The following is a 107,616-nucleotide window of genomic DNA, read 5'->3' as shown; positions in this document are numbered from 1 at the left end:
TTAATTGCAAAATATCGTGCACCATGACTGAAGTCACGGGCTTATGGGAAGCTATCCTTTTTTACATCTTTTGATAAAAATATTTGAACTACTCGTATTTAGATGAATTTACGATCAGGTAAACCATTGAAATATCTTAAGTTTAAAATGAAAGACGAAAAGAGGAATATCTTCCCAAAAGCCCATAATTTTAATTATGGGTCTACAAACCACCCAACTCCTTGGAACCTTGAAATTATTTACAATACACCCCATTTCACCCATCTTTAAAACACTCTTCCTTTCTGCTAAAAACTAATAACATCACACAAAAACAGTCTTTAAAATTCAAAAAACAATCCATCATACCCTTATAGGTTGTTGTATACTTTAAAATAAAGGGGGAAGATCAAAAAAGTCTATTATCATTACGGTTGAACACCCTATACTTTCCATTTCATCGGTTATGTTGTATTATGTTCAGTGCATCTAAGCAGTTGAACAGTGAACTACTTATATCCATCATTTACTCCAAATTTCAACATTCGGAAAATGATATTAACGAATCAACAGAAATGAATAAAATTAGAATTACTCTTTTGGTCTTAGTGACCTTTTTTTCGACTTCCAAAACACTCTACGCACAAAAGCAACCTAACATCCTATGGATTGTAACAGATGATCAACGCTATGATGCAATCAGTGCATTTAATAAAATAATTCATGGACAGAAAAATAGTAAGTTAGGATATGTAGAAAGTCCTAATGTAGACAAACTGGCCAAAATGGGTGTTACTTATATCAACACTTACTGTCAAGCTCAAGGTTGTGCACCATCAAGAGCCTCTATGCATTTAGGACGTTACCCTTTCCGCTCGGGAATCTATCAATTTGAATATTTCAATAAGAATACTGACAACTCCTACCCTTTATTACCTGAAACAATGGAAAAGTTGGGCTATCAGACCATGCATACAGGAAAATTAGGAGTACGCGTTAGAAATCTCAAAAATGGGAAAGCTGTAAAAGAGAATATTTATAGCACAGATATTGATGCAAAATTATTCGAAAGTGAGAAGCTGGCAGAGTGGGGAAAAGTCTATAAACTGACGGCAATTGATGGTCAAAAACTAAAGAATCCTGTTAAGCAAGTTTCATTTTTAAGAGATGAGAATAATAAGATCTATTACATTTCTAAGCAACTGGAAGAAGAAAATCCACAGTTTGCAGGAATGGCCAAAAAAGCCTACGAGAAGTTTGATTTGATGTACAAACACAATAACAAGAAAGGGCAACCAGAGACGGTATTTAATCATGGCGTTTTGGCTGGAGTTAGTCCTCAACCCGCAGGCAAAACACGCGATGGTTTATATACCACGGCATTGATTGATTTTCTAAAAAATGAGGATCAAAAATTTTCAGTGGGCAGTAAAACTTTTGATGGAGCGGACACTTCAAAACCCCTTTTCTGTAATATTGGGTATGACTTCCCTCACACTCCTGTGCTCCCTCCAGCAGACTTCAGAGCTCGTTTTCAAAAGCACAATTATAAGGTACCTGAACTGACGGATGAGGAATACAATAAGCTGGCAAAAGCGTTTAAGAAAAGAGTGGATAATAGCTACTCTAATGATTTCACAGATGAGCAAAAACAAAAAATGATACAAGACTACTATGCTTTTTGTGCTTATGGTGATCAGCTGATCGGTAAAGCCACAAAAGCATTTATTGAATACAGTGAAAAGCATCAGCGTCCTTGGCTTATTTTATATGTATGCGGTGATCACGGCTGGAAGCTCAACGAACATGGCTCTATTGCAAAAAATACTCCTTGGGAAATGGATGCTCACAACCCTATCATTGTTGTTTCTTCTGACAAAAAGAAATTCCCTAAAGGAAAAGTAGTAAAGGATTTTACAGAATTTGTAGACATTGCCCCTACTTTAATCACTGCTGGCGGTGGCAATATAAAAGATAAAGAATTTGACTACCTCGATGGGTTAGACCTTCAAGAAGTAGCCTCAGGCTTAGCTCCTGTTCGTGATTATGTGATTGGTGAAAGTCATCATGCTATTGGTCCCAGAGCTTATATCCGCACAAAAGATTATATTTTCTCGATCAAAACAAGACCCCATTCAAAAAGAGGCGTTGATATGGAATGGGCAAGAAAAGCCACTTACAAACAACTTGACCCTGCCCTTTACCACACAAGCATTGATCCTGATGAAACCAACAATCTAGCATTTGACAAAAAATACCAAAACATTGCAAAGCAAATGCAAAAGAAACTCATAGATATTGTCATTGGTGATGGACGTGCTGAAATCAACTGGGGTGGTGATAATTTCGGTAAGAATCAGAAAGCTATTGGAACTGAAGTACACCGCAGTAATTATGCTCCAGGTGCTCATGATTATAAATTGGACGTGCAATAAGAGATTTTGTTTTGAATAGAAGGGTAACCTGCAGTTGATTGTGGGTTATCCTCATTTTTGCAGGCTGATTTTTTAAATTTTGAATTTATTTGTCTCTACATAAACAGAATTTGTATACTCTTTTTTGATCAAGCAGTCATCTTTGATTTCATATAAAACATGACTTAACTTATTGATTGAAGCAATCGTGCCGTCCCTATTATAAATTGTCCTAGTCATTTTACTTTTGGGTAAATCAAATTGATTGTACTTACCTACCTTAACTTCGCCTATGTTCATTTCAAGTAAGTAAGGTATCAAGACTTGTTTGACAACAATTATATGATTCCCTGGATAAGTAAAATTTGAGTTTTTACAATAATGTTCCAGTCTATGTTTTTTGAGCATTGTGGTACTTTTAGGGGTTAATCCTGATATATCAAATTTATAGGTATAGTACAATGGGTTTGTTATAAACAGAAGTAGTAATAGTGGGAATAAAATTAATGAAAGCATACCAAAGGAGTCTATCATTGACCCAATTCTTTGTTTATTCTTCTTAAGCCTTAACCCAAGAATAAATATAAAAAGACTCAAAGAAAGAATAATTATAAAGTCTAAAGTTTTCCCTACAAAACTAATGGGAGAAATTACAATAATTACAAAGACAACTAAGAGTATTATTACTATTTTAGTTATCAAAGAATTAGAAAACCCTTTGAGTATCTTTAATTTATCAATTCCCCATGCAATCGGGTAACTCAGTAAAATTAGGAGTTCTTCCATTTTGATAACTTACAATATTGAATATGAACAATAGTGATAACCTATTAATAAAAATGCCTCCCAAGTTACTTTCACATAATTAGATTTTGAAAAGCTTACTCAAAATATAAATTATTGTAATACAAAACAAGAGTACATTTTTAAAGAAAGGCTCAATAGGCCAAAAGCTCCTGATTCTTTTCGTGTGTAAATGAAAGGGGAATTTTTGAATGAAAGATAATAATTTGTTTTGTGGTCCGAATAGTGGTTTTTATGATGGTTTGTGAGCCACAAGACATTATAGCTATACAGAACGATATTATTTCAATTTAGGAATTTGGGTGTAACAGATTTCAGTAGAGACATAATGCTTTATACGATACATTTACCTATATCTTTAAGTGATATAATGATTCAGTGTTTTTTTACTTTCCATATGCTAACTTACCAAATTCAACTAGCCTACCAAGGAATAAAAAAACAGATTCATCCTTTTCTGACAAACCTGTTTCCAATCATACACTATTAGTACCTAGGTACAAAACGGTCTTTTCCTTCTGGACCTTGTAACCTGCCTTTCTCAGTTTTATACGCTCTGCCCTAATATAACCGAAAAATTCCCGCATCATCTCTAGGTTTTCTTCCTTGGTCTTTTCGAATGGGTTATCATAAATCTGATAGTCGAAAGTATGGTAAGGTTGCCCATCAATCCTTTTTTGGAGATGCCTTTTCTTGAAAGCAGGGGCATTCTCCAGTACCTCAACACTGTAATCGTCTTGAAACTCTAGTTGCCCTGTCAAATACTGCCAATAAACTGCTCCATAGGAAAGTCCTGTTTTAGGAATCTTATATTTTCTTTCAAAGCTATATATACTGCTACCATAGTTAGGATCGTCTTTTTCTTCATACATAACTGTTGCTGTAAAAGAAATAGGATAGATAAACGCTGACAATTTACCTTTGACCATATCAGCAAACTGATTAGCTTTTTTACCCATCAAATATTGTTCTTCTAACTCAAAACTTATCCCAAATTGAACATTTCTATTCCCTTGTTTGGGCTCAAGTATAGAAAAGTTAAACCTATTTTCACCTTCTCCAAATAAATCAATCCTTCTATATGATGTTAAATTGGAAAAAAAATGTTGATGTATTCGATTAAGGTCAAATTCAAGACCTTCTTCTGATAAGATCTCTTCATCTCCTTCTCTTTGGATACAAAGTTCCATTGTTTTCCAATCACTATAAAAAGAGTTATTGATCAAGGAGTCAATGATTTTTTTTAGATATGCTACATTTGTAGCTACTTTCATGATACCATCTAGCGTTGTTATTAATGTATTCATATTTTTTATAATGCTAATTCTATAATCTTACCCCCTTTGTCCATATATCAGACTCTAAACTCTCTTTTTTACAACACTTTATCAGCTCCTTTTCTCCCTAGCTCATTTCGTAAGACTCTTTTTATTTTATCCCCTGCCAAGGAATAAAAAACAGGTTCATCCCTTTCTGACAAACCTGTTCCCAATCATCCACTATTAGTACCTAGGTACAAAACGGTCTTTTCCTTCTGGTCCTTCGTAACCTGCCTTCCTCAGTTTTATACGCTCTGCCCTAATATAACCGAAAAATTCCCGCATCATCTCTAGATTTTCTTCCTTGGTCTTTTCGAAAGGATTGTCATAAATCTGATAGTCGAAAGTATGGTAAGGTTGCCCATCTATCCTTTTTTGGAGGTGCCTTTTCTTAAAAGCAGGGGCATTCTCCAAAACTTCAACACTGTAATCATCTTGAAACTCTAGTTGCCCTGTCAAATACTGCCAATAGACCGCACCATAAGAAAGTCCTGTTTGAGGAATATCATACTTTCCTTCGAAATCATACTGGTCTGTTCCATAGTCAGGGTCTTCTTTTTCTTCATACATAACTGTCGCTGTAAAAGAAATTGGATAGATAAACGCTGACAATTTACCTTTGACCATATCAGTAAACTGATTAGCTTTTTTACCTTTCAAATACTGTTCTTCTAACTCAAAACTTATCCCAAATTTATAATTTCTATTTCCTTGTTGTGGTTCAAGTATAGATACTTTAAGTCTATTTTCTCCTTCTCCATAAATTGTCATCCAACGGTATGCCATCAGATCTGTAAAAAAATGTTCATGTATCCGATGAAGGTCAAAGTCAAGCCCTTCTTCTGATAAGATATCTTCATCGTTTACTCTTTGAATACGAAGCTCCATTGTTTTCCAATCCGTATAAAAAGGATTGTCTATCAAGGTATCAATGATTTTTTTTATATGTGCCACATTACTACCTGTCTTCATGACACCATCTAGCGTTGTTAATAAGGTATGCATATTGATTTTTTATATTAATGTTAATTCTTCTATTTCTCCGACCTCATTCATATACCATACTCGAATATCTTTTCTCTTAAGAATTATTCCTATTTTTTTCTCACCTAATGGTTCTAAGGCTTTACTGATCTGTTTCTTGGCCAACTCTGCTGCTCCCAAAGCACTTTTACCACCTGCTTCAGGCAAAAAGAGATAATCCATTCCCTTGACTTTAAACTTTGAAGGATCAATCAAAGGGATATTCTGTTCTCTGATAAAGTGGATCAACTCGCCTGACTTAACTTCCCCCAATTCTTTCACAAAGTTATCAGTATCGCCTTTTTTGAGCAAGGAAAGTAATTCTCCACATTTCTGTTCTGCAAGGACTTTATCCATATTTTTACTTAATATTTCCACTACTCCAGCTTTGCTCCCATTGAAAACATCTAGCAATGCCCCATTATGTTTTTTAAGTGCCTGCACCGAAATCAACTCCAAAAGCTCATCGGAAAATATGCCTTCACGAAGTTCGTTCATCAAGGCCAGATAGTTTTTGATCTGTCCTTCTGAGATACTCACCTTAGCATACCCCACTTTTACATCAATGAACCGCCCCAAGTTGAAGTTGAACATGAATTCATCAGGGATCAACCTTTTACTATTCTTGGCGATCTTTTCAAAGATCTCTGCAAGTCCCTTGATCTTACTGAACTCAATGGTCATGTGCCCTATCAATGTCTTGTAAGCAGGATTGGCTTCGATCATGAGATTTTTAGACAAAGCAAAACTCTCGCCTACTGAGCCTTTTGTATAACGTAAATGTTCTACAAAAAGTCCGAAGTCCTCGTTTTCTTTGATCAGCTTGGCGTATTCTTCATTAAATTGCTTGATGAAGTTACCTCTTACTTCGGGAATACGTCTGCTGTTGTCTGCCAAGTATTTTGTCAATTTTTCATCCATCAACAACTCTTCTACGGCTTTGTAGATATTGGGATTGTCAAAAGGTGATAATTTACTACGGAAAGCCTTGACAAAACCTTCTTCGGTCATATTGAGCAGTTCCAAACCCTGCTCCAAGACTGTACCTGCTTTTTTAGCACGCATGAAGTCATTAAGGGTTCGATCTTCCCTGATCTTTTTGCGGATCACCGCCTCCAAGTCATCGCTATTATTGAGATTTTCGATAAAACGCTTTGCCTGTATGTGTTTGAGATCTCCCTCTTCTTTAAAAAAGGCTAGGAAAATATCTTGCAATTCATCATCACCTTTAGACAACAGTTTTTCACTTATCTTTTCGAGCTTCTGTAAATCTTCTAAGGACAACCCCATTCCTCCTTTAGTACTGAAGTTGAGCAAGAATTTTTCCAATACAACCGATAGTGCTTGGGGCCTAGAATTGATCAAATCATTTTTAAACAGAAGCTCTAGTCCCTTGCCAATGGTTTCTTTGATCTGAGGATCATTTTGTATTTTTGCTAGTATTTTGTAGACCCTTTCTTCATCCCTAAAACTTTTGAATATCCCTGTCAGCTTGTCTGCCCAAGGTGCAAAACTCTCTTCTTGGAACAGTTTCTTGACTTCAGAGATAAAGTCTTTATGGGACTGCCGAATGACTTCTGTATAAGCCTCTTCTCCTGCCTGCTGTATATACCGTAAACCAAGTTCCGGGTTGGGAATGTTTACCGTTGCATTTTGAACTCCTGAAGCACTAAGGGATAACTGTTCTGTAAAGAAGGGCTGAGGATCGTCGGCCATTTTTTGAAGCACACGGGCTTTGACGTCCTGCCCTAAGCGGAATTTGGTCAGGACCTCTTCAACAAAAAGATCCTTACTTTTGCCCAAAACTTTCGCTAAGTCACCTAATTCCTTGGCAAAGGTGGCTCTTGCACCCTTCAGTATACTTTTATTAAGTTTGGAGACAATCTTAACCGCATCGGCAACATCGAAGATGGCTCCTGCATAAGCCACCAACAACCAACCCACATTTGGGTACTCTGAATGCAGTCGCTGTTCTGGACTAAGAGAAGTGTTGGCTACAGCAGACTGCTCATTATATTCGGTTTGCTGGATGTAGATGTCTGTAGCACTGGCTCCCACACTCAAAGCACCCAAAGACGCCACTAAAAGACCTGATGCAGCCCCCGAGGTGAATACTGTTGCAATCCCTGCGCCTATCGAGACTACAGCCAAGCTGATGTCCCTTGCCATTTTCCAGTTGCTGATACTTTTGACTTTTCGATCTGCGGCTTCTCCTAAATGACCAAAGTCCCAACCCAAAAGACTCTTTTTGGTTTCTGCAACCACCAAGTCCATTTCGAACACAAATTCGGGGTCATCGTGTAACAGTTTGCGGACAGTTTCGATATTTTCAAGCTTTTCCTCCATATGTTCCTGCATATGGGTAATGAAGGCTTTGGAGTCTTGCCCCTCTTTTACATATTCTCTATATAGGGCAATCAGGTCAAGACTAGTATCCAGAAATACAGGATGCTGATTGCTCAAATTCGATCTAAGAGATTGGGAGAGGCTTTCAGTTTCCTCCTTGAGCATTGCATACTCTTCCTCCAGACGTGCTTCGCTTTCCTTAAAATTATTGTAAGACTTGTCATCTTCTGGAAGTTTTTCCAATATATGTTTTATCCCCTGTAATGAAAGTTTTGTCAATGTCTTTTGCATTGCCACTTTCTCGTATTTCTCAAATTCGGAACTGAAAGAGAGCAACAGGTCATAGAGTGTTTCACCATCCTCACTAAACAAGTTACGGTATTCATCCAACAGTGCCATTTCGCTGGCATCTAACCAATGCTGAGCAATCCGTAAGGCGTTGGGAATAAACTTATTTTCAAGATAGAGGTCTCCCTGTTCTTCCAAGTATTCTTCGTAGGCATCACGATCTTCAAATGTACCGTCCTCAGCAATAAGTTTGTCAAGCTTTTCCCAATTTGCTCGGGCTTCGTTCCACATTCCCAAGGACTTCATTTTCATAGCCAATGCCCTTGCTTTGTGGAGTTCAGTGTATTTGCCCATTTCTTTCAAGTCATCCTTTTCTGCCAGCTCGAGGTTCCCACTCTCTGCGTGATGAAGGTAGTAGCGTTTTTCTCCTTTCTTTTCTTCCCAATACTGTTTATATGAAGGATTGAGGCTTCTTTTCACCTCTTCTAGTGTAAGTTTGTCATCTGAATCGTAGTGCGGTGCTAAGTTTTTAAACATGTAATAGTAGTCGTAATCGTCCTTCTTGATTTTACAGAGGGCTGAGAACGAAATTTTCCCTTTATGCATCACAAAAGAAAGCTTTTCTTCGAAATTCCATGCACTCCATGACTGGATGCCTGTGGCTATTTCTTCTTGTGAAAGTTCTTTTTTCATGAGTTGACGCATTGCTGTACTTTCTTTGCAAGCTTCTTGTTCTTTCTTATTGAAGTAACGCAAGAGTTGGCTTATTTTCAGCTCATTTCCTCCTTCCCAAAACCACCATGCATCGGCTTCTTCCTTGAGTAATGTATATACCATGTAGAAATGCTTGAGCGAGTAAGCTTTTACGCTGATTTCCTCAAGTACAACGGTCTCTTCTGAAAATTGAGGCAACATCGGCAAGATGGATTCATGGCTGATCCCTATCCGTTTTTCAAATTCAAAATAACCTTCATAATCTTTGTTTTCTTTCAAGTTTCCCACTAGTTCTCCTACCAAGGGAGCCAATACACTGTGCCTTAACCCTGCTTCATCTTGATAGTTGAAAATATGAGTCGGGTCTTTTAGGTTTTCCAATGCCCATTGCGCCATTTCTTCCACCTGACGGCTACTGTTACTAGCGATTTCCCGAAGCTTGATCAGTTCCAGGCGGTTTTCATTTCCTTCGATGCTTTCACAGGCATCCACCCACATCTCATGTGCACCAATATACACTTTCAATAATAAGGCTTTGGGTTGGTATGGTATATAGTTTCTATAGCCTTCAAAAGATCCACCACGATAGTTGTGGCTCTCCTTTTCTTTTTCCTCGTATTCGTACATAAAAATCTTGTTTGCCTAGTTTGTTTCCTTTTGGGTTTGCATAAAAGTTGATTACGAAATTAAATCAATATTTTTTTAATGTGCTAATTTTTAATACACTATTTAGAGGAACTTCGAAGTCTAGGTAATACATCCCAGCTTCATGATCCATAATATTATCGGAATGGTCTTTTCATTATAATCACTGATAGAATTGACTCTATATACCTCTTTTAATTCTTCTGAGAAACCAAAATATGTATTACAATTACTTTTAAGTTGTGGGTATTACTTTTTGATAAATAAGCTTATTTATTTTACACTAAACATTATAGCTTGTTTTTTCTTTTTTATTCATTCCCCAAGCTATTACTTTCACTCCTTTTGAGTAATGAATTTTATTGGGTTTCTCGTTAATTATTTTTTTAAATCTTGGGTAGTTAACCTCTAGTTTTTTGAGGTCAATTTCATCAATAGGCCATTCCAAATGATGGATTTCAAATTCGTTAATTGAATCATTTGAATCTTGAAAAAGAGCATACCTTTCAGTTAACCATTTGTCTAATTCCGATTTCTCTTTCACGATATCTCCAACTGTGTATTCAATTTCAAGTTTGTCATTGAATTTTGAGTTCTTAGATTGATATTTTTTGTTCGTCCGTTTAATTTTTGAAAATCGATAAGGAAGTTCAGAAATTGCCTTTGCAATTTTACATGACAAACTTTTTCCACCTTCAATGCTTAAAAAGTAAACTCCTGTTTTATTATTTGATTTTACGTAAGTCCGAATATTTATCTCATCAAAATCTGAAATTGGTGAAAATGCAGGTAAATTTTTAGGCCGTATTTTCTCCATTGTAAAGGCTACAACTGAAACCCAAGGTTTACCCTCATAAAGGTCTATTTCTAATTCTTTAGGAATGATTTTTTTTAACTCCTTCAACTCAACTTGATAATGAAGAAATATTGCATTATTCCACTCCTGATAAAATTTCCACCCGCTAGTAGGTATTTTCCAAGATCTATGATTTGTAGTGTTTAATATTTCTTTAATTGTCATCTTTTATATTCTATGTATGGACAGTAGGGCAAATTCGAGGTACTTTACTTTCAATTAATTTCTAAATACCTTATTAGCTATTAACTCTATTTGTAACCTCTTTATTTCCAACATTTATAATTCAAATAAGTTCCATAATCACAACCTGATTCATAGTTCATTTCCTTATTCATAGGTTCTTGAGCGATATATAATAAAGGTTCAAAATCCATATACTTCGGCAGATTTATTGTTTTTTTTCAAAATATTCTTTGCCATTAGCAATTACACAAAACCTAACTTAAAGAAAGTAGTCCCAAAAGTCATTATCATCTAACATTCTTTTAGGGCTCATAAATTACTTTCTTAACTCTTTTCGAGCCTTACAAATTTTCATTTTCTATTTCACCTTCTTTTTAGAACTCTTCTTTATCTGTAAAAAGTAACTTTGCTCTAAAAAATAAAGGCAAATCATATCTAATATTTACGTTACACGGATGTATCTGCTTAGATTCTTTTTTTTCAGGCAAATAACCAACAACGACTTCGTTATTAGTATGTGAGAGTCAACAAAAGGGGAATCAACTATAACATGCAGAAATGCACATTTAGCGGATATTATATACACATCACTTTTACCTCAGATTATTTTTTTCTAGAATTTCTTCGATCTCCTTAATTTTTTTATTTTTCTCTTTAAGCTCTTCTATCTCTTTTTGTTGCTCTATAATATATAGAGTTAATTCCTCAATTTTTTGAAGAAGTTTAGCATCCATTTCAACTAAATTAATTCCATTTTTCTCTACATCATCTGCTTTTGGAATATCAGGTAAATGATTGTTAAGTTTAATGAATTCTTCTACTTCTTTCAATGATTTCAATTTATACCCATCATTAAAAACAAAATCACTCCATGTATTAGTTGTCACTTCTACTTTGATGGCTTTAGCTCCAATTGTTCCATTAACAGCTAATTTGTAATTATTTGGATTTGATGATAGATTAGTTCCAATACCAATATTGCCATTATGTTTAATAGTCATACTCTCTATTAAAGAGTTATCATTAGAAGTATAAAAACTTAACCCTGCATTATATCTTTCTGTAAAACCATACCAACCAGTGCCATATGGATTATAGTTCTTTAACGATATTTTAGCAATCTTTGACTCAGTGTAACGATTATCTCTATACGCAAAATCAATGCTATTAATTTCTTCACCACTAGTAAAAAAATATCCATTACTTATAGCAAGTTCAATATTCCCATTTTGTAGAGTCAATTTTTCATTTGGTGTATAAGTACCTATTCCAATTTTATTATTTTCATCTAAGGTAAATATATATTCATTATTTGAATTTCTAAAAGTAAAAGCATCTGTACCTCCAGTCCCCCAAGTAGATCTAAAATAAGCACCATCTTCATCAGCTGATAGAATGAGTCTATTATTACGAGTTGCGTTACTTTCAAATATTGTGTAACTCCCTCTAATACTGTCATTTTGTGCATACAAATTTGCTGTTATTATCGTAATTACCACAGATAAAAATATTTGTTTCATATCATTATTTATATCATTAAAAAAACACCATTGTCACATTATTCCAATAGTAAAAAACACTTTCAACTTCCATTAAAATTAAGTTTGCTAGTAGATTGTTGAAAGATGATTTAAATTTACATGTTTATGTATTACAAAACAAGAATGACTTTTTTTGACTCAATTCGTGCACAAATACAATTTGCTTTTTTGAATTTGGGTTTAACTTCTAAAAAGTTGGACATAAAAAAATTCTTGATAAGGAAGTCATAATAAAAAATATGAAGTGGAGTAAGAAGTCTTAAAACAAACTTCTTATACTGCTTTCAGGCACTATTTTATGTATCAAAACATATTTTTGAGAAGAAAGAAACATAAAGGTTCCTATAAAATAGTTCTCATCAAAAAAAGACTTTTCGAGTAACCGAAAAGTCTTTTCTAATATCCACATAACGGTATTTATATAACAACAAAACTAAGTCCTAATTATTGGGTCCTAGCTTTAGCCTATGACTTCACCACCATGTATAGCATCTTGAATAGGCCCTGAATGAAAACTGTAAGGATTAGATGGTGCTGGTTTTGAAACCTCGTTGAGTTGTTGTAATTGTGCTTCTGGTATTACAATGTCTAAAGCTTCAATACTTTGCTCTATTTGACTTACCTTGGACGCACCTGCAACTAGTCCTGAGATATAGGGCTGATGTAAAATCCATGCGGCTGCAACTTGTGCAGGGCTATGTCCCAATTCTTCGGCTACTATTTTCAAGGTTTTTATTATGGTTTGAGATTGTTCTGAAAAAGCATCAATAAATGGATCGGTGACAAAAGTTTTGGTAACACGTCCAGAACCAAGCACTTCTCTTTTTACAATATCAAAATCATAACGTCCTGTTAGCAAACCATTAGCAAGTGGACTCCAAGCAAATATTCCAATACCAGATTCTTTTGCAAAGGGTGTGAACTCCCTTTCAATAGTTCTTTCTAATAGGTTGTATTCCATTTGAATAGCCGAAACTGGTTCAAAACCATGCCATTTAGAAAGTACATCTGCTTTGCCTAAGTACCAACCAGGAAAATTACTAAAACCTATATAACGCACCTTACCTGATGCAACAATTTGATCTAAAGCTTTCATCGTTTCTTCTACTGGAGTACTGGCATCCCAATGGTGAAGGTATAACACATCAACATAATCGATTTGCATTCGTTTTAATGATGCTTCCACCTCACGAATCATTTGTAATCTTCCATTACCTCCACTTGTAGGGTTCGAAGCATCCATACTCATGGTATACTTTGTAGAAATAACTACTTTTTCTCTTCCACCACGTTCTTTTAACAAATCCCCTACCCATTTTTCACTTTCGCCTCCTTGATACACATTTGCAGTATCTATAAAGTTCATCCCCGAGTCTAAAAACGTGTTGAAAATTTTACTCGCTTCTTCCTTTGAGATACTCCAACCATCTCCCCATACATTTCCAAAAGTGCCCGCTCCAAATGCAATTTTAGATACTTTTAATCCTGTTTTTCCTAAATTTATATAATTGCTCATCTGTTTTTTTTGTTTGAAAATTATGATACAAAATTATAAACCTTGATGGGGAAGAAATAACCAAAATACAAGTATAAATGACCAAAATTACAGTCTGTTGCTGAAGGATATATCTGATTGAAGTTAAAAAGTGTTGGCAACCACTTTTGCTACCACATATTTTACTGCTCTACTTGTTTCTTTTTTAATGTGATTGAGAAAATGTGCAATGAAGTTTTAAGAATAGTCGAATTCTGAATAAATCCATTTAGTTTTGTAAATGCAACAAAGATTAGAAGCAATGTGCTCTTAAAATTTGTTTTAATTTTGTACAACGTATTATTTTAATGTATGTAATTTCCAAAGACAAAATATGCATTCAGATCGTTACTCTCTAAGAACAAATATTTCTCTAGACTTCCATCCTTGGTGTCAATAATATATACACTTAACTTCAATTGATCAGAATCGAAATAATTTAGAATGTCATTTTTGACCTTACCAATTAATTTATTCAAGTTTTCACAGTGATATTTGGAATTGAAGAGGTCTGCTGATTTGTTGAAAGTTCTTAAATGAACCAATGACCATTCAAAACAATCCGTTAATATTTCTTCTAAATCTTTATTCAACTCTTTTTTTGTTGATAATATTTGTTCCAATGAACCCTTCCCAAACCAGTGATCATTAAATATTTTTTCAGGTTTGATTCTTACTGTTCTATCAATCTTAAGCCAAATAACTGTAGGATTGTATCCATCTGAGAGAATACCTAAAAAATCACTGAGCAATTCAATAGTTTTTATTATATGTTTATCTGATTCGATCATTCAATTGAATACTACGAAAGTGCTAAACTACTTGCAAGGTCATTTAAACCCTGGATGCAGATCAGCGATTGTTTGACATCGTTTTTAATAATTTGTAGGAAGAGCCCTTTCAAAGGATAGTGGACTTAATAGTAAAATTGATATTATTGATAAGTTGAAACATAAAAGTGAAAATAATTTTAAATCTCTTAATTGATCTTCTTCACTTTGATGATTGTAATATATTTCACCACCCACTTTTAAAGTATTCACTTTTACTGAATAGAGATTAAAAGTTATATAATCAACCCATTTCTTTTCTTCTTCTTTTGTAATTTTTGATCGATAATCACTCTCAGATATATTCAGTTGAAAAAATGTATTCTTTACCCTCTCATCTAAAGGTAATTGATTATAAATCCTTTTAGATAAATCAAATTTAAGATTAGGATGCTCTTCTAAGTTGAAATAACAAGTATAACCTTTTGCCCCTTGTGAAAAATATATATCCTTTGCTAAATGTCCTTTTATCCAATATGGACTAGTAGTAACCTTGTTGGAATTAAAGTTCGAAATAATAAGAAATGTCAAAAAAATGAAAGAAAAAATTAAACATGTAAATCCAAAGAGAATAAAGCGTCTATTTGTCTTAATTGTAGAATTCCTAAAATGATTTTTTTTAGACTTCTTTTTATGCTTTGAATTCAAGACCGTTATAATCTTAGATATTATACTTGAACGAGCAAAAGAGTATTTATCAAAAAGTAAAACTGTTTCCTTAAAATATAAAATCAACGTTTGATCAAGATTATTCTCTGTTTTCACTCGTTGAAGTGAATAATAATCTAAACTTTTAAAAGGAAGCCGAATAACCTTATTTAGAAATTTCTTCTTAATGAGTATGGAATCATTATTAATTTCTAAAATCTTAATATTTAGCACCAAATAAATCAATAGTGAAAAATCTAAGATTATGCCTAATACGAGGAATGATTCAGAAAAAAGTCTTTCGCCTAAGAAAATATAAAATAAGTATTCTAGCACTAATAGTAAGAGAATTGCAATCAAGCAATTCTTGTAATTATAATGTTTATACACTGCTTTTTAAGTTAATTCAGTTTAATACCAATAATGCCTAACGAACCTACTTAACTACCACCTTCAGACTAATCAATCTGTGGATGGAGTTTAGTTGATGTTAGCAACTTATTACTAGTGATTTGTGATATTTCCCCTTACTAAATTTATGATAAAATTATTTTTGATTTAAAATATATTATTGAACCAAAAACTAAATATATTATTAAAAATGGTATTCCAAAAAATGTAAATATTAATGGAATAAATGTCCATACAATTCCAAAAATTAACAATAAACTAAATACCCAAATAGGTGACCTTAGAGACAAACTATAAATAAAAAGAGTTAAAACAGACATTATTCCTAAAAACCAAAGTATTTCAAATGAAGTTATACCTTGAACTTTTAAATCAATATTTGGATCAAAAAGGAATTGAAATGCTAAAAATAAATGGCTTGATACAAAGAAAAATAGTCCAAAATACCTTAGTAATAAATTCATTGTTATACCTTTTTTAATTAAGTTTTATTAAGTATGGTCACTAACATTTAATAAACATCATTGTCACATTATTGAATAATATGATAATGGCGTATATCCACTCGAATACGAAGCATTTGACATTTCAAATGCTTCAACCTGTCAAACCGCTATGTATTTTATTAATTGTACTCATTTCAAATTTAGCACTATCTGCCAAATGACCTATATTTATTATTAGCAAAAGTTTTTTATCATCTCAATTATCTTTGGAATAAAAATTAATCCACCGACAATCACCGAAATCACGGCAGAAATTAAAACTGCTCCCGCACAATAATCTTTAATCATTCCAATTGTTTCATCCCAGTCTGATTGAACAAAATCACCAAGTCTTTCAATGGCTGTGTTTAATAATTCCGTTAATATCACAAGTCCCGAAACAATAGTAATTGCAATCCATTCTATCAATCCAATTTTAAAAAATATTCCGAATCCAATTACACAAGTTAAGCCAACAATATGTACCCGTGCATTATGCTCATTTTTAATCAAGTTTTTTATTCCATTGAAAGCATATCGAAAGCTCACTAATCTTTTTCGAAGCGAGAAACTATTTGATTTTTCCATTTTTGTCATGGTAATAATGCGTTTGTTTTTCCATCAAACAAATCAATCCAACAGAGCATATTAAAAGAATAAATCAATACTATCATTAGTCCTAGAATGAAAATAGTTATTGTTTTTTGAACAGTTCTATTTTCGGAATTCTGTCGACCAAAATATTTTACATATGTAAGAATCAAAGTAATCAGAACTATTCCAATTATTGGTGAATTCACTACAAATCCAACTTTATAATCTAGAATCCCATCTGCTTGAATTAAAATCAGAAAGAATGCCAGCAATAAATTTACAACTAAATTTGTTGTCAAAGTCAAGATTGGATATTTGTAGAATGTTCTCATAAATTTTTGCTAACAAATATCAAAATACACTTTCAACTTCCATTAAAATTAAGTTTTCTATTAAGTTATTGAAAGATGATTTAAATTTACTTGTTTATGTATTACAAAACAAGAATTGATTTTTTCAAATCAATTCGTGAAGATAAACGAGTTGAAATGTTTTTTTTATACTCTCTTTTTTTTGATCAGTTCCCACTAATTAAGTCTTTGAAACTCCCAAAAAGCTGAATAAGTAATATAACCACCGCCAACTAATGTAGCAAAAGGTTTAGTTGACAATAATATCTAGTTGGAATATTCTGTGAAAAAACTTTTTTCGGATATCAAATTTAGTTTCAGTCATCTTTCTTTTTAAAGCCCTAGTTCATTCATTCGCTTCTTTTCATACCTACTGTCTTCTGCTGGATATCTCAGTAAACCTTCATATTTTCCAGAATCCTTGGCCAAAGCCCAAATAAGACTTTCACCTGCATGATGGGGAATTTGTTTGAAAATAGGATCTTTATATGCTTCATCTGCAGAGATAATATTCCAACCTTTGGACTTGAACATGGCAATCAAATCATCTAAAAATAAGGCTGCTGCTAAGTTATGATGCAACAATAATGTATGACTGATGTGTCTACCCGTAAGTTCAAAAGACAATTGTTCATAGTAATTTGCACGATCAAACAAATGTTCCAAATAAAAGGCCTTAAAATCATTAATATCTGCCTGTGCATTCTCTTTCAATCTTTTTCTTAGTCGACTATCTATATACCAATCCGATGCATCGATAGTTACATAACCATTTCGGTAACCATTGTCTTTAAGGATTTGTCTAATGCTATCAATTTCAGTTTGGCTATTTCCTTCTTTCAAGTAGGGAAACCTAAAGAGCTTGACATAATTTTTATAATTTTTGATTAAATCATCAGCTTTCAACAGTTCATTTGTGAAGTCTTCAGCATTAATATCATTACTATTAAAAAATGGATGTGAGTGGGTGTGATTCGCTATTTTATGCCCTCTCTTATCCCAAGATTCCAATAAGTATTTTCCTTTATCAGATGACATTCCGCGAGTTTTTACAAAAAATATAGCTTTGAGATTCGCACTATCCAAAGTACTCAAAATCATATCATTCCAGTCTTCGAACTTGAAGTTTCCTTGATTTGAAGTATTTCCATCATCAAATGTAAAACTAATAGTTGGCTGGCAAATAGAGGTTAAGGGTATTAAGAAAAAAAGAACTAAAATTATATGTTTCATGACATAGAATATGAAAATTAATGTATCGAAAAAAATGAATGCGCTTGAATAAGCCATGCCTAAGCTCACCGAATATTTAATGACCCTAGATGACTATATAGAAATAAGCGCATTCATTATTATCTCATGTTATGAATTTATTTTGTAAAATAAGTTTCAGGATCAACCTTTTTACCATTTTTTCTTACTTGGTAATTGAGGTGAGGTTTATTATTTGATTTTCCTGTACTACCAACATGCCCAATTACTTGACCTGATGAGACGGTTTGCCCCTTAAATACCATGATGTCATTCATATGAGCATACCGAGTTTGGTACCCATTGCCATGATCAATAACAACAACGTTACCCCAATTTTTATCGAAAGAAGATTTAAGCACTTCACCTGAGCCTGTAGCTAAAATATCTGTTCCAGAACTTGCTACCATATCTATACCGTGCTTATTCTTGGAGAAAGGCATTACGATTTTATCATATGATCCTTTTTTTATGGGAGATATTGATGGTGTGGATCCTTTGATCTCAGCAAAGGCGAATAAAACCATAAACATTACCGGTAAAAGGAAAAGGTACTTACCTACATTAAAAAACGAACTTTTATTTTTAGTGATCATTTCTATTCTGTTTTCAATTATTGAACTTTTAAAACTGCTTGTCAAACTGAATTGATGCTGTACCAATAGGTTGTTGAGCATGAGTTCGAGATAATCAGATTTCTTGATTGACTCGGACAAAACTTGTTCATCAGCCTGAAATTCATGTACAGAACGTAACAGCTTACGAAAGAGAAAAACAAAAGGGTTGAACCAGGTAAATACTATAAATAGCTCTGTAAACAATAGATCATATGAATGACCTGAACGTACATGTGCCAACTCATGCTTAATAATGGGATCATCAGTCTCATTATAAATGTGTTCTTGAGGAATCAAAATCCATTTAAAACATGAAAAGACAGCATTTACATCACCCCGATAAATTGAGTAGTCCGCTGAATAAACCTTGTGTGCCGAGCCTATTTTATGAAAGAGCTGAACAGTATTGGCAACAAGCAATACAAAGCTCACAACAAAGCCTATCCAGTAAACATAGTCAATAAATTCTGTGAATTCTAAGGTTGATTTATAGACTTTTGAACCAGAAGAAACTGGTTCAAAAGTATCTCCAAAACCTACCTTTTCCAAATCACTAATTAGGTATTTTACAGGTGACTGAATATCAAAATCCATCAACGGCAAAGCCAAAGAAATGGGCATAATCAAGAGTAAAATTCCTCGATTAAATGCATGAAATGTCAACTTTCGAAATAATAAATAATAGCAGACTATAAAGACACTACTCACAAAAGTTACTTTTAGCAAATAGATAGTTAAACTAGTCATTATTTTTCTTTAATTCGTTAATTTTTGTTTCAAGCAACTGCTTCATCTGTTCCAGCTCATTAATGCTGAGGTTTTGGTTTTCGGTAAAGAAAGAAGTAAACTTTTTAGTTGATCCATCGAAGAAGTTTTTAATTACTCCCCCTAAATGTTCACCAAAATATTTGTCTTTCGATACCAAAGGAAAATATTCATTCACTTTACCATAAGTCTTGTGACCAAGGAATTCTTTTTTTACCAACACCCTAACTACTGTTGACACCGTCGTGTATGCAGGCTTAGGTTCTGGAAATCCCTCTACAACATCCTTTAAGAAAGCTTTTTCAAGCTTCCAAATAATGCGCATTACTTGTTCTTCTGCCTTTGTTAACTCTTTCATACAATAAATGTATAACTATAAATATAATAATACAACTATTTTTATAGTTATAAAGAAATTTTGTCCATTTGAAGTGTTCAAGAAGCTGTTTTAGAAAACTTGAATCTAAACTGAGAAGAATACAAAAATTTTTCAGTGAATTTGAACTTGATGAAAATGCTTTTTTCCCTATTATTAAAAATAAATGTAACGGGTGATAGGGAATTTATTGGAGGAAAAGTTATAAAAGGGCATTTGATCTTAAGAACACAAAAGCTGAACACGCCTTATTTTCATCCATCTGTTGTGACGGTCAATAATGTTCATCGCTATTTTTCAGGGGTGATATATTATGAAATCAGCTTCCGCTAATTAAGTCTTTGAAACTCCCCAAAAGCTGAATAAGTAATATAACCACCGCCAACTAATGTAGTAAAGGGTTTAGTTGATTGTGAGATTGGGTAATCTTCCTGTATCCAGGACTTTCCTTCATTCTCCGTAAATATTAATTCATGCTTTACGCCTAGAATATTTTTATTTTCTTCTTCATGCACATCTAGATATATTCTTTTTGAGTTCCCACTAATTCGGTTTACTCGATATTCAGCAAAGTCTCCTAATTCAATTCTTTCGATTTTAGTATTTATTCTTAATATCACATTTCGATTTTTCTCTTCTTCCAAAACTAGTAAAAGGTTTCCTTCTGTATCTGTTCCTTTACAAACTACTCTGTGATTATTGTTTAAGGCAATTTGATTAACTTCCTTCGTTTCGTAATCAAAAATAATAATGACATTGGTATTCTCATTTTTAGCTATAAAGAAAGCCTTATTATCTAATAGTTCAAGGTTGTAATGTGATTTTGGGAAATTTATTAATGTGTCTACTACACCATTTTTAAGAGCCAGCAAGTTCAAATAAGTATTCCCTCTTACTGCTGTAACAACTCCTAAAGTATTATTATATGCAATGTCTTGAATATATTTTGAACTATCTAGACTTATAAGAGACTCCCAACTTTGTCCTAAATTTGTGGAATACAATATGTTTGATGGCATTTTAAGAAACTGGTTTGCGACAATTAAAGTATCTCCCTCAACATGTAAATGACTTACATTTCCTGTAAAATTAATATCAATTTTATTCCAATTTTTACAAATATCTAAAGAGTAGTATAAAATCGTTTTGTTAATTGAACTATCAACGGAGCTTTTATCTTCGCTTAAAAAGAGCTTTGAAGATCTCCCTCCAATGTAAAAAACACTATCGTTATCATTGAAAAGAACATTATAATCTTTAGAAGGCAATCCATTTGGTCTAAATCTATCCCATCTAAAATGAGTACAATTCTTTAGAAATAGAAGCGTCAAAGTACACAGAATTATTAAAGTAATTGTCTTTTTCATTTTGTTCCCCAATCTATAGTATGACAAATATCTAAAGGGATAATATAAAAGCCATTTTCCACTAGCTGTGGAATTTCTACACTTTGTATTTTAATCCTATTTGACTTTTCATAGGTAATTAAAGCTTCTATATGATGTCCCATATTCTTATTTTTTATCTAATCACTTAATATTTGGTTTTGAAACCCTAATTTTTACTTTAGTTCGTATAAGACATTATCAAAATCTTCAAGTAAGAAGATTTTATCAAATTTTGACTTGAAAACAACATTAAATGGATCAAACACTTCATATGAACTATGGCATGTATTTCCAATAATTAGTATTAACCACTGTTTAAGACCTGTATTTTCAATGTACTTATCAATTTTCTGTTCTTTCTTTGAAATGAATTCGCAAATTGTTGATTCTGATATTTCAGAAACCATATATGCCCCAAAATTTAATGAAATTGTTTTCTGAGAATGTTTTGTAAATGTTATTCGCTCAATGAGTTCGTTATCTAATAATTTACCTGTTAAATATTTATGCCTTATAACATTTATGAAAGTATCAATAATACTTTGTTTATCTCTTGTTCTAAATTTAAATGAGTCTGAAATTCTACAATCAGCATGAAATTTTGGAAAATCTTCATCTTCATACAGTTCACGTTCTGCCAATAATGCCGTATTTTCGAGAAAACCAATTCTCTTTTTTTTCTCTGGTTGTAATATCAATTCGTGTTCAATACAAATATCATTGATACCATCTGTAATTATAAAATCAGGTACTTCACGAATTTCTTTAAATGAATAGGCTGGGAAATATGTACATAATACTTTACCAACCTGACATAATTCTAGTATTTTTTGATTTTGATCTTTTTGATATTCATCAAGCTTATTGATGTGATGTCTAATTTTGCTTTCTAGGCATTCTCGACTACTAGTTTGATTTACTGGAGTTAACTTTACCATACCCTTTTTACGACTAAGATTAGATAAACAAAATCAATGTGTATACTTGAAACAATACCTCCCAACTCCCTCTCAAAAATTAGTTTGCTGTTAGACTGTTGAAAAGCTTCTACAACAAGGTATATCTTATTGTAATACAAAACAAGAATACAATTCCTAAAAAAAGTAGATCAACAAACCAAAAATATCTTATTCTATTCGAGTGTAAATAAAAATTGTTTTATACTCAAAAGTTTAAAACAAAGTCTGTTGCAAACAAAGGAGCCTATAATTTTATACAAAATTATATTGCTTCTTATTTTATCAACGATTTAAGTTGCCCTATCGCCCTGTGATAACCACCAATTTCAAAAAACACAGGTTGAATATTAATTGGTTCTTCATTAGTAGGGTAACCATTACTATATACAAAATTATTCCATTCAACATAAGCCCCATGATTGATTATATCAAACATAACCGCTCCACATCCTTCATCACCACAGCAACGACATACATATGCAGTTTGAAGCCCGTTGGCAAAATCAGATTTTTTAAAATTGATAAGCCTCTCAGCATAGGACAATTCAAACTTTTTATTGATTCCCCATCCATAAATTGTTAAGGGATCACTTGTATCACCAAGTAGTTCTGATAGTGATATTCCATCAATAATAAAATCAATAAATGGTTGGTCCTCATTGAAAACTTTGTCTTTTGATAAAACTGATCGTTTAAATTCTAATTGACTAAATTTCATTTTTTCTTCCCTGAATTATTATTTCTTATACAGTGCTTTAATTTTAGTTTATCATAACTTGGCATATCAAAAATTACCTCTTCAGGTTCATCTATTTTATTGTTAGAAGTTATTAAATTACATCTCTACATGAGTAGCATACTAAAGAATAACAGAGTCTATTTTACTTTAAATCAATTGACTGCAACATAATGACTAAGCCCTATATGAGGGTACGAGAACCAAACCTTTGAATTTTAGATGTTATTGTAGCTCCCTTTAATTTCAATCTCCCTTCTAATATTCTGTCCTGGTCCTAACCAAGTTCGATGATGAAAGACGGAAGTTTTGAATTCGTTTGTTATTAATTCACCTATTTTCTCAACCTCTTTTTGTTTGATATTTGGTTTTGTAATTATTATTCCAAAATTACATCCTTCAGGAACGGTATCATCCCACTCTTGAAGAGTTCCTATTTCAAAAGGTCTACTAACATTTATCTGTAAATCACCTTTTTTTGATTCTCCCCACTCAGTTTCATTTTCAGAATCAAGTACAAATTTTGGCAATACAAACAAATCAGAAATTTTATTACAAAAGTCACTCAGGTTTAATTCACTATATAATGCTAAATGTTCCATTTTATTTTACCAATTATACCCAACTCCTACATAATCAATCCCTTTCTTTAAAAAATAATCTTTATAGAAAAGAACTTCTTTCTTCAATTCTTTTATATCTAATTCTATTTTTGCTTTATCAAATGTCCATTTCCTTTCATTATCCATATCAGTCCATATTGTATTATCAGTTTGGTGCTTTACATTGATCCCTTTTATCCATCCTCCACATTCTGGAAAACCGCAATTACAAGAAAAAATAAAGAAATCACCTTCGTTTGTCAAACTCTTATAAAGAATTTCAAAGTCTACAATATCACCTTCATTATACGGTTTACTTCCATTAATTAGAATTTCAACATCACCTTGCATCCAAACTTCTTGTCCGTTTTGAACAGCGCTAACAACAAGTTCTATATAAATAGAGTCCATATTTTCTTTTTGTATACTGAGTTTTTTTTCAAATCGACTACAATTTGAATGCTAAACTACATATAAAGGGGTGTGAATGATAGATTGAGACTAGCGATTACCATGGTTTGTTTTTATTTGAATTTGTTTTTCAAGTTTAATAGAATCCTTAATCGCTTCACTTTTCATGGCTTCAATATCAGTTTCTGTTTTTTCAATAACAGCACCTAGTTTGTGTGTCATTTGTAATTTAAATACGTTATTTAATGTTTCTACAATTTCAATTTTCCAATTATTCTTTTCTATAATTGTTCTTAGACTTTACTTTAAGTTTATCTAACTTTTCCAAACTAAGAATGTCAAAGAACTCTCGCAATGATTCTATATTAGATAAAGTTATTATATAATTTATCAAATGATCTCCCCATTTGTTGCTGTAATTCTTATGTAGTTGATTTATAACACTAAACGTTGTATGTGGTTAGGTTTCTATACAATTCGTCAAAATATGTTTTAGTGTAAAAATTTCTTTATCTGAATCAACTATAATATTTCTTATACAATTTGATGAATTTACAGTATAATATATTCTGTATACACCTTTCTTAAGTTCAAAACTTATTTCTTCATTATCATAAAAGTCTCCACTAAAGACATTTTTTCCATTCAATTCATTTATACTGATACTAAATTTAGATTTATCAGAATTTCCGAGTCCATTCTCATACAAGCCTATTGCATCATCACTTTTTGTTCCAATTTCTAAAAAATCTATTGGAGTATTATTCTTAAACAGAATGTAGCATCCGTGTTCACAATCGTATTGAAAATCAAGTTCAATACGAAAATATGAACAGTTGTAATCATAAGTTGGTATCTCAATTTTTTTAATTCCGAATATTTTTGATATTTCCGAAATATCTTTGGCTATCCATTCATCTTCCAAACCAACGGCTTCATCATAAATTGGAATTATCAAGTCATTATAGTATTTCCATATACTGTTGATTATTGACTTTTGATTTTGATATATAAAATCCATGATTTCTATTTGTCTAGCACTTGGTTCCTTAGGGCAATCTTTTTCATTAATTTCCAAAACCACCTCTATATCATGCTTTTTGTTGTCACACCAGCACTGATAATCAAGTTTTTCAAACTCACTAAATGAAATTTTTTCAGCAGGGACAAAACACCAATAATCTTCCCGAATCTCAGTTTTATTAAATTCCATATTTTTAATTTTGAATTACACACAACACTGAATATAAACGATAACGTTTTTACTCTTAAAAATCTGAGACAAACACAATAACGCTCATCAAATAATAAAAACACCTCCCAACTCCCTATAAATTAAATAATTGAAAGCCCCCCACAAGTTATCTCTTATTGTAATACAAAACAAGAATCCAATTCCTGAATAAGAGGCTTAAAGTTTCAAAAAACACCTTATTCTATTCTTGAGTCAACACAAAGAATCACCTTCTTTTATTATTAGCAAAAATTCAATTATCTTCAATAGACATTGCTCAACCTAAACGCACTCTTATTCAAACAAAAACTATGTCTATTGAGAAATTAAAAGCAGTCCCAACTTTTGAAGGCGTTCCCGAAGATCAGTTACAGTGGTTGTTAAATCACGGAGAATTGAAGACGTTCAAAGATAAAGAACCTATGTTCCGGCCTGGAGATCCCGCCGAATATCTTTTTGTGGTGTTTGAGGGAGAATTCAGAACCTATATTTTTAATGATAAAGGGAAGAAATACATGGATTCTTTTGGTGTGAATACCGTTTCTGGTGTGCTTCCCTTTTCAAGAATAAAAGAATTTGGAATGCTTTGCCATTCTTGTGGTGAAAGTACCATTTTCCGACTTCATAGGGATTTGTTAGGTGATATGATCCGACACAATTACGAACTCACCGAATGCTTGGTACACACCATGACCACTAGGGTAAGGGAATTTGCTAAAGTGCAGACTCAAAATGAAAAGCTAATGGCTTTAGGGAAAATGAGTGCCGGTTTGGCTCATGAATTAAACAACCCTGCCAGTGCAATGGCCCGAAGTGGCAAAGAGCTCAAAAAGCACCTTTCTTCTGTACCTGAAAGGTTCAAAGCAGTGATGTCCATGAATGTCAATGAAGAGGAAATAGATCACGTCAATACCTTTATACATCAAAAACTTACAGCTCCCAAAACAGCCATGACATTGATAGAAAAGAGTAATCTAGAAGATGACTTAACTGATTTTTTGGAAGACAAAGGTATGGAAGATGTGGATGATATTGTTGGTGCACTTGTGGATTTTCAAATTCAAGAAGAGGATTTGGAAGAAATGTATGATGAACTAGGAGATCAAAACTTTGCCTCTACATTAGGATGGGTAGGCAGTCAGTTGATCACTGAAAAAATGGTGCAGGATATCAGCGAAGCATCCGAAAGAATTTCTTCATTGATTACTTCCATTAAATCCTTCTCCTATATGGACAGAAGTCAGGATATGCAAAAAATGAATGTCCATGAAGGGCTTCAATCTACTGTCAAACTCTTAGAGCATAAGATCCAAAAGCAAGGGCATCAGCTAGACATGAAATTAGCTCCTAATTTGCCTGAAATTGATGGGATGCCAGGCGAATTGAATCAGGTTTGGATGAATATTTTGGCGAACGGTATTGATGCACTGGAAGAAAAAGGAACAATTGGAGTTCGTACTGCTTTTGATGATGAGAATGTAAAAATCTATCTCACGGATACTGGAAAAGGTATTCCAGAAGAGATTAGAAGTAGAATTTTCGAACCCTTTTTTACCACAAAAGGCATTGGCAAAGGAACAGGTCTTGGGCTTGATATCACAAAAAAAATCATTGATAAACATGAAGGTACTATTAAGGTGACAAGTCAACCTGGTAATACAGAATTTAGAATTACACTTCCAATTAAAAGTAATATAGAATAATGGATAAAAAACCGATACTACTACTCGTAGATGATGACCCTCAGGTGCTCCAAGCAGTGAAGAGAGACATGAGAAATCAATACAAAAAAGAATATAAAATATTAGCCACAGACTCTGCCAATGAGGCATTGGACTTAGTCACAGAACTTCGCAACAAAGGAGACGAGATTGCACTGTTTTTAAGTGATCAAAGAATGCCGGAAATGCAAGGAGTAGATTTTCTAGAAAAAGTCAAAGCCGTCTACCCCAATGCTGGCAGGGTATTGCTCACCGCTTACAGTGATACAGATGCCGCTATAAAATCGATTAACGATGCTCAGATTGATTACTATTTATTGAAGCCTTGGGACCCACCGGAGGAGAAATTATATCCGGTGATTGATGATATACTTTCAGAATGGCACGCAAAATTCCAACCTACTTTCAAGGGTATTCGAGTAATGGGTTACCCTTTCTCAAAACTCTCTCATGACATCAAAGATTTCTTAGCCGCCAATCTTATTCCTTATCAATGGCTGGATGTAACCAAAGATGAGGAAGCTCAACAACTTGTGGCCAATAACAATTTAACTTCCGCAGATCTTCCCGTGGTAGTGATGGAAGACGGTAATATTATCCGTCAGCCAGCTCCTACTCAATTGGCGTCCAACCTTGGATTTCATGAGAAAGCCAAAGAAGAAGTGTACGATGTGGTGATTATTGGTGCAGGACCTGCAGGTTTGGCCGCTGCTGTGTATGGTGGTTCGGAAGGATTGAAGACTTTATTAATTGAGAAAAAAGCACCAGGTGGACAGGCAGGAACAAGTTCAAGAATAGAAAATTATCTGGGTTTTCCTAAAGGACTCAGTGGTCAAGATCTCGCTAGAAGAGCCATCACACAAGCTACTCGCTTTGGCATTGAATTCCTTAATCCTAAATCCGTGAATCACATTGACTTTGTAGATAAATACAAAGTTTTAACGCTGGATAGCGGAGAAACCGTGAAAACCAAAAGTGTGGTGTTGACAACTGGGGTGGATTATAGAAAATTGATGACAGAGGGTTTACCTGAGTTAACGGGTGCCGGTGTCTATTATGGAGCAGCAACTACGGAAGCCAATGCTTGTAAAGACAGTCATGTTTTTGTTGTAGGTGGTGGAAACTCCGCAGGACAAGGTGCTATGTACCTTTCTCAATTCTCCAAACAAGTCAGCATTTTGATCCGTCGAGAAGACCTTTCTTCTACCATGTCCCAGTATTTGATTGATCAAATTGATGCTACTCCCAACATCGACCTTAAACCTTTTACACAAATTGTAAAGGGAATTGGTGACGAAAAACTGGAGTCGCTTGTGATTGAAAATATGAAAACAAAAGAGCAAGAAACCTATGATGCTAGAGCCGTATTTATCTTTATTGGGGCCAAACCTTATACCGATTGGTTACCCGAAAATGTCAATAAAGACGAGAAAGGGTTTGTCATCACTGGAAGGGATTTGAATGGTTTAGATTTCAAAAAGTATTGGAAAGAAGACCGTGATCCATTCTTATTGGAAACTTCCGTACCTGGTATTTTTGCCGCTGGCGATGTCCGTTCTGGAGCAATGAACAGAGTGGCTTCAGCAGTAGGAGAAGGAGCCATGAGTATTTCTTTGGTGCATAAATATTTAAGTGAATATTAAACTATGATAATCTATAAGGCGAACGACAATTGGTTTGGGGACATCAAGCACCTTGCCACCAGTTGGACCATGGTGAGAGTGATGAGAGCCGTTTTATTTTTTGGCGTATATACTACCGCTATTTGGTTACTTCATTTTAAATTTTTCCCTGAGAAAGATCAAAGCGTGATTGGTTCAGCTTTCTCTTTATTGGGTATTGTACTGAGTATTTTATTGGTTTTCAGAACAAACAGTGCCTATGACCGTTGGTGGGAAGGAAGAAAACAATGGGGCGCTTTGATCAATAACACAAGAAATTTAGCTGTTTATGCTCATACCATTCTTCCTGCAGAAAATCATCAGTTGCGTTTTTACTTGGCTGTCCGAATCAGTAACTTTTGTCACGCCATGGTAGAGCATTTAAGAGAAGGAACAAACCTTGATATCTTAATTCATTTGACAGAGGAAGATAGAAAAAAATACAGTAAAAGAGGACACGTTCCTAATGCAATTACTCAGGAGATCTACAGTAAAATTGTAACAGAACACAGAAATGGAACAATTACAGATCCTGATTTGATCAATTACGGTCCGCTTCATAAATCGTTGTTGGATATAATTGGTGCATGTGAGAGGATCAAAAAAACACCTATTCCATTTTCCTATGCCGTATTTATGAAGATTTTCATTACAACTTATGGTCTATTACTTCCCATAGCTCTTACACCACAAATGGGGTATTTTGCCATTCCAGTTGTTATGTTGGTGATGTTTGCATTTATAGGCATTGAATTGATGGGAGAAGAAATAGAAGATCCTTTTGGTTTGGACTGTAATAACCTTCCCACAGGAGATATGGCCAAAAGTATACAGAATAACGTTTTTGAAATCTTTGAACTTGATGAAGAGAAAGCGCAGAATGCAAGAAGAGACTTGTATGAAAAAGTCTTTTAGAGTCAATTGAAAACATAATTGTTCTACATTACTGCGGGTAGGCTAACAAGTCTACCCGTTTTTACATCTAAAAATTTACTTGAAAAAAAGGTCTAAAATTATTTCCCCAATTTATTACCCTCTCAAACCCTAAATTTACCAATTCACTATTTCATTCCTTCCATTAATATTGTGATGTGACAAAAACATGTTTACATCCATTGAAATGATAAAATTTCACCCTTAAAAGAAAGTGTTTTTTTATCATCAGTACTAGGACAAAAGAAATGGTATACTTTGAATGAAGAAAATGGATTGTAATGTGATCTATGCAGTGGTTCTTCATTAATAAAAAATCCCATTTATTTTGTACGAGTAGTAAAGTAGGTTTAAACATGTTCGAAAAATTGTTGGTTACATGGTATCCTTTTAATCAACAAATCGAAAATAAAAGCTAAACTAATTTATATATCAACCTTATGAACAATCAAAAAAAGGAAGCTTTAATTCCTAAGGAGTTAATCTTTCCATTTCTATTAGTGACTATTTTATTCCCTATGTGGGGATTTGCCGCCGACATTACCAACCCTTTGGTCGCCGCTTTTTCAAGAATCTTTTTGATGAGTAATTTTGAAGGAGCTTTGATCCAGTTTTGTTTTTATGGAGGATATTGTGCTATGGCCATTCCTGCCGCTATTTTTATCCGAAGAACTTCCTATAAATCAGGAGTAATGATGGGACTTGGACTTTATGCCACAGGAGCACTTTTATTTATTCCCTCCGCGTGGCTTGCAGACTTCTATCCTTTCTTGATTTCTTATTTTATAATGACTTGCGGTTTGTCATTTTTAGAAACAAGTGCCGGTCCGTATGTCCTTTCAATGGGCGCTCCCTCAAGAGCTACACAGCGTTTAAACTTAGCCCAGTCATTTTATCCAGTAGGTTCTTTGATTGGCATGTTTACCGCCAAAAATTTCATTCAAGTAAAGCTTAATGATGCAGATACAGCCACCCGAGAGGCACTATTATCGGCTAACCCTGAGCAATTCAAAATGATTCAATTAGAAGATTTAGATGTGGTCAGCTCACCCTATATTTTTATTGGCCTAATCCTAATAATACTTCTCGTTATCTATAAAGTAAGTAGTATGCCAAATCATTTTGATACAAAAGACCCCTTAAATATCAAAGCAACACTAAAAAGACTGAAGGCAAACCCAAGATATAAAGAAGGCGTTATTGCACAGTTCTTTTATGTAGGAGCCGAAGTGATGTGTTGGACCTTTATTATTCATTATGGTGTGCGTGTATTTATGAACGAGGGTATGACGGAAAAAGTATCAGAGCAAGTTGCCTTAGAATACAACATCTATGCAATGATCACATTTGGCATATGCCGTTTTCTATTCACTTATTTATTGAATTACATAAAATCAGGTCAACTGCTTAAAATTGTCGCTTTGATGGCCATAGGATTTACACTTGCATTAATTCTGATTGATGGCAGATGGGGTATTTATAGTTTCATAGGCATCTCAGGATGTTTGTCGATGATGTGGCCTACTATTTTCGGATCTGCACTAACGGGAATGAAATCAGACTCAAAAATTGCTTCAGCTGGAATGATCTTAGTGATTGGAGGCGGTTCGCTTCTTCCTCCTCTTCAAGGTAAATTAATTGATATTGGAGAAGCAACCGGCAACTTGCTTGGAATTCCTCCAGTCAATGCTTCATTTGTGCTCGTCCTGATTTGCTTTATCGTCATTGGAATTTATGGATATAGGCTTCAAAAAATTCATGATCCTAAATTCGAAAAAGAAGGACAATTACCTCTTGAAGCCAGAGAATCATAAACAAGTAATGACTTACCTATCCTATTGAAAACTAAGTTTTCATTATTTATAGTGCTTAGAAATCAGGAGATTTCTGATGAACTGAAGGACACAAATGACGCTAACGCTTAACATTCGAGCCAAAGGGGTTTATACCTTTTTTAGTTTGGTAGTACTCCCCCTGGCATTGAAGGGAAAAGCGTTAAGAATTTCATGAATTGAGCCAGGAAAATGATTTTCTTGTTTGAGCAAAGCGAGTTTAAAATCATTTAGGTGAGAGGAATGGAATTTAGCTTTTGACTTCTAAGCCTAGATTTTTTGCTTCGTTTTTCATCAATGGAAAAATGAAGAAGAAGGAAGGTTGAAAGTAGGACCTTCAAAGCTTATAGAAATGTCGAGTGAAAGTTGAGGGTAATTTTGTTTACAATATACTTATTGAACACATTAAAAATTAAGACGAAATGAAAACTGAAAGAGAAAAAATGCTTAGTGGAGAATTGTATTGTTTCAATGATCCAGAATTACTAAAACAACGATATGAAGCTCGTCTTCTTTGCGAAGAATTCAATCAACTTAGCATCACACAGCAAGAAGAGAAAGTACAACTACTTCAAACACTATTTGGGAGTGTAGGCGAAGGCATCGCCATTGAACCCGGTTTCTATTGTGATTATGGTTTCAATATTCACTGTGGAAAAAACGTCTCCATGAACTTCAACTGCCTCATTTTAGATTCCTTAAAAGTGACCTTAGAAGATGGAGTAATGCTAGGACCTGGCGTTCACCTCATTGGAGATACCCATTCTACAGATCCCCGAACTCGCCCGCATTTAGGAAGGTCAGGAGAAATCACCATCAAGAAAAACTGTTGGCTTGGGGCCGGAGTAACTGTTATGCCCGGAGTCACAATTGGTGAAGGCACAACCGTTGGAGCCAATAGTGTTGTTACTAAAGACCTTCCACCAAATGTTGTAGCAGTAGGAAGCCCGGCAAGGGTGATCAAAAAGCTAGACTACTAAAAATAATAAGACCAGCCATAATTGAAGTTTATGACTGGTCTTTTATTTTCAGGATAACTATCTATTGATACAATGAAAACAAGTGAATTACTCTTTCCTTCATTCTCTCTCTAAAGGTAGAAGGGCTTAAAACATAAAGATCTTCACCGAAAGAAAGTAACTGCGTTTCTAACTCTTTGTTAGGGATTACATCAATAGAAAATAATGTCCCTTCTCCTTCTGCCCCTAATTTTTTTTGTGTACAATGAAGCGGTTTGGTCTCAACATATGGTGCTCTGCTATTATGAACCCAGAATTTTATCACAATGGTCTCATCTCCTAACTTTGACACCCCGATAAAATCATCAAAATATTCCTTGAAATCTATATTCAGGTTAGGAATAAACTCCACGTTTCTGGCTTCTTTAATACATAATATTCTATCAAGGGCAATCACTGTTAAAGTGTCAAATCTTTCATCTTGTCCTAACAAAAACCAACGATTGTTATATTGTTTTAGATAGTAAGGATGAAGTTCAAATTGGTTTTCTTCCTCTGATAAGAAGCTTTTATAGCGAATATGAAGGACTTTTTCATAGAAGACAGCATCAAATAATTCACTTAAATACCCCAATCCTACCAAATCAACATTTGATTCAAAACCAATGACTTCCCTTTCGTTATCTTCCAATTGAAAAGAAGTTTCTAGCTTTTTCTTAATTTCATAAACCCATTCAAATTGGGGTAGTCCTTCAAAACGACTCATCACCTGAAACGCAGCCTTTAACTGATTAGCTTCTTTTTCATTAATAGGCTGATTATTGATCGAAAATGTAGTGTCCTTATATCTATAATAGGTCTTCCTGCCATCTTTGATTCTATCAAGTTCAATTTGAAAACCTTTATCGCTTTCCATAAACTTAATATCATCAAAAATTTGTCTACGTTGAATACCTGTAGTTTTAGAATTAAGCTCAACTAAGCTATTATTACACTCCTCCAATAAATCATCTATAAAATATTTTTTACCTGTATTCCTAAAACATCGATCAAGAGCATTATATCGGATCTGAGCATTTTTATTGATTGGCATTGTGTTAGGTGTTTTTTATCGAAATTTGAAAGAAAGTTTTCTTTTGATGGATAGCTTAAAAGCTTGCAAGAACGTTGATTGTCCTACAGCTAACCAGAAATTCCCTGATTTCTAAATGTTATAAATATTCGAAAACTTAGTCTAGAATGTACTGAGAGCATATTTAGAATATATATTTTAAAAGTAAAAATTTTCCATTTTAGGTTTTGAGGCTATTAATTTCTGAGAAAATTGTGGTTCTATAGTTGATGAAATTAATAAACTCACGTTCTGATAGGGTAATTTTTTACTAAAAGAGATTTTTCAAATATGCTCTAATAGGCAAATAATTAATGTAATTGTATCATAAAGCCATTACTATACATAAACTTAACATCACCACTATCAAATAATTGAATTTGTAATTCATTCCCGTTATCATCCAATACAGTAGCAATTTGATAAGAATTACCATCTTTTGTTTTGGCTTTTTCAAAACCGCTCATATTTTGAAGAAACTCTTTTTTCCCATTATTGAAATAAACGAAAATATCAGAAGTATTTTTATAATTAAAAACGATTGTATTATTACCTTCTTGCCATTTCCCCCATTGACCATTTTCGTATAAGCTAAACTGTGTAAATGACCTCTTAAATTGTGTACTTTCAGTAACTCCTGCCATTCTTTCTTCAAACTTCTCTTGTACTAATTCATCATCTCTTCTCGAAATATAGTAATCCACCTTTTTTGCATAAACTTGCCCGTCAAATTCAAACATAAAAGATATTTTAGTCTTTGAGATTCTAATAAATTGGCCAAAGTTATCCATAAAACAAGTTTGTTTACTTTGCCTTGTTTCTTTTTCTAATAATTCCAATTCATTCTGACGCCAGTCATTATTTCCTTTCTTAAAGTATAAAGTTCCGTCAACAAAATAAAAATAAGAGGGAATACTTTTACTTTTTGTAAGGACAAACCTTTCTTTTGATTCATGCCAATCATACTCTCTAAATTCATGGGTTACAATCCCAATATTATCTTGAGCATAAAGCATTAAAAATTGCTGAAAGAATAGAAGTAAAAAGAATAGTTTTTTCATTATTGATTGTTTTAATTTAACATTTCTCAAAAGTAGAAATGTAGTGTGCAACCAATTCGCATAGTTCAATAATAAGTGGTAATTAAAGTTCGAAATTAACGCTATCAATAGGTTACATGGGGCAGGACATAAGTACAAATTCAAAATTATCTAATACTAATTCTATTTATTGTTTTGCGATAACTTCCTTCAAAAAACTTCCAATAGAACCACTATTAATACGTTTTTTAGCGTTGTACTCACAAAAAATAAATTAGAATTAACTATGATTTATTTTTGACTTAGTACTTATTTCTTTATTTAGATTCAGGTCTCTTTGGTTTTAGTTATTATTGACGGTGTGAAACATGTCTCTCACTTTCAAGATATGCTGTCGCTGTCTTTTAAGCTGGTTGATCCTTTGAAAATCCAAGAGTTGTTTTTTTGCACTTCTCTGATCTATTATTTTCTGTTCTTTTAGAATTTCATTATCCAACTCTTCAATAATTTCCCAAAAACTTGATTCAATTTCATCTAGCATAATCTTCACTTTTTACATACAGATAGTATTGGTCCAAAATGATTGCTTCCCTTTTGGTTTTCCCTGCCTTCTGCCCAACAACCACTGATGGCTCCATCCAAGTACAAAGCGTCTTTACATCCTAATTTTTTAAACATACTTGCCAATTGATAGAATCGAACAGGTTCTTCAGAAATGATCATCACTACTGTATTTTCATCAATAACCCCAATACCATTTCTATAATGAAAATTTGGAGACTCTTTCCCTAATACACTGTTGATCACACCATTTTCAACCAACATCGGTCCCGACTGCGTTGCAAGTTTAATCTGCTGTGTAGGGTATTGATAAGCTGATGTTTTTAGTATTTTAGCTTCATGGGCCTGAGTAATGAAAAAGACACCATTGCTTGGCAAATAAAAATTACCATACCCTTCTTTTTTTCGGTCTATATTCACTTTTTCAATACCGTTTTCTATGTATAAACCTTTCGGTAAATAGGAAGAAGTAAACATACCTGCATTCATCAAAAATAGAACATCTTCTCCCATGTGATCTAACTTCTTTTTTAAATAGTCTAAGGAAGGTTGGGCTTCACTCTGTTCCTGAAGATGTAGTTGTATCTTATATTCTGAAAGTGAAATTTTTACAACTGTAAATTTTTTCCCTCCATATCCTTTCATTGTCATCACAGGCTCTATATTCTTTGTCTTTTGTGATACTTGAAACTCCAATGTAGAAATAGCTTGTTTTTGTTGCACAATGACCTGTTGTAAGGCTGAAAGTTGCACCTTCAATGTTCTCTGTGTCTCCAGCATTTTTTGTTGTTCAGCAAGTAATTGATGGTTAAGTGAGTCTGTGCTATGACTAAAACCTTGAATAGTCTCTTTTAATACCATTATTTCTTTTTGCAATTCAGAGGCTACGATCTGTGATGCTACTAACTCTTCCTGAAGTAAGAGAAGAACGCTATCTTTTTGAGTCACTAAGTGTCTATTGTTTTCAATTACATCAGAAAGAGAATCATTCTTGATGGATAAATTTTGGAGTTCTTTTGTTTTTTGAGATTGGTAATCTCTGACATATTTTTTTGTAAACAGCAGTGCATTGTCTTTATTACATCCCGTTAAAACTACTATCAGGATCATTATTTGAATAAATCTTCTCATCTTATTGGATTATTATAAATTGTTGTATTGTTTTCGATATGGTCACATTCCAATTGTATACCCTATTAGGAATACATAATTGTGCATTTTCATCATAGCTTATCAGAATACCATCCTGAAGTCCTAATGCTTTTAAATTATAAATTAATGTTGACCTAGAAAAGTAGCCTGACTTTAGGTGGCATTCAAGAATTTTGAGTTGTTGTTTCTCGTCTAACCCTAATACTATGGCTTTCTGATATAGTGGATCAGCTTTTACATTATTAATATTAAACTGTTTACTAAAAAGTAAATCCTCAAATGCTACTGCGTTTTGAATATTGACTTTTGAAAGGTACTCCCAATCTTCCGAAAACAGTAAATGATATCTTCCTGTAGCTTCCTTTGCAACAATAACCTGTCCTCTTTTTAGTAGAGCCGAATCGACAACATGACCATCTTCCATCAACACTGTTGAACGTTCTGAGGATTGATAATTTCCTACCAACTGTAGTTGCTTATTATGTTTTAAAAATACTCCCCAAAATGCTCCGATACGGTTAAATTCATTACTCTCTTCTAATTTAATTTGTGCTTCTAAAGGAAAAGTATACTGCGTAAAATTAGCAGGCTGATGCTCCTTATTTCTTACTACCGCTATCATACTTGCAAAAGCACTTTTGGAGGAATGTATGTACTGATGACCAACCTTCATATTGGAAATAGCCCCATCAAGATAAAGTGCGTTTTTACATGCAAGTTCATCTCTAAAAAAAGAGGAGAGCTCATAAAAAGTTACTGGGTTTTTAGAGCACACAAAATACGTTGTTCCATCTGCATCTACTCCCACAGCATTTCTAATAAACCTTGATTTAGATGCTGTTGAAAATTTTGGATTGATAATACCCTTATAGAGTAACAATGGACCTGATTGGACTGCATAACTTACATTGCTCTGCCTCTCCTCGGTTTCCCAATGAGTACTTTTTATAATCGCAGTTTTTTGCATTTTATCTACCAAAAAAATACCATTAGGTTCCATATAAAAATTTCCCTTTCCTTTTTTCTGATTTAAGGGACGGTATGTTTTACCATTTTCTATGTATAGACCTTCCGGTGCAAGAGCAGGATTAAAGATACCTGCATTCATTGAAAAAAGTACCTCCTGATTGGGGTAGCTTTTCTCAATGTTTGCTAATGACTTCAACGCTTTGCCTTGTTCATTTTTCCAAAACATTTTGATAGTTTCTACTTTATTTTCAGCATTCAGCTGATACACATAATATAGATTGCCATTGATCACTTTTTGGAAAAAACTCTGAGCAAAAACAGAAGAAAAGCCAAAAACTAAAATGAACGTAATAAATAATTTATTCATAATAATAAACTAATAAGTTGGTCGCTTTTTTTTGATCTACAGTACCTGTAACGGTAGGAATATGGTTATTGTGATCGTCATATACTTCTAAAATATCACATCCCCCTGTATCAAGATTTAAAGCACCTGCTACTCTGATATTTCTTGCTGAAAGTGTTGATTTGATATCCTTGGTTACTTGCATTAAGGTTTGATCCTTTACAATATGAAACACGATATGCATCACTTTCCCTTTGCTATCAATTCCCAAAACCAGTATTCTCCTAGTTGCTACATTTTTACTGCTATTATAATTGATTTTCAGTTGGTTGCTATGAATCAATAAGTGGGTTTGAAAAACTGTAGCAGATTCACTTTTTGCCCAGTTAAGCAACGTATTCATTTCATATTTGGGATTAATAGACTTATTTAGACTTCCAAGATACAATTTATTATCGCTGATATTAGAGACTCTAATTCCTCCAATGTGTTCAACAATGACTAAACCATCCATTTTGTTTTCAATCTTTTTATTGACAATTATACCATTATCAACACATACGCCAATTGGGGTATTATAACTAGCAAAACCATTACTATAAGCGCCGCTTGATACTAAAATGATATTTTTTCCAGAGAGCCAATTACTATATTTCTGATAGGCATTTCCTGATGCAAAATATTTTGCCTTTACTCTATTCCCACTGCTGCCTCTATTCATCCATATTGCATAACCGTAACGGATGTTATTTTTATGAAGCGTAAATATCCTAACGTTATCTTCATACATTGCTGAAAACTTTCCTCCCAGTTTATATTGGGCATTAGTCTGCAATGAAAAAAAGATACACGTTATTGCTGTAAATAAAATTTGTTTCATGTTTTGTAATCTATATTTATTGTTTTAATGATAAGTACATTGTAAACTAAACTATCGTCTACTTTCAATCAGTATTTGTATAAGAACATATCTGGAATATCCATTTACTTCTGTCCTACTAGTGCTTATATGATAAAACCAAAATAATGTTTTAAGGCTTCGAGAGTCATAATTAAAAATTACATTTTGGTCTTTTCCATAAAAGGTAAGGTAACAGTAGAAATAGCAGAAGTATTATTCCATAGAAGAGAATGATTTGGTTTTCCTCCAATCGGAAAAGCCCCATCAAAACTTTAGTTTCAAATCTTTTCTTGAGATAGGACCAATTTCCTTCCTGAAAATGATGTTGTGCTTTAGAAAAGTCAGAAACAGGTACTCTTACCAGGAAATTTCTTTCTTTGAGCATCTCCATCAAAGGCTTCACTTCCTTTGCTTCCGTTCCTTCTTTAATCAGCCTTTTTTCAACAGTGGTACTCACATATTGCAAAATAAGGTAAGCCCCATTTTCATATTGCGGAGATATATGCACCAGATAATCTGAAAAATAAATCTGATGCTTCAGCTGACTTATAGATTTTTCACTTTGAGATAACTTAATAATATACTCATCAAATGTTTCATATACCTCCTTCGGTGACATTTCCCCATCAAGAGGATGGGAAAGCAACGCAAGATCACCTTCAAATTGAGCTTCATTGCACCACCCCAAATTGACACAATACAAGTAGAACACTATCAATACATAAATACTTTTCATGGTTTATAATATTTTCACTTCTACTCTTCTATTTTTTCTTTTTCCTTCTTCCGTAGTATTTGAAGCAATGGGACGTCTATCTCCAAAACCTACCGTAGAGATTCTTTCTTTTTCAACCCCTTTCTGACACAACCATCTCTTGACATTGTTGACTCGGAGTTTTGATAATTTTTGATTTTCAGATTTATCCCCTCTGTTATCAGTATGCCCTTCTAGTTGTATTTTAATAGTTGGATTTTTGATTAAATAATCTAAAAGTTTATTCAAGGTAGGTAGCGACGAAGGCTTCCAATCTGGCAACGATTGATAAAACTCCAAATGTTCCAGTACAAAGTGAGCACCTGACTGCTCTGATAGCTTATTGTAAATACTATCGGTTTGATAAATATGTACAGTATCTATTTTGGTAATGGTGATCTTCTGATAAACAGTATCTATTTTGGGTACAATCACAGTTTGCTGTACTTGTACCTGTGAAACAAGCGGTGTTGTTGGATGACAAAAATTAACTCCTTTCATCATGGGTTCATTGAATAGTGAAAGTACATCTGAAGGAGAAAGTGCTTTATTATACATTCTGAAATCATCTATTACTCCATCAAAATATTCCAAGTTTCCAGGAACATCTTTCCCGATATAAAGCGGGTCATTATTGGATATCCATCCTTTTTTTAATTCAAACTGTGCATTTTCTCTTCCATTGACATAAAACTCAACCTTATTTCCCTTACAGCTAACCACAAGATGATACCAAACATCTGGCAGAAAAAGATTGGTTTTCTTCCATGTATTATCTGTAGAGAGTGATACTGTTTCTGAAGTCACTTGAAAACGGAGTTGTGGACTATTAATACCCTCTTTTCCTTGCTTTCCCTTACAGAAAATGGTAAACCATATAAGATCATCCCATTCTTCAGGGGCATTTGCTTTTGCCCAAACCGCTATTGTAAATTCTTTTTTTACTTTTGAAGAGAAGCGACTATCCTTCCATTCCAAAGCAGTATTATGTTCAAAACGCAACCCTCCACATTCCATTAGAAAATGGTCCTTTGTATAATCTACACTTTGATTAGCTACAAGTGTTGTTGATGAAACTTTATCTGTCAATGTATGGTTAAAATCAAAATGATAAACCATCTGTGCATAAGTACAGTACGAAAACAATTGTAACAGAAAGAGGAAAAATATTTTATGCATAACCTATTTTGATCTTACCCAAACTTCTAAATAACCTTGCATTTCATTTGCATAATAAAATGTCATATTCTCATCATAGACATGTTGCTCCAAAAACTGACCTGAATGTGACTTGATAAAAGTTTCAAAAAAAGTCAGAAAACCATCAGACTTCGTCATTTCAACACCTTCTTGACTGAAGGAGCGGAGAGCAATACTGCCTTCAGACACCCTGTCTACAGCATTTTGAGGAGGAAGTTGATTTTCAATTTCAAAATCAATCTGTTGTAATTCTTTTTGTTGCTGTAAGGAGGTTAGAAGTTGCTTCACAATAACCTGATCCTCCTTTAAGCAAGGAATTAGCTTTATTTTTTTAAGGGAAGAGAAACTGATTGGTGTATACTCTATCTCCAATAGTTTGGCCTGATTGTTAAACGTCACACTCCCGAAACGATCCAATAGACTTTGCCCTAATAATGAGGCGGCATCATCTGAAGGCGTGATATAGCCTTCAATATTCCGAAGAATAAGATCTCCTATCTGTAATTGACTAATCTTAAACGTATAAACTTCAACCAAACTTCCATCAGCCAGTGCTACCTGTCGTTTACCTGTCACGTGATGTTGATAAATTACACCTTGTTGTACTAAACTAATAAAGGTTTTTCTATTTAAAGTTACTCCAGACGCTCCAGTATCAATAATACAAGTCTGTGGTACTCCATTCACTTTAATATCAATATACTTCACACCCGCATTGTGAACATCTCTGTAAGGCACTTTGGTTTGTTTTACTTGAGCCAAACCTTGAATACTGACCAAACAGATTAAAAGTGTTATTATTTTTCTCATATTTAAATCAACTTTTTTGTAAATTTTCTGCAACTTAAGCGGGTACTGTGCAACCAATTCACATAGTTTGAGATACAGGAAAGAAAAATAATTTTAACAATTGTTCAATACCCAGAAAACCTAAATCCACCAACACATATATTTTAGAGGTGTACAGATTGATCTGATCCCATAAAGTTTTATCATGCACACTCCCATTATATGTTTCTCCCAAATAATGGATATATCCATTTGTGTCAGAAAAGCATGGTTCTTTACTGTATGAGTCTTCTTTTTACGGTTAAATTGATCCTTTTGAACTTCGTAGTTGACGTTTATATAAATCTGTTTTTCAGTTATATCAAAAAGAAAACAATCAAGGTGGTCTGATATTGAAAAGTCACTATCTCTTTTAAGAAGTACATTTAGCTTATGGAGTAAATCTGTAAAAAATGGCTAATTACGGCACATCAATTAAGGATCAAATTTAGTAACAAAATGCCAATCAACCTTTAATCAGAAGGTCTACTTTTTGGCACAAAAAAAGTGAACCTTACCGAAAAAAGAAATTTAATTGAGGAATAAGAAGAAAATTAAAAATTCAGAAGAAAACGAGACAGCATTCAACTGAAACTTCCTTCACTCGTTATAGAAAATCTTATCTACTTTAAACATAAACTAATAGAGAAAATTACCATCACATCTCAACATGCCTTATCTTTACCTTCAGCACTCTTTCACTAAAGACTACTCTAAATCATGAATACCAACTCTGAAAAAGCAAAGAAAAGACTCTACATCATCATTGGGATTTTAGTAATCACAAGCCTTGTGCTTGAATTTATTCAACATAATCACCTGGAACAAACTGCATTGTTATTTATTGGTATTCCGGCTTTGATTGCACTGATGGTCATCAAATATTCCAAAACACCTAAAACTGCTTACGGAGTCGCTTTTCAAGTAATTACACTGTTTTTATTAATGGCTTCGATATTATTTGGGGAGGGAACAATTTGTATAATCATATCAGCTCCTCTCTTTTACGGAATTACTTTTCTAATCATATTTATCATTCAACTCATTAATAAGAAAAAGGATAATAAGGCATATACTTTGGTTGTAGTTCCTATTATTATTGTCCTCTTTCAACCTTCACAAATGCTCATTGCTCCTTCCGTTACTACCGTAACTACTTCAAAAATATTAGATCATCAGGTGTCTATTTCTGCATTACAACAACAACCTAATTTCTTAGAAGATTATCCATCGGTTTTCAATTTAGGTTTTCCTAAACCACAAAATATTAAAGGAGAAGGTTTGAATGTCGGGGATCAAAGGCATATTCAATTTCTTTCGAATACCAAAGGTATTGGAACATTGAGTTTAGTGATTGATGAAGTAGCACCCCATAAAATCATCTTCAATATCCTTTCTGATGACACACATATAAATCATTGGCTGACTTGGAAAAAGGTAACTGTAGAAATTGAAAACCGAGAACATCAAAGCATTGTCACTTGGACTTCTAGTTATACTTGTGACCTTGGTCCAAAATGGTACTTTGGTCCAATTGAATCTTATGTAGTTAATGTAATGAACCAACATTTAATCCATTCTTATTTTGATGGAAATAGCAACAATTAGATCTATTTGTATTGTACTTACTTTTCTTTTTTTAGGATGGCTTTCATTGAAAAAGAAACAAGAAGTTCAACAAAATTGGGCTATTTTTAATAGTCTTATTTATGTTGGAACTACATTGCCAATTGTCAACTATCTTTTGGTGGAAAATGGATTTTGGGCTTTTTCTGAGGAAAATCAAATCAAGATGCCTTATGATTTTTATTTTCTATGGACCGTACAATGGGGTATTATTCCAACATTGTTCTTAAAGAAGCATCACTTTAAGTTTTTAATTCTCATCATTCTATGGGTGGATATCATTATAATGCCAGAGTTAGAGAAATATGGCATTCTTCAATTACATGAACAATGGATATGGGGAGAAATCATAATGATTGCCTTCGTTTTTATACCAGCATATTATTGGGCTTATATTTTCTATCATCAAAAGTATAATGGAATAAGAGCTTCTTTTCAAGTTTTGATAATGATGTTGTTATTCTTTGTCTGCCTGCCTTTCCTCCTTTTTATTTATAAACAAATTCCACAACCTACATACCACTGGTCATCAATACAATTTCAAATTTTGATGATTATTGCCTTTCCCTCTCTAATTGCTGTACAAGATTTAGTCACTAAAGGTAACGGTACTCCATTTCCATATGACCCTACAAAACAACTTGTAAGAAATGGAGTCTATGCTTATTGCAGAAACCCTATCCAATGGTCTATGACTTTTATTTTTTTACCCTTGAGTTATTATTATCAAAGTCCCATTTTCCTTATAGGAAGTGTTATTTCCATAGCCTATGTGATTGGTGTTTCTGAATTTCACGAATATGACGATATGGAAAATCGATTTGGGGATATTTGGTCCAATTATTTAAAAGAAGTACCAAAATGGTATTTCCTTTGGGTTCCAACTTCAATTCCCAAAGGGACAATTTATTTTGATGCCAACTGCCATCAATGTTCACAGATAGAACAATGGTTCCAAAAAAGAAATTGTATTCACCTCGATATTAAGCCTGCTTCTACTTACAAAGGAGAGCCCCTTACAAAAGTAACTTATGTTGATGTGAATGGTCATATTGAAAATGGTGTGAATGCTGTTGGTCAAGCACTAGAGCATATTCATTTAGGTTATGCTTCTTTAGGTTGGTTGATTCGTTTTTTTCCAGTAAGTTTTTTACTACAATCAATTGTAGATGCTATGATTTTTGATAGAAATGAGGAATGCGAAATGAAAGAGTAAGTTTTAAACATGAAAAAATTCTATTTCTTAGATAATGACTACCAAGTTAACTCAGAAGGATAATTACCATCAATTCGTTGCCTTGCTCTTTTAGTGAAAGATGGATATTTTTTTTCTAATTCTAGACGTAATTCCGGAAAAGTGCATGTCATATATAAAGCGATATACAATGGCTTCTGATATTCTGGAAGGTCTTTATATTCCATCACTAAATCAAATTTTTCCAACTTCAATAAGTTCAAAAAAACCTGTTCTCTTCTTAATTGATTGAGTCTGTCATTTTGCTCTAAAAATACAATGGAAAGGTCTTTCAAAATAACATCATTGTTGATAAATTGAAATAAGTCGATGGTCGCTATTTTCATTGAATCCTTTTGAACAGCCTTTTCGATCATTCTATCATAATTCCCTTTTCTGTAGGAAAGAAATAAATAAAGGAAGCGATTGTCGCCTTCTAAAATCGCTTTTTCTATTAAGGGATAATTTTGTTCATTAACTGGAATCCTCTCTATAGTGTATTTAGTCAGTAAATCCGTTTTTCCAAAGGAGTAAAGCAAATGAAATAACTTTGTTCGGATACTCTGATTTGATGTTGTAAAGCATGATTCTAAATAATATTCTATCAACAATTGCTCTGTTATTAGGCACCCATCAATCCTACTTATTTTCAATCCATTAGAGATGTTATTTTGAATTACAGTAAGTACTTTGAGTGAATTATTCAGACATAGTTGTTGGAAAGCATAGCACCTGACCAATAGATTTTCACTGGATTGTAATACTACTAGTTCCTTTTCATTAAGTTGTTTAGTTAAACTTAATGCTATGGATTTCTGAGGTGAATACCGTCCATCTTCGTAGATATATTCACTTTCGAGCATTTCATATTTTCCTAAAAAATTCTGTAAACTATCAATAGTTCTCGAGTATGTATTAGTGGAAATCAGGAAAAATGAAGTAAGAGTAATTAGTGATAGTAGTTTCATTAGTATTTAGTAAAAGAATTGAAATCAGTAACTTCAGCTAATTGAAGCTCGCGTTCTTAGGTATGACATAATTGATGTCGTAATTTAGTAAAAACACATTTCTAATAAAAATCAAATTCTTTACATTTTCAATAAGACGCTACTTACTACCTTTTCTTTTCAAATTCTTGGATAAGTTCTATATTTTCTCTTTCAAATTCAGTCAACCATTTATCAACTGATTCATGCTGCCCTTGATACCACTCTAATGCTTGAAAGTGTTGATCCATCTTTCCGCCTTCAATAAACTTATAGCCATAGCGTGCAAAGATTTCATTTCTCATCAATTGTAATTCTTCTTTAGACAAAGATTCAAGATCAGAAGAAGTTAAAAATCTTGTGGAAGCTTGTGGGTACTGACCTGAAAAGTAATGCTCTAACTTACTTGACCATTGTCCAAATTCATAATCTTTATGCACATCTAACGAATCCAGTCTCTTAAAGCCTCTCACCCTTTCAGATCCATTATCATAAATTGCAAATTGTCCATTAAACTCATCTGAAAAGAATCTATTGCCTCTTATAAAAGTATAAGTCAAAGTCTCATAACTGATCACCCAAGCCATAGGTTCACCTTCACTCCATCCCCCTCTTTTAATCTGAGCCACCACATCATTTTTATCTTTGAGAATCACCAAAGAATATTCCATTTCAGAATACCCTAAACTGTAAACGCCAATATATTCTGACTCATCTGTTACATTCCATTCTACCACTTTGGTGTCATCAATTTCTTCAACTCCACCAATGGTTTGGGCCTGTAAATTTGAAAATGAAGAAAATATAAATATAAGAGGGAATAGATTTATTGATTTTTGTATAGGGTGTAAAATAATCATACTCAAGGAGAAATTAGTTATACACCAATGAATGATAAAACTTTGAATTTTCAAAATAAGTAGCTGATCATAATTAAATATAGTTTATAAATGTAGAATGAATTGATCTCAGGTAAGGTAAAATTTTTCGTCCTAGCCATAGCTAAGACGAAAAATTTTAACGAAACCTGAGTTTAATTCAAATGCATTTAAGCTATAGATAATTTTGAACAGGTACTTATCAACAAAAACTTAAATCAAATTATTTTACTTTCCACCTTCATTCTTATAGATATCACCTCCTACTAACTCTATCTCTAAGTCATCATTTATCTTATAGGTAGATAAGACCAAATAAGTATTACTAAAAATAATTAACAATTAAAAAATTACCTTCTCAAATCCCTTATCCTTTTTCTTTCACTCTGTTCTGTTGAGTTGGGATGCATATCTACTAATTGCCAATCGCTGAGTTCTTTAGTGAGGAAATCGATGACCATGTCAATCGGTAAAAATTGTTTAAGGATATTGTAGGTAATTCTACTCGGAATGGCTAGTTTCATAATGGCCTTGACCCTCTTGCCAATCTCTTTTCGGAAGGAAGAAAGATAAAATGTGCTGACTGAAGGGAAATGATTACCGTTTCCGAATTTGGGCATGTACATTTCAGTTTCATCGAAATCAAAGATGGGAATAATCTGGTATTCACCTTTTTCATTTCTGTATTTCTTTTGTTCCTCTTCAGGCATTTGCTCATAGCCCGCCTTCACCAAAGTATTTTCTTCTTTGTGGATATCTACAGTAAAATAATCTTTGAGGAATTTCTGACAATTGGCCCTGCCTAAAAAATAATCATGGATTCTAAACTCTTTGCTGATAAAACCGCCAAAACCGCCCAATGAACCACAAGCAATTGCTTTCTCACCAGAATAATCACCTCTTTTAGGAGAAATAATATAATGCTTTTCTAAAGCGCTAGCATTCTTTGTTTCATTTTCTATTTTGGGTTTAACCTTGGCTTGGTGCCTTAAGGTTTCTAAGAAAGGTCCTGCGAGCCCCATTATATCTCTAATCTCTTTGTTCTTTCTCTTATTTGTTCGTTCGTGTGTGGTTTCTTCAGGAAATGGATCAATTGTCAGCACCACATATTCTTTATTTTTCTTTTCCTTCAATACTTCCTCAACATGTAAAAAAGGTTCGTTGTTGATCACTCCACCATCTACAATAATGTTTTCGCATTCTTCTTCTTTTCCGATGTCACCCAACTCAGCACCTTGATTGATCCATTTATTATCAATAATGTACTTCCCTTTTCGAGTAACACTTCTAGATTTTAAACCAAAAGGAAAGGCTCCAGTAGCTAAAGTGGCCCTTTTCAGAAGGTCCAAGTTGAGGGAAGTGTCTTTAAAGAAATTCAATGGAATCCAACCATCATCACTGTAATCTTTGACATCTTTGGCAAGTTTAAAACAAGCAAAATCGTTGTGGTACGTTACATAAAAATCGTCTGATTTTTTTCCATTTCCTTTGAAAGAATATTTATAATCGTATCCGTTGAGATTCGTAAGCGTAACAAAAACTTTAAGGTCTTCGGGAATATAATTTCTCTTTAGCTCATTCTTGCAATTTTTGATCGCTCTGTCTGCTATTTCATCAATAAAATCAGAATTGATAAGAGAATCTAGTTTTTTGGTTCTTTTCAGGTCTTTGGTATCTAATATTCTACTCAACATATTGACATTGGTTAGATCTACCCAGCTATGATATAGTTTGTTGGTCGTAATATTTTCTAAGATATTTTTACTTTTCACTTCTCTTACATGAGGAATTTTTTCATTGAGAATAGAAGCTAAAATCACCCCTGTTATTCCTCCTGCTGATGCCCCACCTATGATGGGTATTTCGATATCGTGGTTTGGAATGGAAGTGGAGTTATCATTTTTCTTTTTCTCTTCCCAAGCATCTAGTGCCTCAATGAGATAATCGATTACTCCAGCGGTGTAGGCACCTCCTGAAATTGCACCTGCCATACAAAGTCCCACTTTGTATTTTTGTTTAGTAGTTACTGACATATCTAGTTCAATAGAGATGAGTAGTGATCATAAGAGCTTCAACAATATCTTTTGTATTCAACTCAGTTGAAAAGTACTAAACGAGATAAAACAATGTGTGAACTATCAGTTAATTCCATATAAAAAACACCTTGATATTTTAACTGAATATCAAGGTGTTATCATAGTGTAAATTATCAATTAAGGAATCGGAAAATTGAATTCAATACAATGAAAAATGTTTTAAATTGCTATTTCATGCCCACTTACACTAAGCTAATGTTGTGATAGAAAAAACTTAATTCAATAAATTCCCAATCTTTACATCGATATAAAATGTTCTAGGAGTATAAGGTCCATAAACGAAACCTGCATCTTTATCTATTCCACTTACAAAATTAGATTGCATCTGGTTGAAAATATTTTTCACACCAGCACCAATTTGGATATTAGCACCTTTTGTTAATTTTGTAGTATAAGCTAGTTTAAGGCCCATATCTACAAATGATTCTGATTCAATCAATTCTTCATTTTCTGTTAGCTCACCATTGATGAAACCACCTGGCAGATACGGAACAAACATTTTCCCTGTATATACACCCGTCAATGACGCTTGCCATTGATTTGTAATCTTATAATTGGCAGTCAATGAACCATATTGGTTTGGTGTTCTTAAAATCTCTTTTGAAGTACTTGATTCCTCATCACCCCATTGATTTTCCTCTCCATACTGTGATGATTGGATGGTATAATTCGCTTGGAACATCAATGATTCACTTGGAGCAATTTTCGTTTCAAAGTTCAACCCTTTTACCACTGCATTTGAAGTGGAATTTCTCTTGAATAAAATCAACGTTCCATCATCTTGGTAGTGGTATTGATTGTCAAAACGATCGTTGATGGTGGTATGGAAACCTTCTACTAAGAAATAGAACTGTGTCTTTCCAATTTGCTGATCTAAATCCAATGCCAAGTTATAAGAAATTGAAGTTTCTGATTTAAGGTCTGGATCTAAAACTGTTCTTACTCCTTGACCGCTTGTCACTTCAATATGAAGGTCTTCTGAGAACATTTGAGGCGCTCTAAAACCTGTTGCAAAACCACCTCTGACTTGTAAGTTTTTCAAGATCTTGTACTTCAAATTTACTCTTGGATTTACAGCAGGAACACTCTTATCATTTTCATGGTTTTGTAAATCAGTAATGTCTACATAATCCATTCGAATACCAGTCAATAAAGACCATTTTTCATTCGTCCATTCTTGTTGAGCAAAAACTGCATAAGTATTCGAATTTTGATCAGAAACAGTAGCATCTTTTGTCCATTGCCCCGTTTCTTCATCAAGGTATGCTAATTTTTTATCGTTAATACGGTCATTGATAAACTCAGCTCCTACCACTAAAACAGACTTTCCACCAGCTACTTTACCAATATCATAACTCATTTGAGAACCTCCTATAATAGTACTACCAGTTGTTGAACCATAACCATCAGGTGCTTGATGTGCACCATAGTAACTATCTCTATCTACAAATTGACCGATAGCATAAGTATTCAAATGCCATTTTTTATTTTTACTAAACCAATCATGAGTAAGACTTGCACTACCAATATGCATTGTGATAGCTTCCGTTAGATCAGTTTCATGAAAAGGTTTGTCAAACTTGTTTCCTCCTCTTCTTTCATCATTAATATATTTAGCATCAAAAGTAAACTTATTTTGATCATTCAATTGATGATAAATTTTGGTTCCAACTGAAATGGTCTCTAAGGCCGTTACTTCTGAGAAGTCATCTTTGATTGGCTCACCGTATGGGTTACCATCATCATCAATTTTATAGTAGATATCATCCGGATTTGCATTCCAAGAATCTCTGTTTCTATATGAACCAAAAACATAACCTGATGTTTTTTCATTTTTAGAAATCAATGAAGTGTTGAAGTAAACGTTGTAATCACTCGCTTCTCCATTCAAAGAAGAGAAGTTTGTTCCCACCTCATAAGAATTGAATTGAGGAGATTTGGTCAAAATGTTGACTGTACCGCCAATAGCATTCGCTCCGAAAAGTACAGAACCTCCACCTCTTACAATTTCAATCTGATCAACCATTGCCACCGGAATTTGCTCTAATCCATATACACCTACCAATCCATTAAAAACGGGACGACTATCAATCAAGATTTGAGTATAGGGACCTTCCAAACCATTCAAGCGAAGCTCCGATGAACCACAGTTACCGCAAGTAGTTTCAACTCTTGCACCCGACACATAATTCAAACCTTCACCTGCTACTTTAAAGTTAGCACTTTGGAAAAGGTCACTGCCTATTACATTGACAACAGAAGACGTTTCGTTTCTACTTTGTGCTCTTCTATTGCTTGATACAATGACCTCATTCAATTCTAGAAGGTCTTTTTGCAATTCAATATGTAATTCTTTTTGATTGGTACTAGCTTCCCAATCCATTTCTATCGTTTTATATCCCACTGTAGATACAGTAAAATGATATGTTTCACCTTTCTCCAATTCTAAAATGAAGTGGCCTGTTTCATCGGTTGTTGTGCCCAACTGACCATTGTTGACCGAGATGTTTACAAATGGAATATGCTCTTTACCAGATGTAATGTGTCCTTTAATCTTAATAGGATTGCCAGCATAGAGATGTAAGCTGAATAGCGTGAGTATCGTTGAAAAGATATATGAAGCGAAGTTAGATTTCATTATTCTTATTTAGACTTATTTTTAATAATGAATCAAAATTAGAAGATGAAATAATTGACTAAAGGAATGTTAATCATTCGTAAATAATGATAATTATCACTATAACACAACATAAACAAAATCACACATTCTACACTGTGTTATTGTGATTTTTGGGCTAGAACTTATTCAGAAATATCTAAAATCATTAAACCAAAAAGACACTTTCTCTTAACTCATGCTCTATTTGATATAGTCATTGAAAACTTAGAGGATGAATGCTAAGAAAAAGTATCTTATTTGACGTAAGTACTAAGTCAAAAATAAATCATAGTTAATTCTATTGATTGTTTTGAATTTGTACTTTGTGTATTTACTTTAATCAAAATCGTTATAATCAAATATCGATGCCCTAATGCACTGCCTTCTTCTTGTATTTATCAATACGTTCCATGGCTGCTTTTTCATATTTGCGTTGCAATTGCCAGCGTGGCCTTGCTAGCGTAGTTTCCCACTCAAATAACTTTTTGTATAAATCTCTGACCACATCAGGGTATTGTGAAGCTAGGTTGTTGGTTTCTGAAATATCTTTTGACAGGTCATACAGTTCTGCAGGTCGGTCAGGGTAGCGGAGCATTTTCCAATTGTTATGTATAATGGCTCCTCTATTTTCCTTTTTCCAATAGAGCGTTTGGTGTGGTTTTTCTTTATTCTCTTTTGATAAATAAGGCAAAAGGTTTACTCCATCGATCCCGTTCAAATCACTTGTATTTCCTCCACCTATAGTATAGCACATCGGCAATAAGTCTAAGGTGCTGATTGGATTAGAATATTTCTTTTGAAGCTGATGATTTGGTAACTTAATGATAAATGGCACTCGGATTCCACCTTCCAAGTGACTCGCTTTTGTTCCGCTCAATGGGCTATTGTCAGAAGCATTTCCGTCGGTTGGACCTCCGTTATCATTCGTATAAATAATCACTGTGTTATCAGCTAAACCTTCCTTCTCTAAATGTTCCAAAATATTCCCACAAGCTCTATCCATTGCCAAAGTCATTGCAGCTAATTTTTTGCGTTTCCCTTCTAACTCTGGAAATTGTGCAAGGTCTTCTTTCTTCGCATGCATTGGAGCGTGAACAGCATTGTAAGATAAAAATAGGAAGAAGGGTTTGCTTTTATTTTTTGAGATAAAATCGATGGTTTCATTGGCAAATGCATCTGTCAAGTATTCATCAGGCTCTTCATAATTTTTGAAGTTACGTTCCATCTTATCTTCTTCTCTATGATTAGGGTTCTTGTTGTTGAAAGCCCAATAACTTCTTGCTCCTCCTCTAAATCCATAAAAGAAATCAAAACCTCTTTTCAAAGGATGGAATTGGTCTTTATTTCCCATATGCCACTTTCCAATTATACCCGTAGTGTATCCCAATGATTTCATATAATCGGCAATTGTTGTTTCTTCTAAAGGCAAGCCCATATCATCATCTTCTAAACAATAATTTTGCATATAACCAGGAACATTGTTCTCTTCAAAACCAAATCGCTGTTGATATTTACCGGTTAATAATGCGGCTCTGGAAGGTCCACAAACGGCTCCTGCCACATAGGCTTGCGTACAAACTGTTCCTTCTTTTGCCAATTGATCCAATACTGGTGTTTTCATAACAGTACTGCCTTGAAAACCAAAATCTGCGTATCCTGCATCATCTGAGAGGATGATAATGATATTTTGGGGTTTATCTTTTTGTGCAAAGAGTGAGTTGCCTGATAGATATATCAAAGTGAGTAAAAGTAATTGTCTCATTTCATTTCTATTTTTAATTAAATTTTTGTCCTCTTTTAGTCACGAATTCTACTTTTGCTAAACATTCATAATAGTGGAATTTTAATCTTTTAGTTTAGTAGTACTCATCCGACCTTGAAGAGAAAAGCGTTAAGAATTTCATGGATTGAGCCTATAAAAATGATTTTCTATTTGAGTTTTAGCGAGTTTAAAATCATTGAGGCGAAAGGAGTAGAATTTAGCTTTTGACTCCTAAGTCTAGATTTTTTGCTATATTTTTCATCAATAGAAAAAGGAAGCTTAAAAGTAGAGTTTAGAAAGTTTATTCATAATTGAATATCAAGAAAAAAAAGGACCAAAAAAATGGCCCTCTTTAATGGAATGAATAATGTGATCAAACATCTACAGTTTTACACTGTAATTTTTCAATATATATTCGTACATCATGAACTAAGTTTTTTATTTGCTCAAAGTCGAACGTTCCGTCTTCTGACTTGACAAATAACTGCCCTCCAATTCCTACACAGTAGGCTCCTGCATCAAACCAGTCCTTCAAGTTTTCAAAAGTGGGCTTTACTCCGCCTGTGGGCATAATATTAGTCCATGGCATTGGTGCTTTCACAGCTTTGATGAAACCTGGTCCACCAACCTGTGTAGCAGGGAAAACTTTTACTACCTCAGCACCCAATTCTTCTGCTTTTGAAATGTCTGAAATAGTACCGCAACCTGGGTTCCAAGCCACTTTTCTACGGTTACAGATCTTTGCCATTTCTTCATTGACAATAGGAGAGACCACAAAGTCGGCTCCCGTTTGTATGTAAAGTGCGGTGGTAGGAGCATCAATGATTGAACCTATTCCTAAAGCGAGATCTGGTAAAAACTCATTTCTATAATCAATAAGTTTTCTAAAGATCTCATGAGCATTATCCCCTCTATTGGTAAACTCAAATACTCTCACTCCACCCTCATAACATGCCTTTAAAATATTGATGCTTACTTCTACATCTTTATGAAAGAATACAGGAACAAAACCCGTTTCTTTCATTTTTAAAGCAACTTCTATTCTTGAAAATTTCATTATCTGACTATTTTTCCGGTTCCGTTTGTAGCTATAAAATGTTTTACTTCTTCTACAGAACAGATGTTCTGATCTCCTTCAATGGTATGCTTAATGGCAGAGGCTGCGATAGCAAAATCTATCACTTCCTGTAATGTTTCGATGTTTCTTAATCCATAAATCAAAGCCGCCATAAAGGAATCTCCTCCTCCTACTCTGTCCACAATATGTGTTAGATCATATTGCTGACTTCTATATACTTGCTTTCCATCATACAAAGCACCACTCCATGTATTGTGATTATTTGAAATAACTCCCCTTGAAGTGAACACTACGATTTGACAATTGGGAAAACGCTTCATGATCTTATCTCCTTCTAGCTGAAAGTGATAATCTTCAATGGTATCATTCAATACATCAACATCAGGATGAGTACCTGACATCACATGATTGTATTCCATCAACTCTGGCATTACTTCCTCAGCAGTCTTTCCCCATTTCCATAAGTTGCCCCTGAAATTATAATCCATTGAAACTTTCAAGCCTCTTTTGGCGGCTTCTTCCAAGCCTTCTAAAAGTGCTTCTTTGGCACCTTCAGAAACTGCCGGAGTGATACCCGACCAATGAAACCAGTCAGCATCTTTGAAAATAGTATCCCAATCCAGCATTCCTCTTGTCAAGGTAGCTGTAGAAGAATAAGCTCTATCGTACACCACTTTACTTGATCTTCCACATGAGCCATTTTCATAAAAATACAGACCCATTCTATCGCCACCATAAAGTATATCTGAGGTTTCTACACCAAAGCTGTTCAAGTGTCTCACTGCACTCAGCACCATATCATTTTTGGGTACTCTTGTCACGTACTTCACCTGATCTCCAAATTGACCCAATGAAACTGCCACATTGGCTTCAGCTCCTCCAAAATCAATATTCAGCGATTTGGTTTGCTGTAATCGTTGATTTCCTGGAGATGACAATCTGATCAAGAGTTCTCCAAAACTTACTATCTTTTTCATCCTGCCTTTATTAATCTACCATCAATTTCTTTGAAACTACTTTTCCGTCAACATTTGCTTGAATAAGGTAAATACCCGATTTCAACGAAGAAGTATTGATTGTGACTTCACTTCCTTCTGGAACAATAGTCTCAATAGTTCTACCTGCAATATCCATTACTCGAATAGCATCCATTTTCAAACCTCCCTTGAAAAATAACTTTACATTTCCACCATTTGAAGGGTTAGGGAACAATACAATTTGCTCTTCTAAACTTTCTGTTGAAATGCTTGTTGGTGGTTCAGTAGCATCAAATGATCTTTCAATAGGCAAACTGAAGTTATACACTCTCATATTCACACTACTGATGTGACCACCACTTTCTGGGAATTGTATGCTTACCGTGTTACTTTCCTCTAGTAATTCATAATCCACAGGAATCTCTATTACACCAAAGAATGATCTTCTTTCCTCTTGGAGGTCACCTTTGATATTTTGAGAAACATCCAATAATTGTCCATTAATTTTTACTGTAGGCTTTAAAGAAAGATGATGTGCTCTACCTAAACCAATTCTCAATACTGCTTCCCCATTTTCTGCCAATTCTACTTTTGACAAATCAAATGTCATGGCTTCACTTGTGATAGGCTGGTAATAAGTAGATGCAAAATATTTTGTCTCATCAGATGTTTCATTGATATCAATATTAGCTTTCAATTGATAACGAATGATCATTGTAGACTCAGGTTTTAATACCGCTTGAGAAGGTGCTGCATTGTATGAATTCTCTTCAATAACAGGAACTCCTCCATTACTATAAAGATGTCTTATTTCCACCTTATCGACATTGTCATCTCCTAACCCTGCTACATTTAATTCTATCAATTGATCTTCCAACGTCAAGTTATTCATAATGACATAAGCAATATTTCTATCTACATACGCGTCAGTCTGAATATCAACATTCTCAGAAATATGGTCTACTCTTGTTCCTTCAACTTCTGTCCATAGTTCATAGAATTTCACCAAATCTGTATAAACCCATGTTCCCGAAAGACTCCCTGGCTCGTTTTCTCCTCTTAATAATCTCCAGTTATAAGGAACATCACCCACTGTACCCCAAGTTGCTTTCAGCACAATAAAAGGAAGTGCCTTTGCAATAGTATTGGTTCTGTCCATAAATGTCATCAACATAGAGTTTGTTGAAACCAAATAATACCAATCTCTTTCAGCCGACCATTGTTGATTCATCATTGTGTGCACTTGAGCACCATATTCTGATATCAATGTAGGTTTTACAACTCCAAACTTATCGTAACTCGCATGATCCATCATGTCCAAGGTAGCCTCAAGATTACTTCCTTTTCTCATGATTCTTTTGTTTTGGAATGTAGGCCAGTCGTAAAGGTGAATCGACCAGAAATCCATATTATCACCTGCCATATCCATAAACTTGTTCCAACGTTTCTCCCATCTTTGGAAGTTGTCGTAATCAAAATTCGGGAAAGCAGTAGTGAAACCACCTACTTTCTGATCAGGGTTGACTTTCTTTACTTCTTGTGCTATTGTATTGTGATATTTGAAGATCTGCTCTAATCCTTCGTCAGTTTCTCCACAGTCTTCACAGCCAAACATTTCGTAAACCGGTTCATTGATCACCTCAAAAAATTCTGGAGCTACTTCTGATCCTGAACCATAAAATTCTTTGATAAAATGCGCACAGTATTCACCAGTTGCAGTACCGAAAGGCTCGCTTTCTGTATCACTCTGAGAAAATGCCCATCCTTTATTTGTTAGTTTACCATCAGGCCAAAACGGGTGGTATTGAGTGGCCAAAATGTGTGATTTGTTTCGATCTGCGTAACTGTGGTAATCTGAATTATTTAAATAATTATTTCTATGCTTTTCCCCTTCCGTTCTTAATTGATCCAAATCAACAAAACCCGGTCTATTGGGATCTTCATTTAATACAGAATTAATGTTCCAAGTGATTGTACCTGTATTTCTACCAAAATACACGTTCTTCTTATTGATAAAATCGTCCTTGATATCTAATGGTTTGGCGTCACCATACTTTGTCCAATCATTTTCTCTGATGCCCGCATGTACGCCAATAAATTTTTCTCTTTCAAAAGTAGACACTTCACCAACTGTATGCTTCACATTAAGGTTCACATCTACCTTAGATGTTTGCGCCAGTACCGGAAAAGATAGTAAGTAAAGTATGGTAATAATAATATATTTCATATTGTTCATTTGCGTTAGAAGTTGATGATGAATCATAGTTCACTCATTTCATTTGCCATGATTTGCAATGTATCCCATGAATGAAATCATGAGCTTTTGGATACGTCACTTTTATATACTTTAAGTGTAATACCCATCCAAAAGCCCACAATCTCACTCGTGGGTAAAAGATATTTTTTGTTTTGCGATAGCCTCTTTCACAAAACCTCAATGATTATCTAGAAGCCTTAGGCTGTTTTGCTGACTTTTCGTTTTTGGCAGTATGAGATGTTTTTCTCTTACCTTGGAAACGTCTGATATGCTGATAATCATACGATACATAACGGTGAGTTAAACCCCATCCGAAAATTGAGAAAGGCTCATCACTGTTTAAGCTTCTGTTTAATCCCATAGCATGCGGTGCTCCAGGAATTACAGCTTGAATATTAAAGTTGATACCATCGTTAGCAAACTGAACAGTTCCTTTTTCAGGACCATCTGTTGTGATCAATGACATGATGCCGTCTTTGTATTTGAACACACAAATTTCGTGACCTGAATTTGAGATAGGATTATACTTTGATTTCACATAAGGTCCTAACGGATTATCTGCAATCGCTACACCATGACGGATTTGACGTCCACCGAAAGTGATTGCCTCACCCATTTGCTCACCTTTGTAGTACAAGTAGAATTTACCTTTGTAAGGGATGATACATGGATCGTGTACTTTATGGCTATCGAAATCACCCTTCTTTTCTACTAAGAAACGGTTTTGCTCCGTACCTTTCCAAACACCATTGTCAGCAGGACTTAAAATAGGATCTTCTAATTTCGTCCAAGGTCCATAAGGTGAATCTGCATAAGCTAACCCTACTTGGTTTTTCGTTCTTACGTTATAAGGCGACTTAATTGTTTGGTAACATAAATAGTATTTTCCTTCGTACTCCATTACTTCAGGAGTGAAAACCGAACGGTCATCAAACGTACCTTTTTCACCTCTTGCAACAGAAAGTCCTTCTTCTTTCCATGTCCATCCATCAGTTGAAGTGGCATGCCAGATGTCACAACGATCCCATGGGAATACTTTTTCTTTTTCAATATCACCACCAAATCCTTGAGTTTTTCCTACAGATTTTGAGTAATAAACGTGGTATTTTCCATCAATATAAAGTAATGCTGAAGGGTCACGTCTTACCACACCTTCCTCATATGCTAAATCACCTTTTAAATCATGAACCGTAAATTCACCAAACCACTCATTTGTCAATGAATCAGGCCAAGCTAAAGCTCTTTTTGACGCCGCACTTAAATGATTGGGATCTGTAATACCCAAGAAGTCTAACTTTTCTTTTGAGATTTCTATTTTTTCCTCACTTACATCAGTATGCGAATGAGGGCCAGTAGACTTAGAGCAAGATGATGCCATGATAGCACCAATCATAAATGTACCTGCAATATTCTTAAATAAATTCATCTCTTGTTTAATCTTATAATCTAATAATATACTAACTGAAAAAATATTTTGTAACGGGCAGACTTCAGTATCTACCCGTTTACATTAAATTAGGCTGTTTCCAAATGCAATTACTGTAATGCCCAACACCATACAAGACAACCCAACATATAGGGACGTTTTGGCTTGCTTTGGTGCTTCCAACCATTCTTTTGTAATTAAACCACCTACAATTGCAACACCCACAGATACTGTATTGAAGATTGCATAACCTACTGTACCTCCGTTTTGTCCCAACCTGAAAGCGGCATAAGCAAACAATGCAGAAGCAGCAAAGTTGAAGATACCCATTACTGTTGTTAATACTGTATTTCTTGGCAATTGAGCAGTTACAAAATTACCCCATAGTTTCTTTTTCGATAATTGATAAATGAAATAAGTGGCGATTGATAAACCACCGAAAATGTAAATAATATACATCACAACAATGGCACTTACCCACTCTGCATTTCCGTTGGCTACAACGGCATCTCTGATTACACCACCACCAACAGTGTTGGCATAGTTGAATCCTGTTGCTAAAAGACCACCGATCACGGCAATTGCAATACCTTTGATCATGTTATCACTTTTCACTTCTGATTCCTTCTCACTCTCTTGTTGCTTTAAGATACCTGCTCTACCATTACTCATCACACCAATTAATACTATCAAAATACCTACCATGATAGTACCAAAAACGTGCAATTCAGGAATTCCATCAATCATAAATGGAATCAGTGAACCAATCAGAATAATAGTACCTATAAACAGTGAAAAACCAAGCGACAATCCTATATAGTTAATGGCTTTACCCCACATCATCACACCAATTCCCCATAAGAAACTAGCAACTCCCATTCCAAGCAAGACATTACCTGGAATTGCTCCAAGTACTTCCGTGAAATTGTCTACCATAAAGTAGGCTGCAATATTTGGGATGATGAAGGTATTGATCATAAAGAACAATCCCCATGTATTTTCGAATTCAAATTCTTTTGTAAACTTTTCCGGTAAGGCATATAAGCCTAACATCAGTCCTGCAAAAATGGACCATAAAACTCCTTCGATCATGACGACAATATTTTTTTGTTAATTAAATGAATAGACTGTAGTAGAGGCATAAGGTTCCTCTGGAGTTGTAAATGCTTTTGGTGCACCATCAATATTTGGCCCGTTAGGATAACGGTGTGTCTCACAGCAAAATGCTTTATATCTGCCAAATTGATCGCCACTTTCTCTTTGCAATTCGTTGGATGTAAAATATCCTGTATAGAATAGCATTCCTGGCTCAGTTGTTGAAATTTCCAGTGCTATTCCTGTTTCTTCATTTTTAAAAGCAGCCACACTTCTTAATTGTTCTTCATCGTCAAATAAGAAATAATGCTCACATCCTGTTTCTAATTCTTCAAATACTTCAGCCAGTTTTTTTCCTTCAGTCAAGTCCAGAACGGTCCCTGCCACTTCTTCTATCTCTCCCACGGGAACGTTAGTTGGATCTGCTTTTAAGAACTTGTCTGCGAGTATTTTTGCGGTATGTCCGCCAATTGTTTCTTTAAAACCTGATAGGTTGAAATAAGTATGATTTGTCAATGAAATTGGTGTTTTCTTATCCGTTGTTGCATGATAAGCAATTTCAAGGTTATTGTTTTTTGTCAATGTAAAAGTCACTTGTACCACTACGTTACCAGGGAAACCCTCTTCCATATCTTCACTTTTTCTTTGGAAAGTGATGCTATCTGCCACGTCTGTAGACAATTCATTGACGCATGACCAAAGTTGCTTGTCAAGACCTTTGATTCCGCCATGAAGGTGATTAGGTCCATCGTTAGTTGCTAAAATGTAGTCCACACCATCTACTGCAAATTTACCATCTTTAATTCTAGAGGCAAATCGGCCTACAGTACAGCCAAAATAAGGTGCATTTGCTTTATAAGCCTCAGAAAAATATCCTCCCAACTGATCAAACCCACAGGCTACCTCTGTTAAATTTCCATCTTTGTTGGGTACTTGAATGGAAGTTATGGTCGCTCCTAATGTCATTATTTTGACGCTCATTCCATTTTTGTTTTTCATTTCGTAGAGATGCACTTTGTACCCTTCATGCACCCCGAATAATTGCTGTTTGATCATGTTGTTTGTACTTTGCGGTTGGTTTGTTCGTCCTTAAAATCATTCCAGTAATTTCAAAGACCAACACTTATTTCATTTCAAATAATAGTTTTCCAATTAGTTGTTGGTTCAAAAGGACAATGGTCATACAATATCCTTTTTCAAATACAGGGCAGGCACATCGGCCTACCCTCACATAAGTTTATGCATATTCTTGTAATTTCGCTTCAAATGGTGCTAGCTTTTCCCAGTCGAATGTTACTCCTGTTCCTGGCTCATCTGATGCTACAGCTCTGAAGTTTTCTACAACCAATGGACGAGTTGTGTACTCATCTATCGGAAAGCTATGTACTTCTAACCATCCTGAATTTTCTTGAGAAGAAACAAGACTTACATGTAATTCCTGCATACCGTGCGAACATACTGGGATGTTGTTTTCTTTGGCTAACTTTGCAGCTCTCAACCATCCTGTCACACCACCACAGTTAGAGGCATCCGGCTGTACGAATGACAGTTTTGATTGTTCCATTGCGTATTCAAATTCATGAATAGTATGTAAGTTTTCACCCATCGCTAAAGGTACTCCTGTCTTTTCTGTGATTTCAGCGTATCCTTTGTAGTTATCAGGAATGATAGGCTCTTCAAACCAAGTGATGTTGTAAGGCTTGAATCTTTCAGCACACTCAATGGCTTTTTCCACTGACATTGAATAATTGGCATCTACCATAAATGTGATATCATCACCAATGTATTCTCTAACTGCTTTGATTCTTTCTATATCTTCATCAAGGTTTTCTCTACCGATTTTGATCTTCACTGCACTGAAACCTTTGTCCATATACGACTGCATATTTTTCAGAAGTTTCTCAATCGGGAACATCAAATCGATACCACCACAATAAGCCTTACAAGTATTGTTTACTCCTCCAGCCATTTTCCAAAGTGGTTGCTTAGAAGCTTTACCTTTGATATCCCAAAGTGCAATATCAATGGCTGAAATAGCGAAAGAGGCAATTCCTCCTCTACCCACATAGTGGATGTGCCATTCCATAAAATCATAGATCTCATCAATTTGAGTGGCATCTTTCCCTACCAAAGCTGGGCCAAGATCGTAATCTAGCATTGCTTTGATCGCTTTTCCGCCTTTACCTCCAGTGTAAGTATAACCTGTTCCCTCCATTCCATTTTCTAATGTAATGGTAGAAGTAACCAGTTCAAAATGTGTATGATCTCCGTGTTTGGCATCTGAAAGCACCTCCGGAAGAGGTACTTCAAATAGCCTATTTTGTACACTAGTTATTATCGTATTCATGTCAGTAGTCCAATCTTAATATTTTACATAGAAAGTTTTCTTCTCCATGTATTGCTCAAATCCATATTTCCCATCTTCACCACCTGTACCACTTAGTTTATAACCGTTGTGGAAACCTTGGTGCTGCTCACCATGACCTCTGTTGACATAGATTTCACCAAACTCTAAATCTTCATTCAGCTGCATGATTGTTTTGATGTCTTGCGTGAAGACCATTGCCGCTAAACCAAACTCACAGTCGTTAGCATATTCTACTACTTGATCGAACTCCTTAAATTTCAATACTGGTAAAATTGGGCCGAAAGCTTCTTCATGTACTACAGTCATTTCTTGTGTCACATCTGTGATAACAGTTGGCTCGAACCAGAATCCTTTTTCAAACTCACTACCTGATGGCTTACCACCACCAAATGCAATCGTTGCACCTTCTTCTACCGACTTCGCTACTAGATGCTCCATGTTTTTGATCTCTGAAGCATTCACTTTTGGTCCCATTGTAGAAGAAGCATCTAATGGATTACCTACTTTGATGTTTTTCACTTTTTCCATGAATTTCTCCATGAATGCGTCATAAATATCCTCATGTACATACATTCTTTCATTACATGTACATACCTGACCGCAGTTATCAAAACGAGAGTGGAAACAAGCATCTACTGCTTGGTCAATATCAGCATCTGCAAATACAATCGCAGGAGCTTTACCACCCAATTCCAACTGTACATGAGCTAAATGCTCAGACGCTGTTTTGAAGATTTGCTGACCTGCAGGCGTAGAACCCGTCATCGTTACCATTCTAGTAATTGGACTTGCCACCAAAGCATTACCCAATACTCTACCTTTACCCGTCACAATGTTGATCAAACCTGCTGGGATACCCACTTTCTCCGCCAAGAAACCTAATTCTAAAGTTGCTAATGGCGTTTCTTGAGTAGGTTTTACAACAATGGCATTTCCCGCTACTAAAGCTGGCCCAATCTTTCTACCAGCCAAAGCCAGCGGGAAGTTCCATGCTGTTATCGCCACTATCACACCACGAGGGATTTTTTGAATCCAAATTTGTTCTTTTGGATTGTTAGAAGGGATAATATCACCTTCAATATGTCTTGCCCAGTCGCATGCATACTCAATGAAAGTAGCAGTTACTTCCACTTCCATTTCTGCCACTGATAATAATTTTCCTTGCTCTCTTGTCAGTAAGTTTGAAAGGTAAGGTTTGTTGGCACGAATTTCCGCCGCAAATTTTCTTAATAAGTTTGCTCTTTCAATTGCCGGTACTTTTTTCCAAGCTTTTTGTGCTTGTTCTGCCGCTTCCAATGCAAGATTCGCTTCATGCTCATCTCCCATTTGTACCTTACCTACTACTGCTTCATCAATAGGGCTAATGACATCTTCTGTCTGTCCAGAAGAAGCTTCAATCCACTCACCATTGATGAATAATTTATATTCTTTAATTTCTGTTTCTGTTAATGTCTGCATAGCTTTTCTTTTAGGTATTTTAAGATAAAGGGAAAAAGAATGATGGGGAAGAGAGGGCTTTTGGTATTATCCATTTAAACACCCATCACTCTATGAATTCCCTATTTATTTGTCAATGAATTAACGGCCCATCCAGCCACCATCTACTAGCATAATACTGCCATGCATATAAGCAGCTGCTTCTGACGCTAAGAATACTACAGGACCTGCAAAATCTTCTGGTTCTCCCCAACGTGCGGCTGGAATTCTAGATAAGATTGATGTAGCTCTTTCTGGATCGTTTCTTAATGCTTCTGTATTGTCAGTACTGATATAACCTGGAGCAATTGCATTTACGTTCACACCTTTGCTTGCCCACTCATTGGCAAACGCCATTGTCAACTGACCAACAGCTCCTTTACTCGCTGCATAACCTGGTACAGTAATACCACCTTGGAACGTTAATAATGAAGCTGTGAAAATCACTTTACCTTCACCTCTTGCTACCATTTCTTTTCCAATTTCTCTTGTCAGGATAAACTGAGCATTCTGGTTTACTTCAATTACAGTATCCCACATTTCATCAGGGTGTTCTGCCGCAGGAGTTCTTAGGATTGTACCTGCATTGTTCACCAAAATATCAATTTGTGGATGGTTCGCTTTTACTGTTAAAATGAAATCGTATAAAGCTTTTCTATCTGAAAAGTCACACTGGTAAGCCTTGAATTTTCTTCCTTTTTCTTCTACAGCTTTTTGTACATCGCTGCCCTCCAATTCTAATGATGCAGAAACGCCAATAATATCAGCCCCTGCTTCAGCAAGACCTACTGCCATTGCTTTACCAATACCTCTTTTACAACCTGTTACTAATGCTACTTTATTGTTTAGTCCGAATTTGTTTAGAATACTCATGATATTTTTTTTCCGATGTTTGATATTTTTTAATTCGGGCAGACACGCAGGTCTGCCCCTACGATTAATTGTCGTTACACTTAATTAGGTATTTCATCCCTTCAGGATTTTGATCAATTTCATCAAATACTGCCTGAATATTGTCTAGAGAATCTACCTTAGTGATTAATTTTTCGAATGGAACAAAACCTGAATCTGCAATTCGAATAGCCTCTTCATAATCATCTTCTTCGTATAATCTTGCTCCTAATAATTCGATTTCAGACCAGAAGAATTTGAATAAGTCAACTTGCTTTTGCTCACCACCATGAATAGCAACCATCACAATTCTACCTCTTACGTTGACTACTTCAGTCATAGTCTGAACACCTGGTGCTGAACCCGATACCTCAAACGCACAATCAATCATTTTTTCACCTGTTAATTCAGAAATTCTTTCAGAAAGATTTTCTTTAGCAGGGTTAATTGTTGTAAAACCTAACTCGTTAAGCATTGAAAGACGTGTTTCATTTACTTCAGAAATGAATACGTTGGCTCCTTTTTCTTTTAAAACATAACCGATCAATGTTCCGATAGGACCACCGCCAATTACCAAACAGTTTTCACCTTTCTCTACTCTACCAATTTTCACATCATGGCAAGCCACTGCTAAAGGCTCAATAAATGCACCGTGCATTAGGCTTAATTGCTCTGGTAATTTATGCAGAGTATAAGACGGAACTGTCCATGAATTTTGGAATGCACCGCTTGAGTCAATTCCAATAAACTTCAAGTTTTTACCTACATGCTTGAAGCCTTTATCGAAAGGATGCTCTTCTCCAAAATGTAAAGGTCTAACGGCAACTTTATCACCCACTTTTACATTTTCAACACCTTCACCCACTTCTGCCACAACAGCTGAAGCTTCGTGTCCTACTGTCTGTGGAGGAGCAACTCTTTGGTCCATCACTCCATGGAAAATATGAACGTCAGTTCCACATACTCCACAATAGGCTACATCTAATCTTACTTCCCCTTTACCTGGAGTAATTTGTTTTCCTTCTCCTACAGTAATCTTCCCTTTCGATTCATAAAATGCTGCTTTCATCGTCTTTTTTTTAGTTTAATTCTGCTAATACTTCTTCATTATCATCCTTTTCAGTACTAATAGTTAGTAGTACTTTGTCTTCGTCCAACCCGTCAACAGTAGCTTTGATTTCCACTTTCCCTTGCTTTTCTGTGGATTGTAATACCAATAATGCTCTACCTTGATCTGTTTCAATTTTTCTAGAAACATGAGGCTGTACATTAGTATTTGAACCGTTATCCACACCCAATGCTCTTAGGTAAGATGGTGTTTCAAAATCAATAACTTTTTCTAAATGTTTGACTGGATTGCCGTTTTTATCGACTAATTGTGCCACTACATGAGCCACATCATATTGATTATTCACAAGTACTTTTTTATCCATTGATAGTTGAACGGCTACTGGTTCACCGGCTGTGATTAATTCAGTAGTAAACGTTTTCCCATCTTTTTTGCCAACTGCTGTTAAAGTTCCTTCTTCAAACGGTACTCCCCACTTGTAGATATGATCTTCAAATTCTTCAAGCTGTCTAGTTCCTAAACTTTTACCATTTAACAGCAATTCAATCTCCTCTGCATTAGAATATAATTCTACGCTAATCATCTCCCCTTTTTCATAATTCCAGTGGTTATTGACATCATGCCATTCCCAAAGTGCAGTCTTCCATTTTTCAGAATCTTTTGCTACCATTTTACCTGTCTTCTTATCGATTTTATTGATCGATTTTGAAAGTACCTGCGTTGCGATGTACGTATGAGGTCTTTCATCCCAAAGCGTTTTAATCATATGGTAAGAAGGCTTTGTGAATCCTGCAAAGTCGACCATTCCAGCATCATTACCCTTATTTGGCCAAGGTGCTCTGATTTCTCCCAAATAATTAATACCTGTCCAGAAGAATGTACCAGCTATAAATGGTCTATCCATGATTGCCTTCCACTCATGATACTGTGCCAAGTTTTCTGTACCCATGATAACTTTATCAGGATAGTTTTCATGGCCGTAATCATACAATACTCTTCTATAACTATAACCTACAATGTCTAAAGACTTACCATAGTCCGTCTCGTGTGAAGCTGACGGTAAAATACAGTTGGCAATTACTGGACGAGTTGTGTCCATTTCCTTTGTCCATTGTACTAATTTTCTTGCTGTTGAACCAATGTTGTATTCCTGTCTTGGCAACGATGCTAACTCCTCTTGAATCTTCTTTCTTGAGTGAGGAGGTTTTGACCAGAAATAATTTCCTTTCCAGTTCATATTATTGAAGAAACCTGTTGCTTGAGAGATACGAGGGTACGTCCACTCAATTTCGTTGCCAATACTCCATTGGAAAATAGAGGGGTGATTTCTATGTGATAATATCACTGCTTTCAAATCACTTTCTGCATAATCCTGGAAGTAGTTTGCATAACCTTCTGTCTCATTATTTTTAGATTTCTCTTTTTGATTCCATCGTTTGTCTTTTGGATAATCCCACTCATCAAAAAACTCGTCCTGCACTAAGAAGCCCATCTCATCACACAAATCCAAAAACTCACTTGAAGCTGGGTTGTGTGCTACTCTGATGGCATTACAACCACCATCTTTCAAGATTTGCAATCTTCTTTTCCATACATCTTTTGGCACAGCAGTACCCACTAAACCGGCGTCATGGTGAAGGCAGACTCCTTTAATTTTCATATTACGTCCGTTCAAATAAAAGCCGGAGTCTGCCTGAAAAGCAATACTTCTTACACCAAATTTGTTTGTTAGTTCGTCAGTTGTATTATCGCCGTCTATTAGCTTTGTCTTAACTGTATAAAGGAATGGATCGTCTACATCCCATAAGTTTGGTTTGTCTAGTTTAGTCGAATGAATTACCAATTTATTCTTGTTTGCTTTTACCTTTTCATTAGATGAAATTGAAGCAATGATATTTCCTTTATGATCGATAATGTCGTGGATTAACTTAATATCTTTTTCTTTTGAATAACCATTATTAATATCTGTCTCAATGATTACTTCAGCTAATTGATCGTTAATAATATTTGTTTTAATAAAAGTACCCCAAACTGGTACATGTAATTTGTCCGTTACAATCAGTTCAACATTTCTGTAGATTCCGGCTCCTGTATACCATCTGCTGTCTGCAAAATTGCTATGATCTACTTTGACTAATAGTTCATTTTTACCGCTTTTCTTTAAAAAAGGCGTTAACTCATAATGGAAAGGTGAATAACCATAAGGATGAAATCCTAGTTTTGTACCATTAAGGTAAACCTCAGAATTGTTATAAACTCCATCAAAAAGAATAAATGCATTTTGATTGTCAGTTAAAGGCAATTCAAATTCCTTTTTATACCATCCTATACCTCCGCCATAAATGTATCCCGTAGCAGGTGCAAATTCATGGTTTGCCGAATCATACTGATTTCCTATCACCCAATCATGAGGTAATCTTACCTCTTCCCAGGAAGTGGAAGGGATTTTATCAGTTTCCAAATCAGACTGACTAGTATCTAAAAGTGCAAATTGCCAATCAAAATTAAAATCTGATTCCCTTTGAACTTCTGGGGCTTTTCCTTGACACCCTAATATTACTAGGGCCAATATGCTATACACAAAGTTTTTCATTAGTTCCTATCCATTTTTACCGCTCAACATAGTCATTTTTTAATGCATGACATTTTTTATTTTCACCAAGTTTTTTCTTTTTAGAATAAGAGGTTGCCGTCGGGCTTACCTTCCGGCAACCTCCATTATTTATTCAAACCTAACTAACTTTCAAGTAGGAAGCATCTATAATAAAACATGCAAAATATAGCTGCTTCTTAATTGTAATTATGGTCTTAAGTTTACTTCTCTCACTGTTACATAGTCCATGTATAATACTAAATCCTGAGTATTAGCCGAGTTAAATGGTCTATAAGTAAAAGTGAAATCTGTAGACGTTTTTGCAGTGTAGTAATCCATTCTAGCATAGATCCACTCACCTTCTGGAGTTTCTGTAGTGATATTGAATCTGCCTGCTCCCCAATCTGTATCTGGTGCTGTGTATACTAAAATAGAAGGTACCTCTCCTGCTGCGTCATCAATTGTAGATGCACCACTTTCAACTTTAATCCAAACTCCAAATTCATAAGATTTACCTGCTTCTAACGGGAATGTCTTATTATTTGAGAACGCAGAACCTTTACCCGGAGGTAAAACTAATTTACCTGATTTAGAACCGTGATATGATTCAGTGTCTGAAATAGTGAAATCATAATGGTCGAAAGGTGCTCCCCAGCCTCCATTTGGCCAATCTAAACCTGTTGAAGTTTCCATACTATAGTGATAATCACTATCCTCTAGAATATTTTTGTTTGGTCTATGTACAAGCAGCTCATCTATAAACTCATCTGCAGCTACAAAATCAGTAGATTGTAAAATACCACCTTGGTAAGTAACTGTCACTACATCATCATCATAAATATTCTCGCCATCTAAAGCAATCAATACAATATTTCCTGCTGTTGGATCAACAGTAGCAGTTAAAACTGCAGGATTTATATCAAGACCTTTTCCTTCGTTTGTTAAGTGTACTGAGAAAGTTGAAGGATCAACAGACGCTGGCTCAATTTCTCTAGAGTAATCCAATGCAATGAAGCCATCTTTCACATAAACATCGGTTAATAATAACGGATCACTTGAAGGAATTACATTGATTGTATTGATGAAATTTAAAGTATCTATTCCTGCAGGTCTTGGTCTATCTCCTAATACAGTGGTAGAGAAAGTACCTAATTGCTTGTACTGTACAATTGTTTCTGCAGCAGTGCCATCTTCAATTTCAGATTCAATATAGGTAACAGAACTTGGGTCACCGCCTCCAAAATTATAAACAATTCTTGCTGGCTCACCAATAGCTGTCAACGTATATTTGACCATTCTACCTGCCTGAACTTCATTTGTTTTTGTTAAATCAAGCTCTTCACCTGTAGTACCATCAGGGAAATAGAAATGTGCTTTTACTTGTAAGCTTAATGAGTCAACTACATTGATAAGAATTGCAGTATCTAATTGAGATTCTCTTTGCGTATTTCCATCGTATGCAGCACCTCCAAAGCTTTGTGATAAGTTCACTTCTTTTAATCCTGCTTCGTTGAATTGAATATGAATTAAATCATTTGTTGAACTTGTCTCTGATGAACCTTCAATATGTGAACCTTCTGGCAAAGTCCATGTTCTACTTACAATACCCTTTGAAGCATCTGTAAATGTCATAGAACCACCTACTTGCACTCTATTTCCGAATTGATATTCAGAAGTATAAATCACTTGATGATTAGGTTCTACACCTGGAGCTTCCCATTCTTTTGTACAACCGAAAACGGAAAGTAGTGTAAGTAAACCTATTATATAATTAATTTTTTTCATTTCTTCTTTGTTTGGATAGACTATAATAAATCTGGATTCGTTTGAACTTCGTTAGCTGGCAATGGATAGTACTTATGTACACTCTCATTGTATTTATCAGCTTGGAAAACAAAGTTTTGAATAATGTGCCCTCCGATATATAATGGTGGCTGACCAAGAATAGATTCTGCATTGTCTAATCTCCATTGCTCATCTACCGCTCTTCTGTCTAATGCTTCACCAATGATACCCCATCTTCTTAAATCTTTCCATCTATGACCTTCAAAAGCAAGTTCTAATGGTCTTTCCACATATCTGATATGCTCTCTTACTGACTCTTGTGATGGTACTACTAATGGTTGTGGAGCACCTGTCACTTCCTTACTGATATTTAGTTTAGGGAAAGATCCAGCATTGTTGTCCATATAATACTGTAATGTGTAAACACCTGCTCTTTCTCTTACCATATCAATGTAAGTAATTGCATCTGAGAAGTTTCCAAGTTCATTCAATGCTTCTGCGTACATTAATAACACGTCAGCATATCTGATTAATCTAAAGTTGATTGGAGAAGTTTGACCGTTGTTTTCCAAGTTCGAGATTCCTGTATTCCATCTTGTAAACTTCTTCACATAACCTGAGTGACCACCACCCATTGGGTAAGTATCGCCGTTGTCTTCTTCCCAAACTCTATTAAAGTAAGTACCGTAGAAACGTGGTACTAAGATTGAGTTTGTTAATCGTTGAGAGTGCGTTTCTCCTGCAGCATTAATTGGATGTGAAGGGTTTACTTCATCATTCAAGAACATCTCGTGTAAATATTGAGAAGGAGTTACTACGTTAAAGCCACCTGCTGTTAAGATATGTGTAAACGAGTGCTCTAAACTTGATGCTTCTGATGGAGTTACATTACCACCTGCAATATTGTCTACCCAATCTCTATTGTTTGTTGGAGGCAATACTGACGTTGAATAGTTTACTTCAAAAATAGATTCTGAATTATGCTCACCTTCTTCGTCAAAGTTGTTACCAAAAACTGGTCTTAATGAATAGATATTGCTATCTACAACTTTCTTAAATTCTGCGGCCGCTTCAGCCCATTTTCCATCGTATAAGTAAGCTTTACCTAATAATGACACTGCTGCTCCCCAAGTTACTCTACCTGCTTCCATGTTGCTCCATGAAGTTGGTAAGTGCTCTGCTGCAAATTGTAAATCTGGAACTACAACTTGTGAAATCACATCAGCTCTTGTGTTGAACTTCTTGTTCAAACTATCAGAGTTAGCATAATACTTTGTATTGATTACAGCACCATTGTAGCTGTTTGCCAATTCGAAGTAATAAAATGCTCTCAATGTTCTTGCTTGAGCTGCCACTTCAAACTTTTCTTCTGCAGCCATATCAACATCATCACCTTCAATGAAAGTAATAATTTGGTTGGCTCTGTTAATACCGATATACAATTCAGCCCATCTATTTTGAACCAATGGATCACTACTTGTATAATTGAATAATTTATAAGTAGTATATGAAGGATACCAAGTATCACATTTGGCCAAATCCGTCAGCGCCATTTCATTTGAGATTCTATACCCAGAAATAGTATTGAACTGCAACGCTGCGTAAGCTGTATTTAAAGCGTAATCAAAATGCTCAGTGTTTTTCCAGAACGTTTCTGGAGTCAAGGCATTGATGTTCGTCTGTGACAAAAACTCGTCCTCGTTACATCCTATGAGTAAGATAGAAGATAATAACGTAATCAGACTATATTTTAAAAATTTCATTGAATCTTAATTTAATTTCCTAACTAAAAGTTAAACTTCACACCACCCAAGAATCTTCTTGTAATTGGGTAACTACCTGTATCTACACCTCTCATGTAAAGACCGTCTCCACCAACTTCTGGGTCATATCCTTTATAACCTGTAATTGTAAATGGATTCTGAGCAGTTATGTAGAACCTTAAACGACTAATTTTGTTATTAAATAAGTGGCTTGGTACTGTGTAACCCAAAGTGATGTTACGGATACGTAAGTAAGTACCATCCTCTAGGAAGAAATCAGAGTAAGATTTTGTATTCGGGTGCTCCGAATTTGATCTTGCTGCTGGAATATCTGAATTAGGGTTAGCTGGCGTCCAAGCATACTGCATATCTTTGTGTCTACCCATACCATATGCGTAAAGGTTAGCACCGTTGTAGATTTTTGCACCATGTGAGTAATACATCTGAACGAATAAATCAAATCCTTTATAAGATGCATTAAGCCCCATACCCATGTTGAATTTTGCTTGACCTGAACCTGCATATATTCTATCGTTATCATCAATAACGCCATCTCCGTTTACATCACGGTACATCATATCACCCATCTCTGCTTCTACACCTGGTAAGCTTTCGTTGTAAGCTTTCAGCTGCTCTTCTGTTTTGATCACTCCCATGCTTTCTAACAAGAAGAATGAACCTGCTGGATAACCTTCTTTTAAGAATGTTGTATGATCTTGGAATCCTGCTCTAGTTTGTACTGGAATACCTCCTCTAAATGCAAAACCATCAACACCATTCAAGTCTGTTACTTCGTTTACGTTTCTTGCGAAAGTATAATTTACGCTCCATTGGAAACCATTTTCATGAAGGTGCTTATAAGTAATTGCTACCTCATGACCTCTGTTGACCATGTTACCTGCATTAACAAGGATTGATGTATATGGCGTTGCATTGCCACCTGCTGGCTCCGTTACAGAAGTACCAAATGATGGTGGAATTGTCTGATCCAATAACATATCTTCCTTACTGTTCACATAGAAATCATATGAGAATGATAAACGGTCATTCAAGAAATTCAAATCAACACCAATGTTTCTTGAAATTGTAGTTTCCCATTTTAAATCTGGATTCACATATCTTCTGAAGATAGCACCTGTCGCTAATCTTTCGTTTTGTCCTAAACCGAAAGTATAATCTACACCACTTTCAATTCTTGGCATGAATGAGTAAGGCTCAATATTTTGGTTACCCACTTGACCGAAACTACCACGAAGCTTGAATCCATTTACGATTTCATTAATTGATGAGCTTTTGAAAAACTCTTCCTCACTGATATTCCAACCTGCCGAAGCACCGTAGAATGTACCGTATCTGTTATCTTTTGAGAAGTTAGATGACCCATCATTTCTTACAGATAACGAAACTAAATAACGGTTATCGTAATTATATTGAGCTCTAAACATTTTACCTACCAATGTATTGGTTGATACATATTGCTGTGGTAAGAAAGCCACTGAACCTGCACTCAATACTTTTGTTTGGTTATCTAATAAACCTTCTGTCAATACACTTCTTGTTTCATTGTTATACTCTTCAAATGAGTATACTGCTGTTAAACCTAGTGTGTGACGACCGAATGTTTTGTTGTATGAAAGAATGTTCTCAAAAGTTGTTGAATTCGATAAGTAGTTATTGATCGTCATTCTTGATTCCATTTGAGAAGCACCTGCTGCTAATGTACCGTCTTCTCTGTAGATCAATAATTGAGGTTGGAAAAATACGTTTTCAGAAGAGTAAGTATTTCTACCAAAACTCGCTTTATATTTTAATCCATCAATAATTTCATACTCTAATGCTAATGCCAAGTTCGTTGACATTACGTCTGTGTTGTTCTCATTTGAAAGCTGAGTAGCTAAGTAACCGAAGTTCTCTACCTGCTCTGTTTCTACTACTAAACCATTACCGCCAACTTGCGTGTTTTGATCTAAAGCTGGAACCCAAGGTTTTTGAGCAATTGCTAATTCGTATAATCCCCAAGGCTCTTGCTCTCTTTTCTCATCTGTGATACCCACTGATGCGAAAGCTTTGAATTTCCCTTGAGTATACTCACCGTTCATACGTGTAGTGAAACGCTCAAAACCAGAATTGATCAATACACCGTCTTGGTTGAAGTAGTTGGTTGAAACATTAAATTTCAAATGCTCAGATCCTCCTGAAACACCTAAGTTGTACGATTGGATCGATGCGTTGTTGTTTTGTACATCTCCTACATAATCTGAATTGTTGTATCCAGCGTTAGGGTTGAATAAGTACAAATTCTGCATACCACCTTCTGCTGTGATTCTGTTGTGATCTACATACAACTGCTCTTGGTGATTATTAAGAGGAGTGTTTGATGTGATGTTTTGAATACCTGCGTAAGCTGAGAAATCAACTGACAACTTCCCTTGCTCACCTCTTTTTGTTGTAATCAAAATTACACCACCTGCTGCTCTTGTACCATAAACTGATGCTGCTGCACCATCTTTTAGTACATCAATACTTTTAATTTGTTCTGGTGCGATGTTTGGATTTCCTTGAAAAGGGATACCATCTACAATGTAAAGTGGAGAACCTGCCGACTTAGCTGAAACTACACCACGGATTTGAATGTTCGCTTCAGCACCAGGACGTCCTGAACTTGCTTGAACATCTACACCTGCGATTTGACCTTGTAATGACTCACCAAGATCTGATGTTGGTACTTTCAAGATGTCTTCTGATTTTACAGATCCTACAGAACCTGTAATCTCTTTCTTGGTTTGAGTACCGTAACCAATTACAACTACTTCATCTAGTGCCTCTACATCTACCATCAATTTCACTTCAATGTTAGTCTGGTTGCCCACCAAAATCACTTGATCCTGGTATCCAATGTAGCTTACTACAATAGATTCTCCTGGAGCTACGCCTAATGAAAAATTACCGTCAAAATTTGTAGTAGTACCTTTGCTAGTTTTTTGAATAACGATATTCACCCCTGGGATAGGCTCACCTGTTTCAGTGTCTATCACTCGCCCTTTCAAAACATTCTCTTGAACTTCTTGTGCCATACTCTCCATGCTGAATGTAGACAGTATAAAGCAAGTCAGAATGAATTTTAAAATAAGATAAGCTTTACTCATACTTGTAAAAAGTTAATTAAGATTAAAGAGCTAGTCTGCTTTTCATTTCATTTCAAATACAATTAGCGACTGGCTAAATAAAAATTATAAGTGTCTGCGAAACCTTTAACAAATATGAGTGTTTATAAATTTATTTGCTCTATATTTGACTAGATCAAAACTGTACAAACCGAATTTATGGTACTCAGAACTCAACAATTTTCTAAACACAAAATACATAATTAACTAATTATCAACAAATTAAATATTACAAAAACATTACTTTTTATGAATTATGACTAGACAAATATTACTTATTTTATTTACTTTTTTAATTGGTAAAATTTCAATTTTTGGTGGGGTTTTTCAAAATAACAATTCCTCCCCCTTAATTGATAGGGACAAAAAAGAGGGTGTTCAGGAAAAATTGAGTGTAAATTTTACACAAAAAATTTACGAGGAAGCAGAAATGTTAAAATTCCTCCAACCGGATAGCGCCATCTCACTTTATCAGTACGCCATCTCTGAATCAATAAAATCTAAAGACAGTGTTTTTTGGGTAAAATCTTTAACAAGTTTATCTTATTTATATGCACATAATGGAAACTTCGGACATGCTTATGACGGCTATTGGAATGCGCTGTCTCTGGCCAATCAATTAGAGGATGACCTTTTAAGAGTACACATCTATAATGGGCTTGGATGGCTCTATAGTTTTTATGAAAGAAATAAACTTTCAAATGAATATTTCGATCAAGCAATTTCTATTTGCAAAAACAATGAAAGTATAGATCAATATATTCTTGTCGATAACTATTACGCTAAAGCAACAATCGCTAGAAAGAGTGGAGACATAGAACAAGCAAGAGCTTACCTTGACACTTGTATTCTTCAAAAGAACAGTATTATTGAAGCTACAGAGGAAAGAAATGACAATAGTTTTATTGAAGCGGAATATGGCTACTTGCTTTATGAAGATGAAGAATATGATAAAGCTTTGGATCGGTTACTTCCTTTAGATGAATTTTTCACGAGATACCAGCATAGTTATCTTGTCATCTTTCATTATTTTATCGGTAATATTTATCAGAAAAAGAATCAACTTCAAAAAAGTGAGCAGTTCTACCACAGTGCACTTGAAGCAGGTATGCGACATAAAAGTCACTCTGACCTTTTACCTATTATTAATAATGAGCTTTCGAAGGTGAAATTAAAGATGGGCAAAACAAAAGAAGCTTATCAATACCTTTTAAAGTCTAAGGAGCTAAATGAGAGACAATATGGTAGTAGAAGCAACAACAACAAAAAATTCCTGGAGATCAAGGATCAGTACAGAAAAGAACAAGAATATCAAAAGGAGCTTCAACAGAAAAGGGAATTGGAGCGTCTTACGCAGGAAAGTAAAATCAACTACCTTAGAAATATTATATTTTACATTACAATCTCTGCTCTAGTCTTAGTGGTATTCTTTGTATACAGAAACCTTAGAAATAAATATAAAGCTGACAAGAAGTTCTTTATTGAGAAACAAAAAATGGAAGAGGAGAAAATTAAAGAGGTCCTTGAAATTAAAAACAAAGAACTGACCGCCTCTGTCCTTCAAATTATTCAACATGAAGAAACTTTAGCGGAAATCAAAAAGGAATTGACTGAATTGAAAAAAGAGCCTGACGCTAATCAAATCAATAAACTTTCGAAGAAGATCAACTTAAATACCAATAACAACTGGAAAGAGTTTGAGGCTCGATTTGTGGAAGTCAACGGTAACTTCTATAAAGAACTCCACAAACAGTTCCCTAAGTTGACACAAGGCGATCAGAAGATTTGTGCTTTAATCAAATTAAACTTCGACAGTAAAGGTATGGCGAAGCTTCTGGGTATCTCTACGGAATCAGTACACACCACTAGATACAGATTACGTAAAAAACTGGGGCTGTCCAGACAAGATAACCTAGAGGAGTTTATCTCCAATATTGGATAAAAATAGTAAGTGGTATGGGTCTTGAGCTTTAACACCCATACCAACTTATTAAAAGCTTACTTCTTTCGTAAAAGATATAAGAAAGCTTCCTGTCCGGTCAAATTCATATGAAACATGGTTTTGCTGTAACAAGCTGATTCAAGTATATACAGCCTATAAAAGGTTGGATTTATAAAGACCTAATATATTGTCATAAGTAATATACTCGATAAAAAAACTACATGAAATGATATAATAGATCCATCAAGTAAAACTAGAAGGGAAAAAATACACGCTTTTTAAGGGCAAAAAAACTCACCTCATCATCTGTCAATTGGACAGCCGATGAGGTTTTTCATTTCCTATAACTAGACAACACCTCAACAACCCATAAAAACAGCTTGTTTTCAATAGATTCCTCCTCAACACATTATTATATTGTTATTTCCGGCCAATTCAATTATTTAGTTTTGAAGCGAACAATTTTATCCAAAATAGAATTTAAATGAAATGAAAACTTCACGACTCTTATCAATCTTATTCTTGATTATCCCCTATTTTTCCTTTGGGCAAACCTCGGAGGTAAAAGTGGCGTTTGACACAAAATATTCGGTAGAGGGGTATTCAGATTTTGACAGAAAAAAATACATTGTTTTACATTCCACTCAAATGGAAAATGACTTTAAAGGTCTAGAAGAGTTAAAGGATTATGTAATCAATGATCTTGATGTGTACTTAGGAAGAAACAACGGTATTATGGGTGGAGTAATGCAACGTTCTACTGAAAATACAAAGAAGAAAGGATATGTCGACCCTAAATACATGAAAAAAGCAGGGAAGAAATATCGTTTGACTGTTTATGGAAAAAATGGAAAGAACACACATCAATACGAACCTCATGTAGATGAAATGGTAGGTGGGCAAGTACATTATTTCTGGACGGGGCACTCTTCTAACCTAAAAGAACCTGAAAAGGGTTGGACAATCCAAGGTGGTGATGCCATCGGTGACTTTATGGGACAATTCATCAATGAATTTTATAGAAATGAAGGTGAACCAATTACAAAAGGTCCTTTAAGACCGAAATATGTGGAGGTGATCAATGAGCCTCTTTATGAACTGATTGACGGCGTGAAAGAGGAAAGTGATAGAAAACCAGTGAAAGAGATTTTCCAATTTCACAATGACGCCTCTGTGGCTTTCAAGAAACATAATCAAGAAGTAATGATTGGCGGGTATACTGCCGCTTTCCCATTTTTTGATGATCGAAATTTTGAGCAGTGGAATGAGCGCATGCAACTTTTTTACGATATGTCTGGGGAATACATGGACTTTATCTCTATTCATCTTTATGACTTTAATAAACATCACTTAAGTGATAATGATCCAAGCACTTTTGATGGGCCAATTAATTATACTGGTGGTAGAATTGAAGCTACTTTGGATTTGATGGAGTCTTACAGCATGGCGAAATACGGTAAAATCATTCCTCTGTTAATCTCTGAGTATGGCGGTCGTGACCACTCTACGGAATGGAAACCTTGGTTTGCAGAAAGAGATTGGGATTTTATGAAATCTATGAGTCCAATGATGATGCAGTTTATGCAACGTCCAAACCATATTTTAAAAGCGATTCCTTTTATGATTCCAAAAGCGGAATGGGGCCGTAAAAAGAATCCTTACCCGTGGCGTTTATTGAGACAAGAGTTTGAGTTGGAAGGTGAAAGTGAAAAATGGGTTTTCACAGAACAGATCAAATTTTATGAATTATGGTCTGAAGTGAAAGGGCAAAGAGTACAGACTTCTTCGGTCAATCAAAACTTATTGACTGATGCATATATTGATGGAAACACAGCTTATATTATTGTAAGTAATCTAAAAAGAGACGTCCAAAATATTCATTTGAATACTTTAGGCTTCAATAAAAATAATATCAAATCTACTAGTGTCAAACAACTCTATCTCAAAGAGCATCAACCTACTTTGAGTAATGAAAACATCGATTTCAATCACGGAATTACATTGGAGAGCGAAGCAACAGCTATTGTTAAGGTAGAATTGAAGGAAGGGGCTAACCCAAATAAAGAGATTGCTGAATCGAAATATTATTCTGATAACATTTTAGAGGAAATCACAGCTAATAAGAGCTTTGAATATGATTTTAAAGGAGTAGATGTCAACAAGACTGTTACTGCTCAACTTAGAATTGGTATTGGCAGACCGCATCATACAGTAGCTTTCCCTACAGTTAGTATTAATGGAAAAGAAGTAAAATATCATCAAGAAATACAAGGACAATCACAACATCTAAGGGCACAATATTTCACGCTTATTAATGTTGAAATTCCTCAAGATCTACTGGCCGAAAATAACAAGGTAAAGGTTACTTATCCTGATAATGGAGGACATGTAAGTAGTGTTACATTAAAAATTACAAAAGAAAAACAAGTAGTAAAGTAAATTCAAACATTCAATTTAATAGTGTTTAAAAAAGATGTTTATAACATCTAGGCCTTCGGAAATGGTTCATTCTGAAGGCTTTTTTTACACCCTTATCTTCTTATAATTATTATTCAAATGCTATTGTCGCGAAAAGTGAAAGGCCTAAAACCCCTGAGATCAATCCCCAATACTGCATTTTAATCCAGAAAAAAGAATGACTCATTTCTCTAAAAACCACCTTCTTACCTGTTGTTTCATCCAAAATCTCATGCTCTTCTGAAGCATTCCATCGTTTTCCCATAAACCAAGAAAACAGGGCTGTGGTGATGAAACTAAAAACAATTTTGTAGTCTGCTTCTAGAGATTGAGGGAGTACCAATGAAAAAATTATTATACTTCCAATAAATACGAATAAAGAGAGAATTCCTCTACCTGACCAAATTAACATAGTGTATATTGTTTGTGCTTTGATTGACGATAATTTCTATTCTAAAATTGATTGTTAGCTTGTTTATAATCTGTTACAGAATTTATTCCAATTTCATTTTTAATTACAGTTATTAACGTTTCAAGGATCAAAATTTTATATTAATCAAAAATTACGGAATATTCATTTGCTTTTTTATTTGAATCTATCATAAAAGCATGGTGAAATTTCTACTTTTAAATTTATCCCCTGATTTTCAATTGAAAGTTTGCCATATGTGCTTTAAATGATGAGGTATTGTGAGTTGAGTTTTCGTTTACGTACAATAAGCATTAATATAAGTATATAAGGTTCTCTAACTTCATTTTTATGTTAAGCCAAAACGAAACAAAAAAATCAAGGCCTTGAAGGCAAAAGCTAAATTCCCTTCAAGGCCATTAAAGTCACTACTTTACTTCTATAGATTTGACAGTCTATAAGGTTCAAATAAAAATAGTTTACGAATACAGTTTTACATATTCTTCTGTGCCAATTCTTTCAAATATTCAATTCTTCTAGGCACTAGACCTTCAAACTTAGACCACTTTGCATTTTCTATCGTTTCCAAATCAATCTCCATACCTTTGGCATCCATTAATAATACAACTGTATTTAAGACAAAATTGGTCTCGATAGGATCTTTACAATGATCCAAAATATCTAGTATTAAAGGTTTTGGGTCAACTGTTTCTGTAAGTCCTAGAAATTCAGCAGCACGTGTTCGTACTAGCAGGTCGGGATCAGAAGAGGCTAATTCCTTAGCAGTCTCATAAAAAAGAGATGCTTCTTTTCCATACGCACTGCAATTGATCAAAGCCCAATAACGTTCCATAGCATCATCAGAATGCAATGCTTTTTCTATTCCTTTCTTCGCTTTTTTGAAAGGTAAAAGTTGTAAGTCTGCAAGGTTGATTAATTTATTGATTTGACTTTTATTTTCTTTGCCAAAAGCTACTCCATCTCCTTTACTTAGTTTTAAAAATGTAGGTTCTGGATAAAATGATAAATCAGGCATTCCTTTTACACGGTCTTGCATTATTTTTCGCATTTCTAATAACACCTTCTTGTAAGCTGGGTCATTAGCCAAGTTATTGATTTCATGAGGGTCATTTTCTAAATTATACAATTGCTCTGGCAAACGTGATCGATAAAAAGCCTCCTGTACTTCTTCCAACTCTCCTTTTCTCACTAAATCTCTCCACTCTCTAAAAGCCGGTTGTTTGTAACGGTAGAAATTATGTAAACCATCAAAATTAAACGGCTGATAGCTTCTCCAATAACTGTATTTCCCTTTTCGGAGGAAACGTACCAAATCATATTTCTCATCAAAACGGTCCGCATAACCAAATGCCTCATCTCTTTTATCCAATTCTTTTAAAGTCACACCTTCACCTAAAAATGGTTTTCCATCTATTTGCTCTGGTACTGGAATTCCTGCAAGGTGCAATACGGTGGCAGACAAATCAACAAATTCTACAAAGCCATCCACTCTAGAGCCTTTAGAAGCAGGTGCTAGGTGCTTCCAATTTTCAGGCACATAAACTACCATGGCCACTTGCAAACCGTCATTGTGAGCATAACCTTTTCCACCCGGAAGCACTCCGCCATGGTCTCCATAATGGAAAATGAAAGTATCATCCAACAAACCATCTTCTTCCAATTGTTTTACAATCTTACCAATTCTCTTGTCAACATGGTGATTTAATGAAATATACTGTGCATACTTCTGTCTAAAAATGGGTGTATCAGGATGGTAAGGAAATAAATCAACATTATCAGGCTCTCCTATATCTTCAACATGTGATTTAAGAGGACCAAACATTTGGCTTTCATGTGTGTCGGCAAAATTTTGAACATGAAAGAACGGTTGATTGGGCTTTCTATTTCTAAAAGTGGCTTTCTTAGAGCTTTCGTCCCAAACACCTTCTACTTCTTCCTTTGTGAAGTTATAATCCTGTTTATTGTTATTGGTAGTATAATACCCCGCTTCTCTAAGGTATTTTGGGAACATTTTTAATCCTTGAGGCATGTGTACTTTCTCTTGAGGACGGTGAAAATGCACACCTGTTTTTGGAGCATAAACACCTGAAATAATTGTACTTCTTGCCGTTGAGCAAACTGGAGCATTCGAGTAAGCATGATTAAAAACCAATCCACCTTCTGCTAATTTCTCAATATTCGGCATTGGTGCTCCATGTTCTGGATTGTACAGCCTGTACCAATTGGCTGAATTATCCTCAGATGTGAGCCAAACGATATTCGGGCGTTTTTGTTGAGCAAATAATGTAGTTTGCCAACAGATAGCTAAAATTAAAAAAAGACCTTTGTAATGATATTTCATTTCGTTTTGAAGTTTAGTAGTCAATTTGATGAATAAAAATAACAAACCTTCATAATTGAATGGGTGAATTTTCTATAAAAGAAAGGTGATAAAATTATGCTTCTTTTAATTTCTCTATAAGTAGAAGTGAAAGTCCCCTCCACAAGACATACCCCATAATAGAAATCTATATCAATATAAAAACAATCAATTTTACAAATACCTAATCCCGCCGTATGTTTGTATCGTAATCAATCGGAAAGCGGTTGAATAAACTGAAACAAACATCAATCAAAAAAATATAAAACTATGTCACAAATCGGAAAACAAGTAGTAGATTTTAAAGTACAAGCCTTCGAAAACAACGACTTCAAAACAGTTACTAAAGAAGATATTTTAGACAAATGGTCGATTTTCTTCTTCTACCCTGCCGACTTCACTTTTGTGTGTCCAACGGAACTAGAAGACCTTGCTAATCTTTATGAAGATTTCAAAGCAACAGGTACTGAAATTTACTCTGTTTCAACAGACACTCACTTCGTGCACAAAGCATGGCATGATACTTCTGAAACCATCAAAAAAATCAATTACCCAATGCTTGCAGACCCAACAGGTGTACTTTCAAGAGGTTTTGAAGTAATGATTGAGGAAGATGGAATGGCCGAAAGAGGTACTTTCATTGTGAATCCTGAAGGCGAAATCGTTTCTTATGAAGTAGTAGCAGGTAACGTTGGTAGAAATGCTGAGGAGTTATTGAGAAAATTGAAAGCGTTACAATTTGTGGCTGAGAATCCTTCTGAAGTTTGCCCAGCAAAATGGAAAGAAGGTAATGATACATTGAAACCAAGCATCGATCTTGTTGGATTGATCTAAGATATAAAATTACACCCCAGTATTAGACATTAGTAATAGTTAAATTATACAATAGTTTGCTTTTAAATTAGCCTAAAATCCTATCTCCATGAGGTAGGATTTTTTGTGTTACAATATATGAAGGCACTGTTTTGTAAACTAAACTATCGTCAATTTCTTATTGACATTTCTATACGTTTCCTATGGTTTTCTTTCAACTTCCCTTATTCTTCTTTTTAAAGTCAAGACTTGGTAGTCAAAAGTTAAATTAGATTTCAAAAATCACCTGATTTCTAAACATCATTGATATTCAAATACTATCATAAAACAAAAAGTCCCACCTCAAAGAGGCAGGATTTTACTTAATTTAAAAAAGTCTATTCACTTGATTCTATGCTATTTTTCTAATGCTTATTATTTTTCAAAGCCCTTCTCTCTTTCTTTTTGATATTCGCTTCTCTTTGGATTTTTTGAGTAGCCTTGATCAAGAATTCTTCATCATTCTTTTGCTTATAAAGTTCCAACATAGGATCTTTTGTAGCTTGCATACTTCTAACCATTTCTTCCTCCATTTCTTTTTGCTGTTTAGCGTATTCAGGATTTCCAGCTAGGTTATTCAATGCATGAGGATCTTTACTAAGGTCATAAAATTCTAAAACCGTTCTAAAAAGACAGAAATTCACTCTTTCTTCACGTTCTTTATCACCCTCAGCGGCTGCCTGCATGGCTTTAAATGATGTGCCATTAATAGAAGATGTTTTATATTGTCTTCCTCCAACAGCCCAAGGGTTGAAAATATAAAGGTAGTCTTTTGATTGCACCGCTCTCATAGTGTAAGCTCTGCTACCAATATTTTCATTGTAATGCGTATATACATACTCTCGATCGTCTTGCTTTTTCCCTTTTAATAATGGGAAGAAACTTCTACCATCCAATTTCTTTGGAGCTTTAATTTTTGCAGCTTCCAATAAAGTAGGCATTAGGTCTACCATGGAAATAAGGTGTGTTTCATCTACTTTTCCACCTTTGAACCCTTTAGGCCATTTTACAATAAATGGTGTTCTTGTTGATTGAACATAAACATTTGATTTTGCAAATGGGAAAGCCATTCCATTATCAGAAAGGAAAACAACGATAGTGTTATCAGCAACGCCTTCTTCTTCCAATACTTCCATAAATGCACCCACTACATCATCACATCTTCTTACTGATGAGTAATAAGCGGCCAACTCTTTTCTCACTTCAGGAAGATCTTCTAAAAATCCTGGTACTTCAATTTCATCTGTAGTATAAATTCTTGAAGGACGCTTTTTTCCACCATTCTCATAGTTTGGTGTATCCTCAAAAAATGGTCTATGAGGGTCATGTGAGTTAGCCATCATAAAGAATGGAGCATCACCTGCTTTTGCTTGCTGTACAAACTTCTGGAAATGATCTCTGTATAGTTGTGTACCACGTCCGCTACCTAAGTCTTTTGCATCTTGCTCGTAGTCCCAAATGTACTTGTCTTTTGGAGTAGAGTGGCTTACTTTTCCTAAAATACCCACTTCATATCCCTTCGCATTTTTCAGTTCTTCCGCTAAAGTTGGAACAGAGGCTTTTGTATTATAAAAACCTAAAATCCCACTGTTGTTAGGGTATCTACCTGTACCAATTACACCTCTTGAAGGCTGACAAACGGCTACTGTTACGTGTGCATTGGTAAAACGAACGCCTTCATCAGCTAGTTTATCCAAGTTAGGTGTGATGTCTTCTACCTTACTCCCATTGACTCCTAACGAATAATAATCCATATCATCCGCTGTGATTAATAAGATATTCGGCGTTTGTCCTTGTGCTACTCTAGCACCAATGCAAATTACTAATGCAATTGCAATTCTGTAAAATGTTTTCATGGTTTTAGTTTATTTTTGATGCTGAAGTACCAACCCAAAATTATTTAATAGTAATTCCAATTATTGTTTTGCGATTACTGCCTTAAAAAAACTATCAATAGAACCACTATTTATGCATTTTTTTAAGTTGTACTCACAAAAAATATTTAAGAATTAATTATCAAATAATTTTGGCTTAGTACTTATTTTGATGTCTTTCAATTGATAATCCATTGGCAATAGGTGGAAATGCTGATCTGCTGTACCAATCACCTCTTCATTATGGTAGATTGTATAGGCGTTTACATTAGGAATCGGTTTCCAAACCAGTACTTGTTTGTCTTTCTGGAAAATACTTTTGTAAACCTGAATATTCTCTACCCTTACCGTTTCGTTATTTTTGATTTCTTTCTTCTGAACATTCCACCAAATATCATCCAAATAGATATCTTCATTGTTCTCCAACCCTTCAAATGAAAGCTCGATACCTTTCGACTTCATTCCTTTCCAATCAGTGAAATCAAAAACTAAATCTTGCCATTCATCATTACCATTGTATTCTTTATGAGCGTAGGCAGAAACATTTCCTTTTTTGTCATCGATCATAGTCAGATTCAAACGGAAATTCTGTTTACTTTTCACTTTAATATGTGCTACCTTATTCCCTCTTTTCATCATAGGAGAATGACGGGCACTTAAGAAATATTTCTCATGATGTTGGTCTACTTTTAGATGTAAAACCTTGTTTGATGTATTGATTCCAGTTTTAGCTGGGTTTTCAATCACCATTACATCTGCGAATTCTTCACTTGCTAATTTTTCAGAAATCAATTCTTCAAATGTAAATTGATTCTCCGTTTTATACTTTCCGATAGCCGCAGGATTCCATCCCCAGGAAAAAGAGGCATTTTGATAATCCCATTCTTGATACGCTTTCAACAAACGCTCTACTTGCTCAGGGTATTGATCATACACATCTTCTTTTTCATAAGCATCTTTAGCTAAATGAAACAACCTTACCTTATCACTGTCTTGATCATAAAATAGTTTCCAGTCCTGATCACGTACTCCCCATTTGTTGGCGTTTTTCCAATACAATTTATCATGTGGCTTTTCAGAAATTTCTTTAGAGATATAAGGCAATAAATTAACACCTGATAATTCTTGTGTTGCATTAGCATTGGCCAATGATAAGAAGGTCGGCATAATATCAAGGCTACTCACCATCTCATCGTATTTTTGTCCCTCTTTGATCATTTTCGGGTAATACATGAAATAAGGCACCCTGATTCCACCATCAAAAAGAGATCCCTTTGCTCCGTTCAATGGTAAGTTGTAAGACGCATTTTCATGTGGTTTTCCACCGTTGTCACTGATGAAAACAATCATTGTATTGTCCATCAAACCTTTCGTTTCCAACGCATCAACAATTCTACCAATGTTCTGGTCCATCACATATTGCATGGCTACTAACTTCTGACGCTTAGGATCCTTGATATGTTTGAATTTTTCTAAAACCTCTTCAGGTGCTTGTAATGGAGAATGGACAGCATTCGGCGCCCAATACATAAAGAAGGGTTTTGCCTTATCCTGCTGTAAAATATATTCTACGGCTTTGTCGCCAAACAATGATGTCAAATAACGGTTTGGTGTTTGGATGGGCTGATCATTTTCTAAGAAAAATTGTGTGGCATGATCTTCAAAATAATACGAAGATGCTCCTCCAAGGAAACCGTAGTAGTAGTCAAAACCTTTACCTGTGGGAATAAATGAGTTGTCTTCTTGTCCTCCTAAATGCCATTTTCCAATGGCCGCTGTATTGTAACCAACTTTCTTTAATTCCTGAGCGATAGTAGGATAATCATGGCTGATTCCCGGTACAATCTCTGGAGAAGGACGGAAGGGACCTGGATTATCTTTAAAACCAAAACGCTGTTGGTAGACACCCGTCAACAACCCTGCTCTTGATGGAGCACAAACTGGGGCTGTAACATATCCTTCAGAAAACTGCACTCCTTTATTTGCTAATGCATCAATGTTAGGAGTAGGAATATCCGTACGTAGACCATGATAACCTACGTCCGAATAACCTAAGTCATCTGCTATGATGACGATAAAATTGGGTGTTTGAGCCCATAAGTAACCGCTCCAAAGAAGCAGTACTATAGTACTTAGTAGTCTTGTAATTTTCATATCATTCAATTGGTTTTTAAGAGCATGTTTCAAACATCCTCTAAGCCATTTCAAACAACTCAAAAGTTGGTAGTAGTAATTTATTTTCGTTAGCAGACTTCACTTTAGTCTTAAATTTCGCAATTGTATTTCTTGACATATCAAGCTGTATTCCTAGCTCAATATTGGTGAATTCATTTTCGTGATAACGGAAGATATACGACAGGTAAAAAGCCTTTGTCAAATCAAACTTCACATGATGGAAGACCGTATTGCTGGTCACTGATTCTACATAACCACATTTAGAACAACGTCTTGAAAACTGTGCACTTCCCGAAGTGTTATCGTCATTACATTGCTTATGATTATGGCACTGTTTACAAGTAAAACCTTTCTCCCATTTTTGCTTGTCCAAATACCTTTTGCATGACACCTGATCTGGGAACAATTCCATAAACTCTTCCAAGCTGATGATTTTATGAATAAATCGCTTTTCCCTCTCCTTCTTAATCCCTTCTTTCAACTTACTATTATTGACATCAAGGGTTCTATTAATGAGATTTAAACGCTCCGATTTTTCTTCCAATTTACGATATGCCTCCTTGAGTTTTTCTTCACTTTGCATTAAAGAAATCGTCCTTTCCCTTACTTTCTCTTCTAATTCTTCATTGACTTTATTTTTCAAGGAAACCGTTTTTTCTTGTTCTTCAATGACCTTCAGTTGCATCGCTTCTGTCTTTTTCTGATGCTCAATCACCTCATCTTTCGATCGCTGCTGTTCTTCTTTTATAAGTCGAAGTGAATCATAAAGCGCATAAGAGAACAGAAGCATTTCTAAGAAAATAGAGAAACGTAATAAATACTGTGTAATCGGTGTCAATGGAATAACTCCAAAGATTTTCAACATCTGAAAAATAGCTCCAATTAAAATGGCCGCCAATCCATAAATATAGAAAGGGGAAACTTTCTTATTCTCAAATCTTAGTTTTGCAACAATTAACGTCAATCCCACAATAGTTACAATCAGCATGACATCACTAAACTGAGAATTGAAATGAAATAAATCGATAATCAAAATAGAGGTCACAATACCCACCAAGTAATTCATATAGTGATAATACTTTACGGTTTTCGCCTCTTGTTTCATCATTTCTTTGATAAAAAAGATCAAGGATAGCGCCGCCGCGTAACTCAATAATGTGATCACATAATTATTGATACTAGGGTTATAGCTCCAAATAAATTGAAAACCTGTTCCATCCGTTGAGGCATTAAAAACACCTACCGTGAGAATATGTAAGATATAAACTAAATACTTGGATTCTTTGATACTCAACCAAAGCATAAAGTTATAAAATGACATAATGATGATGGCCCCGTAATAGATACCAAACCAAAGGTATTCTAAAGTAGCATGTTTAATCAAACGCTCTGTACTACGGATATTGACGTGTAAATCCACTTTATGATTGGATTTGATACTAATATAGATTGGTTTAGTATAGTCTATATCGTTATTTAATGGAATGATAAAGTTTTTGTGGAAGTAAATTCTCTGATCAAAAAGATAACTATCGCCCATAAACTCCTTTCTAATTACACCGTTTTTTTGTGGTAAAAAGAATACTATTTCATCAATAGATTGATCATACAATTCAAGTGTCCACGACTTGCTGTTATGTTCTTCTATATCAATATATAATTTTAACCAATAGGCAGAATTAACATTGTAAGATTCTTTCGAATATCTCCCAATGGTATTAAAACTCGGTGCCTTCAATATCATTTCTTCATACGTCATCAACCTTGAGGAATCTTCCCAAAAAGGAATTTTCTCCAGGTTCAAAATTTGCTCGTCCAATGAATCATCCAAACGTACAGTAAGGTGCGTTACATTGTTAGAAGTTGCGTATGTTGTTAGAATTGATAATGTGCACAGTAGTAATAAAATATGCCTTTTTATCGTGATTCTCATGAAAGTAGTTTCAGTTCTTAGCACATGATTAGACCTTCTTTTTGATGGAAAATCCCCCCATGTTCTTATAGTATAAAAATAGATATTTTTTATCGAATTTAGTTCAATTGTTAGGAAGTGTTTAGGTATGATTTCTGATCTCAATATTTCAAGTGTTAAGCCAATCAACTAAACACTTGAAACATGTATTTTATCTTCCTAACTCTTCCAAATACTTTTCGATTTTTGCTCTGTATTTTGGAGTTAAACCACTATGGTTTGTGACTTTTGTATTCTTTTGATCCCACTCTTGAAAAAGGTGCAATAACTGCTTCACTTTTTCTGGATTATTGGATGCAATATCCTTCCATTCACCCGGATCATTTTTCAAATCATACAACTCTACATCTCCACTACCTTGTTTATTATTGATGGATAATTTCCAATCTTGATATCGTACCGCAATGTCTCCATCTCTAGCCCAAAATAATGGTCTTTCTTCTTCTCCATCAATTAATTCCAAAAGGTCTTTTCCTTCTAAATCATCACTCCCCAAACCTTTACCAATCTGATTTAAGATGGTAGGCAATACATCCAAAGAGGTCACAGGAACTTCAGAATGTTTATTTTCTGGAAAATGTTTTGGATAATGGGCGATAAAAGGAATTCGGATACCTCCTTCGTAAGTTGAACCTTTAAAACCATTGAAAGGTCCCGGTGAAGACATAGTTGTTTCTCCTCTTTTCTTACGTCTTGGCTCTTTAAAACCTTGACCTGCAGGAGTTCCATTATCACTAATGAAAAATATGATGGTATTATCATCGATGCCATTTTCTTTCAGTGCTTCTCGAATCTGACCAATCCCTACATCCAAAGCATAGACCATTCCCGCAAAATGTTTTCTTTCCTCTCCTACTTCTAGGTGATCCAAAGCATCTACATACTTTTGAGGCACTTGCCAGGGGTGATGCACTGCATTGTAAGCTAAATAAAGGCAGAAAGGATTTTCTTTATTTTTATCGATAAAAGATATCGCTTTTTCTGTAAATAAGTCCGTTAAATACCCATTGTCATTTTGAATTGGAGGTTGTATTTCTCCATTTTCATAAATGGGCTTCAGCAAACTTCTTTTTACATTTTCATCTTTTCCTGATTTTGTATAATCATGTGATCCTCCTAAAAAACCATAGAAGTAATCTACTCCACGTTCGTTAGGCATTAATCTTCCTTCTCCTTCCCCAAGGTGCCACTTCCCAATGGAAGCGGTTTGATAACCTTGTTCTTTTAAATAATGGAAAAGTAGTTTTTCTTCGTTAGGTATTCCGTGTTTACTATTACCGAAACACCCAAAACGCTGTTGGTATTTTCCAGTGATCAATCCAGCTCTTGAAGGTCCACAAATTGAAGCAGTGACATAACCTTGTGAGAAGTAAACTCCTTCGTTGGCCAGCTGATCAATTTGAGGTGTATGGATTGTATTTACTCCGTGATAACCCACATCTCCCCAACCCATATCGTCAACAAAAATCAAGACAACATTAGGTGGTGTTTTAGCTTCTGCAAATTGTAATATGCTCAGTAATATAAAACTTAGTAAAATCGACTTTTTCATAATTATTGTATCTATTGTGAGAGTGAAGAGGTGGCTTTTTTTTGTACAAAATTTCAAAGTTCTACTACCCAACGATAACGGTAGTCAGCCCAATGGCGCGAATGTTTAGCGATAGCGTCATTCGTGTCCTATAGATCATCAGAAATCTCCTGATTTCTAATCACCATCAAAACCCTGAAGTTGTAAAAACAGGCCCCTATTTTATTTAGGGACCTTAATAAATAAACTACACTAATCGATTTCTAAAAATCTTCCTTTGATCTCTAATTCATCAATACCCATATAACCTCTGTTGACTGCTGAAGTCAATCCGTGAACTAGTACTACTACTACTCTAAGATCTTCTCCTTCGAAAAGGTTACTGTGTTCTGATGAATTATGGATAAACAACTTACTTTCATCCGTTTGGAAATCAGCAGAGTTGAATGCCAATGTCCAGTTTTCGTAAACGTTGTTGATATTGCCTGAAGTTAAAGCTTCTTGGTAAGCACTTTCGCTCACTACTCTTGCTTCAATTCTTTGCTCTCCGCCTACGCCGGTGATGTTATTGAACATGGCTCCGATGTCAACGGTCATTACTTCCATACCATCTGTTGATAATGAAGGCGATACAATCATGTGTTTTGCTGTAGAAACTCCATCGTAATTTCTAGCATAATTTCTTGTAATGAAGTTCTCTTTACGGTCTGCATCAGGGTGGTTGTTTCTATCAATAGCGATATTCCACCATGTCTGACCACTTGGCAATTCTGGACCTTCAATCTTCATGAAATCCATGCCTGCAAAAATGAATTCATCTTGATCATCTGGCTTTAAACCAGCTTCAATATTCATTACAAACATATCACGCTCTACAATTTTCAGCGTTTTGGTATATAATGTAAATGAAGGATTATTTTCAGATGCACCGTATTCGTTTTCAGCACTGATTGTGATTTCATAATCAAACTCCTCTAGATTTCCTCTAATATTGAATCGACCATTTGCGTCAATCGTAATTGTTGTTGCAGAAGGCAATGCTGGTGAAGTTGTGACATTGATATCTGACATAAATACGCCTTCAGCCATCACACTGATACTTTCCAATTGAGTAGTAAGAGGAGTACCCGCTTCATCCATAAAAATAATGATGGAATCTTTCTTTGTCTCTAAAGAAAGTTCAGGGCGTTTGTCTACTAACATTACTCTGAAAGCATCTTCAAAAGTAGATGTTCCATATTCATTAGAAGCCATGACATTTACATGGTATTTCCCTAAAGCCGTTTCATCTGTAGGTTCTAATGATAATTGACCTGTTTCAATATCAATGGTAAAAGGATTCAACTCATCTGAAACATCGACTCTTACAGAATCCTCAAACCATGCCACACTTTCGATATCAAAAGTGGGTGTTCCTTGAGAAATCACTTCTGGAGCATCACCTTGTACACTTCTGTTGTGTGCTACAGTGAGGTCATTTCTGTGATACAATAGGTTTTCTGGAGCGACATTCGGCACATCAAAGTCCACTTCATGGTTGGTAAGGCAACTTGTGATGACGAATGCGAAAACGATATATATTAATTTTTTCATGATTCTAAGATTTATAGATTACCAAAGAGGGTGTTGTTTGATGTTGTAATTCAATTGTAATTCTTCCGTTGGAATAGGGAAAACTACGTGCTTTTCTTCACATCTTTCACCAGGGAAAGCCAAGTGCTCCTCGTTGTCTGGACGGAAATCTTTATTGGATCTCACGTTTCTACTTACCTCCTGCATTGTCTCTTCTAAAATTCCCCAACGCACTAGGTCAAAACGTCTATGTCCTTCAAAGCACAACTCTCTTTTACGCTCATCTTGAATCAACTTCATAAAGTCTTGGTTGGCATCACTCAAACCTTGGCTCAATGAACCTGCATTGGCACGTGCACGAACTGCTTCAATATCTGCTGTAGCTTGTCCACCTGCACCGTACAATAAGTAACTTGCTTCTGCACGCATCAATAGGATATCACTGAAACGTAAGATTGGGAAATTGATAGACGTTCTATCTTTGATAATTACACCGTTTTCTAATGTTTCTACCGTTCCGTCTAGCTCACCGTTATGGTCTCTACCTCTGTCTAATCTTCTCCATTTACCTGGGAACCAACGCAATTCGTTACCAATATTCGTTGCTACAAACTCATCGTTTCTGTAATTGAAACTGAAATTAGCGCAGTTCCACTCATAACGTGTATCATCTGCTCCGTAAGTACTTTTATGCATTGATGGCGTGATGTAGGCGTGACCAATACTGAATGGCATTGTACCTGTAGTCAGCTGAATTTGAACACCGTTGAAGTTACCAATTCTACCTCCTAAATCACGACCTTCAGTTACTGTAAAGTCAACTTCCCACATTACTTCTACATCTCTACGAATACCTTGGATTTGGTTCATAAAAACCTCTTTATAATCGGGTAAAAGTGAGTGGTAACCAAATTCTGTTACTGCATTGGTATGCTCAATTACTTTTTGAAGACAAACATCACGACCAATATCTCCACCTTGGATTCTTGCTCCTGCCATTGTCAAGTAAACACGCGCGGCCAAACCGTGTGCAATCTGCTTACTTACTCTTCCATATTCCTTTGGACGGTCATTTAAAAGTGTAATGGCTTTGTCCAAATCTTCAATGATCTGATTGTATACTTTTGGAGCTGGCGTGTTGGGTAAATTCAACATATCCAAGTTGCCATCAATATCCGTAAAGTGATCCAATCTTAATGGAATGTGCTCCCATACTCTTACCAAGTTGAAGTAGTATAACGCTCTTAACGTCAGACCTTCACCAATCATTAAATCATGATCGGCTCTTGATAAATTCTCAATCGTATCTCTTTCACTTAAGTTCTGAATCAAGTCATTGACTCTGTTTACACCTCTGTAACTACTTGTCCAGATACGGTTCAAGTCAACGTCTGATTCATTGTAAGACATCTTTGTCAATTCGTGATTGAATAAAGATCTTCTGTACAACATTTCATCCGTTCCCACATTAAACCAGATCGAGAAATCTTGATCGTAGATATCTCTTAATGATCCATAAGCACCTGATAGTGCGAGGTAAACTTGTTTGTCGTTTTTATAATAATCATCTCTACTGATTTCATCTTTTGGTTCCATCTCCAGGAAAGAACAAGACGAAATGATCAAGGCTATAAGTATTAATAAATTATTTTTCATGGTTGTAGCTATTAGAAAGAAACTTGGAAACCTGCAATAAATGATTGTGATGCTGGGTATGATGAGTAATCAATACCTCTGTACATCGCTTGATTTCTGACAGATACTTCAGGATCATAACCTGAGTAGTTTGTAAATACCCAAAGGTTGTCTACTGAAGCGTATACTCTCATTTTATCGATTCTCAGCTTTTTCAGTTTTTGCGGTTCAAATGTATAACCCAATGTGATGTTCTTGATTCTTAAGAAAGAAGCATCTTCGATAAAGTAATCACTCATTTGATGACCACCGTACACTTGCTGATAAGTATATTCTTGTCCTGGACCTGGAGCACCCCAAACGCCATCACCGACAGGGTTATTCAATGTCCAACGGTCACCCACATCTTTCAAGTAGTTTCTACCTCTTTGGTTACCTACTACACCAAAATCAGCCATGTTGCCATTGAATACATCTTGGCCTACTGACCAAGTTAAAAGGATACTTAAGTCCCAGTTTTTATAGGTGAAGTTGTTGGTAAAACCACCGAAATGTCTTGGGTTAGGGTTACCGATGATTTCTTTGTCATTTTCATCAATTACACCATCACCGTTCACGTCTCTGTATTTCGGCATACCCGGTCTTACTTGTCCTGTTTGTGAATCGAAACCAGGAACCCCGTCTTTCAATACTAACTCACCATTTGAATTTCTAACAAAATCATCCATCTGATAGATACCGTCATAACGGTAACCGTACATCTGTGTCATTGGCATTCCTACAAAAAGACCGTAGTACAATTCACCCGCAAACATACCGCCTACATTTGGATCATATAATCTGAAATCCTCACCATATGATAAGTTTTTGATTTCGTTGTCATTAAATGAAATGTTGAAGTTCGACGTCCACTTGAAGTTTTTCGTCTGTACGTTCACCGTATTGATACTCAATTCTACACCTCTGTTGACTACCGCACCAATGTTTTGTTTCACTTGCGTATAACCTGTTGATGGAGCCACTTTTGCATCGAAAAGAAGGTTGTCCGTTAAGTTGTAGTAGTATTCAACATCCACTAATAAACGGTTATTCAAGAAGCCCATTTCAGCACCGACGTTGAACTGTTGAGTAGTTTCCCACTTCAAGTCTGTATTGGCTAATTTTTCTTGGTAGAATGCTGAGTGGTAATGTCCTCCGAAGTAGTATCCTGGACCCACAGCCATGGTAGGAATAAAGTCAAAATCACCTACTCTGTTGTTACCAGTAGTACCTAAACCTGCTTTAAATTTAAGGTCTGAAAATACGTTCCAGTTTTGAATAAAGTCTTCGTCACCTGCTCTCCATGCCGCTGAAACTGATGGGAAAATACCAAAGCGGTTCCCTTCTTTAAATCTTGATGAACCATCCGCTCTTACTGAAGCTGTAAGGATATATTTTCCTTTGTAAGCATAGTTGATACGCCCTAAACCTGACATTAAGTTTTGTCCTGTTTGTGCCGAAGATGGCATTTTGGCAACATTACCTAAACCGATGTTCCCCCATCCGAGATCATCCAATGGGAATTGAATTGCTGTAGCTTGGAATCTGTATCTGTTACTGCTTTGGAATGTGATACCTGTCAGTGCATTGATCTTATGACCGTTTTTCGACCAGTCATACGATAATGTATTCTCGTTGATATAGTTTTGTGCTCTAATCTGTGAGACATGACCGTTGATACCATCACTACCTCTATCCGCTTGGTTAGTTCCTTCTCTGAAGAACGTTTTCACCTGCGTATAGTTGATTTGGTAACCTAACTGCGAACGGAATTTCAAACCTTTTGCGATATCAACATCAAAGTTAATATTGGCTTGCATTACGTCTGAGATCTCCGAACGGTCTGTATTTTCTAGTGTCTGAGTTGGAGGATAGAAACCTGCACTTAATTCATCATCATCATCCAAATCACCGTTCTTTGGCGTCATTGGTCTAAACATGATGGCTGATTTAATCGCCGATACACTTGCTGTAGAAGTCTTCTGCCCTGTATGTTCTGTATGAGCGTAGTTTACGTTCAAACTCATATCCACTCTCTTACCTAATTTCTGATCTACTTTAAAACGACCGTTGATACGCTCAAAACCAGTGTTCATCAATGTACCTGCTTGGTTGATATAACCTACTGAACCGAAGAATTTAGAAAGGTCAGAACCACCTCTCATCGATACATTGTAGTTTTGGAAAGGTGCGGTAGTGAAAATCTCGTCTTGCCAGTTCGTCATATCCGCATCTGTGTAGTTTCCTACTTCACCCCATGGGTCACCACCTCCAAGGTCATGCTGTAACTGCACATATTCTTGAGCGTTCAATGTTTCCATTCTTCTATTCTGAGGAATTTGAGAAACACCAACTTTCGTGTTAAAAGTAATAACTGGCTTACCTTTCATACCTGCTTTTGTAGTAATCAAGATTACACCATTCGAACCTCTTGAACCGTAGATAGCTGTTGCAGATGCGTCTTTTAAAACGTCAATTCTATCAATATCAGCAGGGTCTAATGTAAACAATGAAGGGTCTTCTAATGGGAAACCATCCACTACATATAATGGAGCCGAGCTACCTGTAATTGTATTGGCACCACGAATTTCAAAGTTCATGGCTTGACCAGGTCCACCTTCACCAGCTGAAACCTGTACACCCGCCATACGACCTTGTAACATCTGATCAAAAGAAGCGGCAGGCATTGAGTTCACTTCATCACCCATCACCATAGATTGGATAGAGCCTGATACCTCTTTCGCGTCTTGCTTACCATAACCAACAACAACGAGCTCGTCTAGTTGTTCGATTTCAGCAACCAATCGGATATCAATAATTTTACGGCCATTTACTGGAATTTCTTGTGCTTCATAACCCACATAAGAAACCAATAATCGAGCATCAGGTTTTACTCTCAAAGAGTAGTTACCTTCAAAGTCTGTTGCAGTACCGTTGTGTGTGCCTTTAATTCTGATACTTACACCAGGAATTGATTCTTCATCATCTCCTGTAACCGTACCTTTTATTTTTATATAATTTCCTTGAGCATAAGCCAATGGAGCGTATAAGAATATACAGCCCATCAGTAGCAAGGACAGTTTGATTTTAGTTAAGTCTTTCATGTCTTCAGGAAGTTTAGTTTGCTGAATTATTTTGCTCTTACTTGTAATTGGTAGATATAAAATCGTCTTGCTAAAGCACCTACCCCAGGGTTGAAGAAATCGGCTCTTAACGCCACTCTGATTTCCTCACCTAAAAATTCAGATGGAATAGCGACTTGATGATTTCCTTCTGCCTTTAATTGTTTTTCATTGATGATCGCCGTTGAATACATCATCAAATGCTCAGAGATATCATTTTCAATTAAAGTCCAGTTGGATTGTTCTGGTGCCTCTTCGTTATAATCAGAAGCTTTACAAACCATTACTCCCAAATGTTGGTTGACATTTTGAGCACCGCCTGTATATCTCCAGAATCCTGTTACGTCTACATAAGCTTCCTCATTGACCGTAGTCAAATCAATTACGTCAGAAACTAAATCAGCTCTTGACTCCTGATTCCATGACCAGTACGCTTTTACAATTTTCTCTGAAACAAAACCTTCTTCGTTTTCAAAATCAAAAGCAACACCTGACCATGCTCTTCTCCATAAACCACCTGTGTAATTGGGGCCGTTATTCCCCTCTTCTAGTTCAGTGGAATACATTTCGCCATCAATTTCCTTTTCTACTACACCATAAGTGTTGGTATTGATTGCATTTTGTAAACCGTAAGAAGTGGGAGAACCTAAGAAAGAAATAGCATTGTAGAATAAACGGCCTACATTTTTACCGATTACCTCAATAATCACCGCCGTTCTTTTAGATAAAGAACCTAACGCATTTTCAACATTAATGTCCAATGCAAACACTTCAATATCATCCTCTCCAATAGGATACGCTTGTTGTAATTTTACTTTACCAATCTCCGCATCAATCGCAAAGACATCCGAAAAGTTAGAAAGTGTAAATTCGTAAGGGCCACCGCCTTTTACATTCGGACGGCTTGTAGCTACCTCCAAATCATCTCCATAGAATGAATAAATGTTGGGCATGTAAATGATGTCTTGAGGGATCGATTGATCTGCTGTAAAATCAAGAACATCTGTGAAAGTCGTGCTTCCCATACTGTTTTTTACTTCTACATCTACTGTGTAGCGACCAACAGTGAGGTCGTTAAAATCTCTAATAGTAATAATTCCCGTTCCGCTATGAATTCTAAAGTTTTCAATTAAATTTTCACCTTTGTAATCGTCAGATTTCACATCAATAAGAGAGAATCTCACTTCTTCTCCACCGGAAAAAACTGACGGCTGATCTGTAGTAAATGGTTCACCACAAAAGTACTCTCCAATGCCGATATAGCGGAGGTCTTTTGGTGCACCCACGTACATAGTACTGTCTTCTTTTTGACAGGATGCCAATAGCAATGTCGCTACTGTTAAAAAAAAGAGCTGTCTGATCTTCATTTCATTTATAAATTTAGTGTATTAGAAAGAGGGCTGATAACTGGCTTTCACCAGTCATCAGCTTTGTTTTGTGCTTATTTTGATCCGATAGGATTATAGTTTTTTGATGCTTCGTAGTCTTTTGTCAGATTAAAAGTAGCCGACTTCACATCATCAGAGTTTGTTCCGATATATACATTGAAATCACCCGCTTCAACACCTTCAGACATATCCCATCTGAAGTATGTCAATGCTTCTTTCTCGATAGTGAAAGTGATTTTCTTTGTTTCACCTTTCTTGATGAAAACCTTCTCAAATCCTTTTAATTCTTTTAAAGGACGAGTTGATTTTCCAATAACATCTTGGATGTACATTTGTACTACTTCCTCACCGTCATAGTCACCTGTGTTTGTTACTTCGATTGATGCAGTGATCGCCTCATCTGTCATTTTATCAGATGATAATGTGATCTCACCGTACTCAAAAGTAGTGTAGCTCAAACCGTAACCGAATGGGTACAATGGGCTGTTTGGCACATCTAAGTAGTTTGATTTGTAACCTGATGGTTTTTCAGGATCAAATGGTCTACCTGTGTTCTTCGCATTGTAGTAAATTGGCACTTGACCAACGTTTCTTGGGAAAGTCATTGGCAGTTTACCACCTGGGTTGTATTTACCAAAGATCACATCAGCGATAGCTGGACCTGCCATAGTACCTAAGTGCCATGTCTCAAGGATCGCATCAGCCAACTCATCTTCTTTCTCAAGTGCCAACGGTCTACCGTTCATCAATACCACTACGATAGGCTTACCCGTTTCCTTTAAAGCCTCCAATAATTCTGTTTGAACACCTGGAATTGTGATGTCTGTTCTACTTTTTGCTTCACCAGAAATTGTTCTTGGCTCACCAATCGCCAAAACTACAACGTCAGATTGGTTTGCAACTTCGATAGCTTCCGCAAAACCGCTTTTGTCATCGCTCTTCATATCACAACCTTTAGCGTAAAGTAATTCTGCTTTACCTTTTGTTGCTCCTTTCAAACCTTCAAATAATGACTTGGCATCTTTTGGAGAACCTTTCGCTTTCCAAGCACCCAATACGTCTTTTTTGCTTTTCACCAAAGGACCGATTGCTGCAATCTTAGTTTGCTTCTCTAAGTCTAATGGTAAAACTTGGTTATCGTTTTTCAATAATACGATTGACTTTCTAGCAATTTTTCTAGCCGCTTGTTTGTGCTCTTTTGACAACACTACACGTGCTTCTCTTTCTTCGTCAGAGTATCTGTATGGATCTTCGAAAAGACCTAATTTGTGCTTTAAAGTTAAGATTCTTCTTACCGCAACATTGATTTCCTCTTCTGTTACATCACCTTTCTCTACTGACTCTTTTAATGTCTCTAAGAATACAGCACCTTCCATATCCATGTCGATACCTGCTTTCAACGCTTGAACACCTGCATGTGCTAAGTCTTTGGCAGTACCGTGAGGAACTAACTCATTGATAGCAGTATAATCCGTTACGACCATACCATCAAATCCCCATTGATCTCTTAAGATATCTTTGAATAAGTAAGGGTTGGCTGTACTTGGAACACCGTTGATTTCGTTGAAAGAAGTCATAAATGTTTCTACACCTGCATCAACAGTTGCTTTGAATGGAGGTAAGTACACTTCGTGCAATGTCTGTAATGACATATCTACTGTATTGTAATCTCTACCTGCAATTGGAGCACCGTACGCTAAGAAGTGTTTCGCACAAGCAAGGATTGTATTTTCCTTTGATAAGTCATCGCCTTGGAAACCTTTCACTCTTGCTTTTGCTACCAAGTTGTTGTAGTAAGTGTCTTCACCTGCACCTTCCATCACACGACCCCAACGTGGGTCTCTACTTACGTCCACCATTGGTGCAAATGTCCAGTGAATACCTTCTGCTGATGCTTCTACGGCTGCAATTCTTGCCGCTTCTTCCATCGCCTCCAAGTCAAATGAACTTGCCTCTCCTAGTGGAATAGGGAACAACGTTCTGTGACCGTGGATAACATCATAACCGAATAATAAAGGAATACCTAAACGTGTTTCCTCTACGGCCATTTTTTGTAATTTTCTTGTGTAAGAAGCTGTAAATGCATTGAATAATGAACCAACATTACCTGCCTTCACCTCTTTTTCTACATTTCCTCTAAGTGTAGGACCTGTAACGTCTCCTGAAGAAGTAAACTGTGTCATCTGACCAATTTTCTCTTCTAAAGTCATTTCTTTTAATAAACTCTCTACCTTCTCCTCAATATTTTGAGCGTAAAGAGCACTGCCTAAAAATAAGGCTGTAACCGTTAATAAAAATTTATTCATATTCAATGTATTAGGTAGTAACTGTAATCAATGTTGAAATGTTAGCGTGGACCTAGCCGTATTCAACTAGCTCTTTTGCAAAGTATGTTTTGTGTTTATCCTGGGCTTTTATTGCCTTAAAATGTATTGTCTTGTAGTCCCATGACTGAAGTCATGGGCTGATGATGTCCCTGTTTCAAGTGTTAAGCGATAGCGTCACTTGGAACTGAACATTGTCTCCTGACTTCGAACCACACCTTCTTTTCATTTCGAAGTCAGGAGACTTCGCCAATCCTTTATCACAAGTGACGCCTGACGGCTTAACACTTGCGACATAGAATGGTGCACGTACTACAAGCGATCATTTTAAAACAATAAAAGCGACCAATATAGATAGTAGTTAGAATAATTGAACTGGTAATTCAATTTCTTTTTTACCCATTTTCATGACTAAAATGCCTTTTGTACCAGCTAGAATATTATCTTTTTCGAACTGAAGTTGATGTAAACCTGCTTCAAACTTCTGTTCCGATTGGATCTCCATCTTCTTTTCTGCTTTAGTAGATTTCAAGTAGAATGAAATGTTTGCATCCTTGTCTGTGTAGAAATCAAGGTGATACTTTTCTAAATCAGGATGACGATACAATTGAACTGATTTAGATGATTTCTCGATCACTGCTAACGGGAAGCCATTCTTGTGTTTTGGAGATTTGATCCCCATCTTACCTAAAGCCACTTGTAATTCAGGAACTTTCTTAGACAATTCCCAGAAAAGACCGCTTCTATAATTTTCCATCATAATCACTGTTCTTCCCTGATCCAAACCTAAGTAACGGTCAGAATACCAATCACGCTTCTTGCTGTAAGCATCTTTGAAACCGTATTCTCCCCAAAGTCCTTCTTTATGGTTTTCGTAGAAGTTTCTCAACGCCAACATCGATTGGTAAGGCACATAAGGGAATACACCCAATGCCGCCGAAGGAGCAATTACCCCTTTGTCTTTTGGACCTGGCCCTGCCATGTTGTTATAACCACCGTCTTCTGATGGAGTTTGAGAAGCTGTTAAGCCCCAATCTTCCTTGTTGTATTGGAATTCTTTTGGAGCGAACTTACTGCAGTACGTCCAGTTGATCAATGAGTGATTGATACTTCTCTTCCAATAGTAAGTGTATTGGTCTTCCATATCTCTTGGGTCTAACGCCAAGAATGGAGTTTGAGCAAGGTACAAAGGTCCACCTTTTGGCTTTCCAACATCCAATGTATAACCGTAGTACTCTTTACCGTTTACAAAGTTTTTACCTTCCACATAACCTCTATAAGAACTCTTTTTGATTCCTTTTGAAGGATGACCCAATGCTAAAACATAACTTGTCATTGATTCAGTATATCCTTTCATCAACAACTTCAGGCCTTTGTTCTCTTTTTGCTGGTAAGAGTGATTCCACCACAACGCATTTTGATGCTCATGCATAGTGTAATCCACCGCTTCCCATAATTTTGTAATTTCTTCTCTCAGTTGGATTTCCTTTGGCGTATCCTGATCAAAATAAGCTCTTGCCATCAATAACCCCATCATTAAGTTGGAAGTCTCTTGAATGTCCGCACCATCTTGACCACCAAAGTGAATCAACTGCCCCGTTTTACCGTGGATCAAGTGAGGGTAAACACCGTGGAAACGAACGGCCTTATTTTCTAAGAAATCCGTCATTTTCAACATACGGTTCAAGACTTGCTCTCTTGTCACCCAACCTCTGTGTGCCCCAACGATAATGGCTTGAATACCGAAACCTGATGCTCCGATACCAATCTCATATTTCTTGTTTTTTAATGATCTTCTAGGCGTAAGTCCTGAAACAGGGTGTCCTAATTCCCAGAAGTAATCAAAAGATGCTCTGTGCGTCTCTTCAAAGATCTGTCTGTCTTTTTGAAAACGATCTTCTTCTTTTTCCAGACGGGTCACACTGTACGTGTAACCCATCAAGATAAAAAGTAGTCCACATCCAAAAATTGATAATATAGTTTTAGTTCTCATAGTAGCTAAGACCAGTATTGTCAAAATTATTTACTATTATTTTTTTGTTGAAGTCTCTTCTGCTTCATCATTTCCTTACGCTTTTTCAAACGTGCCTCTTTTCTGTAGTTCGTGTCTTTCCACTCTTCAAAATCAGGCTCATCTGCTTCTTTCATCAAACGTGCTAACTCAACTTTCAACTCGCTGATTTGCTTTGCGTAAGCAGGATCATTGATCACGTTGTTCATTTCTTGAGGATCTTTCTTTAGATCATAGAACTCATAGTCATCGTTATCAAAGTAGAAGTGAATCAATTTGTAATCTTGTGTTCTTACACCATACTGTCTTTTCACCTTGTGGAAACCAGGGTATTCATAGTAGTGGTAGTACACCGACTCTCTCCAGTCTTTTGGTGTTTTACCTTTCTTCGTGATTTCTCTTAAAGAAGTTCCTTGCATATCTTCTGGTACTTCAACCCCTGCAAAATCCAAGAAAGTTGGACCGTAGTCAATATTTTGAACGAATGCTTCCGCTTCTTTACCAGCTTTGATTTCTTTAGGATAACGCATTACTAATGGCGTTTTGAAAGACTCTTCGTACATAAAACGCTTGTCAAACCATCCGTGCTCACCTAAGTAGAAACCTTGATCTGAAGTATAAACAATGATTGTATTTTCAGCTAAACCGTTCTCGTCTAAGTAATCTAAAACTCTACCAATGTTTTCGTCAACTGCTTTTACAGTACCGCAGTAGTCTTGAAGGTAACGTTGGTATTTCCAAAGTGCCAAATCCTTTTCAGAATAGTTTGCTTGGTGCATTTTGTCGTTTTTAGCTCTGTAAGCTTTGTGCCATCCTTCTTTTTGCTCAGGCGTTAAACGAGCAAATAAGTGAGGCCAGATATCTTTTCTCCATTCGTCGCTACCTTCCTCTACAGACATTTTCAAATCATGTCCTTCTTGCATATCACGGTAAACGTTCATCTCTTGCGTAGATGCCGCTACTCTCCCTTCGTAGTCATCAAAATAAGTATCCGGAACTGGGAACTCCACATTGTCAAACTCATTCGCATATCTCAATGGAGGCATCCAGTTTCTATGCGGTGCTTTATGGTGAATCAATAAAGCAAATGGCTCATTCTTGTCTTTTTGCTCTTCTAACCACTCCAACGAGTAGTCAGTGATTAAATCAGTAGTATACCCTTCTACCATAGTAGTATCACCACCAGAAATGAAGTCAGGATTATAGTACTCTCCTTGATCATTTAAAATATTCCAGTGATCAAATCCTTCTGGCGTACTTTTCAAGTGCCACTTACCAATAATAGCCGTTGCATAACCAACGTTGTTCAATTCTTTTACCCAAGTATTTTGAGAAGCATCAAACGTATCTGAATTATGTCTGAAACCATTTTTATGACTGTACTTACCTGTAAGCATCGTCGCTCTTGACGGCCCACATAAAGAGTTGGTCACAAAACTTTGATTGAACTGAATTCCTTCTTTCGCAATTCGATCAATGTTAGGCGTAGGTGCAACCTTTGAAATCTCATGCCCATAAGCACTGATTGCCTGCAACGCATGATCATCTGACATTATATAGATGATATTTGGACGTTGGTCTTTTTCTTGAGAAAAAGCTGTAGTAGTAATCAACAGTAGTAAACTGATCAAGTACAAGTTCTTCATTTCGTAATTCTAATAGGTATAATTGATTTTCTAATCGCAAGTAAAATAACACTTCAAGTATACTAGAAAGAGTTGCATCTGAACCGAATTTTGAGATAAACAAATGTAAAATTTAAGACTTTTTTACACTCCAAAAAAACGCATATGCACAGATTAAAAACAAGAAAAAACCGCATTTAAACACACATAAAGCAAGATTTTAAGATATGCGCACATCTTAATGACAACATTAAGTTTTTTGTGATTTTTGTAGTTTTTCAACGAAAAATTATTGGCATTGGATTTTAAAATGGTTTGATTTGTAACATTTGAAAATAGCACTGCTTATTCTTTTTGTATTACCTAAGGGAAAATATCACTCTATTCAACACCTTATACAATGGTAGCTACTTCAATTTTATGGATGATATGGGGCTGTGGATTTCTCTTAATTTTCTTCTGATGGAGATGAATTTATTGAATTAGGTTGGGGTTTAGTCTCTTAAATACAAAGGTAAACACTGGGCATTTCTTAGATGAAAATTATAGGAAATAATAAAATCCTAATTTCAAATTTTCTAATAATAGGCAAATATAAACGTGTATAAACGATTACAACTCGGATAAATCTCCAGCATTTTGCAAATTTGATAATAAGAAGTGCATTCAGTTTAGTTTTAATACTACTTCAAGTCTAAATAGAGGTTTCCATGAGGATACATACATGATTGAATAAATATAGAAAAGCAGTGTTTACAAATTCATAAGTCAATTTGTATTACATCTAAAAATAACAATATCAATTATTTGATAATTCATAGGGTAATGTTATTTTTAGTGTGTTAAAACAAAAGTTTAATACTAATGGATAAACGTCATGGTGTTTAGCAAAATATAATGTGACATGGTGGTGTTTAGTAAATGTAAATAAATATTAAAAATTGAATGGGAATATTTGATAAACTTTTGAGGAAGAAAAATAAAGCTTTTAAGAATGCAAAACTTATTGATTTGTTAGAAAATTATGGTAAAAACCAAAGCTAAGAAAATTACCAATGAGCATTTTACGAAATTGTTGAGAGAAATTCATTGTTGATTTTATCAATTCACAAGTGAATGATAATCCTTCATTCTTCGATGAATACGATTGTTTTGTAAAGGTATTACGAGAAGTAGAAAATTAAATAATAAAGATATGAAATATTTATTTGAAACATGGAAGGTTTCAAAGCTAATCGAACTAATGAGTAAAGGGAACTTAAACCTTAAACCCCATTATCAAAGGAATTCCATTTGGAGCAAAAAGGATAAGAATTTATTAATTGATTCAATTTATTTTGGATATCCTTTACCTTCATTCTTTTTATATTCTAAGAATGACAAGGAATATGAAGTAGTCGATGGACAGCAACGAATAACTACTATGCTAGAATTTAATATAGGGGAAATTACAGGCTCTGATTTAAAATCAATCAAGAATACCAATTCAAATACTTTTCTAGACTACCAAATTAATGTTACTATAATTAAAGACATAGAGAACTCGTCTGATTTGGTTAATTTCTACACGCTAGTAAATAAATCCGGTAAGCATCTTAACGCTAATGAATTAAATAAAGCTCAATTCAACAACACTCCTTTTCTTAAAATGGTAGAAAAAATTGCGGAATCAAAAGAGTTTTGTGAGTTAGATATCTTTACGGATTCAACTAGAAAAAGGATGAATGATCGTGCTTTGATTGAAGAGCTTGTTGCCATTATTAAGTATGATGAAGTTGATAAAAGAGGTGTTGTAACTAAATTATTTGAGGGTATTGAGCAACCTGAAGCTGATGAGTTATATAATAAATTTATGAAAATAACTCAAAAAGTTCTAATCTTAAATAAAGAGTATCCAATTAAGAAAACAAGATATAGACAACGAAATGATTTCTATACTTTATTTCAATTTATATATAAAAATATTGGAAATGATATAGAACTACTGAAATATCAATATAAGGTTTTAAGAGTATTAGCCCCACATATAAGACCTTCACAAGAAGAATGTGATCTACTGCAGGAATATGCTTTAAATTGTGTTTCTCAATCAAATTCAAAAGATGCGAGACAAAAAAGGCTACAAATTTTCGATATGCTATTAAAACCAAATATTAATGACCCTGTGGTATTAGACGTAATTGACTATCTAGAGGATTCATCCGAAATTGAATTAGATCAACACTTTATAAAAATAAAAGATCAAGAACAAATTAATATAAAAGAATTTGATATCGATGAATAATTTAGCTCAGCTACCTTATACCAACGGAGGAATTATTTGTAATGGGCAACAGATTCAGGTTAAAAATAATTCACAAGACATATATTTAACGGTCGGAAATATTGATTATATCATAAATGAGTTTGCAGCAAAAGGTGGTAACTCTAGACTATTAAAACTAAAGAATGCACAAGACGAAGAAGAGCCTTGTAAGATTTTAAAACTCTGTAAGTTTCCTGTTAATTCTTCTGGAAGAATTAAAACTATTCACTTAAGATTTTTACGTGAGATAATCGCACTTGAAAAGTGTAAAGAAAATAAAACACAGAATATAATTGAAATTTTTGATAAAGGAAAGATCATAATTGGGAGAAAAATATTTCTTTGTTATGTAATGGAATCTGCTCAACTTGATTTAAAAAGTTTTCTTGAGAGTAATAATATTGATGAAAGGTCAAGGCTAGAGCTTTGTATCGAAATAGCAAGTGCATTGAATGATCTTCATACCATAGGAATCTATCATAGAGATATAAAACCTGACAATATCCTTAAGGTAAATGGAGATTGGAAAATTGGAGATTTAGGTTTATGTGAAATGAGGGGTCAGGATAATGAAATAGATCGTAAAGGCGATTTTATTGGGCCTCGAGGGTGGTCTACTCCAGAAACAATGAATAAGTTCCTTACGGAAACTGTTCCTCACTATACGTATGATCACCAGATTGATATGAAGTCTGATATATTTCAATTAGGGAAATTATTATGGTATATATTACAAGGTAATGTACCAATTGGAATTTTTAAAAATAAAGACTTTAAATTTAAAACTGGGAATGTGTTTCCTATCATTAAATCAATGCTTAATTATTCTAAAGATTCTCGGCCTAAAGATATTTCAGCTGTAATTAAACAATTACAGCTAGAATACAATAGAAGCTTTAAATAAAACAACTTGCACAGCCATCACCTTCTGCATCAAGTAGCTTATCAAGCCAATTAGGATCAGAGGTGTTGGTTGATTTCGTTACTCCTAAAATTTCACCTTGCTACCTTGTTTTTATTTGAAGATTTTCAAAACGTCTCTTCATTCGCTTAAGATGTTCTGGTTTTGATAATTGTTCATGGCTTACTCCTTGTATCCGAGAATAGCCATCTTTTCGTATTTCTTTGCCTCTTCAAAAAGAGTAGGATGCTGTGCCATTATCCAAAACCATTCTATTTTCTTGATAAAAAAGAATAAGCAACCAGGACGACTCCTAAAATATTTTCCCTTTTCACCATCAATTTCGTATTACCGTTGTAAATAGTCATTCAGCAGGTCAACATTACTTTCCTCAATCAAATCAATAAAATCCTGACGAACATGATTATATTTGTACTCCACAATGGGAAAGTAGTCCAGTTTCCCAACTGGATAATCAGTAGTTTTAAGCCAATAGAAGATCACTTTATTAAATGAAACAACAACGATGATGCCTTGTAGATCATTTAATTTCTGATTGATAGAAAGAGAAATAGGCTTATTAACCAGCTCCAATACCTTCTCTAAGTATTTTTTTGAAATATATTCCTTGAAATATTTAGAAAC

76 protein-coding genes and 1 pseudogene are annotated in these 107,616 nt (G+C 35.1%); 14 read left to right on the top strand and 63 right to left on the bottom strand.

Going from position 1 to position 107,616, the window contains the following annotated elements:
- Positions 1 to 554 precede the first annotated feature (554 nt).
- On the top strand, positions 555 to 2,414 hold the full coding sequence (locus tag AVL50_RS31750; protein ID WP_062621957.1) for a sulfatase-like hydrolase/transferase: 1,860 nt from the start codon (positions 555 to 557) through the stop codon (positions 2,412 to 2,414).
- A 72-nt stretch (positions 2,415 to 2,486) separates the two neighbouring features.
- On the opposite strand, the gene AVL50_RS31745 is transcribed toward AVL50_RS31750, so the two are convergent.
- The 14 genes from AVL50_RS31745 to AVL50_RS31680 form a co-directional block, all read right to left on the bottom strand.
- Positions 2,487 to 3,179 (bottom strand): hypothetical protein, encoded by a 693-nt coding sequence (locus AVL50_RS31745; RefSeq protein WP_062621947.1) that lies wholly within the window; start codon positions 3,177 to 3,179, stop codon positions 2,487 to 2,489.
- Positions 3,180 to 3,673: 494 nt separating this feature from the next.
- Positions 3,674 to 4,504 carry a hypothetical protein gene (locus tag AVL50_RS31740; protein ID WP_062621946.1) on the bottom strand — a complete coding sequence of 277 codons (831 nt, stop codon included), beginning with the start codon at positions 4,502 to 4,504 and terminating at the stop codon, positions 3,674 to 3,676.
- 195 nt (positions 4,505 to 4,699) lie between these two features.
- A complete protein-coding gene (locus AVL50_RS31735) occupies positions 4,700 to 5,521 on the bottom strand; it encodes a hypothetical protein (protein ID WP_062621944.1) in 822 nt (273 codons plus the stop codon).
- 9 nt (positions 5,522 to 5,530) lie between these two features.
- Positions 5,531 to 9,514: a hypothetical protein gene (locus AVL50_RS31730; RefSeq protein WP_062621942.1), complete on the bottom strand. Its 3,984-nt coding sequence runs from the start codon at positions 9,512 to 9,514 to the stop codon at positions 5,531 to 5,533.
- Positions 9,515 to 9,815: 301 nt separating this feature from the next.
- The gene (locus tag AVL50_RS31725; protein WP_062621940.1) at positions 9,816 to 10,553 is read right to left on the bottom strand and encodes a YqjF family protein; all 738 of its coding nucleotides are present in this window, start codon (positions 10,551 to 10,553) and stop codon (positions 9,816 to 9,818) included.
- Positions 10,554 to 11,167: 614 nt separating this feature from the next.
- The gene (locus tag AVL50_RS31720) at positions 11,168 to 12,094 is read right to left on the bottom strand and encodes a hypothetical protein (protein ID WP_062621938.1); all 927 of its coding nucleotides are present in this window, start codon (positions 12,092 to 12,094) and stop codon (positions 11,168 to 11,170) included.
- Between the two features lie 481 nt (positions 12,095 to 12,575).
- Positions 12,576 to 13,631: an aldo/keto reductase gene (locus AVL50_RS31715; RefSeq protein WP_062621936.1), complete on the bottom strand. Its 1,056-nt coding sequence runs from the start codon at positions 13,629 to 13,631 to the stop codon at positions 12,576 to 12,578.
- 323 nt (positions 13,632 to 13,954) lie between these two features.
- Complete coding sequence (locus AVL50_RS31710) at positions 13,955 to 14,440, bottom strand: hypothetical protein (RefSeq protein ID WP_062621934.1); 486 nt, start codon at positions 14,438 to 14,440, stop codon at positions 13,955 to 13,957.
- An 84-nt stretch (positions 14,441 to 14,524) separates the two neighbouring features.
- Positions 14,525 to 15,244 carry a hypothetical protein gene (locus tag AVL50_RS31705; protein ID WP_157491769.1) on the bottom strand — a complete coding sequence of 240 codons (720 nt, stop codon included), beginning with the start codon at positions 15,242 to 15,244 and terminating at the stop codon, positions 14,525 to 14,527.
- Positions 15,245 to 15,663: 419 nt separating this feature from the next.
- Entirely contained in the window at positions 15,664 to 16,002 is a 339-nt protein-coding gene (locus AVL50_RS33235; protein ID WP_157491767.1) for a hypothetical protein, read from the bottom strand.
- A gap of 216 nt (positions 16,003 to 16,218) precedes the next feature.
- A complete protein-coding gene (locus tag AVL50_RS31700) occupies positions 16,219 to 16,611 on the bottom strand; it encodes a diacylglycerol kinase (protein WP_062621955.1) in 393 nt (130 codons plus the stop codon).
- Positions 16,612 to 17,300: 689 nt separating this feature from the next.
- Complete coding sequence (locus tag AVL50_RS31690) at positions 17,301 to 18,200, bottom strand: polysaccharide deacetylase family protein (protein WP_062621928.1); 900 nt, start codon at positions 18,198 to 18,200, stop codon at positions 17,301 to 17,303.
- A gap of 137 nt (positions 18,201 to 18,337) precedes the next feature.
- Positions 18,338 to 19,456, bottom strand: coding sequence for a M23/M56 family metallopeptidase (locus AVL50_RS31685; RefSeq protein ID WP_062621926.1), 1,119 nt, complete (start codon positions 19,454 to 19,456; stop codon positions 18,338 to 18,340).
- A gap of 118 nt (positions 19,457 to 19,574) precedes the next feature.
- Positions 19,575 to 19,958, bottom strand: coding sequence for a BlaI/MecI/CopY family transcriptional regulator (locus tag AVL50_RS31680; protein ID WP_062621924.1), 384 nt, complete (start codon positions 19,956 to 19,958; stop codon positions 19,575 to 19,577).
- Between the two features lie 156 nt (positions 19,959 to 20,114).
- On the opposite strand from AVL50_RS31680, the gene AVL50_RS33230 reads away from it, so the two are divergent.
- Positions 20,115 to 20,309 (top strand): hypothetical protein, encoded by a 195-nt coding sequence (locus AVL50_RS33230; protein ID WP_157491765.1) that lies wholly within the window; start codon positions 20,115 to 20,117, stop codon positions 20,307 to 20,309.
- Here AVL50_RS33230 and AVL50_RS31675 read toward each other — a convergent pair.
- The 7 genes from AVL50_RS31675 to AVL50_RS31650 form a co-directional block, all read right to left on the bottom strand.
- Positions 20,306 to 21,343, bottom strand: coding sequence for a hypothetical protein (locus AVL50_RS31675; protein WP_157491764.1), 1,038 nt, complete (start codon positions 21,341 to 21,343; stop codon positions 20,306 to 20,308). The genes AVL50_RS33230 and AVL50_RS31675 overlap by 4 nt on opposite strands.
- Before the next feature lie 194 nt (positions 21,344 to 21,537).
- Positions 21,538 to 22,302: a hypothetical protein gene (locus tag AVL50_RS31670; RefSeq protein WP_062621920.1), complete on the bottom strand. Its 765-nt coding sequence runs from the start codon at positions 22,300 to 22,302 to the stop codon at positions 21,538 to 21,540.
- A gap of 295 nt (positions 22,303 to 22,597) precedes the next feature.
- Complete coding sequence (locus AVL50_RS31665) at positions 22,598 to 23,041, bottom strand: hypothetical protein (protein ID WP_062621919.1); 444 nt, start codon at positions 23,039 to 23,041, stop codon at positions 22,598 to 22,600.
- Positions 23,042 to 23,277: 236 nt separating this feature from the next.
- A complete protein-coding gene (locus AVL50_RS31660; RefSeq protein ID WP_062621917.1) occupies positions 23,278 to 23,661 on the bottom strand; it encodes a hypothetical protein in 384 nt (127 codons plus the stop codon).
- Positions 23,662 to 23,667: 6 nt separating this feature from the next.
- Positions 23,668 to 24,072 (bottom strand): hypothetical protein, encoded by a 405-nt coding sequence (locus AVL50_RS31655; RefSeq protein WP_062621915.1) that lies wholly within the window; start codon positions 24,070 to 24,072, stop codon positions 23,668 to 23,670.
- A gap of 90 nt (positions 24,073 to 24,162) precedes the next feature.
- The gene (locus AVL50_RS33770; protein WP_256366146.1) at positions 24,163 to 24,294 is read right to left on the bottom strand and encodes a hypothetical protein; all 132 of its coding nucleotides are present in this window, start codon (positions 24,292 to 24,294) and stop codon (positions 24,163 to 24,165) included.
- 238 nt (positions 24,295 to 24,532) lie between these two features.
- Positions 24,533 to 25,285 (bottom strand): hypothetical protein, encoded by a 753-nt coding sequence (locus tag AVL50_RS31650; protein WP_062621913.1) that lies wholly within the window; start codon positions 25,283 to 25,285, stop codon positions 24,533 to 24,535.
- A 332-nt stretch (positions 25,286 to 25,617) separates the two neighbouring features.
- Between AVL50_RS31650 and AVL50_RS31645 the strand changes: the two genes are divergently transcribed.
- From AVL50_RS31645 to AVL50_RS31625, 5 genes are all read left to right on the top strand, one after another.
- Positions 25,618 to 27,009, top strand: coding sequence for an ATP-binding protein (locus AVL50_RS31645; RefSeq protein WP_062621911.1), 1,392 nt, complete (start codon positions 25,618 to 25,620; stop codon positions 27,007 to 27,009).
- Positions 27,009 to 28,670 carry a response regulator gene (locus AVL50_RS31640; RefSeq protein WP_062621909.1) on the top strand — a complete coding sequence of 554 codons (1,662 nt, stop codon included), beginning with the start codon at positions 27,009 to 27,011 and terminating at the stop codon, positions 28,668 to 28,670. The genes AVL50_RS31645 and AVL50_RS31640 overlap by 1 nt, the downstream gene beginning before the upstream one ends.
- 3 nt (positions 28,671 to 28,673) lie before the next feature.
- Positions 28,674 to 29,603, top strand: a complete 930-nt coding sequence (locus AVL50_RS31635; protein WP_062621908.1) for a bestrophin family protein — start codon at positions 28,674 to 28,676, stop codon at positions 29,601 to 29,603.
- A 458-nt stretch (positions 29,604 to 30,061) separates the two neighbouring features.
- A complete protein-coding gene (gene fucP / locus AVL50_RS31630) occupies positions 30,062 to 31,435 on the top strand; it encodes an L-fucose:H+ symporter permease (RefSeq protein ID WP_062621906.1) in 1,374 nt (457 codons plus the stop codon).
- Between the two features lie 440 nt (positions 31,436 to 31,875).
- On the top strand, positions 31,876 to 32,433 hold the full coding sequence (locus AVL50_RS31625; protein WP_062621904.1) for a sugar O-acetyltransferase: 558 nt from the start codon (positions 31,876 to 31,878) through the stop codon (positions 32,431 to 32,433).
- Positions 32,434 to 32,494: 61 nt separating this feature from the next.
- Here the strand turns inward: AVL50_RS31625 and AVL50_RS31620 are convergent, their stop codons facing one another.
- The 9 genes from AVL50_RS31620 to AVL50_RS31580 form a co-directional block, all read right to left on the bottom strand.
- Entirely contained in the window at positions 32,495 to 33,505 is a 1,011-nt protein-coding gene (locus AVL50_RS31620; protein ID WP_062621903.1) for a YafY family protein, read from the bottom strand.
- Positions 33,506 to 33,834: 329 nt separating this feature from the next.
- The gene (locus AVL50_RS31615) at positions 33,835 to 34,584 is read right to left on the bottom strand and encodes a hypothetical protein (protein WP_157491762.1); all 750 of its coding nucleotides are present in this window, start codon (positions 34,582 to 34,584) and stop codon (positions 33,835 to 33,837) included.
- A gap of 322 nt (positions 34,585 to 34,906) precedes the next feature.
- Positions 34,907 to 35,104: a hypothetical protein gene (locus tag AVL50_RS31610; RefSeq protein WP_157491760.1), complete on the bottom strand. Its 198-nt coding sequence runs from the start codon at positions 35,102 to 35,104 to the stop codon at positions 34,907 to 34,909.
- A gap of 5 nt (positions 35,105 to 35,109) precedes the next feature.
- On the bottom strand, positions 35,110 to 36,234 hold the full coding sequence (locus AVL50_RS31605) for a phosphodiester glycosidase family protein (protein WP_172826961.1): 1,125 nt from the start codon (positions 36,232 to 36,234) through the stop codon (positions 35,110 to 35,112).
- A 22-nt stretch (positions 36,235 to 36,256) separates the two neighbouring features.
- The gene (locus AVL50_RS31600) at positions 36,257 to 37,612 is read right to left on the bottom strand and encodes a phosphodiester glycosidase family protein (RefSeq protein WP_062621894.1); all 1,356 of its coding nucleotides are present in this window, start codon (positions 37,610 to 37,612) and stop codon (positions 36,257 to 36,259) included.
- Complete coding sequence (locus AVL50_RS31595) at positions 37,605 to 38,471, bottom strand: hypothetical protein (protein WP_157491758.1); 867 nt, start codon at positions 38,469 to 38,471, stop codon at positions 37,605 to 37,607. Before AVL50_RS31595 ends, AVL50_RS31600 begins: the two co-directional genes overlap by 8 nt.
- A 172-nt stretch (positions 38,472 to 38,643) precedes the next feature.
- Positions 38,644 to 39,228 (bottom strand): hypothetical protein, encoded by a 585-nt coding sequence (locus AVL50_RS31590; protein WP_157491757.1) that lies wholly within the window; start codon positions 39,226 to 39,228, stop codon positions 38,644 to 38,646.
- A 3-nt stretch (positions 39,229 to 39,231) separates the two neighbouring features.
- Positions 39,232 to 40,425 (bottom strand): LamG-like jellyroll fold domain-containing protein, encoded by a 1,194-nt coding sequence (locus AVL50_RS31585; protein ID WP_082796100.1) that lies wholly within the window; start codon positions 40,423 to 40,425, stop codon positions 39,232 to 39,234.
- Positions 40,426 to 40,428: 3 nt separating this feature from the next.
- Positions 40,429 to 41,256, bottom strand: coding sequence for a TIGR02281 family clan AA aspartic protease (locus AVL50_RS31580; RefSeq protein ID WP_157491754.1), 828 nt, complete (start codon positions 41,254 to 41,256; stop codon positions 40,429 to 40,431).
- A gap of 738 nt (positions 41,257 to 41,994) precedes the next feature.
- Between AVL50_RS31580 and AVL50_RS31575 the strand changes: the two genes are divergently transcribed.
- The gene (locus AVL50_RS31575) at positions 41,995 to 42,882 is read left to right on the top strand and encodes a hypothetical protein (protein ID WP_062621885.1); all 888 of its coding nucleotides are present in this window, start codon (positions 41,995 to 41,997) and stop codon (positions 42,880 to 42,882) included.
- A complete protein-coding gene (locus tag AVL50_RS31570) occupies positions 42,863 to 44,116 on the top strand; it encodes an isoprenylcysteine carboxylmethyltransferase family protein (RefSeq protein ID WP_062621884.1) in 1,254 nt (417 codons plus the stop codon). Before AVL50_RS31575 ends, AVL50_RS31570 begins: the two co-directional genes overlap by 20 nt.
- A 38-nt stretch (positions 44,117 to 44,154) precedes the next feature.
- Here AVL50_RS31570 and AVL50_RS31565 read toward each other — a convergent pair whose 3' ends face one another.
- From AVL50_RS31565 to AVL50_RS31475, 19 genes are all read right to left on the bottom strand, one after another.
- Positions 44,155 to 44,997 carry a hypothetical protein gene (locus AVL50_RS31565; protein WP_157491753.1) on the bottom strand — a complete coding sequence of 281 codons (843 nt, stop codon included), beginning with the start codon at positions 44,995 to 44,997 and terminating at the stop codon, positions 44,155 to 44,157.
- Positions 44,998 to 45,248: 251 nt separating this feature from the next.
- Complete coding sequence (locus tag AVL50_RS31560; protein ID WP_062621879.1) at positions 45,249 to 45,980, bottom strand: YARHG domain-containing protein; 732 nt, start codon at positions 45,978 to 45,980, stop codon at positions 45,249 to 45,251.
- Between the two features lie 368 nt (positions 45,981 to 46,348).
- Positions 46,349 to 48,031 carry a patatin-like phospholipase family protein gene (locus AVL50_RS31555; RefSeq protein WP_062621877.1) on the bottom strand — a complete coding sequence of 561 codons (1,683 nt, stop codon included), beginning with the start codon at positions 48,029 to 48,031 and terminating at the stop codon, positions 46,349 to 46,351.
- A 277-nt stretch (positions 48,032 to 48,308) separates the two neighbouring features.
- On the bottom strand, positions 48,309 to 50,732 hold the full coding sequence (locus AVL50_RS31550; RefSeq protein ID WP_062621875.1) for a TonB-dependent receptor: 2,424 nt from the start codon (positions 50,730 to 50,732) through the stop codon (positions 48,309 to 48,311).
- 391 nt (positions 50,733 to 51,123) lie between these two features.
- Positions 51,124 to 52,515, bottom strand: coding sequence for a sulfatase-like hydrolase/transferase (locus AVL50_RS31545; RefSeq protein ID WP_062621873.1), 1,392 nt, complete (start codon positions 52,513 to 52,515; stop codon positions 51,124 to 51,126).
- Between the two features lie 373 nt (positions 52,516 to 52,888).
- Positions 52,889 to 53,572 carry a bifunctional 4-hydroxy-2-oxoglutarate aldolase/2-dehydro-3-deoxy-phosphogluconate aldolase gene (locus AVL50_RS31540; protein ID WP_253764345.1) on the bottom strand — a complete coding sequence of 228 codons (684 nt, stop codon included), beginning with the start codon at positions 53,570 to 53,572 and terminating at the stop codon, positions 52,889 to 52,891.
- Entirely contained in the window at positions 53,572 to 54,570 is a 999-nt protein-coding gene (locus tag AVL50_RS31535; protein WP_062621870.1) for a sugar kinase, read from the bottom strand. Before AVL50_RS31535 ends, AVL50_RS31540 begins: the two co-directional genes overlap by 1 nt.
- 10 nt (positions 54,571 to 54,580) lie before the next feature.
- Complete coding sequence (locus AVL50_RS31530) at positions 54,581 to 56,797, bottom strand: T9SS type A sorting domain-containing protein (protein ID WP_062621868.1); 2,217 nt, start codon at positions 56,795 to 56,797, stop codon at positions 54,581 to 54,583.
- A 214-nt stretch (positions 56,798 to 57,011) separates the two neighbouring features.
- Positions 57,012 to 58,253 (bottom strand): family 43 glycosylhydrolase, encoded by a 1,242-nt coding sequence (locus tag AVL50_RS31525; protein ID WP_082796098.1) that lies wholly within the window; start codon positions 58,251 to 58,253, stop codon positions 57,012 to 57,014.
- An 84-nt stretch (positions 58,254 to 58,337) separates the two neighbouring features.
- Complete coding sequence (locus tag AVL50_RS31520; RefSeq protein ID WP_062621866.1) at positions 58,338 to 59,345, bottom strand: L-rhamnose/proton symporter RhaT; 1,008 nt, start codon at positions 59,343 to 59,345, stop codon at positions 58,338 to 58,340.
- Positions 59,346 to 59,363: 18 nt separating this feature from the next.
- Positions 59,364 to 60,404 carry an aldose epimerase family protein gene (locus AVL50_RS31515; protein ID WP_062621864.1) on the bottom strand — a complete coding sequence of 347 codons (1,041 nt, stop codon included), beginning with the start codon at positions 60,402 to 60,404 and terminating at the stop codon, positions 59,364 to 59,366.
- 181 nt (positions 60,405 to 60,585) lie between these two features.
- Positions 60,586 to 61,695 carry a mandelate racemase/muconate lactonizing enzyme family protein gene (locus AVL50_RS31510; protein ID WP_062621862.1) on the bottom strand — a complete coding sequence of 370 codons (1,110 nt, stop codon included), beginning with the start codon at positions 61,693 to 61,695 and terminating at the stop codon, positions 60,586 to 60,588.
- A gap of 15 nt (positions 61,696 to 61,710) precedes the next feature.
- Entirely contained in the window at positions 61,711 to 63,174 is a 1,464-nt protein-coding gene (gene aldA / locus AVL50_RS31505; RefSeq protein WP_062621861.1) for an aldehyde dehydrogenase, read from the bottom strand.
- Positions 63,175 to 63,294: 120 nt separating this feature from the next.
- Positions 63,295 to 64,059, bottom strand: a complete 765-nt coding sequence (locus AVL50_RS31500; RefSeq protein WP_172826962.1) for an SDR family NAD(P)-dependent oxidoreductase — start codon at positions 64,057 to 64,059, stop codon at positions 63,295 to 63,297.
- Positions 64,060 to 64,129: 70 nt separating this feature from the next.
- On the bottom strand, positions 64,130 to 65,152 hold the full coding sequence (locus tag AVL50_RS31495; RefSeq protein ID WP_062621857.1) for a zinc-binding dehydrogenase: 1,023 nt from the start codon (positions 65,150 to 65,152) through the stop codon (positions 64,130 to 64,132).
- Between the two features lie 10 nt (positions 65,153 to 65,162).
- The gene (locus tag AVL50_RS31490; protein WP_062621854.1) at positions 65,163 to 67,745 is read right to left on the bottom strand and encodes a glycoside hydrolase family 2 TIM barrel-domain containing protein; all 2,583 of its coding nucleotides are present in this window, start codon (positions 67,743 to 67,745) and stop codon (positions 65,163 to 65,165) included.
- A gap of 207 nt (positions 67,746 to 67,952) precedes the next feature.
- Positions 67,953 to 69,530, bottom strand: coding sequence for a hypothetical protein (locus AVL50_RS31485; protein ID WP_062621853.1), 1,578 nt, complete (start codon positions 69,528 to 69,530; stop codon positions 67,953 to 67,955).
- 20 nt (positions 69,531 to 69,550) lie between these two features.
- The gene (locus tag AVL50_RS31480) at positions 69,551 to 71,293 is read right to left on the bottom strand and encodes a RagB/SusD family nutrient uptake outer membrane protein (RefSeq protein ID WP_062621851.1); all 1,743 of its coding nucleotides are present in this window, start codon (positions 71,291 to 71,293) and stop codon (positions 69,551 to 69,553) included.
- 23 nt (positions 71,294 to 71,316) lie between these two features.
- A complete protein-coding gene (locus AVL50_RS31475) occupies positions 71,317 to 74,367 on the bottom strand; it encodes a TonB-dependent receptor (RefSeq protein WP_172826960.1) in 3,051 nt (1,016 codons plus the stop codon).
- 520 nt (positions 74,368 to 74,887) lie between these two features.
- Between AVL50_RS31475 and AVL50_RS31470 the strand changes: the two genes are divergently transcribed.
- Positions 74,888 to 76,399, top strand: a complete 1,512-nt coding sequence (locus AVL50_RS31470) for a hypothetical protein (RefSeq protein WP_172826959.1) — start codon at positions 74,888 to 74,890, stop codon at positions 76,397 to 76,399.
- Positions 76,400 to 76,888: 489 nt separating this feature from the next.
- A complete protein-coding gene (locus AVL50_RS31465; RefSeq protein ID WP_062621845.1) occupies positions 76,889 to 78,838 on the top strand; it encodes a hypothetical protein in 1,950 nt (649 codons plus the stop codon).
- A 109-nt stretch (positions 78,839 to 78,947) separates the two neighbouring features.
- Here the strand turns inward: AVL50_RS31465 and AVL50_RS31460 are convergent, their stop codons facing one another.
- Together AVL50_RS31460 and AVL50_RS31455 are read right to left on the bottom strand one after the other, a co-directional pair.
- Positions 78,948 to 79,268: a hypothetical protein gene (locus AVL50_RS31460; protein WP_062621843.1), complete on the bottom strand. Its 321-nt coding sequence runs from the start codon at positions 79,266 to 79,268 to the stop codon at positions 78,948 to 78,950.
- A gap of 490 nt (positions 79,269 to 79,758) precedes the next feature.
- Positions 79,759 to 81,627: a sulfatase gene (locus AVL50_RS31455; protein ID WP_062621951.1), complete on the bottom strand. Its 1,869-nt coding sequence runs from the start codon at positions 81,625 to 81,627 to the stop codon at positions 79,759 to 79,761.
- 288 nt (positions 81,628 to 81,915) lie between these two features.
- On the opposite strand from AVL50_RS31455, the gene ahpC reads away from it, so the two are divergent.
- Positions 81,916 to 82,479, top strand: a complete 564-nt coding sequence (ahpC, locus tag AVL50_RS31450; RefSeq protein WP_062621842.1) for an alkyl hydroperoxide reductase subunit C — start codon at positions 81,916 to 81,918, stop codon at positions 82,477 to 82,479.
- Between the two features lie 383 nt (positions 82,480 to 82,862).
- Here the strand turns inward: ahpC and AVL50_RS31445 are convergent, their stop codons facing one another.
- From AVL50_RS31445 to AVL50_RS31395, 11 genes are all read right to left on the bottom strand, one after another.
- Positions 82,863 to 84,353: a sulfatase gene (locus AVL50_RS31445; RefSeq protein ID WP_062621840.1), complete on the bottom strand. Its 1,491-nt coding sequence runs from the start codon at positions 84,351 to 84,353 to the stop codon at positions 82,863 to 82,865.
- Between the two features lie 153 nt (positions 84,354 to 84,506).
- Positions 84,507 to 86,525, bottom strand: a complete 2,019-nt coding sequence (locus AVL50_RS31440) for a sulfatase-like hydrolase/transferase (RefSeq protein WP_157491750.1) — start codon at positions 86,523 to 86,525, stop codon at positions 84,507 to 84,509.
- A gap of 40 nt (positions 86,526 to 86,565) precedes the next feature.
- Positions 86,566 to 88,479 carry a 7TM diverse intracellular signaling domain-containing protein gene (locus tag AVL50_RS31435; RefSeq protein WP_082796097.1) on the bottom strand — a complete coding sequence of 638 codons (1,914 nt, stop codon included), beginning with the start codon at positions 88,477 to 88,479 and terminating at the stop codon, positions 86,566 to 86,568.
- A 190-nt stretch (positions 88,480 to 88,669) separates the two neighbouring features.
- Entirely contained in the window at positions 88,670 to 90,070 is a 1,401-nt protein-coding gene (locus AVL50_RS31430; RefSeq protein ID WP_062621834.1) for a sulfatase, read from the bottom strand.
- A gap of 231 nt (positions 90,071 to 90,301) precedes the next feature.
- On the bottom strand, positions 90,302 to 91,642 hold the full coding sequence (locus tag AVL50_RS31425; protein WP_062621833.1) for a hypothetical protein: 1,341 nt from the start codon (positions 91,640 to 91,642) through the stop codon (positions 90,302 to 90,304).
- An 18-nt stretch (positions 91,643 to 91,660) separates the two neighbouring features.
- The gene (locus AVL50_RS31420) at positions 91,661 to 93,277 is read right to left on the bottom strand and encodes a RagB/SusD family nutrient uptake outer membrane protein (RefSeq protein WP_082796096.1); all 1,617 of its coding nucleotides are present in this window, start codon (positions 93,275 to 93,277) and stop codon (positions 91,661 to 91,663) included.
- A gap of 11 nt (positions 93,278 to 93,288) precedes the next feature.
- Positions 93,289 to 96,399, bottom strand: a complete 3,111-nt coding sequence (locus AVL50_RS31415; protein WP_082796095.1) for a TonB-dependent receptor — start codon at positions 96,397 to 96,399, stop codon at positions 93,289 to 93,291.
- Between the two features lie 26 nt (positions 96,400 to 96,425).
- Positions 96,426 to 97,784, bottom strand: a complete 1,359-nt coding sequence (locus tag AVL50_RS31410) for a hypothetical protein (RefSeq protein WP_062621827.1) — start codon at positions 97,782 to 97,784, stop codon at positions 96,426 to 96,428.
- Between the two features lie 74 nt (positions 97,785 to 97,858).
- A complete protein-coding gene (locus AVL50_RS31405; protein WP_082796094.1) occupies positions 97,859 to 100,111 on the bottom strand; it encodes a glycoside hydrolase family 3 N-terminal domain-containing protein in 2,253 nt (750 codons plus the stop codon).
- Between the two features lie 379 nt (positions 100,112 to 100,490).
- Positions 100,491 to 102,122 carry a glucoamylase family protein gene (locus AVL50_RS31400; protein WP_082796093.1) on the bottom strand — a complete coding sequence of 544 codons (1,632 nt, stop codon included), beginning with the start codon at positions 102,120 to 102,122 and terminating at the stop codon, positions 100,491 to 100,493.
- A 26-nt stretch (positions 102,123 to 102,148) separates the two neighbouring features.
- Positions 102,149 to 103,786 carry a sulfatase gene (locus AVL50_RS31395; protein ID WP_062621823.1) on the bottom strand — a complete coding sequence of 546 codons (1,638 nt, stop codon included), beginning with the start codon at positions 103,784 to 103,786 and terminating at the stop codon, positions 102,149 to 102,151.
- 1,174 nt (positions 103,787 to 104,960) lie between these two features.
- Between AVL50_RS31395 and AVL50_RS31390 the strand changes: the two genes are divergently transcribed.
- A complete protein-coding gene (locus AVL50_RS31390) occupies positions 104,961 to 106,049 on the top strand; it encodes a DUF262 domain-containing protein (RefSeq protein ID WP_062621821.1) in 1,089 nt (362 codons plus the stop codon).
- Positions 106,042 to 106,974, top strand: coding sequence for a protein kinase (locus tag AVL50_RS31385; RefSeq protein ID WP_062621819.1), 933 nt, complete (start codon positions 106,042 to 106,044; stop codon positions 106,972 to 106,974). Before AVL50_RS31390 ends, AVL50_RS31385 begins: the two co-directional genes overlap by 8 nt.
- Before the next feature lie 345 nt (positions 106,975 to 107,319).
- Here the strand turns inward: AVL50_RS31385 and AVL50_RS33460 are convergent.
- Positions 107,320 to 107,616: pseudogene (locus AVL50_RS33460) on the bottom strand (hypothetical protein); the annotation flags it as partial.

Source organism: Flammeovirga sp. SJP92 (assembly GCF_001583495.1).
Taxonomy (GTDB): domain Bacteria; phylum Bacteroidota; class Bacteroidia; order Cytophagales; family Flammeovirgaceae; genus Flammeovirga.
This window is presented reverse-complemented; position numbering and strand designations above follow the sequence as displayed.

Coding starts and splice junctions, on each gene's coding strand:
- AVL50_RS31715 (WP_062621936.1), bottom strand. CDS start 13,631: ATGAGCAATTATATAAATTTAGGAAAAACAGGATTAAAAGTATCTAAA.
- AVL50_RS31390 (WP_062621821.1), top strand. CDS start 104,961: ATGAAATATTTATTTGAAACATGGAAGGTTTCAAAGCTAATCGAACTA.
- AVL50_RS31595 (WP_157491758.1), bottom strand. CDS start 38,471: ATGAAACAAATTTTATTTACAGCAATAACGTGTATCTTTTTTTCATTG.
- AVL50_RS31635 (WP_062621908.1), top strand. CDS start 28,674: ATGATAATCTATAAGGCGAACGACAATTGGTTTGGGGACATCAAGCAC.
- AVL50_RS31490 (WP_062621854.1), bottom strand. CDS start 67,745: ATGAAAAACTTTGTGTATAGCATATTGGCCCTAGTAATATTAGGGTGT.
- AVL50_RS33770 (WP_256366146.1), bottom strand. CDS start 24,294: ATGACACACAAACTAGGTGCTGTTATTGAAAAAACAGAAACTGATATT.
- AVL50_RS31560 (WP_062621879.1), bottom strand. CDS start 45,980: ATGATTATTTTACACCCTATACAAAAATCAATAAATCTATTCCCTCTT.
- AVL50_RS31700 (WP_062621955.1), bottom strand. CDS start 16,611: ATGGAAAAATCAAATAGTTTCTCGCTTCGAAAAAGATTAGTGAGCTTT.
- AVL50_RS31485 (WP_062621853.1), bottom strand. CDS start 69,530: ATGAAAAAAATTAATTATATAATAGGTTTACTTACACTACTTTCCGTT.
- AVL50_RS31610 (WP_157491760.1), bottom strand. CDS start 35,104: ATGCTAGATGAAATTGAATCAAGTTTTTGGGAAATTATTGAAGAGTTG.
- AVL50_RS31625 (WP_062621904.1), top strand. CDS start 31,876: ATGAAAACTGAAAGAGAAAAAATGCTTAGTGGAGAATTGTATTGTTTC.
- AVL50_RS31680 (WP_062621924.1), bottom strand. CDS start 19,958: ATGAAAGAGTTAACAAAGGCAGAAGAACAAGTAATGCGCATTATTTGG.
- AVL50_RS31575 (WP_062621885.1), top strand. CDS start 41,995: ATGAATACCAACTCTGAAAAAGCAAAGAAAAGACTCTACATCATCATT.
- AVL50_RS31740 (WP_062621946.1), bottom strand. CDS start 4,504: ATGAATACATTAATAACAACGCTAGATGGTATCATGAAAGTAGCTACA.
- AVL50_RS31510 (WP_062621862.1), bottom strand. CDS start 61,695: ATGAATACGATAATAACTAGTGTACAAAATAGGCTATTTGAAGTACCT.
- AVL50_RS31455 (WP_062621951.1), bottom strand. CDS start 81,627: ATGAAATATCATTACAAAGGTCTTTTTTTAATTTTAGCTATCTGTTGG.
- AVL50_RS31600 (WP_062621894.1), bottom strand. CDS start 37,612: ATGAATAAATTATTTATTACGTTCATTTTAGTTTTTGGCTTTTCTTCT.
- AVL50_RS31570 (WP_062621884.1), top strand. CDS start 42,863: ATGGAAATAGCAACAATTAGATCTATTTGTATTGTACTTACTTTTCTT.
- AVL50_RS31655 (WP_062621915.1), bottom strand. CDS start 24,072: ATGGACTCTATTTATATAGAACTTGTTGTTAGCGCTGTTCAAAACGGA.
- AVL50_RS31555 (WP_062621877.1), bottom strand. CDS start 48,031: ATGTCAGTAACTACTAAACAAAAATACAAAGTGGGACTTTGTATGGCA.
- AVL50_RS31415 (WP_082796095.1), bottom strand. CDS start 96,399: ATGAAAGACTTAACTAAAATCAAACTGTCCTTGCTACTGATGGGCTGT.
- AVL50_RS31400 (WP_082796093.1), bottom strand. CDS start 102,122: ATGAGAACTAAAACTATATTATCAATTTTTGGATGTGGACTACTTTTT.
- AVL50_RS33235 (WP_157491767.1), bottom strand. CDS start 16,002: ATGAATTTATTACTAAGGTATTTTGGACTATTTTTCTTTGTATCAAGC.
- AVL50_RS31425 (WP_062621833.1), bottom strand. CDS start 91,642: ATGAAAAAATTAATATATATCGTTTTCGCATTCGTCATCACAAGTTGC.
- AVL50_RS31525 (WP_082796098.1), bottom strand. CDS start 58,253: ATGAATTTATTTAAGAATATTGCAGGTACATTTATGATTGGTGCTATC.
- AVL50_RS31675 (WP_157491764.1), bottom strand. CDS start 21,343: ATGAAAAAGACAATTACTTTAATAATTCTGTGTACTTTGACGCTTCTA.
- AVL50_RS31475 (WP_172826960.1), bottom strand. CDS start 74,367: ATGGCACAAGAAGTTCAAGAGAATGTTTTGAAAGGGCGAGTGATAGAC.
- AVL50_RS31540 (WP_253764345.1), bottom strand. CDS start 53,572: ATGAAATTTTCAAGAATAGAAGTTGCTTTAAAAATGAAAGAAACGGGT.
- AVL50_RS31605 (WP_172826961.1), bottom strand. CDS start 36,234: ATGATCCTGATAGTAGTTTTAACGGGATGTAATAAAGACAATGCACTG.
- AVL50_RS31745 (WP_062621947.1), bottom strand. CDS start 3,179: ATGGAAGAACTCCTAATTTTACTGAGTTACCCGATTGCATGGGGAATT.
- AVL50_RS31670 (WP_062621920.1), bottom strand. CDS start 22,302: ATGGTAAAGTTAACTCCAGTAAATCAAACTAGTAGTCGAGAATGCCTA.
- AVL50_RS31470 (WP_172826959.1), top strand. CDS start 74,888: ATGTTAAAATTCCTCCAACCGGATAGCGCCATCTCACTTTATCAGTAC.
- AVL50_RS31515 (WP_062621864.1), bottom strand. CDS start 60,404: ATGATCAAACAGCAATTATTCGGGGTGCATGAAGGGTACAAAGTGCAT.
- ahpC (WP_062621842.1), top strand. CDS start 81,916: ATGTCACAAATCGGAAAACAAGTAGTAGATTTTAAAGTACAAGCCTTC.
- AVL50_RS31650 (WP_062621913.1), bottom strand. CDS start 25,285: ATGGAATTTAATAAAACTGAGATTCGGGAAGATTATTGGTGTTTTGTC.
- AVL50_RS31590 (WP_157491757.1), bottom strand. CDS start 39,228: ATGAAAAGTATTTATGTATTGATAGTGTTCTACTTGTATTGTGTCAAT.
- AVL50_RS31725 (WP_062621940.1), bottom strand. CDS start 10,553: ATGACAATTAAAGAAATATTAAACACTACAAATCATAGATCTTGGAAA.
- AVL50_RS31530 (WP_062621868.1), bottom strand. CDS start 56,797: ATGAAATATATTATTATTACCATACTTTACTTACTATCTTTTCCGGTA.
- AVL50_RS31385 (WP_062621819.1), top strand. CDS start 106,042: ATGAATAATTTAGCTCAGCTACCTTATACCAACGGAGGAATTATTTGT.
- AVL50_RS31735 (WP_062621944.1), bottom strand. CDS start 5,521: ATGCATACCTTATTAACAACGCTAGATGGTGTCATGAAGACAGGTAGT.
- AVL50_RS31550 (WP_062621875.1), bottom strand. CDS start 50,732: ATGAAATCTAACTTCGCTTCATATATCTTTTCAACGATACTCACGCTA.
- AVL50_RS31645 (WP_062621911.1), top strand. CDS start 25,618: ATGTCTATTGAGAAATTAAAAGCAGTCCCAACTTTTGAAGGCGTTCCC.
- AVL50_RS31495 (WP_062621857.1), bottom strand. CDS start 65,152: ATGAAAGCAGCATTTTATGAATCGAAAGGGAAGATTACTGTAGGAGAA.
- AVL50_RS31665 (WP_062621919.1), bottom strand. CDS start 23,041: ATGAAATTTAGTCAATTAGAATTTAAACGATCAGTTTTATCAAAAGAC.
- AVL50_RS31535 (WP_062621870.1), bottom strand. CDS start 54,570: ATGAAAAAGATAGTAAGTTTTGGAGAACTCTTGATCAGATTGTCATCT.
- AVL50_RS31615 (WP_157491762.1), bottom strand. CDS start 34,584: ATGAAAAAACTATTCTTTTTACTTCTATTCTTTCAGCAATTTTTAATG.
- AVL50_RS31445 (WP_062621840.1), bottom strand. CDS start 84,353: ATGAAAACATTTTACAGAATTGCAATTGCATTAGTAATTTGCATTGGT.
- AVL50_RS31480 (WP_062621851.1), bottom strand. CDS start 71,293: ATGAAATTTTTAAAATATAGTCTGATTACGTTATTATCTTCTATCTTA.
- AVL50_RS31620 (WP_062621903.1), bottom strand. CDS start 33,505: ATGCCAATCAATAAAAATGCTCAGATCCGATATAATGCTCTTGATCGA.
- AVL50_RS31710 (WP_062621934.1), bottom strand. CDS start 14,440: ATGATCGAATCAGATAAACATATAATAAAAACTATTGAATTGCTCAGT.
- AVL50_RS31730 (WP_062621942.1), bottom strand. CDS start 9,514: ATGTACGAATACGAGGAAAAAGAAAAGGAGAGCCACAACTATCGTGGT.
- AVL50_RS31565 (WP_157491753.1), bottom strand. CDS start 44,997: ATGCTCGAAAGTGAATATATCTACGAAGATGGACGGTATTCACCTCAG.
- AVL50_RS31420 (WP_082796096.1), bottom strand. CDS start 93,277: ATGAAAAATAATTTATTAATACTTATAGCCTTGATCATTTCGTCTTGT.
- AVL50_RS31685 (WP_062621926.1), bottom strand. CDS start 19,456: ATGCCCATTTCTTTGGCTTTGCCGTTGATGGATTTTGATATTCAGTCA.
- AVL50_RS31435 (WP_082796097.1), bottom strand. CDS start 88,479: ATGAGAATCACGATAAAAAGGCATATTTTATTACTACTGTGCACATTA.
- AVL50_RS31395 (WP_062621823.1), bottom strand. CDS start 103,786: ATGAAGAACTTGTACTTGATCAGTTTACTACTGTTGATTACTACTACA.
- AVL50_RS33230 (WP_157491765.1), top strand. CDS start 20,115: ATGCTTTTTTCCCTATTATTAAAAATAAATGTAACGGGTGATAGGGAA.
- AVL50_RS31465 (WP_062621845.1), top strand. CDS start 76,889: ATGAAAACTTCACGACTCTTATCAATCTTATTCTTGATTATCCCCTAT.
- AVL50_RS31410 (WP_062621827.1), bottom strand. CDS start 97,784: ATGAAGATCAGACAGCTCTTTTTTTTAACAGTAGCGACATTGCTATTG.
- AVL50_RS31440 (WP_157491750.1), bottom strand. CDS start 86,525: ATGAAAATTACAAGACTACTAAGTACTATAGTACTGCTTCTTTGGAGC.
- AVL50_RS31640 (WP_062621909.1), top strand. CDS start 27,009: ATGGATAAAAAACCGATACTACTACTCGTAGATGATGACCCTCAGGTG.
- AVL50_RS31405 (WP_082796094.1), bottom strand. CDS start 100,111: ATGAATAAATTTTTATTAACGGTTACAGCCTTATTTTTAGGCAGTGCT.
- AVL50_RS31690 (WP_062621928.1), bottom strand. CDS start 18,200: ATGAAACATATAATTTTAGTTCTTTTTTTCTTAATACCCTTAACCTCT.
- AVL50_RS31520 (WP_062621866.1), bottom strand. CDS start 59,345: ATGATCGAAGGAGTTTTATGGTCCATTTTTGCAGGACTGATGTTAGGC.
- AVL50_RS31585 (WP_082796100.1), bottom strand. CDS start 40,425: ATGCATAAAATATTTTTCCTCTTTCTGTTACAATTGTTTTCGTACTGT.
- AVL50_RS31660 (WP_062621917.1), bottom strand. CDS start 23,661: ATGGAACATTTAGCATTATATAGTGAATTAAACCTGAGTGACTTTTGT.
- AVL50_RS31430 (WP_062621834.1), bottom strand. CDS start 90,070: ATGAAAAAGTCGATTTTACTAAGTTTTATATTACTGAGCATATTACAA.
- aldA (WP_062621861.1), bottom strand. CDS start 63,174: ATGCAGACATTAACAGAAACAGAAATTAAAGAATATAAATTATTCATC.
- AVL50_RS31720 (WP_062621938.1), bottom strand. CDS start 12,094: ATGAAACAAATATTTTTATCTGTGGTAATTACGATAATAACAGCAAAT.
- AVL50_RS31460 (WP_062621843.1), bottom strand. CDS start 79,268: ATGTTAATTTGGTCAGGTAGAGGAATTCTCTCTTTATTCGTATTTATT.
- fucP (WP_062621906.1), top strand. CDS start 30,062: ATGAACAATCAAAAAAAGGAAGCTTTAATTCCTAAGGAGTTAATCTTT.
- AVL50_RS31545 (WP_062621873.1), bottom strand. CDS start 52,515: ATGAGACAATTACTTTTACTCACTTTGATATATCTATCAGGCAACTCA.
- AVL50_RS31580 (WP_157491754.1), bottom strand. CDS start 41,256: ATGAGAAAAATAATAACACTTTTAATCTGTTTGGTCAGTATTCAAGGT.
- AVL50_RS31750 (WP_062621957.1), top strand. CDS start 555: ATGAATAAAATTAGAATTACTCTTTTGGTCTTAGTGACCTTTTTTTCG.